General features: G+C 64.7%; 113 protein-coding genes and 3 pseudogenes (2 of these 116 cut by a window edge). 44 read left to right on the top strand and 72 right to left on the bottom strand.

What is annotated here, in order from left to right; genetic code table 11:
* The 8 genes from pqqD to A3M1_RS26745 form a co-directional block, all read right to left on the bottom strand.
* Positions 1 to 168: the 5' portion of a pyrroloquinoline quinone biosynthesis peptide chaperone PqqD gene (gene pqqD, locus A3M1_RS0117470; protein ID WP_018390288.1), read on the bottom strand. The gene continues 144 nt to the left of window position 1, outside the view; 168 of the gene's 312 nt are visible here — the first part of the coding sequence; it begins with the start codon at positions 166 to 168; its stop codon lies off the left edge, out of view.
* The gene (pqqC, locus tag A3M1_RS0117465; RefSeq protein WP_018390287.1) at positions 168 to 902 is read right to left on the bottom strand and encodes a pyrroloquinoline-quinone synthase PqqC; all 735 of its coding nucleotides are present in this window, start codon (positions 900 to 902) and stop codon (positions 168 to 170) included. Before pqqC ends, pqqD begins: the two co-directional genes overlap by 1 nt.
* Positions 899 to 1,837: a pyrroloquinoline quinone biosynthesis protein PqqB gene (gene pqqB, locus A3M1_RS0117460; protein WP_026221370.1), complete on the bottom strand. Its 939-nt coding sequence runs from the start codon at positions 1,835 to 1,837 to the stop codon at positions 899 to 901. Before pqqB ends, pqqC begins: the two co-directional genes overlap by 4 nt.
* A gap of 39 nt (positions 1,838 to 1,876) precedes the next feature.
* On the bottom strand, positions 1,877 to 1,954 hold the full coding sequence (gene pqqA, locus A3M1_RS25985; RefSeq protein WP_081620376.1) for a pyrroloquinoline quinone precursor peptide PqqA: 78 nt from the start codon (positions 1,952 to 1,954) through the stop codon (positions 1,877 to 1,879).
* Positions 1,955 to 2,145: 191 nt separating this feature from the next.
* Positions 2,146 to 2,835, bottom strand: coding sequence for a response regulator transcription factor (locus tag A3M1_RS0117455; RefSeq protein WP_018390285.1), 690 nt, complete (start codon positions 2,833 to 2,835; stop codon positions 2,146 to 2,148).
* Complete coding sequence (locus A3M1_RS0117450) at positions 2,832 to 4,415, bottom strand: HAMP domain-containing sensor histidine kinase (RefSeq protein WP_245261730.1); 1,584 nt, start codon at positions 4,413 to 4,415, stop codon at positions 2,832 to 2,834. The genes A3M1_RS0117455 and A3M1_RS0117450 overlap by 4 nt, the downstream gene beginning before the upstream one ends.
* A gap of 147 nt (positions 4,416 to 4,562) precedes the next feature.
* Positions 4,563 to 4,772 (bottom strand): hypothetical protein, encoded by a 210-nt coding sequence (locus tag A3M1_RS0117445; protein ID WP_018390283.1) that lies wholly within the window; start codon positions 4,770 to 4,772, stop codon positions 4,563 to 4,565.
* Between the two features lie 66 nt (positions 4,773 to 4,838).
* The gene (locus tag A3M1_RS26745) at positions 4,839 to 4,985 is read right to left on the bottom strand and encodes a hypothetical protein (protein WP_018390282.1); all 147 of its coding nucleotides are present in this window, start codon (positions 4,983 to 4,985) and stop codon (positions 4,839 to 4,841) included.
* 280 nt (positions 4,986 to 5,265) lie between these two features.
* Between A3M1_RS26745 and fae the strand changes: the two genes are divergently transcribed.
* Entirely contained in the window at positions 5,266 to 5,772 is a 507-nt protein-coding gene (gene fae, locus A3M1_RS0117435) for a formaldehyde-activating enzyme (protein WP_018390281.1), read from the top strand.
* Positions 5,773 to 6,046: 274 nt separating this feature from the next.
* Here fae and A3M1_RS0117430 read toward each other — a convergent pair whose 3' ends face one another.
* From A3M1_RS0117430 to A3M1_RS0117415, 4 genes are read right to left on the bottom strand one after another with little or no spacing between them, the layout of a single operon-like run.
* Positions 6,047 to 6,778, bottom strand: a complete 732-nt coding sequence (locus tag A3M1_RS0117430) for an ATP-binding cassette domain-containing protein (RefSeq protein ID WP_018390280.1) — start codon at positions 6,776 to 6,778, stop codon at positions 6,047 to 6,049.
* A complete protein-coding gene (locus A3M1_RS0117425) occupies positions 6,766 to 7,515 on the bottom strand; it encodes an ABC transporter permease (protein ID WP_018390279.1) in 750 nt (249 codons plus the stop codon). The genes A3M1_RS0117430 and A3M1_RS0117425 overlap by 13 nt, the downstream gene beginning before the upstream one ends.
* Positions 7,516 to 7,519: 4 nt before the next feature.
* Positions 7,520 to 8,530: an ABC transporter substrate-binding protein gene (locus A3M1_RS0117420; RefSeq protein WP_018390278.1), complete on the bottom strand. Its 1,011-nt coding sequence runs from the start codon at positions 8,528 to 8,530 to the stop codon at positions 7,520 to 7,522.
* Entirely contained in the window at positions 8,527 to 9,078 is a 552-nt protein-coding gene (locus A3M1_RS0117415) for a DUF2380 domain-containing protein (RefSeq protein WP_018390277.1), read from the bottom strand. The genes A3M1_RS0117420 and A3M1_RS0117415 overlap by 4 nt, the downstream gene beginning before the upstream one ends.
* 269 nt (positions 9,079 to 9,347) lie before the next feature.
* Between A3M1_RS0117415 and A3M1_RS0117410 the strand changes: the two genes are divergently transcribed.
* From A3M1_RS0117410 to A3M1_RS0117385, 6 genes are all read left to right on the top strand, one after another.
* A complete protein-coding gene (locus A3M1_RS0117410) occupies positions 9,348 to 10,589 on the top strand; it encodes an ABC transporter substrate-binding protein (RefSeq protein ID WP_018964035.1) in 1,242 nt (413 codons plus the stop codon).
* Between the two features lie 26 nt (positions 10,590 to 10,615).
* On the top strand, positions 10,616 to 11,602 hold the full coding sequence (locus A3M1_RS0117405; protein ID WP_018390275.1) for a PQQ-dependent catabolism-associated beta-propeller protein: 987 nt from the start codon (positions 10,616 to 10,618) through the stop codon (positions 11,600 to 11,602).
* A 41-nt stretch (positions 11,603 to 11,643) separates the two neighbouring features.
* Positions 11,644 to 12,072 (top strand): copper-binding protein, encoded by a 429-nt coding sequence (locus tag A3M1_RS0117400; RefSeq protein WP_018390274.1) that lies wholly within the window; start codon positions 11,644 to 11,646, stop codon positions 12,070 to 12,072.
* A gap of 88 nt (positions 12,073 to 12,160) precedes the next feature.
* Positions 12,161 to 12,952, top strand: coding sequence for an ABC transporter ATP-binding protein (locus A3M1_RS0117395; RefSeq protein WP_018390273.1), 792 nt, complete (start codon positions 12,161 to 12,163; stop codon positions 12,950 to 12,952).
* Positions 12,949 to 13,803: an ABC transporter permease gene (locus A3M1_RS0117390; protein WP_026221369.1), complete on the top strand. Its 855-nt coding sequence runs from the start codon at positions 12,949 to 12,951 to the stop codon at positions 13,801 to 13,803. The genes A3M1_RS0117395 and A3M1_RS0117390 overlap by 4 nt, the downstream gene beginning before the upstream one ends.
* A 66-nt stretch (positions 13,804 to 13,869) precedes the next feature.
* The gene (locus A3M1_RS0117385; protein WP_018390271.1) at positions 13,870 to 14,502 is read left to right on the top strand and encodes a hypothetical protein; all 633 of its coding nucleotides are present in this window, start codon (positions 13,870 to 13,872) and stop codon (positions 14,500 to 14,502) included.
* Positions 14,503 to 14,607: 105 nt separating this feature from the next.
* Here A3M1_RS0117385 and A3M1_RS0117380 read toward each other — a convergent pair whose 3' ends face one another.
* The 8 genes from A3M1_RS0117380 to A3M1_RS0117345 form a co-directional block, all read right to left on the bottom strand.
* The gene (locus tag A3M1_RS0117380; protein WP_018390270.1) at positions 14,608 to 15,198 is read right to left on the bottom strand and encodes a PQQ-dependent catabolism-associated CXXCW motif protein; all 591 of its coding nucleotides are present in this window, start codon (positions 15,196 to 15,198) and stop codon (positions 14,608 to 14,610) included.
* A gap of 17 nt (positions 15,199 to 15,215) precedes the next feature.
* Entirely contained in the window at positions 15,216 to 16,094 is an 879-nt protein-coding gene (locus A3M1_RS0117375) for a substrate-binding domain-containing protein (RefSeq protein ID WP_018390269.1), read from the bottom strand.
* A gap of 4 nt (positions 16,095 to 16,098) precedes the next feature.
* On the bottom strand, positions 16,099 to 16,686 hold the full coding sequence (locus tag A3M1_RS0117370) for a c-type cytochrome, methanol metabolism-related (protein ID WP_018390268.1): 588 nt from the start codon (positions 16,684 to 16,686) through the stop codon (positions 16,099 to 16,101).
* Positions 16,687 to 16,899: 213 nt separating this feature from the next.
* Positions 16,900 to 18,705 (bottom strand): lanthanide-dependent methanol dehydrogenase XoxF5, encoded by a 1,806-nt coding sequence (gene xoxF5 / locus A3M1_RS0117365; protein WP_018390267.1) that lies wholly within the window; start codon positions 18,703 to 18,705, stop codon positions 16,900 to 16,902.
* Positions 18,706 to 19,080: 375 nt separating this feature from the next.
* On the bottom strand, positions 19,081 to 20,043 hold the full coding sequence (locus A3M1_RS0117360; RefSeq protein WP_018390266.1) for a quinoprotein relay system zinc metallohydrolase 2: 963 nt from the start codon (positions 20,041 to 20,043) through the stop codon (positions 19,081 to 19,083).
* A 44-nt stretch (positions 20,044 to 20,087) separates the two neighbouring features.
* On the bottom strand, positions 20,088 to 20,516 hold the full coding sequence (locus A3M1_RS0117355; protein WP_018390265.1) for a cytochrome c family protein: 429 nt from the start codon (positions 20,514 to 20,516) through the stop codon (positions 20,088 to 20,090).
* A 154-nt stretch (positions 20,517 to 20,670) separates the two neighbouring features.
* Complete coding sequence (locus tag A3M1_RS0117350; RefSeq protein ID WP_018390264.1) at positions 20,671 to 22,305, bottom strand: carboxylesterase/lipase family protein; 1,635 nt, start codon at positions 22,303 to 22,305, stop codon at positions 20,671 to 20,673.
* Between the two features lie 83 nt (positions 22,306 to 22,388).
* Positions 22,389 to 23,318, bottom strand: coding sequence for a hypothetical protein (locus A3M1_RS0117345; RefSeq protein WP_245261724.1), 930 nt, complete (start codon positions 23,316 to 23,318; stop codon positions 22,389 to 22,391).
* Positions 23,319 to 23,472: 154 nt separating this feature from the next.
* Between A3M1_RS0117345 and A3M1_RS0117340 the strand changes: the two genes are divergently transcribed.
* Complete coding sequence (locus tag A3M1_RS0117340; RefSeq protein ID WP_018390262.1) at positions 23,473 to 24,192, top strand: carbonic anhydrase; 720 nt, start codon at positions 23,473 to 23,475, stop codon at positions 24,190 to 24,192.
* Between the two features lie 75 nt (positions 24,193 to 24,267).
* Here A3M1_RS0117340 and A3M1_RS0117335 read toward each other — a convergent pair whose 3' ends face one another.
* Complete coding sequence (locus tag A3M1_RS0117335) at positions 24,268 to 24,573, bottom strand: antibiotic biosynthesis monooxygenase (RefSeq protein ID WP_018390261.1); 306 nt, start codon at positions 24,571 to 24,573, stop codon at positions 24,268 to 24,270.
* 422 nt (positions 24,574 to 24,995) lie between these two features.
* Here A3M1_RS0117335 and A3M1_RS0117330 point away from each other — a divergent pair, with 422 nt between their 5' ends.
* A complete protein-coding gene (locus A3M1_RS0117330; RefSeq protein WP_018390260.1) occupies positions 24,996 to 25,208 on the top strand; it encodes a cold-shock protein in 213 nt (70 codons plus the stop codon).
* A 200-nt stretch (positions 25,209 to 25,408) separates the two neighbouring features.
* Positions 25,409 to 25,540, top strand: coding sequence for a hypothetical protein (locus A3M1_RS27095; RefSeq protein ID WP_018390259.1), 132 nt, complete (start codon positions 25,409 to 25,411; stop codon positions 25,538 to 25,540).
* Positions 25,541 to 25,560: 20 nt separating this feature from the next.
* On the opposite strand, the gene A3M1_RS0117320 is transcribed toward A3M1_RS27095, so the two are convergent.
* The 21 genes and pseudogenes from A3M1_RS0117320 to A3M1_RS0117220 form a co-directional block, all read right to left on the bottom strand.
* A complete protein-coding gene (locus A3M1_RS0117320; protein ID WP_018390258.1) occupies positions 25,561 to 26,379 on the bottom strand; it encodes a transglutaminase family protein in 819 nt (272 codons plus the stop codon).
* A gap of 143 nt (positions 26,380 to 26,522) precedes the next feature.
* Complete coding sequence (locus A3M1_RS0117315) at positions 26,523 to 26,798, bottom strand: DUF1488 family protein (protein WP_018390257.1); 276 nt, start codon at positions 26,796 to 26,798, stop codon at positions 26,523 to 26,525.
* Positions 26,799 to 26,898: 100 nt separating this feature from the next.
* On the bottom strand, positions 26,899 to 27,141 hold the full coding sequence (locus A3M1_RS0117310) for a hypothetical protein (RefSeq protein WP_018390256.1): 243 nt from the start codon (positions 27,139 to 27,141) through the stop codon (positions 26,899 to 26,901).
* 37 nt (positions 27,142 to 27,178) lie between these two features.
* Positions 27,179 to 27,481 (bottom strand): hypothetical protein, encoded by a 303-nt coding sequence (locus A3M1_RS0117305; protein WP_018390255.1) that lies wholly within the window; start codon positions 27,479 to 27,481, stop codon positions 27,179 to 27,181.
* A gap of 524 nt (positions 27,482 to 28,005) precedes the next feature.
* Positions 28,006 to 29,175 carry a PHB depolymerase family esterase gene (locus A3M1_RS0117300; protein WP_026221366.1) on the bottom strand — a complete coding sequence of 390 codons (1,170 nt, stop codon included), beginning with the start codon at positions 29,173 to 29,175 and terminating at the stop codon, positions 28,006 to 28,008.
* Positions 29,176 to 29,348: 173 nt separating this feature from the next.
* Positions 29,349 to 31,712 (bottom strand): acetamidase/formamidase family protein, encoded by a 2,364-nt coding sequence (locus A3M1_RS0117295; RefSeq protein ID WP_018390253.1) that lies wholly within the window; start codon positions 31,710 to 31,712, stop codon positions 29,349 to 29,351.
* 126 nt (positions 31,713 to 31,838) lie between these two features.
* Entirely contained in the window at positions 31,839 to 33,077 is a 1,239-nt protein-coding gene (locus A3M1_RS0117290; protein WP_018390252.1) for an acetamidase/formamidase family protein, read from the bottom strand.
* A 40-nt stretch (positions 33,078 to 33,117) separates the two neighbouring features.
* Positions 33,118 to 34,752 (bottom strand): amino acid ABC transporter permease/ATP-binding protein, encoded by a 1,635-nt coding sequence (locus A3M1_RS0117285; protein WP_018390251.1) that lies wholly within the window; start codon positions 34,750 to 34,752, stop codon positions 33,118 to 33,120.
* 76 nt (positions 34,753 to 34,828) lie between these two features.
* Positions 34,829 to 35,761: a transporter substrate-binding domain-containing protein gene (locus tag A3M1_RS0117280; protein WP_018390250.1), complete on the bottom strand. Its 933-nt coding sequence runs from the start codon at positions 35,759 to 35,761 to the stop codon at positions 34,829 to 34,831.
* A gap of 194 nt (positions 35,762 to 35,955) precedes the next feature.
* Positions 35,956 to 39,456: a PAS domain S-box protein gene (locus tag A3M1_RS0117275; RefSeq protein ID WP_371258758.1), complete on the bottom strand. Its 3,501-nt coding sequence runs from the start codon at positions 39,454 to 39,456 to the stop codon at positions 35,956 to 35,958.
* Positions 39,457 to 39,885: 429 nt separating this feature from the next.
* Positions 39,886 to 40,245: pseudogene (locus tag A3M1_RS0117270) on the bottom strand (IS3 family transposase); the annotation flags it as partial.
* Positions 40,246 to 40,679: 434 nt separating this feature from the next.
* A complete protein-coding gene (locus A3M1_RS0117265) occupies positions 40,680 to 41,483 on the bottom strand; it encodes an alpha/beta fold hydrolase (RefSeq protein WP_018390247.1) in 804 nt (267 codons plus the stop codon).
* 9 nt (positions 41,484 to 41,492) lie between these two features.
* Complete coding sequence (locus A3M1_RS0117260) at positions 41,493 to 42,542, bottom strand: proline racemase family protein (protein WP_018390246.1); 1,050 nt, start codon at positions 42,540 to 42,542, stop codon at positions 41,493 to 41,495.
* 10 nt (positions 42,543 to 42,552) lie between these two features.
* The gene (locus A3M1_RS0117255; protein ID WP_018390245.1) at positions 42,553 to 43,461 is read right to left on the bottom strand and encodes a dihydrodipicolinate synthase family protein; all 909 of its coding nucleotides are present in this window, start codon (positions 43,459 to 43,461) and stop codon (positions 42,553 to 42,555) included.
* Positions 43,458 to 45,260 carry a cobalamin-dependent protein gene (locus A3M1_RS0117250; protein ID WP_018390244.1) on the bottom strand — a complete coding sequence of 601 codons (1,803 nt, stop codon included), beginning with the start codon at positions 45,258 to 45,260 and terminating at the stop codon, positions 43,458 to 43,460. Before A3M1_RS0117250 ends, A3M1_RS0117255 begins: the two co-directional genes overlap by 4 nt.
* A 12-nt stretch (positions 45,261 to 45,272) precedes the next feature.
* Entirely contained in the window at positions 45,273 to 45,587 is a 315-nt protein-coding gene (locus A3M1_RS0117245; RefSeq protein WP_018390243.1) for an NIPSNAP family protein, read from the bottom strand.
* Between the two features lie 7 nt (positions 45,588 to 45,594).
* Positions 45,595 to 46,596, bottom strand: a complete 1,002-nt coding sequence (locus A3M1_RS0117240; RefSeq protein ID WP_018390242.1) for a 4-hydroxyproline epimerase — start codon at positions 46,594 to 46,596, stop codon at positions 45,595 to 45,597.
* Positions 46,597 to 46,611: 15 nt separating this feature from the next.
* Positions 46,612 to 47,838 carry an FAD-binding oxidoreductase gene (locus tag A3M1_RS0117235; protein ID WP_018390241.1) on the bottom strand — a complete coding sequence of 409 codons (1,227 nt, stop codon included), beginning with the start codon at positions 47,836 to 47,838 and terminating at the stop codon, positions 46,612 to 46,614.
* A 13-nt stretch (positions 47,839 to 47,851) separates the two neighbouring features.
* Positions 47,852 to 48,637: an aspartate dehydrogenase gene (locus A3M1_RS0117230; RefSeq protein WP_018390240.1), complete on the bottom strand. Its 786-nt coding sequence runs from the start codon at positions 48,635 to 48,637 to the stop codon at positions 47,852 to 47,854.
* Positions 48,638 to 48,641: 4 nt separating this feature from the next.
* Positions 48,642 to 49,394 (bottom strand): SDR family oxidoreductase, encoded by a 753-nt coding sequence (locus A3M1_RS0117225; protein ID WP_018964038.1) that lies wholly within the window; start codon positions 49,392 to 49,394, stop codon positions 48,642 to 48,644.
* 46 nt (positions 49,395 to 49,440) lie between these two features.
* Positions 49,441 to 49,983, bottom strand: coding sequence for a cupin domain-containing protein (locus tag A3M1_RS0117220; RefSeq protein ID WP_018390238.1), 543 nt, complete (start codon positions 49,981 to 49,983; stop codon positions 49,441 to 49,443).
* A 168-nt stretch (positions 49,984 to 50,151) separates the two neighbouring features.
* Between A3M1_RS0117220 and A3M1_RS0117215 the strand changes: the two genes are divergently transcribed.
* From A3M1_RS0117215 to A3M1_RS0117185, 7 genes are all read left to right on the top strand, one after another.
* On the top strand, positions 50,152 to 50,826 hold the full coding sequence (locus tag A3M1_RS0117215; protein ID WP_018964039.1) for a GntR family transcriptional regulator: 675 nt from the start codon (positions 50,152 to 50,154) through the stop codon (positions 50,824 to 50,826).
* A gap of 74 nt (positions 50,827 to 50,900) precedes the next feature.
* Positions 50,901 to 52,007, top strand: coding sequence for a branched-chain amino acid ABC transporter substrate-binding protein (locus A3M1_RS0117210; RefSeq protein ID WP_018390236.1), 1,107 nt, complete (start codon positions 50,901 to 50,903; stop codon positions 52,005 to 52,007).
* 143 nt (positions 52,008 to 52,150) lie between these two features.
* Entirely contained in the window at positions 52,151 to 53,092 is a 942-nt protein-coding gene (locus tag A3M1_RS0117205; protein WP_018390235.1) for a branched-chain amino acid ABC transporter permease, read from the top strand.
* The gene (locus tag A3M1_RS0117200; RefSeq protein ID WP_198291139.1) at positions 53,082 to 54,116 is read left to right on the top strand and encodes a branched-chain amino acid ABC transporter permease; all 1,035 of its coding nucleotides are present in this window, start codon (positions 53,082 to 53,084) and stop codon (positions 54,114 to 54,116) included. The genes A3M1_RS0117205 and A3M1_RS0117200 overlap by 11 nt, the downstream gene beginning before the upstream one ends.
* Positions 54,110 to 54,949: an ABC transporter ATP-binding protein gene (locus tag A3M1_RS0117195; RefSeq protein ID WP_018390233.1), complete on the top strand. Its 840-nt coding sequence runs from the start codon at positions 54,110 to 54,112 to the stop codon at positions 54,947 to 54,949. Before A3M1_RS0117200 ends, A3M1_RS0117195 begins: the two co-directional genes overlap by 7 nt.
* The gene (locus A3M1_RS0117190; RefSeq protein WP_018390232.1) at positions 54,921 to 55,601 is read left to right on the top strand and encodes an ABC transporter ATP-binding protein; all 681 of its coding nucleotides are present in this window, start codon (positions 54,921 to 54,923) and stop codon (positions 55,599 to 55,601) included. Before A3M1_RS0117195 ends, A3M1_RS0117190 begins: the two co-directional genes overlap by 29 nt.
* 13 nt (positions 55,602 to 55,614) lie before the next feature.
* A complete protein-coding gene (locus A3M1_RS0117185) occupies positions 55,615 to 56,385 on the top strand; it encodes an SDR family NAD(P)-dependent oxidoreductase (RefSeq protein WP_018390231.1) in 771 nt (256 codons plus the stop codon).
* Positions 56,386 to 56,391: 6 nt separating this feature from the next.
* On the opposite strand, the gene A3M1_RS0117180 is transcribed toward A3M1_RS0117185, so the two are convergent.
* Positions 56,392 to 57,051 carry an HAD family hydrolase gene (locus A3M1_RS0117180; RefSeq protein ID WP_018390230.1) on the bottom strand — a complete coding sequence of 220 codons (660 nt, stop codon included), beginning with the start codon at positions 57,049 to 57,051 and terminating at the stop codon, positions 56,392 to 56,394.
* A 209-nt stretch (positions 57,052 to 57,260) separates the two neighbouring features.
* Positions 57,261 to 58,154, bottom strand: coding sequence for a LysR family transcriptional regulator (locus A3M1_RS0117175; RefSeq protein WP_026221363.1), 894 nt, complete (start codon positions 58,152 to 58,154; stop codon positions 57,261 to 57,263).
* A 153-nt stretch (positions 58,155 to 58,307) separates the two neighbouring features.
* Between A3M1_RS0117175 and A3M1_RS0117170 the strand changes: the two genes are divergently transcribed.
* From A3M1_RS0117170 to A3M1_RS26925, 4 genes and pseudogenes are all read left to right on the top strand, one after another.
* Positions 58,308 to 58,958 (top strand): hydrolase, encoded by a 651-nt coding sequence (locus A3M1_RS0117170; protein ID WP_018390228.1) that lies wholly within the window; start codon positions 58,308 to 58,310, stop codon positions 58,956 to 58,958.
* 226 nt (positions 58,959 to 59,184) lie between these two features.
* Positions 59,185 to 59,817 carry a LysE family translocator gene (locus A3M1_RS0117165; RefSeq protein ID WP_018390227.1) on the top strand — a complete coding sequence of 211 codons (633 nt, stop codon included), beginning with the start codon at positions 59,185 to 59,187 and terminating at the stop codon, positions 59,815 to 59,817.
* A gap of 132 nt (positions 59,818 to 59,949) precedes the next feature.
* A complete protein-coding gene (locus tag A3M1_RS0117160; protein WP_026221362.1) occupies positions 59,950 to 61,731 on the top strand; it encodes a monovalent cation:proton antiporter-2 (CPA2) family protein in 1,782 nt (593 codons plus the stop codon).
* Positions 61,732 to 61,740: 9 nt separating this feature from the next.
* A pseudogene (locus A3M1_RS26925) lies at positions 61,741 to 61,866 on the top strand (alpha/beta hydrolase); the annotation flags it as partial.
* A 408-nt stretch (positions 61,867 to 62,274) separates the two neighbouring features.
* Here the strand turns inward: A3M1_RS26925 and A3M1_RS0117155 are convergent.
* Positions 62,275 to 62,838: a TetR/AcrR family transcriptional regulator gene (locus tag A3M1_RS0117155; RefSeq protein ID WP_018390225.1), complete on the bottom strand. Its 564-nt coding sequence runs from the start codon at positions 62,836 to 62,838 to the stop codon at positions 62,275 to 62,277.
* Between the two features lie 108 nt (positions 62,839 to 62,946).
* Between A3M1_RS0117155 and A3M1_RS0117150 the strand changes: the two genes are divergently transcribed.
* From A3M1_RS0117150 to A3M1_RS0117140, 3 genes are all read left to right on the top strand, one after another.
* Positions 62,947 to 63,735 carry an SDR family oxidoreductase gene (locus tag A3M1_RS0117150; protein WP_018390224.1) on the top strand — a complete coding sequence of 263 codons (789 nt, stop codon included), beginning with the start codon at positions 62,947 to 62,949 and terminating at the stop codon, positions 63,733 to 63,735.
* 76 nt (positions 63,736 to 63,811) lie between these two features.
* Complete coding sequence (locus tag A3M1_RS0117145; protein ID WP_018390223.1) at positions 63,812 to 64,813, top strand: NADP-dependent oxidoreductase; 1,002 nt, start codon at positions 63,812 to 63,814, stop codon at positions 64,811 to 64,813.
* Between the two features lie 112 nt (positions 64,814 to 64,925).
* Positions 64,926 to 65,741 (top strand): oxidoreductase, encoded by an 816-nt coding sequence (locus tag A3M1_RS0117140; protein WP_026221361.1) that lies wholly within the window; start codon positions 64,926 to 64,928, stop codon positions 65,739 to 65,741.
* A gap of 338 nt (positions 65,742 to 66,079) precedes the next feature.
* On the opposite strand, the gene traD is transcribed toward A3M1_RS0117140, so the two are convergent.
* Genes traD through A3M1_RS0117130 form a run of 3 tightly spaced genes read right to left on the bottom strand, consistent with a single transcriptional unit; the run spans position 66,080 to position 67,293 of the window.
* Positions 66,080 to 66,220 (bottom strand): conjugal transfer protein TraD, encoded by a 141-nt coding sequence (gene traD, locus A3M1_RS25975; RefSeq protein WP_371258757.1) that lies wholly within the window; start codon positions 66,218 to 66,220, stop codon positions 66,080 to 66,082.
* A gap of 33 nt (positions 66,221 to 66,253) precedes the next feature.
* Complete coding sequence (locus A3M1_RS0117135; protein ID WP_018390221.1) at positions 66,254 to 66,859, bottom strand: hypothetical protein; 606 nt, start codon at positions 66,857 to 66,859, stop codon at positions 66,254 to 66,256.
* 14 nt (positions 66,860 to 66,873) lie between these two features.
* Positions 66,874 to 67,293 (bottom strand): hypothetical protein, encoded by a 420-nt coding sequence (locus A3M1_RS0117130; protein WP_018390220.1) that lies wholly within the window; start codon positions 67,291 to 67,293, stop codon positions 66,874 to 66,876.
* Positions 67,294 to 67,523: 230 nt separating this feature from the next.
* Here A3M1_RS0117130 and A3M1_RS25530 point away from each other — a divergent pair, with 230 nt between their 5' ends.
* The gene (locus A3M1_RS25530) at positions 67,524 to 68,213 is read left to right on the top strand and encodes a hypothetical protein (RefSeq protein WP_026221360.1); all 690 of its coding nucleotides are present in this window, start codon (positions 67,524 to 67,526) and stop codon (positions 68,211 to 68,213) included.
* Entirely contained in the window at positions 68,210 to 68,464 is a 255-nt protein-coding gene (locus A3M1_RS0117120; RefSeq protein WP_018390219.1) for a hypothetical protein, read from the top strand. The genes A3M1_RS25530 and A3M1_RS0117120 overlap by 4 nt, the downstream gene beginning before the upstream one ends.
* Before the next feature lie 270 nt (positions 68,465 to 68,734).
* On the opposite strand, the gene A3M1_RS0117115 is transcribed toward A3M1_RS0117120, so the two are convergent.
* The 6 genes from A3M1_RS0117115 to A3M1_RS0117090 form a co-directional block, all read right to left on the bottom strand.
* Positions 68,735 to 69,232, bottom strand: a complete 498-nt coding sequence (locus A3M1_RS0117115) for an RES family NAD+ phosphorylase (RefSeq protein ID WP_018390218.1) — start codon at positions 69,230 to 69,232, stop codon at positions 68,735 to 68,737.
* Between the two features lie 6 nt (positions 69,233 to 69,238).
* On the bottom strand, positions 69,239 to 69,589 hold the full coding sequence (locus A3M1_RS0117110; RefSeq protein WP_018390217.1) for an antitoxin Xre/MbcA/ParS toxin-binding domain-containing protein: 351 nt from the start codon (positions 69,587 to 69,589) through the stop codon (positions 69,239 to 69,241).
* Positions 69,590 to 69,751: 162 nt separating this feature from the next.
* Positions 69,752 to 70,279 (bottom strand): Dps family protein, encoded by a 528-nt coding sequence (locus tag A3M1_RS0117105; protein ID WP_018390216.1) that lies wholly within the window; start codon positions 70,277 to 70,279, stop codon positions 69,752 to 69,754.
* A gap of 122 nt (positions 70,280 to 70,401) precedes the next feature.
* On the bottom strand, positions 70,402 to 70,770 hold the full coding sequence (locus tag A3M1_RS0117100; RefSeq protein ID WP_018390215.1) for a response regulator transcription factor: 369 nt from the start codon (positions 70,768 to 70,770) through the stop codon (positions 70,402 to 70,404).
* Positions 70,771 to 70,882: 112 nt separating this feature from the next.
* Positions 70,883 to 71,542 carry a response regulator transcription factor gene (locus A3M1_RS0117095; protein WP_018390214.1) on the bottom strand — a complete coding sequence of 220 codons (660 nt, stop codon included), beginning with the start codon at positions 71,540 to 71,542 and terminating at the stop codon, positions 70,883 to 70,885.
* Positions 71,539 to 72,993: a nitrogen regulation protein NR(II) gene (locus tag A3M1_RS0117090; protein WP_018390213.1), complete on the bottom strand. Its 1,455-nt coding sequence runs from the start codon at positions 72,991 to 72,993 to the stop codon at positions 71,539 to 71,541. Before A3M1_RS0117090 ends, A3M1_RS0117095 begins: the two co-directional genes overlap by 4 nt.
* A 364-nt stretch (positions 72,994 to 73,357) precedes the next feature.
* Between A3M1_RS0117090 and A3M1_RS0117080 the strand changes: the two genes are divergently transcribed.
* On the top strand, positions 73,358 to 73,933 hold the full coding sequence (locus A3M1_RS0117080; RefSeq protein WP_371258756.1) for a helix-turn-helix domain-containing protein: 576 nt from the start codon (positions 73,358 to 73,360) through the stop codon (positions 73,931 to 73,933).
* Positions 73,934 to 74,227: 294 nt separating this feature from the next.
* Positions 74,228 to 75,064: an alpha/beta fold hydrolase gene (locus A3M1_RS0117075; RefSeq protein ID WP_018390210.1), complete on the top strand. Its 837-nt coding sequence runs from the start codon at positions 74,228 to 74,230 to the stop codon at positions 75,062 to 75,064.
* Positions 75,065 to 75,328: 264 nt separating this feature from the next.
* Here the strand turns inward: A3M1_RS0117075 and A3M1_RS0117070 are convergent, their stop codons facing one another.
* The 3 genes from A3M1_RS0117070 to A3M1_RS0117060 all read right to left on the bottom strand — a co-directional run bounded on the left by A3M1_RS0117070 (position 75,329) and on the right by A3M1_RS0117060 (position 77,535).
* Positions 75,329 to 75,862: a DsbA family protein gene (locus A3M1_RS0117070; RefSeq protein ID WP_018390209.1), complete on the bottom strand. Its 534-nt coding sequence runs from the start codon at positions 75,860 to 75,862 to the stop codon at positions 75,329 to 75,331.
* On the bottom strand, positions 75,859 to 76,386 hold the full coding sequence (locus tag A3M1_RS0117065) for a redoxin domain-containing protein (protein WP_018390208.1): 528 nt from the start codon (positions 76,384 to 76,386) through the stop codon (positions 75,859 to 75,861). Before A3M1_RS0117065 ends, A3M1_RS0117070 begins: the two co-directional genes overlap by 4 nt.
* Before the next feature lie 255 nt (positions 76,387 to 76,641).
* Complete coding sequence (locus tag A3M1_RS0117060; RefSeq protein ID WP_018390207.1) at positions 76,642 to 77,535, bottom strand: LysR family transcriptional regulator; 894 nt, start codon at positions 77,533 to 77,535, stop codon at positions 76,642 to 76,644.
* 174 nt (positions 77,536 to 77,709) lie between these two features.
* On the opposite strand from A3M1_RS0117060, the gene A3M1_RS0117055 reads away from it, so the two are divergent.
* Positions 77,710 to 78,075, top strand: a complete 366-nt coding sequence (locus tag A3M1_RS0117055; RefSeq protein WP_245261722.1) for a helix-turn-helix transcriptional regulator — start codon at positions 77,710 to 77,712, stop codon at positions 78,073 to 78,075.
* A 32-nt stretch (positions 78,076 to 78,107) separates the two neighbouring features.
* Here the strand turns inward: A3M1_RS0117055 and A3M1_RS0117050 are convergent, their stop codons facing one another.
* The 4 genes from A3M1_RS0117050 to A3M1_RS0117035 are packed head-to-tail and all read right to left on the bottom strand — an operon-like array spanning position 78,108 to position 84,099.
* Positions 78,108 to 79,289, bottom strand: coding sequence for an alpha/beta fold hydrolase (locus tag A3M1_RS0117050; protein WP_018390205.1), 1,182 nt, complete (start codon positions 79,287 to 79,289; stop codon positions 78,108 to 78,110).
* A gap of 52 nt (positions 79,290 to 79,341) precedes the next feature.
* On the bottom strand, positions 79,342 to 80,379 hold the full coding sequence (cydB, locus tag A3M1_RS0117045; protein ID WP_018390204.1) for a cytochrome d ubiquinol oxidase subunit II: 1,038 nt from the start codon (positions 80,377 to 80,379) through the stop codon (positions 79,342 to 79,344).
* 2 nt (positions 80,380 to 80,381) lie between these two features.
* Positions 80,382 to 81,797: a cytochrome ubiquinol oxidase subunit I gene (locus A3M1_RS0117040; RefSeq protein WP_018390203.1), complete on the bottom strand. Its 1,416-nt coding sequence runs from the start codon at positions 81,795 to 81,797 to the stop codon at positions 80,382 to 80,384.
* Between the two features lies 1 nt (position 81,798).
* Positions 81,799 to 84,099: an FdhF/YdeP family oxidoreductase gene (locus A3M1_RS0117035; RefSeq protein ID WP_026221359.1), complete on the bottom strand. Its 2,301-nt coding sequence runs from the start codon at positions 84,097 to 84,099 to the stop codon at positions 81,799 to 81,801.
* 501 nt (positions 84,100 to 84,600) lie between these two features.
* Between A3M1_RS0117035 and A3M1_RS0117030 the strand changes: the two genes are divergently transcribed.
* From A3M1_RS0117030 to A3M1_RS0117005, 6 genes are all read left to right on the top strand, one after another.
* Positions 84,601 to 86,514 (top strand): FUSC family protein, encoded by a 1,914-nt coding sequence (locus tag A3M1_RS0117030; protein WP_018390201.1) that lies wholly within the window; start codon positions 84,601 to 84,603, stop codon positions 86,512 to 86,514.
* Between the two features lie 15 nt (positions 86,515 to 86,529).
* Positions 86,530 to 86,736, top strand: a complete 207-nt coding sequence (locus A3M1_RS0117025) for a DUF1656 domain-containing protein (protein ID WP_018390200.1) — start codon at positions 86,530 to 86,532, stop codon at positions 86,734 to 86,736.
* On the top strand, positions 86,733 to 87,707 hold the full coding sequence (locus tag A3M1_RS0117020; RefSeq protein WP_018390199.1) for an HlyD family secretion protein: 975 nt from the start codon (positions 86,733 to 86,735) through the stop codon (positions 87,705 to 87,707). The genes A3M1_RS0117025 and A3M1_RS0117020 overlap by 4 nt, the downstream gene beginning before the upstream one ends.
* A gap of 158 nt (positions 87,708 to 87,865) precedes the next feature.
* Positions 87,866 to 88,225, top strand: coding sequence for a response regulator transcription factor (locus A3M1_RS0117015; protein WP_018390198.1), 360 nt, complete (start codon positions 87,866 to 87,868; stop codon positions 88,223 to 88,225).
* Between the two features lie 151 nt (positions 88,226 to 88,376).
* The gene (locus tag A3M1_RS0117010; RefSeq protein WP_018390197.1) at positions 88,377 to 89,153 is read left to right on the top strand and encodes an SDR family NAD(P)-dependent oxidoreductase; all 777 of its coding nucleotides are present in this window, start codon (positions 88,377 to 88,379) and stop codon (positions 89,151 to 89,153) included.
* A 22-nt stretch (positions 89,154 to 89,175) separates the two neighbouring features.
* On the top strand, positions 89,176 to 90,291 hold the full coding sequence (locus A3M1_RS0117005; protein ID WP_018390196.1) for an FAD binding domain-containing protein: 1,116 nt from the start codon (positions 89,176 to 89,178) through the stop codon (positions 90,289 to 90,291).
* 125 nt (positions 90,292 to 90,416) lie between these two features.
* Here the strand turns inward: A3M1_RS0117005 and A3M1_RS0117000 are convergent, their stop codons facing one another.
* Positions 90,417 to 91,607 (bottom strand): MFS transporter, encoded by a 1,191-nt coding sequence (locus A3M1_RS0117000; RefSeq protein ID WP_018390195.1) that lies wholly within the window; start codon positions 91,605 to 91,607, stop codon positions 90,417 to 90,419.
* 127 nt (positions 91,608 to 91,734) lie between these two features.
* The gene (locus A3M1_RS0116995; protein WP_018390194.1) at positions 91,735 to 93,384 is read right to left on the bottom strand and encodes a Na+/H+ antiporter; all 1,650 of its coding nucleotides are present in this window, start codon (positions 93,382 to 93,384) and stop codon (positions 91,735 to 91,737) included.
* A 196-nt stretch (positions 93,385 to 93,580) separates the two neighbouring features.
* Here A3M1_RS0116995 and A3M1_RS0116990 point away from each other — a divergent pair, with 196 nt between their 5' ends.
* The gene (locus tag A3M1_RS0116990; RefSeq protein WP_018390193.1) at positions 93,581 to 94,627 is read left to right on the top strand and encodes a cupin domain-containing protein; all 1,047 of its coding nucleotides are present in this window, start codon (positions 93,581 to 93,583) and stop codon (positions 94,625 to 94,627) included.
* Between the two features lie 88 nt (positions 94,628 to 94,715).
* Here the strand turns inward: A3M1_RS0116990 and A3M1_RS0116985 are convergent, their stop codons facing one another.
* The gene (locus A3M1_RS0116985) at positions 94,716 to 96,656 is read right to left on the bottom strand and encodes a PAS domain S-box protein (protein WP_245261721.1); all 1,941 of its coding nucleotides are present in this window, start codon (positions 96,654 to 96,656) and stop codon (positions 94,716 to 94,718) included.
* On the opposite strand from A3M1_RS0116985, the gene A3M1_RS26740 reads away from it, so the two are divergent.
* The 4 genes and pseudogenes from A3M1_RS26740 to A3M1_RS25970 form a co-directional block, all read left to right on the top strand.
* A complete protein-coding gene (locus tag A3M1_RS26740; RefSeq protein ID WP_198291193.1) occupies positions 96,655 to 96,813 on the top strand; it encodes a hypothetical protein in 159 nt (52 codons plus the stop codon). The two genes, A3M1_RS0116985 and A3M1_RS26740, sit on opposite strands and share 2 nt — an antisense overlap.
* Before the next feature lie 165 nt (positions 96,814 to 96,978).
* A complete protein-coding gene (locus A3M1_RS0116980; RefSeq protein WP_018390191.1) occupies positions 96,979 to 97,857 on the top strand; it encodes an alpha/beta fold hydrolase in 879 nt (292 codons plus the stop codon).
* Between the two features lie 129 nt (positions 97,858 to 97,986).
* Positions 97,987 to 98,397 carry a fluoride efflux transporter CrcB gene (crcB, locus tag A3M1_RS0116975; protein WP_018390190.1) on the top strand — a complete coding sequence of 137 codons (411 nt, stop codon included), beginning with the start codon at positions 97,987 to 97,989 and terminating at the stop codon, positions 98,395 to 98,397.
* Positions 98,398 to 98,637: 240 nt separating this feature from the next.
* A pseudogene (locus A3M1_RS25970) lies at positions 98,638 to 98,802 on the top strand (transposase); the annotation flags it as partial.
* Between the two features lie 1,025 nt (positions 98,803 to 99,827).
* Here A3M1_RS25970 and A3M1_RS0116970 read toward each other — a convergent pair.
* Entirely contained in the window at positions 99,828 to 101,273 is a 1,446-nt protein-coding gene (locus A3M1_RS0116970; RefSeq protein WP_018390189.1) for an IS1182 family transposase, read from the bottom strand.
* Between the two features lie 84 nt (positions 101,274 to 101,357).
* On the opposite strand from A3M1_RS0116970, the gene A3M1_RS25965 reads away from it, so the two are divergent.
* Complete coding sequence (locus tag A3M1_RS25965) at positions 101,358 to 101,762, top strand: hypothetical protein (RefSeq protein WP_081620335.1); 405 nt, start codon at positions 101,358 to 101,360, stop codon at positions 101,760 to 101,762.
* A 181-nt stretch (positions 101,763 to 101,943) separates the two neighbouring features.
* Here the strand turns inward: A3M1_RS25965 and A3M1_RS0116965 are convergent, their stop codons facing one another.
* Together A3M1_RS0116965 and A3M1_RS0116960 are read right to left on the bottom strand one after the other, a co-directional pair.
* On the bottom strand, positions 101,944 to 102,366 hold the full coding sequence (locus tag A3M1_RS0116965) for a Rid family hydrolase (RefSeq protein ID WP_018390188.1): 423 nt from the start codon (positions 102,364 to 102,366) through the stop codon (positions 101,944 to 101,946).
* Between the two features lie 8 nt (positions 102,367 to 102,374).
* On the bottom strand, positions 102,375 to 103,094 hold the full coding sequence (locus A3M1_RS0116960) for an aspartate/glutamate racemase family protein (RefSeq protein ID WP_026221358.1): 720 nt from the start codon (positions 103,092 to 103,094) through the stop codon (positions 102,375 to 102,377).
* Between the two features lie 75 nt (positions 103,095 to 103,169).
* Here A3M1_RS0116960 and A3M1_RS25960 point away from each other — a divergent pair, with 75 nt between their 5' ends.
* The 3 genes from A3M1_RS25960 (at position 103,170) to A3M1_RS0116945 (ending at position 105,940) form a co-directional block, all read left to right on the top strand.
* A complete protein-coding gene (locus A3M1_RS25960) occupies positions 103,170 to 103,742 on the top strand; it encodes a helix-turn-helix domain-containing protein (protein ID WP_026221357.1) in 573 nt (190 codons plus the stop codon).
* A 687-nt stretch (positions 103,743 to 104,429) separates the two neighbouring features.
* Positions 104,430 to 105,167, top strand: coding sequence for an alpha/beta fold hydrolase (locus A3M1_RS25955; RefSeq protein WP_156029617.1), 738 nt, complete (start codon positions 104,430 to 104,432; stop codon positions 105,165 to 105,167).
* Positions 105,168 to 105,514: 347 nt separating this feature from the next.
* Entirely contained in the window at positions 105,515 to 105,940 is a 426-nt protein-coding gene (locus A3M1_RS0116945) for a hypothetical protein (RefSeq protein WP_018390185.1), read from the top strand.
* 54 nt (positions 105,941 to 105,994) lie between these two features.
* Here the strand turns inward: A3M1_RS0116945 and A3M1_RS0116940 are convergent, their stop codons facing one another.
* The 5 genes from A3M1_RS0116940 to istA all read right to left on the bottom strand — a co-directional run.
* Positions 105,995 to 107,176: a Fic family protein gene (locus tag A3M1_RS0116940; protein ID WP_026221356.1), complete on the bottom strand. Its 1,182-nt coding sequence runs from the start codon at positions 107,174 to 107,176 to the stop codon at positions 105,995 to 105,997.
* Between the two features lie 169 nt (positions 107,177 to 107,345).
* Positions 107,346 to 109,070: an NERD domain-containing protein gene (locus A3M1_RS0116935; protein WP_245261719.1), complete on the bottom strand. Its 1,725-nt coding sequence runs from the start codon at positions 109,068 to 109,070 to the stop codon at positions 107,346 to 107,348.
* A gap of 3 nt (positions 109,071 to 109,073) precedes the next feature.
* A complete protein-coding gene (locus tag A3M1_RS0116930; RefSeq protein WP_018390182.1) occupies positions 109,074 to 111,023 on the bottom strand; it encodes a DUF3883 domain-containing protein in 1,950 nt (649 codons plus the stop codon).
* A gap of 94 nt (positions 111,024 to 111,117) precedes the next feature.
* Positions 111,118 to 111,912: an IS21-like element helper ATPase IstB gene (gene istB, locus A3M1_RS0116925; protein ID WP_018388938.1), complete on the bottom strand. Its 795-nt coding sequence runs from the start codon at positions 111,910 to 111,912 to the stop codon at positions 111,118 to 111,120.
* Positions 111,902 to 112,085: the 3' portion of an IS21 family transposase gene (gene istA / locus A3M1_RS0116920; RefSeq protein ID WP_026221262.1), read on the bottom strand. 1,346 nt of this gene lie beyond the right edge of the window; 184 of the gene's 1,530 nt are visible here — the last part of the coding sequence; its start codon lies beyond the right edge, outside the window; it ends in the stop codon at positions 111,902 to 111,904. The genes istB and istA overlap by 11 nt, the downstream gene beginning before the upstream one ends.

The raw sequence follows: 112,085 nt of genomic DNA, 5'->3' as shown, positions 1-112,085 counted from the left end.
GATGGAACGGGCGCCATCCACTTTCTTCAGAATCTCCACCGCCACCGGGTCAGGGTTCAGCACGCGCTCGGGCGCCAGCAGCACCCACTGTCCGCGTGCCTCATCGTGACGCAGCCGCACGCCGCGCGCGAGCTTGGGAACACCAGTTGCGGCAAGAGTCGCTGTCATCACCCCTCCTTCGGGACGAAGGCCCCTGGATAGCCCATTTTCGGATCGATATAGGCGAAGTACAGCGCATCAAGCTGCACCCAGAGCACGTTGCACTTGAACTCCAGCGCGCGGATCGCCTGCTCCTGCTGCTCGGGCGTGCGGGCGTGCTGCTTGACGTAATCCAGCGCGAAATCCGCGTCGCGCGGCGCCTGGGTCAGGCGCTTGTCGAAATAGGCCAGCGTGTCCTTTGAGACGAAATCATAGTTCTTCAGCATGCCGGCGACACGCTCGCCGATGATGCCGGGCGAAAACATCTCCGTGAGCGAGGAGGCGATGGCCTCCAGAAGGCTCTTCTCGCGCACGAAATGCACATAGGCATCGACCGCGAACTTCGTCGCCGGCAGCAGGCCGGACAGCGACGTGACCGTGTGGCGGTCGAGGCCGAGGCTATCGGTCAGCACCAGCCAACGGGCGATGCCGCCCTCGCCTTCATGGTCGCCATCATGGTCGACGATGCGCTGGCGCCAGACGCGGCGCAGTTCCGGCTCTTCCATGCGGGCGAGGATGGCGGAATCCTTCACCGGGATCATGGCCTGATAATAATAGCGGTTGAGCGCCCAGGCCTGCACCTGTCCAAAGGTAAGCTGGCCATTGTGCAGCAGCTTATGAAACGGGTGCAGGCTGTGATAGCGGCGCGTGCCGACGTCGCGCAGACGATTTTCCAGTTCTTCCGGTGAGAGAAGCGTGGTCATAGGGCTATCTCCATCCCATCTTGAGCGATTTCCCATCCGGCTTTATTCGCCGTTATCCGCTCTTCTGAGCCATCAACGAGCACCGGATTGGTGTTGTTGATGTGAACATAGATTTTCCGGCCGACGTTGACGTTTCTCAAGGCCTCAATCGAACCGCGCTCGCCCGACATCGACATATGCCCCATGCGCGCGCCGGTCTTGGTGCCGACCCCGGCGCGGATCATCTCATCGTCGCGCCAGAGCGTGCCGTCGAACAGCACGGCATCGGCTCCCTCAAGGCGCGCCCGCAATGAATCGGTCATGGTCGCACAGCCGGGAATATAGAGGATCCGGCGCCCGCCGGCCGTAAGTTCGACGCCGATGGTCTGCTCGCCCTCCATGTCGGTGGTAAGCGAGCCTTTTTCCGCCTGCTCGCGCGCTTCGAGATAGAGGGCGATCTTGCCGGGGACCGGGAAAATGGTGGCCCGTACGCCCGCCACGAGTTCGAAGGATGAGCCGAGTTCCACCGGGCGGCGTTCCACCACCTCTGGCGCCAGCACGTCGAAGGCGCTGCTGCCGGCGAGCACGTCGTGCACGCCGGGTGTTGCCATCAGCGTGAAGGGCTGTGCCTCCCGCAAGCTCAGAAGGCCGGCCACATGGTCGATATCGGCATTGGTGAGCAGCACGGATGTGAGCGGCGAGTGCCGCAGTCCGTGGCGTGGGTGAAGGGCCGGCGTGGCCTGAAGCTGCGACAGAATTTCCGGCGCACAATTGACAAGCGCCCAGTCGGCGCCATTGGCGCTGACGGCAATTGACGCCTGGGAGCGCCGCTTTACACGGGGATCATTTGCCCAAGCAAGCGAACAAACCGCGCAGCGGCAGTTCCACTGAGGGAAACCACCGCCCGCGGCTGACCCAAGGATCACGAGTTTGAAGTGGGACGGGGACGTTTCCATCGGTGGTCCGATTTTACGCCATCCCGTCCCTTATTAAGCTCAGAAGTCAGCCGGATAGTAGGCGTTGACTTCCATGCCGACGCAGACTTCAACAATGCGGGGAGCAGTCCAGGCCATATCTTCCTCCTCGATTATTCAATCTCATATTACTTCATAAGAAGTTCATAAGAGATCGAGTTGCTTTGCGGATATTTCACCGCACCAGTAATGTGAGGATCGTTTCGCCATCCGTCAAGAAGACCCTGTCATCTTTCGCTCTGGCGCACATAATACCACTCCATTTCCGGTGCTTTCTCTCTCGAAACCGCTCAGCTTTCCTCGGCTTCGAGCATGAAGCCACGGCCGCGTACCGTCATGATCAGGTGTGCGCCCTCCGGCAACGCCTCGGCGAGCTTATGCCGGAGATAGCCGACATAAACATCGACGACGTTGAGCGAAGCGCCGCCATGCCCAGCCCAGAGCGCGGCGAAAATGTCGGCCCGCGACAGCGGCTCCCCGGGATGACGCATCAGCAGCGCCAGAAGTTCCACCTCGCGCTCGGTCAGCCGCACCCGCGTGCCCCCGAGCTGCGCCTGTCGGGTGTCGAGATCAAGCGACAGCGCGCCGACCTCCAGCCGCCGTGGCTCGGTGCCGGCATTGCTGCGACGCAGCGCCTGCACCTTCACCCGGGCCAGCAACTCCTCGAAGGCGAACGGCTTGACGATATAGTCGTCCGCCCCGGCCAGAAGCCCCTCGGTGCGCTCGTTCACGCTGGAGCGGGCGGAGAGCATGAGGATAGGCGCGGTCTGCCCGCCAGCGCGGAGCGCCTTGCACACTTCGATTCCGGAACGGCCGGGCAGCATCACATCGAGAATGATCGCCCCCCATGCCCTGCCAGTGACCACCCGCAGCGCCGCCTCGCCGTCCCCTACCAGTTCGACATCATAGCTTTCAGAGGAGAAACCACGCCTCAGCAGGGAGCCGATATCGGGATCGTCCTCAACGACCAGAATGTTCATTGGGCGGCCTCCAGTGTGATGTCCGGCACGGGGAGCGGCAGGCGCACGGTGACGCAGGTCCCGCGCCGCCGCCCGTCATCTCCCGTGCTGCTTTCAAGAGCGATGCGCCCACCATGGCGGTCGACGATCCATTTCGCCAGAGCGAGACCTATGCCGAATCCCGTGCCTTCGCGCGTGCCGGCAGAACCGCGCCAGAACCGCTCGAACACGTGCGGAAGTTCGTCCGGAGGTATTCCAGTCCCATGGTCGCGCACCTCGATCACCAACTCGTCTGCCTCGCGCCTCGCCGTCAAACGCACGCTCTCGCCGGGCGGGGAATGGCGCACGGCATTGGCGACGAGGCCGTCGAAGGTCTGGCGCAGCCATTCGCGATCAGCGTCGACGGCGAGGCTCTCACCGCCCCCGTCCGCCTCCAGCAGCAGCCCGCCGGCCCGCGCCACTGGCGCCATGCCCTCACAAACCTCGGTGAGGAGATCCGACACCAGGAACAGCGAACGGTCGAGTTCGATCTGTCCGCTCTCCGAGCGCGCGATGCGCAGCAGGTCCTCCACCCGGCGGTGCAGGCGTCGGGCACGCGACTGGATCACCAGCAACGCGGCGCGCAGATCCTCCTCGCGCGGGCGCTGCGGGCGCAGCGTGATCTCGACTTCGCCAAGGATCACGGTGAGCGGTGTGCGCAGTTCGTGACTAACATCGGTGAAGAAGCGCCGACGCGCCATGTCGACATTTTCGAGCCGCGTATTGGCGGCGCGCAACTCTGCCGTACGGTCGTCGACAATTTGCTGCAGCTGTTTCTGCGCGGCCACCAGCCGCGCCTCGCGCCGGGCAAGATGCACGGCCATTCGGTTGAAGCGAGCCATGGCGAGGCTCAGCTCGTCGTGCCCGGTGACGTTGACCCGGGTATCGGAGCGCCCGCGCGCGATCGCGGCCGCGGCTGCCGACACGTCGGCGACCCGGTTCACCAGAGAGCGGCCGAGAAGGTTATAGAGAGCCACCGCCAGCAGGCCGGTGAGCGCCAGGCCGATCAGCCCCCAGTGCAGCGTACGATCGCGCAGAAGCTGCACCTCGCCCTGGGTGGCATGGGCGGTTGTGCGCTCCTCCTCCATCGCCTGGGTGAGCGGGCTGCCGAAGCCGGCGGCGAAGACGTCGAGCACCACTCGCACACCGGTCGATGCGTCTGGACTGGCCAGCGCGTTCTCGACCTGGCGGTCTAACACCTCGAACTGCGCCTTCAGCCGGGCGACGGTGCGGCTGCGCGCGGCCATCAGCGTGCGCTGCTTTTCATCCTGGAACCGCCGCACATCCTCGGCGAGCGCTGCCTCGAACCGGGCGAAGGAATCGCGTGTGCCGCGCCGGGCCATCGCTAGCGCTTCATGGGTGCGGGTGCTCGGCTGCTGCGCGGTCTGCAGCGCCATCAGCGCGTAGTCGCCGATTCGCCCGGAAATCGCCGAGAGCAGTTCCAGTCGATTCTGCGCCGAGACCAAGCGATCAAGCTGGTTGCTGGCCGCGCCGAGCGCCACCACGAGCACAAGTGTCGACGCGGCTGTGACCAGCACGGCGACGGATAAGAGCAGCGCCATGCGCGCCCTGAGCGACGAGAACAAGCCACGCCCCATGGTGTCTCACCGAATGGCGCCATCCCAAACATGATGGCATGCCGATGATTTCACGGACGCGGCGCGCGCGCACGCTGCGGTGCAACAGAACAGGGCGCGAGTGGTATGCGATCAGATCTCGCGTCCGCTGGACCCGGGAGGTGCGCAGCGCCATTTGAGAACCTTCCACTTGGGATGGGTCTCGCGCCATTCGGCGATGACCGGCATGGCCCCGATAAGGCACTGCACCGGTGCCGGTGGCCTCTCCAGCCCGACGGAGACAGCCTCCTCGCGGCAGGTGCCGGGGCTGGCAATGAGGCAGATCGACAGAATGAGCTCCACTACAAACTCCTCGTGGCGTGAGTTCGCTGCCTTCCCAGCGCTTCCTCTGTGGCTGGCCCCGATATCCTACGCGGCACGCGGCAGTTGGATCACCTTGTCGTACCGCATGACCTTGTCATGCCGCATCGCAGCAACTTTTTTGCCGACCAAGCTTCCGGTGGCACCGTCGCAGACGCCCTCGGCCGGAGCGAGCGTCTCATCTTCGCGCGGCATGGAGTATGCCGCATTTTTGACCGTGCCACCATAATCCGCAACCTTAGGACCATTATCCATCCGCGACAAGAAACCATGGGGCAAGCGCCGGGGCGAGCGTCATACGGCTGAAGAATCCCTTGCAGATAAAGGCGAAGCGGGCCTAGTCTCTCGCCGTAACGTGTCTGGTCGCGCTATCGGGCCAACCGGTTTGGTGTTCCAAACGCTGCAACAAAGATAGCCGGGACATCGGGGGACAATTCCCGTCCCTTGTCATGCAACCCCGTTCTGGGAGGAATAGATGGCCAAGATCAACAAGGTGCTCATCGGCGAGTCGCTGGTGGGTGACGGCAACGAAGTTGCTCATATCGACCTCATCATCGGACCGCGCGGCTCTGCGGCCGAAAGCGCCTTCCTGAATGCGCTGACCAACAACAAGGACGGCTTCACCTCGCTGCTCGCGGTCGTGACCCCGAACCTGCTCGCCAAGCCGAACACCATCCTGTTCAACAAGGTGACGATCAAGGACGCCCGTCAGGCCGTCCAGATGTTCGGCCCGGCCCAGTATGCGGTGGCCAAGGCCGTCGTCGACAGCGTCGCCGAAGGCGTGATCCCGAAGAGCGAAGCCGACGACCTGTTCATCTCGGTCGGCGTGTTCATCCACTGGGAAGCGGCGGACGACGCCAAGATCCAGCAGTTCAACTATGAGGCCACCAAGGAAGCGCTCAAGCGCGCCGTGGATGGTTCGCCGACGACGAAGGAAGTTCTCGCTCAGGTCGCTTCGGCCAAGCACCCCTTCGCCGCTTAGATCGGAAGCAACCCTGGGCAGACAACAGCTCCGCCCGCGGCCCAGTATCCGAAGGGCCTGCTCCAGCGGTTGGCGGCGATATTCCTGAACAAGTGACAGCGGCAACCGCGGTCACTTGCGCAACGGAGGTGGCGGGTCCCGCCCTCTCACGCCGACACAGCACATCTGGCCCGGGGCATCACTGCTCCGGGCCTTTTTCTTTGACGCACTGATTTTCAATGGCGATGTCGCGTTGCCGAGCGCTCGCTTAGGGGCCCCGGCCTTGCGCGCAACGTCAGCCCGGCGCTGCGGCACCAAGCGCGCGCCGCACCTCGTCGATGCGCGCCGCGCTCGCCCGCTCGGTCGATGTCAGCGCCAGCGGCATGTCGCGGACGATGCGCACCGGCGCCCCTTCCAGCACGACGATGCGACTCGCCAGTTCCACCGCTTCGCGACGATCATGGGTGACGAACAGTACTGTCGCCGGGCGCCCGGCCAGCAGGCGCCGCAGCAGGTCGCGCAGCCGCGCTGCCCCTGCCTCGTCCAGCGACACGAAGGGCTCGTCCATCAGCAGCACGTCCGGCTCGATGGCGAAAGCGCGCGCCAGCGCCACCCGCCGCTGCTGGCCGAGCGACAGGCGCTCGGGATAGGCATCGGCGAGTTCCCCAAGGCCAACCTCTTCCAGCATCGCCCGCGCACGATGCCGCCCCTCCTGCCCCGGCGGCAGAGGCAGCGCCACATTCTCAAGGACAGAGCGCCACGGCAGGAGGCGGGGATTCTGGAACGCATAGCCAAGGCGTGGCGCCCCGCTGCCGAAGCTAACCGTGCCGCGGTAGTCGCGATCGAGACCGGCCACGATGTTGAGCAGCGTGGTCTTGCCGATGCCGGATTCGCCGAGCAGGGCCACGAACTCGCCTTCGCCGATATCGAGACAGAAGCCGCGAAAAATCTCCCGCCCCGGCGCACCCGCTGGCGCCCGGTAGCATTTTTCCGCGATGTCGATGCCGATCGCGCTCATCGCCGCCACCGATTGGCGCGCCGCTCCCAGGGCTGGAGCAGTCCGATCTCGATCACCTGCACCACCGCCGTGAACGCCAACGCATAAGCAAGGATGCCGGCGACATCGAACAGCTGGAACGCCGTCTGCAGTTCGAAACCCACACCATTGGACCGGCCGAGCAACTCAACCACCAGCACGATCTTCCAGGTCAACGCCAGGCCTGAGCGGGCGCTTGCGGCGAAGAAGGGCACGAGTTGCGGCAGGGTGACGTGGCGCAGCGCGCGCAGGCGCGGCAGCCGGTAGACCTGCGCCATCTCATCAAGATCGCGCGAGAGCGCCGCCGCGCCCTCGCGCATCGTCACCGCGACATTGGGGATCTTGTTGATCGCCACCGCAGTGATCGCCGCCACCTCGGTGAGGCCGAACCAGACATAGCAGAGGATAATGACCACCAGTGCCGGAAGGTTCAACAGCACCACGACCCATGGCCCGACCAGTTCGTTGAGCGCGACCGAGCGCCCCAGCGCGATGCCGATCGCCGAACCTAGCGCCATCGCGATCAGGAAGCTCGCCGCCACCCGCGCCAGGGTGATGGCGATGCTCTCGGGCATCACGCCAGTTCGCGTGGCGCGGATCATTGCCTCGAACACCTCCGAAGGACCGGGGAGCAGACGCGAATCGGCCCATAGGGCAGCGATCTGCCAGAACAGCAGCAGCGCCAGCAGCGAAGTGGCCGTCAGCAGCAGGCGTTTTTGCGTCGACACGGTCTCACTCGCCGACAGGGCCGAACAGCGTCCGGTCGAAGCCGGGGGTGGACCCGACCAGTTCCGGCCCGCCGATTTGCGCCAGCACCTCGTAAAGCTTCGCGCAGGAGGCACGTTCCGCCTCGCCGAAGCTGCCGGGAATGCCGGCGCGGTAATAGTCGCGCAACCGGACAAACTCCGCGTCGTCTGACGCCTGCATCAGCGGACGGATCCGCTCCCACGCCGCATCATTTGTCGCCAACAAACGGTTTGCGGCTGCGGCCGCCCGCAGGAAGGCGGCAATCGCCGCGCCCTTCTCGGCCATGACAGCGTTGCGCCAGACGAAGCCGACCAGTGGCGGCACCGGCGCAATGCCGAGCCCGGTGATCATCTCCCGGACATCGATCAGCCGGGCGAAGCCGCGCGCGTCGAGACGGGCGGCGTAGGGCCAGAAGGTGAGCACCGCATCAACACGCCCGAGGGCCAGTTGCTCGCTCACCAACGGCGGGGCGCCATAGACCGGCTCAGCTGCGCGGGCGAGGTCGATGCCGCTCTTCGCCATCCCGTAGGCACGCAGTAGCAGCCAGCTCTTGTCGAGCGCGCCGCCAGCGACGCCGATCCGGCGGTCGCGCAGATCGTCGAGCACCTTCACCGGACCGTTCGCCGCCACCATGACCGCGCCCAGCGCGCTGGAGAAGGGAGCGAAGCGCATCGGTTCGCCGTCGCTGGAGCGGCGCAAGGCCCAGAGCCAGTCGCTGACGATGAGATCGACATCCCCGGCCTGCAGCGCCACGGTGGTGGCCTGGCCGCTGGCGAAGTCAACGCCTTCAAGTGCCAGCCCCTCGCGGCGGTCGAGCCCCTCGGCCCGGATCGTCTCGACCAGCCAGTTGAGCGTGCCGAATTTGAGCGCGCCGACGCGCAGGCCGAGCGGCTGCGCGTTCTGCGCGCGGGCGAGGTGCGGCGCGGCAATCAGACCTGCGGCGGCCGCGAGCACGGCACGGCGGGACAGCGCGGCGGGGCCGCAGGCGAGGATCATGGTGCGGCTTTCCCGGTGAGCGGCGGATCGAGCAGGCGGTTGCGTATCAGATAGGAAACGCCGCGCAGCCAGGATTCATCCGTGTTGTTGCGGATATCGGCGCTGCCGGCCCGCAGCACCTGCCCGGTGGCGACATCGCGCAGCTGGAAATTGATGTTGAGAATGAGGTTCGAGACCTTCTGCACGAGCCCGATCACCTCAATCTCCGCACCAAGCGCGCGAGCGATCTTGAGCTCGCAGCTGTTGCAGTTGCGGAACGGCGTCGCTTCCTCAATTTGCGCGGCCTGCGGGGCGAGATCGACCAGTTCGAAGCCCGCCTCCTTCAAGCGTTTGCGCATTTCGCCGGTGATCAGGTCAAGCCGGTGAATCTCGTCCGGCTTGGGCCCACGAGGGTCGAACTCGCCGCTGGTATCGAGCAGCTCAAACTCGAACACCACCACCCGTGTCGCCGCGTGAGCGCCAGGACCAAACCCGGCGACCGCCGCCATCGCCACCAGAACGGTGATCACGACGATAAGGCTGCGGCTGATGGCGGCTCGAACTGACATGGTGTTTTCACCCTCCCGACGCGATTTGTTCCCGGGCTGATCGATCATATCGCCCGAAAGCTCAGCTGTAACCTACTGGGAAAAGTTCCCGATTGAAACAACTTCGCTCTTCTTGAACCAATGTAAGCGTTACATTCTCTTATTAGTTTCTTATACTCGCAATTTTATTGAATGCTTGATTTTGATTGCGTAGAGTTTTCCCCAAGGCTCACGAGAAAAGTTCCGAGGACAATGTCCCGGATGAAGCAAGCCGCGGGATGGAAAGGCCGATGACCAGGATGGCAAGCGCCGTCGGCGCGACGCTTTTTGCAATGATCTGCGCGTCTGTGCCCGCCGGGGCACAGGATGGCGCGCCCCCCACCTCGGCGCAGGCGCCGCTGGCGACCAAGCCGGCAAAGACGATCGGACCTGAACAGACCTTTCTTATCGGCGTGGTGCGCCAGATTCCCGAGCCGCCGCCCTGGATCGCGCCGCTGCAGATGCCGCCAGAAGATCTCGGCATCGCCGGCGCCGAGCTTGGCATTCGCGACAACCTCACCAGCGGTCGCTTCCTCAAGCTCGACTACAAGCTGTCGAACGAAATCGTCCCTACCGATGGCGACCCGCTTCCGGCGGTGGAGAGACTCATCGAAGCTGGCAACCGTTTCATCCTGCTGGACGTGCCGCCGGATGCGCTGGTGAAGATTGCCGACGCCTACAAGGACCGCGACATCATCTTCATCAATGTCGGCGCCACCGATGACCGCCTGCGCCAGCAGGACTGCCGCGCCAATGTGTTCCACATCGCCCCGAGCCGCTCCATGCTGACGGACGCGCTCGCCCAGTTCCTCGTCACCAAGCGCTGGCAGAACTGGTTCCTCATGGTCGGACGCACCGACAATGACAAGCTCTATGCCGAGGCTGTCCGGCGCTCGGCCAAGAAGTTCGGGGGCAAGATCGTCGCCGAAAAGACCTGGGATTACGGGCCGGATGCGCGCGCCACTGCACAATCCGAAGTCCCGCGCGGCACACAGGTCGGCGAGTACGACATGTTGATCGTCGCCGACGAGCTCGGCGAGTTCGGCGATATCCTGCCCTACAACACCTGGCTTCCCCGCCCGATCGCCGGCACGCAGGGGCTGATGGCGCTTTCCTGGCATCCGACGATGGAGAACTGGGGCGCCTCGCAATTGCAAAGCCGGTTCTTCAAACAATCCAAGCGACTGATGCAGCCGCTGGATTTCCAGATGTGGCAGGGCGTGTTCGCCGTCGGCTCGGCCAGCCTCAAGACGCGCAACAGCGACCCGGCGAAGGTGAAGGCGCAGATGCTCTCGCCTGAGTACGATCTGCCGGTGTTCAAGGGCGTGGCCGCCACTTTCCGCGACTGGGACCAGCAGCTGCGCCAGCCGATCCTGCTGACCCATGCCACTAACACGGTCACGCTCTCACCGCAGGCCGGCTTTCTGCACCAGAGCTCGCCGCTCGACACGCTTGGCTTCGATCGTCCCGAGTCTCGCTGCAAGCTCAAATAAAATCGTACAATTGCCTGGAGGAAAAGATGAAACGACCGATTCTGCTGTCCACCAGCTTGGCGACCCTCGCGGTGCTGCTGCTGGCCGATGCGCTACCGGCCGAAGCGAGCCCGCGCGCTTTCGTGACCAACGAGCGCGACCACACGATGAGCGTCGTCGACATGGAGACGCTGAAGGTCATCGACACCATCAAAACCGGCCGGCGTCCGCGCGGCATCATCGCCAGCCCAGACGGCAAGCTGATCTATGTCTGCGCCTCGGACGACAACCGCGTCGAGGTCTATGACGCCGCCACGCTGAAGCTGGTGAAGACGCTGCGCTCCGGCCCGGACCCGGAGCTGTTTGTGCTCCACCCCTCGGGGAACCCGCTCTACATCGCCAACGAAGACGACAACATGGTCACGGTGGTCAATGTCGAGAACAACGACCTGATCGCCGAGATTCCGGTCGGCGTCGAGCCGGAAGGCATGGGCATCAGCCCCGACGGCAAATACATGGTCAACACGTCCGAGACGACCAACATGGCGCATGTGGTTGACACCTCGAACAATGAGATCATCGAGAACATCCTCGTCGATTCCCGCCCGCGCATCGCCGAATTCACCAAGGACGGCAAGCAGCTCTGGGTGTCGGCGGAGGTCGGCGGCACGGTGGCGGTGATCGACCCCTCCAACTGGCAGATCATCAAGAAGATCGGCTTCAAGATCCCCGGCGTGGCCGACGATGCCATCCAACCCGTCGGCGTTCGGATCACCAAGGACGGGTCCAAGGCCTTCGTCGCCCTCGGCCCCGCCAACCGCGTCGCCGTGGTCAACGCCAAGACGCTCGAAGTCGAGGACTACCTGCTCGTCGGCCAGCGCGTCTGGCAGCTCGGCTTCACGCCCGACGAGAAGTTCCTGCTTTCGACCAACGGCAACTCCAATGACATTTCGGTCATCGATGTCGAGAGCCAGAAAGTCACCAAATCCCTCACCGTCGGTCGCGCGCCCTGGGGCGTGGTCGTGGTGCCGTGACCGCAAAAAATCAATCAATCAGCCCATTCGGAGGAACACCCATGAAGACCCGCCTGATCCTTGCTGCCACCGCCGCGACCCTCGCGCTCACGGGCCTCGCCTATGCCAAGGGCGACCTCACGCTGAAGCCTGTGGAGCTGGAGGAGCTGACCGTCGGCACCGGCAATTCCGGCTTCGGCGTCTCACAGACCAAGTATGAGTTGGAGACCGGCAAGTCCTACAGCCTGATGATCAAATCTACCGGCAAGAAGGAATGCGCCTGGCAGTCGCCCGGCCTGTTCCAGAGCATCTTCCTGCGCAAGGTCGAGGCGGGCGGGATGGAGATCAAGGCCATTCACCTCACTGAGCTTGAATTCGAGGAAGAGGGCGAGGCCGAAATGTTCTTCGTTCCGATCCGCCCGGGCACCTTTGCGTGGTACTGCAAGGGTATGGAAGAGCGCGGCATGAAGGGCGAGTTCATCGTCAAATGAGTGCCCGTCCTCGGTGATTTCTTCTCCTCGTGAAACACTGTCCCCGGCTTGCGCCGGGGACTTTTCTTCTCTCGGCCCGGGAGACGCCATGACGGCCCAGTCTCGCGACATCACTCCGCTGCTGGCGCCCGACGCCGGGGTGTCGGCGCTTGATGTGCGCGGCGTGACCCACGCCTTCGGCGCTCGCAAGGCGTTGCATGATGTCAGCCTCGACGTTCCGGCCGGCAGCTTCACCGCCCTTCTCGGCCCGAACGGCGCGGGCAAGACGACGCTGTTTTCGCTAATCACCCGCCTGTACGACAATCGCAGCGGCGCCATCCATGTGCTGGGCTTCGACGTCCGCCGCCAGCCCGCCGCGGCGCTGAGCCGCCTGGGCGTGGTGTTCCAGGCCCGGACGCTGGACCTAGAACTCTCCGTGCTCGACAATCTGCTCTACCATGCGACGCTGCACGGCGTCGGCTTTCGCGCCGGGCGCGGGCGGGCGATGGAACTGCTGGCGCAGGACGGGCTCGCCGACCGCGCCCGCGACAAGGTACGCAACCTCTCCGGCGGCCAGATGCGGCGGGTGGAGATCGTGCGGGCGCTCATGCACCGTCCTCGCCTCCTGCTGCTCGACGAGCCCACGGTGGGGCTCGACATCGCCTCCCGCGCGGCGCTGGTGGCGCAGGTCCGCGCGCTGGTGGTGAACGAGGGCATTGGCGTGCTGTGGGCGACCCATATCATCGAGGAAATTGCTCCCGGAGACCGGGTGGTGGTGCTGCATCGTGGACGGGTCCGCGCCAATGGCACCTATGAAGGTATGCTGGCGCAGACCGGCGGCGAGGACCTTTCGGCGGCCTTTCTTCGCCTTGTCGACGACACCGGGGAAGCGGCGGCATGAGCGCACCCTCCCCCCCGTCCCCCGCCCGCTTCCGCTTGCCGCTCGCGGGCTATCTCATCGTCCTCGCCGGCATCTGCTGGCGCGAGGGGCTGCGCTTTCTCAACCAGCGCGGCCGCTTCCTGTCGGCGTTGGTGCGCCCGCTTGTGTGGCTGTTCATCTTCGCTGCCGGCTTCCGTTCAGTGCTGGGTGTCTCGATCATCCCGCCTTACGAGACCTATGTGCTCTACGAGGTCTATGTGACGCCCGGGCTGGTGGCGATGATCCAGCTCTTCAACGGGCTGCAGTCCTCGCTCTCCATGGTCCATGACCGCGAGGTCGGGGCTATGCGTATCCTGCTGGTGAGCCCCTATCCGCGCTGGTACCTGCTGGTGTGCAAGCTGATCGCCGGCATCTGCGTCTCGCTGCTGCAGGTCTACGCCTTTCTCGCCGTCGCCTGGTTCTGGGAGGTGGAGCTGCCGCCGATCGGCTATTTCACCGTCATACCGGCGCTTGTGCTGACGGGGCTGATGCTCGGCGCCATGGGGCTGCTGATGTCCTCGCTGTTTCGGCAGATGGAAAATTTCGCCAGCGTGATGAACTTCGTGATCTTCCCGATGTTCTTTGCCTCCTCCGCGCTTTATCCGCTCTGGCGCGTGCAGGAGAGCAGCCTGGCGCTGTGGTGGATCTGCACCCTCAATCCCTTCACCTATGCCGTGGAACTGATCCGCTTCGCTCTCTACGGCCAATTCGCACCCTTTCCGGCGCTGGTCGTGGCCGGCTGCGCAGTGGTGTTCCTTGCCGCCTCGATATTGGCCTATGATCCTTCCGCTGGCGTGATGGCCCGCCGAGGCGGACCAGAGAGTGCGAAATGAGCCGCTGCGTCTGCCAAGTCGAAACGGAGGCCGCAGAGCTTCCGGACAAAATCTCGAGGAAAACCTATGCCCACATCCCGCTCTTCCCTGCGCTACCTTTACCTCGCCCTTCCCGTGCTCCTGCTCACCGGCTCCGCGTCCAGCTTTGCAGCGGCACCTGCGGGCGGGCTCTGGCCATGCATTCAGCGCAAAGTGCCTGAACTGGCGGCCGGACAGATGTGGTCTGGCCCGCCGATCGACAATCTGAAATGGCAGGACGACCGGCAGGTCGCCGAACTGGTGCCTGTGCTCGCCGCCCAACGCACACCAATCGATGAGGCGACAAAGCAGATCGACGCCTTCGCCAGCACGCTCGGGGCAAACAGCAAGGAGCGGCTCACCCTGTTGTTCGCCGGCCTGTTCGAGCAGATCAATGCGCGCCGCAGCCGGATCATGAACGGCATTGAACGCTATGCGCAGCACCAGATCGAGCTCTCCAAGCGGATCAAGGAAGAGAGCCTGTCTGTCGCCAAGGCCAAGAAGGCCGCCGGGCCCGAATTGGACAATGCAAAGGCGCTGGAATTGGAGAAGCAGCTGCTCTGGGATACCCGTATCTACGACGCCCGCCAGCAATCCATGACAGCCGTGTGCGAGAGCCCGGTGCTGCTGGAACAGCGCATCTTCGCTCTCGCGCGCGCCATCCAGGACAAGATGCAGTAACCCGCCTGGCCCGCGACACCCTCGCCGCACGGCCGGGGTGTCGCGCGTGGCTGGAAGAGGCCGACGGCCAAATCGCGAGGCGGCCGCCGCAGGGACGGCGACGGCTCAGGGAGCGGGCTGGCCCTGCTCCAGCGGCAGGCCGCTCCTGGCCCAACCATCACTCCCAGCCGGGTACCAGGCGATATTGGAATAGCCATATTCCTCGATCGCCCGCTTGGCGGCGTTCCAGCTCATCCAGCAATCGGTCTGACAGTAAATGACCAGAGCGGCGGCGCGATCTCCCCCGGCCAGCGCCTCCAGATGAGAGCGAAAATAGGCGTCGGTCGCGGCCGTCAGGGCCCCATAGCCGACATTGGGCAGCCAGACGCTGCCCGGCAGATGGTCACGCCGCTTGTCACGCCAGAGCGTGCCGGGAGGCAGATTGGGTGGCTTCACGTCGCGCGGCATTACGTCGACGAAGACCGCAGCCTTGGCCCGCCAGAGTTGCTCGGCCTCGTCGGTGTCGATCACCCGGGCGCCCTTCAGCGTTGCGGGAGTTGGCGCCCGGTATTCCTCCATGCGGTAGCCCGCCGGTTCTGGGACAGGCTGCTCGCCCCGGCCAGCGGTCGGTGCAAAGGCGTAGAGAACGGCGGCCAGCCCGGCGATGCCCAGCCAGGCCAGACGAGCGAGCGATGAATCGGGCCGTTCGTCTTTCACCGCCGCCTCCTTCAGGCTCAGGGTGCGGCTTCGATCGAGCGGTTCTGACCGTCGAGCAGCGGCACGCCATAGTCGAGCAGGATACGGTTGATCGCCCCCTGCTCTTCCTTGATGAAAGCGTTGAGCTGGTGTTTCCAATTCAGTTCGCCTGGGCGAATACCGAACGTGATCCGGTACACCAACGCCGGGTCACCCTTTTCCTTCACCAGCGGCACGACCGAAAGCGGGATCTCCGACTTCTTGGCGTAGTAGCCGCCAATGGGCCCCCACAATATGCCGGCGTCGATCTCGCCTGAATCGATGTCCGCGATCATCGCCTCGGCGGGGCTCTCGAATCGGCGGTCCACCATTAGCGCATAGGGACGTGCCATCGGCATGAGCCCATTGCGGCTGAGCAGGTCGCCGGGCGGCGTGCCGGCAATGACGCCGATCCGCCGCCCCTTCAGGCGCGGGTCTTCCAGCGTGTCGATGCCAGCGAGGTCACTGTCCTTCTTGGCGATGAGCACCCAGGCCGAGCGATAATAGGCATTGGTGTTCAGCACCGGATCGCCACCCGCCACATAGCCCATCACAACGTCGCAGCGCTTGGCCCCCAGCGTCATGCGGTAGAAGCCGGTGGCCTGCGGAAACCACGTATAGTCCAGCGCCAGCCCGAGTTTCGCCGCCATGAGTTCGGCGATTTTGTTCTCGAACCCCTGCCCGTCCTCGTTGGTGAAGGGCATGTTGGCGGGATCGGCACAGACGCGCAGCGTCGAACGGTCGACCAGATCCGCCACCTGTGCCGGCGCCGGGACGGGAAAGGCGGCAAGGGTGGCGAGCGTCACGAATGCCGCGACGCCCCGCCCCTTCTTGCGCGCCGAGCGAAGGATGTTTCCCGGCTGCGCCATGTTCGCCATGGCGTCAGCTCGGCCGTCCGAAGCACTGGTTTTCATTTGCGGTGTAGGCCTTGGTCTTGTCCTCGCGCTTGCTGGGACGCTCGCGGCCGAGGGCACCGTCGGCGCGGGCCTTCAGATAGATGTAGATATCGTCGAGGTAGCACATGACATTCTTGTTCTCGCCGAAGGCCGGCATCACCTGGTCGGCCGTGCCAACGCCGATATTCTGCTTGCCGTTGACGACAATCTCCATGAACTGGGCATAGGTCATCGTCTTCAGCGAGTTGGCGAGCGCCGGGGCATAGCTCGAGCCCATGCCGTCGGGACCATGGCAGACATGGCACTCAGCGTGGTAACGGCGGTAGCCGGAATAGGTGTACCAGTCGAGCGTGCCGTCGGCCTCAATGTTGTAGATCGGATCGCCATCCGCCGTCGTGTACTTGCCGAGCTCATCCTTCTCCTTCTCGACAGGTGCCGGGGTCGCTGCCGGGGCCGGCTGCTGGGCATGGACCGGGGCAGAGAAGGACAGGGCAGCGGCGAGGATCAGGGCCGACGCGCCGGCGGACGCCGGCAGCATGCCGGAAATAAACCATCCGCGAACGGAATTCTTCATGAAGCAGTCTCCTCAAGGCGCCGCGAGGGCCGTTTCCGGCGTGTCGGCAGGCGCCCCAAGGCGCCGCTCGGCGGCTTTGGAATTTTTCTAAGATTCTCATAAGGCCATAGACCCCGAGACGTCGGGGCCCGGCTCACCGGATGAACCGGCGGCCAGGCCCCTTATTCGTCTCGGAAAAGGCGGGCGTTCCGTGGAAGCCCGCCTTCCCCTGGCTCAGTTCGGCAGTGCGAACACTGTGAGCTGGCCGCCGAGATTGGTGTAGTTGGACAGGGCGGCATAACCACCCACCGCACCAAGACCGGCGTTCGGGTCGGTCAGGCCGGCCGCAAGGCCGATGCCCGCCCAGCCACCGACACCCGACAGGATGGCGATGTACTGCTTGCCCTTGTGCTCATAGGTGGTGACGTTGCCGATGATGCCCGACGGGGTCTTGAACTTGTAGAGCTGCTTGCCCGTCTTGGCGTCAACCGCCTTCAGATAGCCTTCGAGCGTGCCGTAGAACACGATGTCGCCGGCGGTGGCGAGAGCACCCGACCACACCGAGAAGGGCTCGGGGAGCGACCAGACGATCTTACCCTTGGTGTTGTCCCACGCGATGAAGTTACCCATGCCGCCATGGCTGCCCGGCGCGGGATACATCGACAGGGTGGCGCCGACATAGGGCTGACCGGCCGTGTAGCTGACGCGGAAGGGCTCGTAGTCCATGCAGACATGGTTGGTGGGCACGTAGAACAGGTTGGTCTTGGGCGAGAATGCCGCCGGCTGCTGGTCCTTGGTACCGAGCGCCGCCGGGCAGATGCCCTTGGTGTTAACGTCTTCGCCCTGCTGGGCGGTCGAGTACTTGGAAACGACCAGCGGACGACCATAGGTCGGGCTGCTCTTGTCCATGTCGACCTTGGTGGCCCAGTTCACCACCGGATCGAACTTCTCGGCGACGAGCAGTTCGCCCGTCACGCGGTCCAGCGTGTAGCCGAAGCCGTTACGGTCGAAATGGGTCAGCAGCTTGCGCGGCTTGCCGTCGAACTGCTGATCCGTGAGGATCATCTCGTTGACGCCGTCGAAGTCCCATTCGTCATGGGGGGTCATCTGGTAGACCCACTTGGCCATGCCGGTGTCGGCATCACGCGCCCAGACCGTCATCGACCACTTGTTGTCGCCGGGACGCTGCGCGGGGTTCCAGGTCGAGGGGTTGCCCGAGCCGTAATAGACGAGGTTGGTCTCGGGGTCGTAGGAATACCAGCCCCAGGTGCAACCGCCGCCAATCTTCCACTGATCGCCTTCCCAGCTCTTAAGCGAGGAATCCTTGCCGATCGGCTTGCCGAGCGCGGTGGTCTTCTCGGGATCGACGATCATCTCGTCGTCGGGACCCATCGAATAGCCGCGCCAGATCTGCTTGCCGGTCTTGGTGTCATAGGCGGTGACATGGCAGCGCACGCCGAACTCACCACCCGAAATACCGACGATGACCTTGTCCTTCACCGGCAGAACGGTGGCGGTGTTGGTTTCGCCCTTCTTCGGGTCGCCATTGACGACCGACCACTTTTTCTCGCCGGTCTTGGCGTCAAGCGCGACAAGGGTGGTATCGGCCTGGTGCAGGTAGACCATGCCGTTGGAATAGGCGAGACCGCGATTGACCGTATCGCAGCACATCACCGGAATGACGTTCGGGTCCTGCTTTGGCTCGTATTTCCAGATGATCCGACCGTCATCGTTGAGGTCGAGGGCGTAGACGATATTGGGGAAGGGCGTGTGGACGTACATGACGTCGCCGATGATGAGCGGTCCGCCCTCATGGCCACGAAGGACGCCCGTCGAGAAGGTCCAGGCCACCTGGATCTTGCCGACATTGCTGGCATTGATCTGGTCGAGCTTGGAGTAGCGGGTATTGGCGTAGTCGCCCGTCTGGATGCCCCATTGCTTGGGGTCCTTGATGATGCTTACCAGTCCATCATTGGCCGACACTGGCCAAGCATAGACCGCCGCAGCACCCAGCAGTGCTGTCGCAAGAAACTTGCGCATGCTTATTCTCCTCGTGAACGATCCTCCGGGACCGACCGAATGCACGGACGACCCGCCGCGGCTTGTTTGCCGTCTGACCTTTTTGTCTTCGACAGCGTGTCACGACCGGCTGGAGGGAGAAACAGCCGGATCTCACGGGGGCGTCCCGCCCCAAGCTGGCCTACGAACCGGACCCGGGAACTTCTTCCCGATTGCCGTTGAAGCCGAAGACGAGATTACGCTAATCCGAATCCCTCGGACTGGCAATAAGAACTCTTATGAGAAAGAGCTCTTATTATGATTTTGCTGCAAGAGCGAACAAATATACATTATACCAGAAGAAATCACGGAATTCCGGGCAGTTTTACCGCTCAGGCCATGCTGCATCGCAGCACGTTACTCCCATTCCAGCTCGTGATAGGCGGCAATGGCATTCCGGGAGTTGAACTCGTCGAAAAGCGCCCACTCGCCACGCTCGGACACAACTGCGTGTGCCGGTGCTTCGCTCATCGGACGCCCTTCCTCCAGCAGCCGGCTCATGTCGCTTCGCAGAGCCGCGAGATAACGCCGCTCGGCGTCGCTCGCCTCTGGCCAGGCGACGCTGGCCGGACCGTGCCCCGGCACGGCGCGCTGGACAGCACGACCCGCTAGCTGATCGAGCAGGTCCAGCCACCCGATCAGACTGCCGTCGAGGGTGGGAATATGGCCGACAAACAGCAGGTCGCCCATCACCCAGGTGCCGCTCGCCACATCGAAGACTGTAAGGTCGTTGTCGGTGTGCGCGGTGGGGTGAGCCCGCAGTTCGAGCGGCCGCCCGCCGAGATCGAGCGTCAGACGATCCTCGACCAGCAGGTCCGGCAGCACGATTCGCGTCCCCCCCGCCTCCGGGCCAAGCAGGCGCTCAACCTGGGCGAGATAGGTCTCGGCCCGGAGTGAAAGAGCGCGCGGCATCTTGTGGTGAGCGACAAAGCGCACGCCTTCGCCATCAAAGGCGGCGTTACCCAGCGTGTGGTCGGGATGCATATGGGTATTGATGACATAGCGCAGTGGCTTGTCGGTCACCCCACGCACCGCCGCCCGCATGAGGGCGCCGGCGCGATAGCTATTGCCGGTATCGATGACAGCTGCGGCTTCGTCGCCGACAATCAACGTCATATTGGCGATCGCCCCGTCATTGGACGGAGCGACCAGCTCATAAGGAGCGCGGAAGACGTGCACCCCTTCGGCTACAGCCTCCAGCGGCAAGGCGGCGGCACCGCGCTCCTCAGCGCGAACAACATCCGCTCGCCCGACCCCGGCCGCCAGCGCGACGCCGAGAGCGAGCAAGCCACGTCGATCCAGTCGCGGCAGGACCGGCATCGCAGCACCTTGTGTCAACACCCTCCCAAAGGAAGGCAGGATGGCTATTTCTTGGTGCCGTCGAGGTTGAACTGGCCGAGATACGCCTCAAGGTTCGCGCGGTCGCTTTCCTTCGGCAGGCCAGCGAATACCATCTTGACGCCGGGCATGTAGCCCTTCGGATTCTCAAGATAGGCGCTGAGGACTTCTGCCGTCCACACGTCGCCCTTGGCGTTGTGCTCCTTCAACGTGTCGGAATAGTTGAAGCCTTCCACGGCGCCCATCTTGCGGCCGATAATGCCGTTCAGCTCGGGCCCGACCTTGTTCTTGGCGCCCTCGCCGATGGCATGGCACGCCATGCACTTCTTGAAGACGTTGGCGCCCTTGACGGGATCGGCGTCCGCGCTCTGGGCAAGAGCGGCACTGGTACCGAGCACGAGCAGGGCGGCTGTTGTGACGAAGCGGTTCATGGCGTCCTTCCAGGCGATGGTCATTGAACGGCGCCCTTATGCGAGGCGCTTGCGGTGAGGCGCGGATGTTAGCGCTACCTTTAGAATGATCCTAGGGGGCGAAAGGTCCAGCCCTGCTGGCCATGAAACGCCCGGCGCATTTCGTCGCGGGAGCGGCAAGCCCCCTCCTCGCCGCGCCTCAACGGGTGAGGTCGGCCGGGTAGAGCGACTTCCAGAACGCGCAATGATGCGCGGCGGTGGCATCGAAGAGGCCGGACTTGCCCGGCTCCAGATTCATCACCCGGTCATCGGCGAGGAACGGCTCCCAGGCCGCTCCACCGGGTGCAGACGGCGCGCCGGAGCGCGCGAAACTGGCCCAATAGGCGATCATCAGATCGGCCAGCTTTTGAGAGCCCGGCTTAAGCTCGGGCCCGGCTCGCTTCATCGTGTTGTCGAAATGGGGGAAGAGATAGGGCAGCTCGGATGAATGCACCGCGCCCATCTCAAACCCAGGATCGATCGGCGTGACCGGGGGCGCGTCCGAATCGGCGAAGACAAACTCGTAGACCGGCACGAACGCGCCCATCAGCTTGCCGGCTTCAAGATAGGCGCAATTGTTGATGCCCACGTCCCTGCGGAAGTCCGACCACACGGTGCCAAGCGTCGCTGGCGGCGAGGAGGAGTAGGTGGCGGGATATTTGCCGAGCACCGCGCCCGCCTTCTCGTGATAGACCTCGCCAATCTTCTCCGGGTAGTTCGCTGCCGTGACCGCCTCGCCGGCCAGCGCGGCATAGCCGACATAGAGCCGCTGCTCATCGCGAGTGCCGCCATTCATCACCGGCACCCTGACGAATTTGCCGGCCGGAAACGCCTCGGCGCCCGGCAGCGGCACGGTCTTGGCGCCAATGAGTGGCGTGAAGGTCAGGATATTGGCGCCGGCGATGTCGGCGGCCGCCTTCAGCAGGTCGTCGACCGGCTTCGCCCGCAAGCACGCCAGAGCGCTCACCGGATCGGCGCAGCCGACCTTGGCGGCTATCGCCATCCCGATCTTCTCCCCCTCCCCGACGCTCGGCAGCGCGCTGGCACAGCCGGCGCTCAGCACGATGGCCCGCTCGAAAAGGCCCGTCATCTGGTCCGGTGCCAACAGGTGCATGCACACGGAGCCGGCCCCCGCCGATTCACCCGCCACCGTCACATTGCCGGGATCCCCACCAAAGGACGCAATGTTGCGCTTCACCCAGGCCAGCGCGGCGCGCTGGTCCATCAGGCCGTAGCCACCATTATAGTCGGCATCGAAGGCGGGATGGGCCGTGAAGCCGAAGGCGCCGAGCCGATAGTTGAGCGACACCACCACCAGATCACCCTCCTTGGCCAGCGTGTCGAGCGGATAAAGGCCGCTGGAACCACCCACGAAGGCGCCGCCATGGATCCACACCAGAACCGGCCGCGGGGCGGCGGACGTTTCTCCGGCACGAAGAGGTGCTGTCACATTGACGAACAGGCAGTCCTCGTCGCTGCTGGATTCGGGAATGCCATAGCGTTCCAGCTGTGGGCAGGCACTGCCATAGCGGGTCGCGTCGCGCACGCTGGTCCACGGCTCGGCTGGCTCGGGAACGGCGAAGCGACGCGCGCCGGTCGGTGGCTTGGCATAGGGAATGCCCTTGAAGGCACGCACGCCATCGGCAACGACGCCGCGCACCGCGCCTTCCTGCGTCATCACCACGGCCGGGTCAGAAACCAGTGGCACTTGAGATTCGGCCTGCGCCGGAACGCTCATCACCCATGCGGCGAGCAGTACGAGCACGCCCAGCCTGGCCGGCGAGAAACTGGTCATAACATCCCCCGTCAGTTCGCACGCGCCAGCGGCACCGCTCCGCCTCGCCAGCAACACGCTACCTTAAGATGGCATTATGAAATCTATAGTTGCAACTCTTTTGCCATCTGCGCCTCCCCCAGCGATGCGACATGCACCATCTGCCAGACGGCCCACCGTTCAAACTCGGCGAGAAAATCCGCGTCGAGAGCGACAAGGTGACCGCCCGGCGCAACCCTGAACCAGCCTCGCGCCTCCGCTTCCGCGAACAGACTGCCGATATGGGCAGCCGACACCTGAAAGCGGTCGGCCAGCTCCCGGCGACGCAGCGGTCCCGGAGTCGCGGCTCCCTCGATCGTTTTCCCGTAATGGTTGCCGATCACCGCCGTCAGCAGCGGATAGCCGCAATCGCGCTGGGCGAAGAACAGCACGCTGGGGAATGGATGCAGGAGCGTTCCGTTGGCGAGGACATAGGCTGCCGAGCGTGCGATCAGCTCACCCAGCGCGTCGGCATCCTCCAGCCGGGCGGCGCGGGCCGGGCGCGACGGGTCGGACGGTGGGTCGATCTGGTCCAGAGCTTCGACGAACAGCCGTAGCGACCGGCCGATCTCGGCGATGACCACCGGCGAGGGCCGCAGGAGCGTGGCGCGCCGATCGGCGGGATCGGTCTCCACCTCGACAAGCCGCCCGGCCCGGAGCGCCGCTACGAAGCCGGCGGTCTGCCGGGGACTGGCCCCCGCGACCTTCTGCAGAGCGGAAAGCGTTGGCGACGCCCCGCCCCGCTCGCGCCACTGGTAGTAGTTGTGGATCAGCATGAAGCAGACGAGATAACGTCCCAGCTGGTCGAACAGCTTGTTATAGGGCCAGCGTACCGCAGGGTTGGCGGCCATCCCGCCGCAGTAGCCGGCAATGGCGCGGCGCAGGCCGGGATGACGCAGCAGGCGATCAACGCGCTCGTCGAAACCGTCGGGCAGGCCTGCCGCGGCCCTGGCGGTCGGTCCGTGTGCCCCCTGCTCCAGCGCGCGTCTTGACACCTGGCATACCTGCAAAGTTTGGGCTGGCCTGCCCGCTTTACGTAGAAATACTTGGAACTAGATCGAACGCGGAGGTACCACAGCAGGGGGGCACCTCTGTTGGCGGCTGCGCGCCGGATTCTTCACCCACGACACGCCCCAGGGAGAGACACCCATGTGCAACGATCACACCTTCGCCCCGTCCCGTCGCATGGCGCTCGCCGCCGGCCTCGGTCTCGCCTCGGCCGCGTTTCTCGGCGGCGTGGCGCTGCCGGTCGGCGCTTGGGCGCAAGAGGCGCCGCCGAACGCCATCAGCCCTGATGAGGCGCTGAAGCGGCTGATGGACGGCAACGAACGCTACGCATCCAATGCCTCGACCAACAAGGATTTTTCCGCCGGACGAGCCGCGCGCACCAAAGCCCAGTACCCCTTTGCCGGCCTGGTGAGCTGCGCCGATTCGCGGGTCGCGCCCGAGCTAGCTTTCGACCGTGGGCCGGGCGAGCTTTTTGTCGTCCGCGTGGCCGGAAATTTCGTCAATGTTGACGGGCTCGCCAGCCTTGAATACGGCGTGAAGTTCCTCGGCGTGCCGCTCATCATGGTGCTTGGCCACACCAATTGCGGCGCGGTCGATGCCACGATCAAAGTCGTGAAGGAGAATATCAGCCTGCCAGGCCATCTCGACGAACTGATCGACAGCATCAAGCCTGCCGTCGAGATCGCGCTGAAGGAAAACCCGCAGGATCCGCTGAACGCAGCGATTATTGAGAATGTGCGCTACAACGTGCGGGAACTGTCGGAGGCGACACCGATCATTACCGAGTTCGTGGCCAATGGTAAACTGAAGGTCGTCGGCGGCCTTTACGACCTCGCCACCGGCAAGGTCAGCCTCGTCTGATGGCTTGCGCGGCCCGGCGCGACCGGGCCGCCCTCTCCCCGCCTGTCGGCGCCGCCTGAAGGAATGGCGCGCCCATCAGATCGACGGGCCGAGATCGACCATGCGTTCATGCGTCACCACTGGCGGCGCCGCGAAGGTGGCGCCCACCAGTCCGCGCCACAGCTGGAAATCCTCGGAATTGCGAAAATCCACCATGTGGTTGTCGAGCGTCTCCCACCGCACGACGAGCCGATAGACGCCGGGCGTTTCGATCACCTGGTGCAGGGCGACGCCATGGCAGCCCTTGGCGCGCTGAAACAGCGGCACCGCCTTGGCGACGCCCCCCTCGAAAGCCGCCTCCTCGCCGGCCTTGATCCGCAGTTCGGCAATTTCGATGATCATGCGCGCTCCTCAAGCCTGATGACACGGCGCGCCGGAGCGCTCCCCTGCGGTGATCACAAGCACGAACATGTCGGCGCAACAAGCCGGGCGGATCGCGCTCGTCCCTACGACGGCCGGCGGCGCCCCGCATGCGCAGGCCGGGCTTTGCGATGGCTCCCGGCAGCGCCGAAGGTCGCGATGTATTCACTCACCGCCGCATCCGAAAGAACACTGGGCTCGATTGGATTTCCAAATTTAAAAGTAAAGGCCCTTGAATAATGACCGTTTGCGGCGCATATTGATTTGGTCGATAGACGGTGAATGCGCCCAGTTTTCATACATGAATTCATGTGTGTCGCGCGGCTTTTTATCCCTGAAAATGCAATTTCGACGACCCGCATCTTTGCGGGAACGCTAGGTCTATAATTACGAAAGGGTTTTCCATGACCGTGGGAACCGTTAAGTGGTTCAACGCCCAGAAGGGCTTTGGATTTATTGCCCCTGATGACGGCGGCAGCGATGCGTTCGTTCACATCAGCGCCGTGGAACGTGCCGGCATGAGCGATCTGCGTGAAGGTCAGAAGGTGGGCTTCGAGCTCGTCACCGACCAGCGCAGCGGCAAGATGACCGCCGACAAGCTCGAAGCGCTCTCCTGAGGGCTTGACGTTGGCGGCCCCGTCCGGGGCCTTGCCGACATCGCCCTCTTCCTACCGCGTCGACCACGGATGTACTGGCGGCCGGGACGGGAAGGCAGAAGCGACAAGGCGCACCGCGCCTGTCAGCCCCGCTCCTCCTTGAGGTTGCGGGGCTTTTCGTTCGTCCACAGCACCCTTCAACCGAACCGACAGGAAACGTCATGGCCAAGGAACAACGCAGCAATCGCGAAGCTAAGAAGCCGAAGAAGGTGAAGGCTCCCGAGACGGCGGCGCCCAGCCTTTCCAAGGGGCTGTCCACGCCGATCACTTTGCCGAAGAAGAAGAAGGGCTGAAGCGTCGCGCCTGCGGATCGCTATATCTGCGGCGCGCCGTCGACCTCGTAGGTCCACACGCGGAACGACTTCAGCACGTGCGGCCCGAAGGAGTTGATCAGCGGAATGTCCGCCGCATCGCGCCCGCGTGCGACGACGATCCGACCGATCCGCCGCACATTGTTGCGCGGGTCGAACGTGTGCCATGCGCCATCCAGGAACACCTCGATCCAGGCGCTGAAATCCATCGGATCGACAACCGGCACGCCGATATCGCCGAGATGGCCATTCACATAGCGGGCGGGAATGTTGAGGCAGCGGCAGAACGCCACCGCGAGATGGGCGAAGTCGCGGCATACCCCGACGCGCTCCCTGTAGGCGTCGAACGCCGATCGGGTCGAACGCGCCTGCTGGTAGTCGAAGCGTATATGCCCATTGACGAAGTCGCAGATCGCCTGCACCCGGCCCCAGCCCGGCGGCAGCGCGCCGAACAGATCCCAGGCCGTCTGGCTGAGCAGGTCCGTTTCGCAGTAGCGACTACCCAGGAGATAGACAAGGCAATCGTCCGGCAGCTCCGGCACCGGCACTTCACGCGCCTCGAAATGAACCGGGTCAAGTTCGCCGTCATCCTTGATCGTGGCATCACCCCAGATCATCAGATCGCCGACCGGTGCCACCAGGCGCCGGCAGCGATTGCCGAACAGGTCGCGATAGGTTGATGACGGCACGTCCGGCGTGGTGAAGAAGGTTTCAGGTGCCCGAATGTCCGGACCCCGTTCCTCGTGCACCGAGAGGAGACAAACTAGCGCGGTCGGCTGCGGGCAGGTAAGCGTCATCTCGTAGCCGTAGCGGATCAGCATGAAGTGTTCCCGGAATCAGAGTTCGGAGCAGAGTACACGCCAATCGCGAAACGCCCCCATCGTATCGGACGTCCTCGTCCCTGACTGGGTTTAGGCGGCACACAGCCCGATGCGACGGCTTCCGCAGATCGGTTTGGGCGAGTTCAGCGGATATCGGCGGAGGTCAGGGTCAGCGGCCCGCGGCGCCCTGCCGAATAGGCCTTGCTGGCAGCGGCATAGATGGAACTGCGGAGAGTATCGAAAGCAGACAGGCAGGTTGTTTCCAGCCCGTCCGACGGGCGCAGCTCCGCCGCCGATTTGCCCAGGGCGGCGATTTCGACGAGAAACTGCACCTCGAACATGCCGTCATAGCCGGTGAAGCGGACGGCGCTGCGCGCGCGGTCGAAACTGCGACTCGGATTGGGGAAGATCAGCGTCACGATACGGCTCCCTCAGAATGCCCGAAGCCCATGCGGACGACATGCCCGCCGCAGTCCGCACCGGCCTTTCCGTCCCGTTCCATGCTCATGCCCGTTTCAGTCACGTCGGCGGCTCCTCGTCCGGGCATTGGAAACTGTCGAAAGCACCGGAGAGGATCACCAGACCGGTCATGTCGACGATGGACAAGGCGTCGGGCCTCTGCGGCATGTCGAGCGCACCGGCCAGAGCCCGCGCCATCTCGATAGCACCGTCCAGGTCGTGCACCTCGACGGTTTCGCGGCCGACGACCGCATGCGCGCTGTCCTGAGCCCGCGTCCGGTAGTATTCGATCACGACCTTCATCGCGGCGCGTCTCCGCCAGCCAACGGACGTGAGGACCTCAGCGGCTGAAGGTCCGGTCGACCAGCGCCGCGCCTTCGCCTGGCTCGGCCGCACGCATCGGCTCCAGGCTGTCCTCCGGCGCCACCCGCTCATACTGCTCGCGCTCGTTGCGGATACGGTATTGCAGCGCATTCCCGCTCGGCGGCAGCGTCGCGGTGATGCGGTAGATGTCGCCCACGCGCGAGGTGAAAACGCCATACCCGCCCCTCAGCCGCACAACCTGCCCGACCGCGAAGAGATGGATCGTCGGATCGCGGTGGACGGAGGGCTCGCGGCGGGACGCGGAATTTGCGGGGGTCATGATGACGTGTCGTCCTTTTGTAAAGGCGGAAGGGCGACCGTAAAGTCGCCACGGGCCGGTCTGATGACGCGGCGATAGGGCATGCGGAAAGAGGCGCACGTCGCGCCGGTTTTGCCCAAAGTCGGCCTGTCCAATGACCGTCAGTAAATTGGCGATCGCGGGAGGACAAATGCCACTATGAGGCCGGAAAACACGGGCACCGCATCGGTACCACCTGCCTATCCGTCGAAAATTCGAAATCCTGAACCACCGATATGCAGCACTGCCGCGTCAGTTCAATCAGGGACAATTTTCATTGTACGTTTGAATTGCGATTCAAACAAGGAAAAACAAAGTACTACAATCACCAGGCGGTCCAGCAACTGGATTTCATCGTCCCGCGCACGGTGGGGCATCCGATGAGCACGCGAAAGATGGCCTGCGCATCTTCCGCCAACGTGGATGGCCCATGGCGGCGAGAAATGCACCGTGATCGCGGATCACCGCCATCGACCGAATGTTAATTCACGTGATCGACCAGCGCGTTAGCGCATCAGCCCGGCCGCCCGCAGGGCCTGTTCGATGATGCCTTTGACGCCGTCAGCTCCCTTGGCGGCCCGCCGCGACGAGCCGCCCGGCACCTCGTCCCCGGTCCGTTCGCCCTGGCGCGAAGAGCGGATGGCGGGCACCGCAGGTACCGCCGGGCGGCTCTTCCTCGACGTCGGCGCCGATTTGGCCGCAGCCTGCTCGGCAGCGTCAATGCCCCAGAAGCGGGCGATCTCGCGCGTCGACGAAATGCCGACATCCAGCATGTAGGGACCCGGGACACCAAGATCTTCGCCCAGCGGCGTGCCATGGCCCATGGCGGCGACCGTGTTCAGTTCGATCACCGCTTCGCCGGCGCCATTGCACCAGATGCGCCTGGCGCGACCACCGGACACCTCCTCATGCGTCGGCGCCTCACCGAGATGATGCACGCTACGCCATTGCGCGGCGATGTCGTCGGCATTGGAGGGCGCGACGGTGTGATCGGCCGCACCTTGCCAGATGGCCACGCGCGGCCACGGCCCGGCATGGGCCGATGCCTCCCGCAGCAGCGCCCAGAGTTCCTCATCCGACGCCGTACCCTGCCCGCGCATGCAGTCGAATGCCTCCGGCACGGTGGTGGCGGTGCCATAGGCCAGCCCCGCGATGATGGCTCCACCGGCAAAGAGTTCGGGGTAGGTCGCCAGCATCACATTGGCCATGGCTCCGCCAGCGGACAGCCCGGTGACGAAGACACGGTCACGATCGACCCCGTGGGTCTCGACCATGGCCGCGATCATCTGGCGGATCGACAGTGCCTCGCCGGAATCGCGCCGCGCATCGCGCGGTCGGAACCAGTTGAAGCACAGATTGGGATTATTGCCGTGGTGTTGCTCGGGATAAAGTAGCGCGAAACCGGCTTGGTCGGCCAGTTGCGACCAGCCGGCCCGGTGGTCATATTCGCCAGCATTCTGCTTGCAGCCATGCAGCACGACGACAAGCGGCGCGCCTTCCGGCAGATCCGCCGGCCGGTAGTAATGCGCCCGCAAGCCTCCGGGATTCGAACCAAAATCGGCAAGCGCGGCGAGGCGGCCGGGCGCATTGGTTGACCCGTGGCCAAATGGGAAGGGGCTGCCCTGGCGCGCGCCGAGGGCAGCGAGATGGGCGATGGTGTCCGACATTGTCCGCAAGGGATGTCTCCTGGCTGCGGCGCCCAGTGGCTGGACGGCATGACGCTAACGCCCCCACACCCAGATCGTTGCTGCACTGCACAAAAACAAGAACCCTCGCGGGGGCGTGACACTCCAGAAACGCCCCCGATCCGCAACCATTCCAGAAAAAGCGACCGACGGAGGGGCCGCGGTCAGCATTCCGGGCCGCTTTCGCCGCGCTCGTGCTGCGCAAAAAGTCTTTTGCTGAGAATGGCATGGACGCCCCAATTGCCGTCCACCACCTGGGTGATGCCGAAATCCACCGCCGCCGACATCAACGCCACCGCTTCATCCTCGCTCAAGGCCTTCGTGGTCATCAGGAAGCGCCGCATCTTTCGGAAGGCGTCGCGCATGGCGAGATCAAGCGAGGATTTGGCATAAACCTCGCTCTGGCTGCTGGCGCCGAATTCGGCGAGGTAGTTGGGGTGGCTGAAGCCGGTCAGCACCCAGTCTTCTGGCGTCTCGATCAGCGGATAGGTCAGGTCGGCAAGCACGCTGCCACCAATATCGGCCTTCTTATGCAGGGTGACGCGGAAAGTACCGGTCATCGAACACTCGATCGCCGTGCCAGAAAGCTCACCATCCCCCTGCGCGGCGTGGGGATCGCCGACGGAGAGCAGGGCGCCGGGAACCGATACGGGCAGATAGACCGTTGCCCCCTTGCCGAGCCGCCAATTGTCGAGATTGCCGCCGAAATAGGCCGGCGGCACGGAATCGACGAGTTCGGCCTCGCGCGGCGCTACCGCGATCACGCCGAAATGCGGCCGCAGTGGAATCCGCACCCCTTCAAGCACTTTCGCCTGCAAGGTCACGGTGCCGGGCCGAACGAGCACGCCGGGATAGTCATAGAGCACATGCTGGACCCCGGACGGGTCGGTCTGCGGTTCCCAGCGGTAGGAGTGCAGGGCCCTGGCATAAGGTTCGGCGGTATCGGTGACGATCTCATAGATCGTCACGCATTCACGCGGGTGCGGCTCGCTGAGAAGTTCGGAGTAGTGGTAGCCCCACCATGCCGCGACGCTGCTGCCGAACACCCGGCCGGCATGGGCGGGATGGCGCGAGCGGCGGGGTTCGATGTCGAGAATGTGCACCTCCAGGACGTCGCCCGGCTGCGCCCCGTGCACGGCAATCGGCCCGGTACAGATATGCACCCCGAACCCCTCCCCGGCACCACGGCCGAACACGGAGGCGTCGAGAGGGCCGGCGCCGCGCCGGTTCACCGTCTTGTCGGTCGACGTCCAGTGGAACACGCTTTCCGCGCCGGGATCGCCTTCGATCATGCGCTCGGGATCGTCCGAGGCGTGCTGGGTCAGCGTCTCGACCGTGACGATGTCGCCGGAGGCGATCTCGATCAGCGGTTCGAGCGAGCGACTGAAATAGCCCCAGTGGACATGCTGGGCGTGGACCGGAAGATAGTGCCGCGCGGGCGCTTCCGGCACAGGTGTCCCTGCGTCGTCCCCATCCCCGCGCGGCGCCGGCCGACGCACGGGGCCGCTCGCGGCCTGCCGCGCCCGCAATTGGACCAGCGCCTCCTGCGGCCAGCCGCGCTGGCCGCTCGCCACCGCGCTGTGCGTCTGCCGGTCGGCTTCGCGGCGGCGCAACTCGCGGGGCGGCAGGCCGAAGCGCTCGCGGAACAGACGGCTGAAATGGGCGGCATCGGCGAAGCCACAGCGATAGGCGATCTCGGCGATCGGAACGGCGGCCTCGGCCGGGTTGGCAAGGTCGTGCCAGGCGCGTTGCAGCCGGCGCTCGCGCAGATAGTGGCTGAAGCTCTCGCCCGTTCCCTCGAACAGCTTCTGCACATAGCGTTCCGAAATACCCTCGGCCTTGGCGATATCCGCGATCGAGATGTCCTCGCTGCCAATGCTGCGCTCGATGGTGGCGTAAAGCCGCTGGAGCAGCGCCGCACGGCTGGAGGACGGGTCGCTGGTCGCCGCCACCAACTCGCCGGACAAGGCGAGCAGAAGGTCTGCGGCGCTTTGCGCCACCGCCTCCCATTCCGCTTCAGAGAGCCGATCGAGCGCCTCGGCGGTGGCGAGCGCGGTGCGGCCCACAATGTCCGGCAGCCCCTCCGCGCCGAAGACCCGCGGCTGCGCGCCGGCCAGCGGCGGCACCTTGCGGCCGCGAAACGCCTCCGCCGGCACGGAGAGCACCACAGCCCGCAGCCCGCGCTGGAACTGCAACTGCCAGTCCGCTCCGCGCGGCGCAAGGATGAGCTGACCGGCGGCGACGATCTGCCGGTCGTCACCCGCCACCAGCACCGTGCTGTTCTCCACCGGCATCAGCAGCAGCGGCAGGCCGGCGCGGGAGGGCAGAGGGCGCAGGCTTTGCGCGTCGGCTGAGAATTTGCCGAGCCGAACACCTGTCGAGGACAGGCGCGAGAGCGCGCTGGCATGAGCGGGGGACCCGTGCCGTGCACCCTGCGACTGCAGGCCGAAGCCGCGCAGCACGTCCTGCCACGCAGCCTCGCCTGCGTCGCCCGAATAGGACTCGCTGGTAAAGGGTTGAACGTTCATCGGCGGCGCCTCGGCATGGCTTCCTGCCAGCAAGGCTTGCTGCCAGCAGCGCCATTTGCCAGCAAGAAGCGTGCCTCGGCCATGCCATCGACCGAACCGTCGATCAAGCCCGGATGGCCGGCGCCGTCAGCGCGCCGGGAAGAGGCTCTTGCGGATCGAGCCGGTGACGCCCCAATTGGCGTCGACCACCTGGGTGACGGCGAAATCGGCCGCCACCGACATCAGCGATATCGCTTCGTCCTCGGAGAGCTTCTGCGTGGTCATGAGGAAACGCCGCAGCTTGCGGAAGGCGTCGCGCATGGCGCTGTCGAGGCTGCCACGCTTGAGGATCTCGCTCTGGTGGTCGGGGCCGAGCTCACTGAGATAATTGGCGACGCTGAAGCCATAGACCGACCAGACGTCGTCGTTTTCGAGAATCGGGTGGGTCAGCCCCTCCAGGATCGTGCCGTCAAGTTCCTCCTTCTTGTGCAGGATGAACTCGAATTCGCCGGTTAGAGAAATTTCGATCGCGGTGCCCGACAGCTCGCTGTCGCCCTGCGAGGCGTGGGCGTCGCCGCAGGAAAACAGCCCGCCTGGCACGGCAACCGGGTAGTACATCCGCGCGCCCTTGGCGATGCGCCAGTCGTCCATGTTGCCGCCGGTGTAGTTCGGCGGAATCGTAGAAACGAAGTCGGCCTCGGCCGGGGCGAGCCCCATCGTGCCGAAATGCAGCCGCGCCGGCACGCTTATGCCGGCAAGGATGCCCTCCTTCTTCACGATCGTGGTGTGGTCGACCCGCACGCCGGGATAGTCGATGGTTGGGTGGGTGATGCCGTCCGGGTCGGTCTGCGGCGTCCAGAGATAGGAATAGAGCGCCTTCACCGAGGCCTCGCCCATATCGAGCTCATAGATGGTGACGACCTCGCGGGGAGCCGGCCCCTCGATCAGGTCCTTGTACTGGAACCCCCAATTGGCCGCTGGATTGGAGCCGAAGAAGCGTCCGGCATAGGCAGGGTTGGCGCTCGGGCGCGGCCAGGTGTCGATGACGCGCACCTCGATGATGTCGCCAGGCTCCGCGCCTTCGATTGCCACCGGGCCGGTAAGCAGGTGCACGCCCAGCCCCTCGCCCGAACCATAGGTGAAGGGGCCGTCGGTCGCCCCGGCGCCGCGCCGGCGTAGGGTCTTCTGGTCCTTGGTCCAGAGAAAGATCTCCTCCGCCGCCCGGTCGCCTTCGATCATGCGCGCATAGTCGTCATTGGCGTGGTGGGTGATGGATTCGATCACCGCCCGGTCGCCGGACTTCAGCGTGAGCACGGGCGCCAGGGTCTTGCTGAAATAGCCCCAATGGACCGTGTCGGGTGTGGCGGGCAGATGATGCTTGGTCATGTCGAACCTCGGGACTGAAGAGTGGCGCGCGGGTCGTCGCCTATTCGGCGGTCATGGAGCTGAGAAAACGCACGGTGAGCGGATGGGAGGGCGCCGTGAGCACGCGGGCGGCCGGGCCCTCCTCGACAACCACGCCGCCGGACAGGAACACGATGCGGTCGGCGACATCACCGGCGAAGCGCAACTGGTGGGTGGAGATGATCATGGCCAGCCCCTCCTCCACCGCGAGCCGGCGGATCACCTCCAGCACCTCGCCCACCAGTTCGGGATCGAGGGCGGAGGTCGGCTCGTCGAGCAGCAGCACAGTTGGCGCCGGCGCCACGGCGCGGGCGATGGCGACGCGCTGCTGCTGGCCGCCGGAGAGATGGCGCGGCAGCGCATCGGCCCGATGGGCGAGGCCGATACGCTCCAGAAGATCGCGGGCGCGCCGGTCGGCGTCGAAGCGCGAAAGCCCCTGCACCCAGCGCAGCGGGCCGGCGATATTCTCGCGGGCGGTAAGGTGGCCGAACAGGTTGAACTGCTGGAACACCATGCCGACGCCGACGCTGGCGCGCATCTGCGCCGTCAGGCGAGGCGAGAGCGGGCGCCCGTTCTCGTCGGCGCCGAGGGACTGGCCGCCGACGCGGATGGTGCCGTCTTCCCAGCCTTCCAGCCGGTTGATGCAGCGCAGCAGGGTGGACTTGCCGGAACCGGAAGGGCCGAGCAACGCCACAACCTCGCCGGCCCGCACGGTCAGGTCGATGCCGTCGAGCACGGTCTGCGCGCCATAGCTCTTGCGCAGACCGCGCACCTCCACCGCGATGTTGTTGCCGGCGAGGCGTGCGGCACGCGCGGCGGGATCTCGCGCAGGGACTGCATGCTTCGGCACGGCCGGCGGTAGTGGATCGGCGGCGATCTCGGCGACGATTTCGCGGGCGACATCCGGTGGGGTCACTCCGGTGGCGGCACCCGCCAGTTCGGGAACGGCATCCGGCCGGCCCGGCACCAGCGCCCGCAGAAAGCGGCGCAGCTGTTCGCGCGGCGGCGGTCTGTCGAGATCGAGCAGCATCTCGACCACGATCTGGATCACCGCAATGGCGCCGGTGAGCACAAGGTACATCAGCCCGGAGGCGAAGAAGATGGAGAAGAAATCAAAGGTCGCCGAGGCCAGCTGGGTCGAGCGCAGGGTCAGCTCCTGCACCGCCACTACGGAGGCGAGCGAGGAGTTCTTGAGCGCGCTCACGGCCTCGTTGCCGAGCGCCGGCACCATGGACCGGATCGCCTGCGGGGCGATGACGCGACGCATGATAGCGGACGGCGTCATGCCCAGCGCCTGACCGGCGCTGACCTGACCACGCTCCACCCCGAGCACGTTGGCGCGGAGGATTTCAGCGATGAACGGCGCTTCATTGAGCGCAAGCGCAAGGCTGGCGGCGGAGATGGCAGAGAGTTTGATGCCGATCAGCGGCAGGGCATTGTAGCAGAACACCATCTGCAGGATCAGCGGTGTCCCTCGGAACACGATGGCATAGGCCCGCGCGACAATCGCCAGCGTGCGGAAGCGCGAGAGCTGCATGGCGGCGAGGACGACGCCCATGACAAGCCCGCCGAGCAGGCCGAGCACGGTGATGAGGAGCGTGTAGCCCACCCCGTCGAGGAGGTAGGGCATGCCCAAATAATGCAGGAAAAGATCCATCGGCCTACTTCGCAACGGAGGAGAGCGGCGGCCGCGAGGGGAGCGCGCGGCCGCCGGTGTCAGCGCGTCGGGACGATCAGTCGGCGAGCACCAGCTTGGGGGTTTCGAGCTGGTCGGCGGGCAGGTTCCATTTCTTCATCAGCTCGGCCTGTACGCCGGACTTTTGAAGCTCTCCGAGCGCCGACATCACCGCATCACGGAACGGGACATTGTTGCGCGGCACGGCGATGCCGACCGAATAGGGCAGCGTGACCGCCGTCGCCTTCTCCAGCTTGTCCGGATAAGCCTTCACCGCGCCGTCGACGGTGTTGACGTCGTTGATGTAGGTGTCGGCCCGCCCGGCGAGGATGGCTTGGATGCAGTTGGCGTTGTTGTCGAACAGCAGAATTTCGGGTGCCGGCTTGCCGGCGGCCTTGCAGGCAGGTTCCAGCGCCTGGATCAGCGGCACTTCGACATAGCCGGTATTCTCGGCCGCCACCGCGCCGCACAGCGAAGTGTCGATGCCGGTGATCTTCTTCGGGTTGCCCTTGGCCACCAGCACCCCGTCATACACCTTCAGATAGGTGATGAAGTCCGCCGCCTTGGCGCGGTCCTTGGTGGCGTAGATGTCGGAGATGACGATATCGGCCTGACCGGCCTGCAGCGTGGTGAGCAGCGAGGCGAACGTCACTGCCTTATAGGTCAGCTTGAAGCCGAGGCAATCGCCGATCGCCTCGCCGAGATCGATGTCGAAACCGATATAGTTGGTCGGGTCTTTGGGGTCGATCGTCTCATAGCCCGGCGTGTGCGGGTTGATGGCGTTGACCAGCGTCTTGCCCTTGAGGTCGGGATATTTCGCCTGCAACGCGGCGCAGGCTTCCGGCGTGGCGGCCTGCGCCATATGCGGCAGGCCGGCGGTCAGCCCCCCGGTGGCGAGGGCAAGGCCAAGCGCGCCGAAGAGGGCCGAGCGAAGGTGCGAGACGACGGACAGGCGCGGCCTGCCGGAACGGATGTCGAGAGCGTGTGCCACGTAACTTCTCCTCTGCTAGCGTGCCCCGAGGGACGGCCAGACGGATAGCGAGGCCCGAAGTGTGACGCAGGAGAGGTCGAGGGGACTTGTCTGAGGGCGCACCGATTGTTGGATGGGCAGATGCCAAGGCGCAGGCATGTCAGCCTAATTAATGAGCATTTTGCGCCGGGCGAAGCGTTACGCCTCGCCGGGCGCTACTTCTCGATGATCTCACGAATGCGGGTCGCCAGAATGTCCATGGCGAACGGCTTGGTGATCATCGCCATGCCAGGCTCCAGAAAACCCGATGCCAGCGCCGCATTTTCGGCATAGCCGGTCATGAACAGCACCTTGAGCCCGGGTCGGGAGACGCGCCCGCCATCGGCGACCTGTCGCCCGTTGAGGCCCGGCAGGCCAACATCGGTGATCAGCAGGTCGATGCGCTGGCGGGACTGGAGGATTTCCAGCCCCTTCGGGCCGTCGCTCGCCTCGATGGCGCGGTAGCCGAGTTCGTTCAGCACCTCGACAATTAGACCGCGCACCACAGGTTCGTCTTCGACTACCAGCACGACTTCCCCGGCCTCCGTCCCCGGCGCCTCGCCGAGGGCACTCACGCCGTCGTCAGCATCATCATCGCCGCGATAGCGCGGCAGGTACAGCTTGATGGTCGTTCCCTGCCCGAGCTCGGAATAGATGCGGGCATAGCCTTCGGACTGGCGCGTAAAACCATAGACCATGGAAAGGCCGAGCCCCGTGCCCTGCCCGATCGGCTTGGTGGTGAAAAACGGCTCGAAGGCGCGGGCGATCGTCTCCCGGCTCATGCCTGTGCCGGTATCGGTGACGCAGATGCAAACATACTGGCCCGGCTTGACCTCACGCTCGCGCGCCGCAAACAGGCTGTCGAGATGGGCGTTGCAGGTCTCGATCGTCAGCTTGCCGCCTTCCGGCATGGCATCACGCGCGTTAATCGCAAGGTTGAGAATGGCGCTCTCCAGCTGGTTCGGATCGCAGCGCGTCAGCCAGAGACCGCCACCGAGCACCAGTTCGAGCTCGATCCGCTCGCCCAGCGTCCGTCGCAGCATGTCCTCCAGCGAAGCGATGAGCGGGTTGGCGCGCACGGGGCGCGGATCGAGCGGCTGGCGGCGCGAAAACGCGAGCAGGCGATGGGTGAGTGCGGCGGCACGGTCGGCGCAGGTCCGCGCTCCCCCCACCCAGCGCGCAAGGTCGTCCGTGCGCCCTTGGGCGATGCGGTTGCCGAGAATGTCGAGGCTGCCAGTGATGCCCTGCAGCAGATTGTTGAAGTCGTGCGCGATGCCACCGGTGAGCTGGCCGACCGCCTCCATCTTCTGACTCTGGCGCAGCGCCTCCTCGACCGCCCTCTGCTCGGTAACGTCGCGCCCCACCGCATGGATACGGCCATTGCCGGGCACGGCGCTCCAGGCCAGCAGCCGGTACTCGCCCGCCTTGGTGCGATAGCGGTTCTCGAAAGCGAAGGTGGCGGCACCGCCCGAGGAGCCGGCCAACTCGCGGGCATTGGCTTCGAGATCTTCCGGGTGCAGGAAGTCGGCGACCCTCCGGCCGACCATCTCGCCCTCATCCCAACCGAGCAGCCGCTCTGCCGATGGGTTCACCGCCGTGATGGTGCCCTCGAAATCGCAGACCAGCATCAGGTCCTGGCTGATCCGCCAGAGTCGATCGCGATCCTGGGCAAAGGCCTCCTCGGCACGCTTCTGCGCCTCGATGTCGGTATTGGTTCCGACCCAGGCGCTGATCATGCCTCGGGCGTCGATCAGCGGCACCGCCCGCGCCAGATGCCAGCGATAGGAGCCGCCGGCGTCCCGCAGGCGCATCTCCGCCTCATAGGTTTCGCCCGAGGCCACCGCTCGCGTCCAGCGCTCGCGCGCGATCGTCAGGTCGTCGGCATGCACGAGGCCGGTCCAGCCCTCGCCGTCGAGACTGCCGGGCGCGGCACCGGAATAGACGTAGATCTGATCGTTGAACCAGTCGAGCGCGCCATCGGCACGGGCCGTCCACACCTGGTTGGGCATGTTCTGCGCCAGTGCGCTGAACTGCGCCTCGCTCTTCTCCAGCGCCATCTGGGTGCGGCGCCGGTCGGTGACATCCTGCACCGCGCCAACCATGCGGACAGGGCGGCCGGCCTCGTCGCGCTCATAACCCGCCTTGCGCGCGATGATGCGTTCCTCGCCCGTGTCGTGCCGGCGGATACGGTACTCGACATCAAGCAGCGCCAATCCCGCCTCGCGGCTCGCGACGTTGGAAATGCGCAGCGCATCCTCGGGTATCACCAGCCGCTCGACCATCGACGCCGGAATTTCCGCGGCCGGGGGCAGGCCGAAGAGCCGGCAGAATTCGGCGGTGGCGTGGATCACATTGCTGGTGATGTCGATGGAAAAGAGGCCCACCCCACCCGCCGCCTGAGCGCGACGCAGCTGTTCTTCGCTCTGGCGAAGCGCTTCCTGCGCCGCGTATTCGGTCGTTCTGTCTCGGATGAGCTTGACGAAGCCGATCGGGGTCCCGGCCGCGTCGCGCAGGGGCATCATCTCGCTCAGGCCCCAGAAGCGCTCGCCCGAGCGCTTCTGATGCCAGCGCGCGTCATGGGCGCGGCCGGAGGAGAGCGCCTCGTCCCGCTTGGCCTGCGGCCGGCCGGCCTGACGGTCCTCCGGCGTAAAAAAGGCGTCCACCGGCTGGCCCAGCATTTCCATTTCGGTCCAGCCAAGCATTTCGGCAGCACCCCGATTCCACAGGGTGCAGCGCCCGTCGAGATCGGTAGCGACGATGCCGTAGTCGACGGCGCTGTCGAGAATCTGCCGGTGATGGGCCTCGCGCTCGCGCAGGACTCCCTCGGCTCTGGCACGCTGGATATGCGCCCAGGACCGCTCCGTGACCTCCCGGATCACGCTCAGCTCATAGTCTGACCAGTCATGCGGCGCTTTGTCGTGAACCGCCATCAGCGCGATGAGGCGCCCCTGCTTGAACAGCGGCATGCAAATCGTCGCCGCGACGCCCAGGGCGGCGAAAGCAGCGGCCTCCTGCGAGGGAAGCTCGGCGCCGGTGTCACGGAGGATCAGCGGGCGGCCGGCACTCAGTTCGCTGGAGACACGGCTACCGAAATCGGCGAGGCGATAATGGCCGAGGATCGAGAGCGAGCCGGGCGCGTGCCAGTTGCCACGAATGGTGAAACCATCCTCGTCCTCGTCCATATCGGCATAGGCGCAGATGGAAACGCCGAGATGCTCCGCTGTCATACGGGTCGTGATGGCGAGAATTTCGCCCGCGTCGCGGCATTCGGCCACCGCACGCCCGAGAGCGTCGAGAAAGCGCAGCCGCGTCTCACTCTCCTCCAGAGCAACCCGGGTCCGATGCGCTTCCGTCACCTCCACCACGACAGCGATGACGCCGGCGGGAGTTCCGTCATCGCCGGCCACCGGCGAGTAGTCCAGATTGAGCCACACCTGCTCGGGATGGCTGTCGCGGTGCAGGGTCAGCGGCAGGTCCCGGTAGCTGAGCGTCGCGCCCGACAGGCCCACCCGCATGACATTGTCGTTGAAGTCGGCGACCTCGGGCCAGCCTTCCCGGACATTCGATCCCAGAAGTCGGCTGTCGCGCCCGCCGGCGAAGGCGGAATAGGCGTCATTATAGATCATCACGCCATGCTCGCCCCACAGCAGCACGAGCGGCACGGGACTGGCGAGCATCAGGCTGACCGTGTTGCGTAGGCTGGAGGGCCATGCCGCAAGAGGGCCGATCGGCGTGGAGGCCCAGTCAAATTCCGCAATGCGGCGCGCAAGTGCCCCACCGCCGGCAGATGGTGCGCGATCGGTGGCAACGACGCTCTCGTCCAGCCGCACGTCAAACCCCATGACACGAGTCGGCCCTGAACCCAGCCGGACAGGGCTCCGACCTGCCAGAACGCACGAATGTCGGGCCGGTTCCACTCCGGAATGCAATTTAGATCGCAAGCCTATCGGCGCCGGCCATCACCCAACCTTCAGAAAAATCTTGCCCTGGCACGGCCCGGCGCGGCCCGCTCATGCGCCAAGCGCGCGGCGGCGAGCCGATAGGTGCTGTTGAGCACGACTCGGATCGTTTGAGCTGCTGCCGGTTCTATGGACACCCAGCCAGGCTCATCCGACTTTCATTTCGAACTCGGCGGGGCTGACGTAGCCGATGGGCGAGTGCCTGCGAACCGTATTGTAAAAGCGCTCGATGCAATCGAACACATCGGCCCGGGCGCCGTCACGAGTTCAGTAGACCTTGCCCCATATCCGTTCGTTCTTGAGCGAGGAGAAGAAGCTCTCCATTGCCGCGTTATCCCTCACCTTGCCGGATCGGCTCATGGAATATGTAACGCCATTTTCGGCCAGCGGTTTCTGGAAGGGCTGGCTCGGGTATTGGCTGCCTTGATCCGAGTGGTGGAGCAAGGCAACCGGCTTGCCGCGGCGCCAGATCGCCATGATGAGCGCGTCGGTGACGAGCGCTGCGGTCACTCGACCTTGAACTCCCGGCCAAACGTCGGTCGTTGCAGCTGCGGCCCCCAGCTTCATGAAACACCCAATTTCAGTGGCCACAGAACCGGCAGCAGGCCAAACATCGCTACCAACAAACTGGCTAGGGTGACACTCAGCGCTACAGGGTGGGAAGAATTATCCTTATATATCAGAGGTATCGTGCGATATGTGGCACGGCGCAGGATGGTCTGAAACCACCCGAGTTCGCTCCCACTCACTGATCGAAATGCCGCATAGGATTTTGAAACCGATAAGATTTTTATGCTTCAGAAGGATCAGCCCCGCCTTCGAGGCCGTCAGAATACTACGGTATTGATTTAAAAAGGCAAATTGGCTCAGAATAGTATTCTGAGCCTTCGCGGACTATCGAGGTCAATCGACCCTTTTCGCTGCGGCGCGCCTCATCTGGCTCAGGTGTCGCCACGTGGCACAAGAAAATCCGTAACGTGCTGAGCGAACAGGTCTGCCCGCGTGCGCGGGTAGAAATGCCCGCCATCGAACGCGACAAGTGTAGCGCCCGGAATGCCGCGTGCGAGGCGCTCGGACTGTGCGAAGAGGATCATCTCATCGTCGCGCGCGCCCAGGACCAGGGTCGGCGCCCGGATTCGGCCGAGCTCCGCCGCCCGATCGAACGCCAGCAGCATGCGGATGCGGGCCATCGCGACCGAGAGCGGCGCGAGACTCTGCGCTGCCCTGCCGACCGCCGCATTGAGCTCTGGCTCATGGGCGGCGATCCAATCCGCATCATAACCCAGCACATGGGTGAAGGCCTGGTAGATGTCCGGACGGCCGGCTTCGAGAAGCGCGAGCCGGGCCTCGAAAAGGGCATGGAAACGCGCATCCGGGCCCGGCCAGCTGCCCGAGATGACGAGGCGGTCGGCTCTCTCGGGGCTGTCGAGGGCAAGAGTCTGGACGACGGCGCCGCCGGTGGAATGGCCGACAAGATGCGCCCGCGCCCATCCGGCCTCGTCCATGATCTCCACGACGTCGCGGGCGATGCGCTCGATTGTGTAGGGCCCCTCCGGCCGGTCACTGCGCCCAGCGCCACGATGATCGACAATCAGGAGCCGGAAGCGGGCTTCCAGCGGCTCCGCGACCGGCTCCCAGAAGCGCCCGTCACCACCGAGCCCCGGTATCAGCACCACATCGGGGCCGTCGGCGCCTCGCACCTCGAAGTGCACGCGGCAGCCATCGGATGTCGTCATCAGGGGCATGGCTGGACCTCAGATCGGCTGCTCGCCCGTGTATCCCGGCCAAGTGTCGCCCAGCCGGAAGCCGTCCGGGAATGGGTCGGTCGGGTCAAGCACATATTGATGGAAGGCGGTGATCCACCCCGGTCCGGTGATGGTCGGCAGCACGGCCGGCAGGCCGGCAAGTTCGGTGGTGCCGCGCAGCCCGCCGATGAACTCGGTGCCGATCAGCGAGCGGTGCAGGAAGCGCTCGCCCACCTGCAGCAATCCCTTCGCGTGCAGCACCGCCATCCGCGCGCAGGTGCCGGTGCCGCAAGGTGAGCGATCGTGCCGGCCCGGCGAGACGATGACTGTGTTCTTCGAGACGAGGCCCTGGTCATCGCGTTCCAGCGGCCCAGCGAACAGGGTCTGGTTGATGGTGTGGATCTCCGGGTTTTCCGGGTGCACGCAGGGGATCTGCTCGGCCGCCGCCGCCTTGATGCGCTCGCCCACCTCCACCAGCTGTGCGGCCTCCTTCAGCTCCAGCCGGAAGCCGAGCGAGGCCGCGTCCACGATGGCGTAGATCATGCCGCCATAGCCGACATCCACAGTGATGCGGCCGAGCCCCGGCACCTCGACCTCGCGGTCCAGCGCGAAGGCAAAGCCGGGAACGTTGTCGAAGGTCACGTTCACGCACTTGCCGTCACGGCATTCGGCCGAGACTTTCACCAGCCCGGCGGGCGCTTCCAGCACCAGATTGGTGACAGGCTCCTGCATGGGGATGATGCCGGTCTCCAGCAGCACGGTGACGGTGCAGATGGTGTTGGTGCCGGACATCGGCACATAATAGTCGGATTCGATGATGACGAAGCCGGCATCGGCTTCCGGCGTCGTCGGCGGCAGCACCAGGTTGACGCATTGTGAGACACGCCCGCGCGGCTCGTTCAGCAGGAACCGGCGCAACTCGTCGCGATGCGTCTGAACATATTGCATCTTCTCGAACATGGTCTTGCCGGGCACGTCGCGCACGCCCCCGGTGATGACCTCGTTGAGCTCACCGGCGGCGTGCGCTCCGACGACGTTTATCATGCGGCTGAAGCGCATCGTTCTCTCCTCAGGACGCCGAACGCGCGGCGCCGGCGAGCGCCGTGACCGTCGCCTCAAGAACGCCGAGAACCCGCTCGCGCTCGGCTCCGATCAGCGGCAGGCGCGGGGCGCGCACCCATTCGGGCGCGCCGTAGACGACCTTCTCCGCCAGCTTGATGTATTGGACAAGCTTGACGTCAGTATCGAGGTGGAAGGCCGGGGTTAGGATGCGGTAGAGCGCGCGGGCCTCATTGTAACGCCCGGCGATGCACAGGTTGAACAGTTCGACGCACTCCGCCGGCCAGGCATTTGTCATGCCCGACACCCAGCCGGTAACGCCGAGCGCGGCGCTTTCCAGCAAGAGGTCGTCGACGCCGCAGAACACCGAGAAACGGTCGCCGCACTCATTGTAGAGGTCGGTGACGCGGCGGATGTTGCCGGTCTCCTCCTTAATGCAGACGATGGTCTCCACATCCGCAATTTCGTTTAGAATAGAGGGGGTTACATCGACGCCATAGGCGATCGGGTTGTTGTAGATCATGATCGGCAAGCCGCAGCTGGTGCCAAGGGTGCGGTACCAGGCTGCCGTCTCGCGCGGGTCGCTCTTATAGGCGATGGAGGGGAAGGCCATCAGGCCCTGCGCGCCTAGCTTCTCGTAATGGCGGGCGGAGGCCAGCGCCTCGGCCATGCCGACATGGGCGAGGCCCGAGAGCAGCGGCACCCGGCCGGCGACCACTTCCTTGGCGGCGAGGATGACGCTCTCGCGCTCGGCGGCGGTCAGCGAGGCGTTTTCTCCCAGCATTGGCAACACGATAACGCCGGACACGCCGTTGTTTATCAGCCGGTCGATGCTGGCCTGGGTGGCGGCGAGATCGAGGCTTTCATCCTCCTTGAGCTTGGTGGTGACGGCGGGAAAGACTCCGGTCCAGCGGGTCATCGCGTGTCCTTTCGGAAGACAAAACGGGTGGCGGTGGGTTGGTCGATCAGTGCAGTGAGGTGATCGATCAGTGCAGTGGGGGTAAGGCAGGGCACGACACCGAGGGCGGCGATGTCGGCGGAGACGTCGACCGGCAGACCCGAATTCGAGTCCTCGGGAACCTGGTTGAGCCGCCCGCCGATGCAGACCGGGATGCTGGCCCCGGCGCGGGTGAGCGCCTGGGTGACCTCGCGGGCGTAGCGCAGCGCGATACCATTATAGGTGCTGATGGCGATGATGTCCGCGCCGGCGGCCAGCGCGGCGGCGACGAGGTCGTCGGCATCGACCGAGGTGCCTCCGTCAACCGTCGCGACGCCGAGATGGCCAAGCGTGCGCTCGATGAGGTTCTTGCCGTGCTCATGCACATCGCTGGAGGCGACGCAGGCGGTGAAGCCGCGCGCGGCGAGGCGGGCGGCGTCCTCCGGGGGCACCCGCCTCGCCCAGTCGCGCGCGGCGTGCTCCAGCTCGTCCACCCATTCGGCCTGCGCCACCGGAAGGCGCCCGCTCCACGCCTTCGCCTCCGGCGCGCCGGCGCCGAACGCGGCTTCCAGGCGCTTGGGACCGATGCGGCGCAGGGCAAGCATCGTCTGGGCGGGATCGGCGGGGTCGATGCCCGCTTCCTCCAGCCCGGCCAGCGTTCGCGCGGCAAACAGACGGCCGCCCTGAACCAGCCGCTCGGCCAGCGCGTCGACGGGCGCGGTCTCGATCAGCCCGGACGAGCCGGCGGCATGTTCGGCGAGGCGGTGGGCGAAAAGCTGGGCGTCGATGATCTCGTCAATATCGGGGATGCGCTCATTCTCGGTGACAGGCACCGGATTGACCGCATGGCCCGTGTGCCGGCGCCCGAGCGCCCAGATGTCGGCCTGCAGGTAGCTCGCCAGGCTGGCATAGTTGCCGGCGGGCGTGGATTTGTAGCTCACCGTGTTGCCGAAGATCATCGTGCCCGGCGTGTCGGTCACCTGAGCCAGCGCGGCGTGGAAGGCCATGCGCACCAGCGGCGCGGTGAAGTGGTGGCCGAAGCAATGCGACAGCCGGGCGCCGATCAGCGTCTCGACGATATGCTTTTCCACCAGCACCATGCCCAGCGCCGAGCTCATATCGGCGAACAGGCCGGCAAAGCCGTCGTCGAGATTGGAATGCACCAGCACCTCGACCGGTTGCGCGGCGATGAGGCCGAGCGCGGTGACGGTGGCGTGGGTGGTGGCGACATCGTCGTCCCAATCCGGCAGGCGGAAGGTGAAGTACTGGCCGAGATTGCCGATGGCGGTGGCCCCAGCCGCCAGCGCGCCCTTGGTGTTCTCCAGCGCCCCCGGCAGGCCCAGCATGAAGTCGCCGAAATGCGCGGCGGCGGGCGCGGCATTGGTGATGCGGGCGAAGCTCTCCGCCCCTTCCAGCACGATGCCGGTTCCGCGTCGGCTGCCCTTCCGCATTTCCGGGGGGTAGCCCATCGACATGTCGAGGGTGATGCCGAAACGGTCCACCCGAGCGCCGTGCCGGGCGCAGGCGGCGTGAACGTCGGCGATCGCGGCGACCGTTCGTTCGACGCTGCGGAAGCCGATATGGGCGTGCTGCATGACGCGCCCGGCGAGCGCCTCGCGGCGCTTGTACGCGGCCTCGCTTGCCACATTCTCCGCGTCGAGGAAGGCGTTGCGACCGACCGTCCAGTCCCGCGCCAGCGCCCGGCCCGCAGCGACGAGTTCCCCGCCAGGCTGCAGAGTCGGCGGAATCAGCTGGTCGCGGGAGGGAAGCGGCGCGGTCATCGGCGGACTCTGTCAGCGCATCGGGGAGAGCGCGGTGGGGGCGAGCAGGCGGGTCTGCTGGCTCTGGATCATGCCCTTGATCGCGGCGAGATAATCCTGCCACGGCGGATGGGCGAGCATCAGCGCCCGGCGCGCCTCGCGATCGGCCATGCTGTCATAGCGCCACAGCGCGACGACATGGTTCAGCTCGCCGATCTCGGTGACGAAATGGCCGATGAACGTGCCGAGATAACGCTTCTGGATGTCGAGGCCGAGCGTTTCATAGGCGTTGAGGAAATCGCCCATCCGACCGGGCACGATGTGGTAGTCGCGCTCTTCGAGGATCATCGCCGCCTCACGCCAGCTGGAAGCCGAAGGCGAGCGGGTCGCGCTCGTCGACGGTGATGGTGTTGTGGCCGTAGACGCGGGCCCAGCCTCCGATGCTCGGGCGGATGGCCGGACGGCCGGCGACCTCGGCGGCGCTCTCCACCCGACCGTGGAACAGCGTGCCGATGATGCTCTCATGCACGAAGTCGTCCCCCACCTTCAGCAGCCCCTTCGCCACCCGCTGAGCCATGCGCGAGGAGGTGCCGGTGCCGCAGGGCGAGCGGTCGATGCCCTTGTCGCCATAGAACACCGCATTGCGGCCATGGGCCTCCTTGTGCTTAGGCCCATCCGCCCACATCACATGGCTGACGCCATTGATGCGGGGGTCCTCGGGATGAACCGGGGCCACCGCCGCCTGCACGGCCGCGCGCACCGCCGGGCTCCACTTCAGGATATCCTCGGCCTTCATGCCGTCGAGGCCGGCCCAGTTCTTCTGCGGCTCGACGATGGCGTAGTAATTGCCGCCATAGGACACATCGACGATGAGTTCGCCGATGCCAGGCACGTCGACGGTGATGCCTTCGGCGTGGAGATAGCTCGGGATGTTGAACAGCCTGACCTGATCGACGAAGCGGCCATTGCGCGTGTACTCGACCTCCACCCGCCCGGCCGGTACTTCCAGCGCCAGCCTTCCCTCCACCCGCGGCACCACGAAGCCCTGTTCGAGCGCCACGGTGACGGTGCCGATGGTGCCATGACCGCACATCGGCAGGCAGCCGGAGACTTCGATGAACAGCACGCCCAGCTCGCAATCCTCCCGCGACGGCGGATAGAGGATCGAGCCGGACATCACGTCGTGGCCGCGCGGCTCGAACATCAGCGCCTTGCGCACCCAGTCATGGTCGCGCAGGAAGATCTGCCGTTTCTCCGCCATCGACACGTTGGGCAGCAGCGGCGCGCCGCCCGCGACCACGCGCACCGGATTGCCGCAGGTGTGAGCATCGACGCAGAGAAAGGTATGCGGGTTCATCACGGGCTCCGCGTTTCAGTTGAAGCGTTGGATGGCGAAGGGGGCGACGTCGACGCAGGTCTGACGGCCAGCGACCAGTTCGGCGATGAGGCGGCCAGTGGTCGGGCCGAAGGTCAGCCCGGTATGGCCATGGCCGAAAGCGTAGAACACATCGTCACGGCGGGGCGAGCGGCCGATGACCGGGAGCGAATCCGCCGTTGTCGGGCGATGCCCCATCCAGCGCGTGCCGCCCTCAATGTTCAGCCCCGGCAGGAAGCGGCGGCCCAATTGGGCAAGCGCGTCGGAGCGGGCGTAGTTCGGCGCCGCCTCAAGCCCGGCGAACTCGGCCGCGCCGCCGATGCGCAGCCCGGCCTCGATCGGGGTGGCGACGAAGGCGCGTTCGGCGAAAATCACCTCGCGGGAGAGCGAAACGCCGGGCGCGGGCAGCGTGGTGTTGTAGCCGCGCTCGCTCTCGATCAGCGCGCGGTCGCCGACCTGCCGGGCGAGCCGGCCGGACCAGGCGCCGGCGGCAATCACCAGACGCTCGAAGGCAACGCGCCGTCCGTCCTGCGTCACCGCCTCCTTGCCGGCAATGCCCGCGACCGCACCTTTCACCATCGTCACGCCGCGCGCCTCAAGATGGGCGCGCAGGCGGTCGACGATGCGTTTGGGATCGGAAACATGCGACCATTGCGGGGTCATGATGGCGTGGCGGATCGTAGTCGCGAGCGCCGGCTCCAGGGCCCGCGCGGCCGCGCCGTCCATCTCCTCGCAGACGAGGCCGTGGCGGCGGCGAAGGTTATGGAAGCGCTGGTCCGCCTCGAAGCCCGCGCGCGTCTCGTAGACCCACAGCGCCCCGACACGGTGCAGGTCGCCCATCAGGTCGAGCTCGGCGAGCAGCGGCAGAAGGTCGTCATAGGTGCGGGCCGACAGCGTGGCGAGCGAGGCGGCGATCGCCTCCACCCGGTCCCAGCGCCCCTCTTTCAGAAAGCGCAGCAGCCAGGGCAGCAGCTTGGGGAAATGACCGAGGCGCAGCGACAGCGGGCCGAGCGGATCGGCCAGCCAGCCCGGCACCTTGAAGGCGAGGCCCGGCACCGAGGCGGGGATGATCTCGGTGACGCCGATGCCGGCGGCATTGCCGAAGGAGCATTTGTCTCCCGCCGGATCGCGGTCGAGCACGCTTACCTCGTGCCCCTCCGCCCGCAGCGCGTGGGCACAGGAGAGGCCGACAATGCCGGCGCCGATGACGAGAATGCGCGACATGTCGGCGGCTCTCTTAGATGACCAGGGAGGCGAAGTGGCGCCGTACCGCCTGGGCGAGGCTCAGCGCGGTGACGGCGGAGGTCTTGGGGTTGTCGGGTGAGGGCAGATTGGTAAAGCGCAGGCTCGCGGTGCCCGCCGGGCTCTCGACCTCGATCTCGTGCGTGTTGCCGCTGACGGCCGGGTCGGCGATCACCTGCACGTTTACCCGCGCCGGGCGGGCGGCCAGCGCTACTGTCAGCCCGGCATTGAGATTGCGCGGGTAGCGGCGGGCCGCCTCGGCCGCGCTGCCCTCGAACAGGACGACCGCCGAGGCAAGGCGTTCCGGCGCGTGGCCGAGCGCCGCGAGCTCGGCGCTCCATGCGGCCGGCGGCTTGCGGGAGACGTAGCGCACCTGCGCGCCCTCGATACCCGCCACGGCGGCCAGATAGTCGAGCCCGCCAATGGCGCCGGCGGGCACGATGAGCCGGGCGCCGCTCGCCTTCGCGGCCCCGGCTAGCCGCTGCCGAAGGTCATCATCGGCCAGCGCCCCGGTGGAGGCGATGACGAGGCTGATACCGGCCCTGAGAAGCAGGGTGCCATATTGCGCCACCGCGCCCTGCCCCGCCGCCTCGACGACCAGCGCGGGCCGGGCGACGATGAGCGCCGCCACGTCAGGCAGAGCGCGGACATTGGCAGGCAGTTCGGCCGCATCGTGAGTCAGCACGGCGAGGCGATAGGCGGGGTCGCGGCCGAGATCGGCGGCCAGCGCCCGGCCAATGGCGCCGAAACCGATGAGAGCGACGTCCCGCGTGGCGCCCATCACCTCACCAGGCCGACATGCCGCCATCGACGGTGAACATGGCACCGGTGGCGAAGGAGGCTTCATCCGAGGCGAGCCAGAGGATGGCGTTGGCAATCTCCACCGGCTGCGCCCAGCGATTGATCGGCGAGCGCGCCTTGAGCTTGGCCTTGAAGGTCTCGGGGTCAGGATGGTTCTCGACCATCCTGTCGAAATAGCTCGACCAGGTGACGCCCGGCGCCACGCAGTTCACCCGGATGTTCTGCTCGGCATGGTCGAGCGCCATCGCCTTGGTGAGCGCCGCGACGCCGCCCTTGGAGGCGACATAGGCGGCGCGGTCGAAAATGCCGACGGTGGCAACATTGGAGGCCGTGTTGACGATGGTGCCCCCGCCCTGCGCCGCCATGACCGGGATCGCGTGCTTGCAGCACAGGAAGACGCCCTTGAGATTGACCGCCATCAGCGCATCCCACGCCTCCTCCTCGGTATTTACAACCGTACCGGGGATGCCGTAGCCAGCATTGTTGGCGAGGATGTCGAGCCGGCCGAAACGCTCCACCGCGCTGTCCACCATGCGCTTCACGTCGTCGCTGCGGCTGACGTCGACGGCGATGGCGGCGGCATTCGGGCCGAGGCGTTCGGCGACCTGCGCGGCTCCCTCGCCGTTGCGGTCCGCCAGCAGAACGCGGGCACCTTCCCGCACGAAAAGTTCGGCCGCCGCTTCACCGATGCCGGCGGCGGAGCCAGTGATGATGGCGACCTTGTCTTTGAGACGCATGGATTCCTCGATCGTCGGGAAGGGCACGAACGCGCGGGGCGCCGACTCAGGGCTGGCGCTGGTCGATGGGCTGCGCCGCAAACACGGTGTCGCGCTCGATCTGCAGCACGTTTTCGGGCCGCGGGAACGGCTCCGGCGTCGGCTCGTCCGGCTGGCGGGGACGGCCGATCAGGCGGAAGAAATCCTCCAGCCCGTTCGGCACGATCAGCCACGTCCAGAGGATGTCCTCGGTGCCCTCATTGATGAACATGTGCCGGCGGTTGCGGCCGATGAAGAAGGCGGAGCCCGGCTGCATCTCGTGGCTCACGCCCTCGACCACGGCACGGCCCTTGCCACGGATGACGAAGATAACTTCCTCATTGCGGTCATGAGCATGCTCGCGCACATAGCCGCCCGGCGGCACGGTCTGAGTTCCGAAGCCGATGGGAAATTCCATCGGCACCAGATGCGGCGCGAAGATCACGTCGATATGGCCATTGGCCGGCACCGGCTGCCAGTAACTGACCTCCTCGCCCGGCTGCTTCACGAGCACATCGCCGAGATGGGAAGTGGCGTCCGTCTGGGCCGCCCGGCCCGCCTGTTCCGACATGAGTCTGCTCCGCGCGTTGGGGAGAGGATTGAATACAATATTCAGCCTAGACACTCAGAATGGAGAATAAAAGATGAAAAAATAGGCAACTATGTCGCCATATTGCCTAATAATTGTTCTTGTTGATCCGTATCAATTGAATATCGTATTCAATATGGAGCTTGTGGAATGGTCGTGAAAATCGGTCGTCAGTCGTTGACGGACCAAATCGTCACCGAATTGCGGCGCCAGATCATCATCGGTCAGCTGCCCGAAGGCGCCCCGCTGCGCCAAGAGAAGCTGGCCACAGAGCTGGGGGTTTCCCGTGTCCCTCTGCGTGAGGCGATCCGCCAGCTGGAGGCCGAGGGCCTCGTCGTATCGGAACTGCACAAGGGGACGGTGGTGTCGTCCCTGTCGCTGGAGGAGATCGAGGAGCTGTTCGAAATCCGTGCGCGCATGGAAACCTGGCTGTTCGAGACGGCCATTCCGCGCCTGACGGAAGAGGATTTCGCCCTTGCCGAGGCGGTAACGGACGAAGCCATGGCGAGCGGCAGTGTCGAGAACTGGGGCGAACTGAACTGGCGCTTCCATGAGGCGCTGTATCGCCCGAGCGGTCATCTGATCGCGCTCAAACTGCTGCGCACCGTGCACGACAACGCCAATCGCTACGTGAACCTGCAGATCGCGGTGGCGGAAGACGTGGAACGCGAGCTCGCCGACCATCGCGCGCTCATCGCCTTTGCCCGGCTCGGCGATATCCGCCGGGGCGTGGACACGCTGCGGGCGCACATTCAGCGCGTCTCGCGCAACCTCATCGCGTCGCTGGCCGAGGGTAGGCTCGGAAAGGCGCGCGACATCGCTTGAAGTACGGGCTGCCGGCGCGTGTTGGCACCCTGAAGCAACGGTCCGGAACGGACCCCAGAGAGAAGGGAACTGACATGCGTATCAAGAGCATACTCTACGCTGCCGTTGCCGTGGCCGCGCTGACGGGAGCGGCGCGTGCCGATATCCTCATCGGCACGGCGGGTCCGACGACCAACGCCGAGGCGCTGTTCGGCACCACCTGGCAGAACGGCATGGAACTCGCCGTGCGCCAGGCCAATGCGGCGGGTGGCGTCCACGGCCAGAAGCTCGTGCTGGTGCGCGACGACGATGGCGGCGACCCCAAGCAGGGCACGCTGATCGCGCAGAAGCACTGCGACGAAACCGGCATGCTCGCCGTCATCGCCAATTTCAACAGCGGCGTGACCATCCCGTCTTCTGATGTCTACAACCGTTGCGGCATGCCGCAGGTGACCAACGCCTCGAACCCGAAGGTCACCAAGGCCGGCTACAAGAACCTGTTCCGGCCCATCGCCAACGACCTCTCGCAGGGCGCGGCCCCGGCGGACTATGCGCTGGCCAAGCTCGGCGCCAAGAAGGCCGCGGTGGTTCATGACAAGCAGGCCTTCGGCCAGGGCGTCGCCGAAGTGTTCCGCGAGAACTTCACCAAGGGCGGTGGCACCATCACCTCCTTCTCCGGCATCGCCCAGACCGACGTCGACTTCAGCGCCCTGCTCTCCTCGATCCGCGCCGAAAACCCCGACGTGGTGTATTTCGGCGGCGTCATGCCGGCGGTCGGCCTGTTCGTGAAGCAGGCCCGCGAGCTCGGCATCAAGGCGACCTTCTTCGCCGCCGACAGCGCGTTCACGCCGGACTTCATCGCCGGCGCCGGGCCCGCTTCGGAAGGCACCGTCGTCTCCTTCCAGGCCCCGCCCTACGATTCCTCGCCCGCCCTGCAGAAGTTCGCGACCGACTACAAGGCCGCCTTCGGCGAGGATCCCGGCCCGTACTCGGCCTATGGCTATGTCGAGGCCACCATCATCATCGAGGCGATGAAGAAGGCGCCGACGCCGCTCACCCGCGCCGGTATCGTCACCGAGATCGCCAAGAGCGACTTTGACGGCCTCGTCGGCCACGTCGCCTTCACGCCGGCCGGCGAACTGCAGAAGCCCTTCCTGTTCCTCTACGCGGTCAAGGACGGCAAGTTCGCGCTGGTCCAGTAGCTGTCGCCTTCCTCGACGGAGTTCGCTTCACCGACAGACCCCCTCTCGTCGTGAAGCCTCCTGGTCCGGCGCCTGCGCGCCCTCGCGCGCTGCGCCGGACCTCTTTCCGCCCGCTACCGCAAGCAACGGACCGAAAGGCTGACATGGGCGCCCTCATTCTCCAGCAGACGATCAACGCCCTCACCGTCGGGTCGATCTACGCGCTCATCGCGCTCGGCTACACGATGGTCTACGGCGTGCTGCGCCTCATCAACTTCGCCCACAGCGAACTTTTCACCGCCGGCGCCTTCATCGGCCTCGCCCTTGCCGGCGCGCTCGGCATTGCCGGCCACCCGACGGGCGGGCTGCTCGTGGGCCTGATCACCTTCGTGCTGGTCGGCCTTGCCGGCGTCAGCGTCGAGATCGTCGCCTACCGCCCGCTGCGCGGCACCTCGCGCCTCGCGCCGATGCTCTCGGCCCTCGGCATGGCGGTGGTGATCCAGAACGCGGTGATGCTGATCGGCGGCCGGCGGCCGATGATCTACCCCTCCTTCCTGCCGTCGGGGGTGATCGACGTCTTCGGCGCCGTCGTCAGCTACAAGCAGATCACCATCTTCCTGGTCGCCGTGGTGCTGATGATCGGGCTGGAGCTGTTCGTGAACCGCACCAATCTCGGCGTGCGCATCCGTGCCGTGGCTGAGAATGCCGAGACCGCCTCGCTGGTCGGCATCAACCCGAACATGGCGATCTCGCTGATCTTCTTCATCGGCCCCGGCCTCGGCGCCGTCGCCGGCATCCTCTATTCCTCCTTCTACGGCGTGGCGACCTTCACAATGGGCTTCGTCATCGGCATGAAGGCGTTCACCGCCGCCATTCTCGGCGGCATCGGGTCGATCCCCGGCGCGGTGCTGGGCGGGTTCCTGCTCGGCGCGATCGAGACCTTCGGCACCGCCTGGATGCCGGTGCTGACCGGCGGCGTCATCGGCACGGAATATCGCGACATCTTCGCCTTCTCCGTCCTTGTCCTGATCCTGCTGTTCCGCCCCGCCGGCCTGCTCGGCGAGCATGTCAGCGAAGAAACCAGGGTGTACAAGAGTGACTTCTGACGCACCGAACACAGGCGGAGCGGCGGCCGGCGCGCTGGGCCCGGCCCCTGTCCGCACGATGCGGATCTGGCCGGGGGCGCTCGCCATGGCGCTTGTGCCGGTGCTGGCACTGATCGCCGGCCAGTTCCTGCCAGCCTATCCGCTGCGTATCCTCGACATGATCCTGCTCTACGCCATCCTCGGCCTGGGGCTGAACATCATCGTCGGTTATGCGGGGCTGCTCGATCTTGGCTATGTCGCCTTCTACGCCATCGGCGCCTATTCCTGGGCGCTGCTGGCCTCCGGCCAGTTCGACATCCACCTGCCCTTCGCGCTGGTGCTGCTGATCGGCGCCAGCCTCGCCGGCCTCGCCGGCATCCTGCTGGGCATTCCGGTGCTGCGGCTGCGCGGCGACTATCTCGCCATCGTCACGCTTGGCTTCGGCGAGATCATCCGCGTGCTGATGAACAATCTCGACGGGGTGACCAACGGTCCGCAAGGGATCGCCCGCATCGACGAGGCGCACCTGTTCGGCTGGACCCTGAGCACGCCGCACGACTTCCTCTATCTCCTCGTGGCGCTGCTGGTCGTGGTCTTCCTCTTCGTCTGGCGCATCCAGGAGAGCGCCCTCGGCACCGCCCTTTCCGCCGTGCGCGAGGACCAGGACGCGGCGCGCGGCTGCGGCATCGACACGACGCGGGTCAAGCTCGTCGCCTTCGCCTTCAGCGCCTTCGTGGGCGGCGGCTGCGGGGTGGTGTTCGCGTCCATGCAGCGCTTCGTGAGCCCGGAGAGCTTCACCTTCTGGGAGTCGCTCATCATCGTGCTGGTGATCGTGATCGGGGGCCTGGGCAACCCGTTCGGGGCGCTGCTTGGCGCGACGCTGCTGATCCTCATCCCCGAATTGCTGCGCGCCTATGCTGACTACCGGCTGCTGCTCTACGGGATGGCGCTCGTGATCATCATCCTCGCCCGTCCGCGCGGCATCATCAGCCGGGCTTTCGGACCAAGCTGGCTGATGCGCCGGCTGGGAGGCGGCAAATGCTGACCTTCGACCATGTCACCAAGCAGTTCGGCGCACTAAAGGCGATCGACGACGTTTCCTTTGCAGTGAAGCCCGGCATCATCACCGCGGTGATCGGGCCGAACGGGGCCGGCAAGTCTACCCTCGTCAACATGGCGGCCGGCTCCTACGGCGTCAGTTCCGGCCGCATCCTGGTGGACGGCGTCGAGCTGCAGCGGCTGCCCAAGCACCGCATAGCCCATGCCGGGCTGGCACGAACCTACCAGAACATCCGCCTGTTCGACGGCATGAGCGTGGTGAAGAACCTCGAAGTGGCGCTGGTGCCGCCGCAGGTCGGACGGCTCGTCGCCGACACGTTCGGCTTCACCCCCCGAACGGTGGCCGAGGAGCGGCGGGCGCGCTGCCACGCGGTGCTCGAACGGCTCGGGCTCGCGGCCCATGCCGAGCGGCAGGCGGGCAGCCTCGCCTATGGCCAGCAGAAGCTGGTCGAACTGGCCCGCGCCATTGTCGCCGCGCCGCGCGTGCTGCTGCTCGACGAGCCGGCTGCCGGGCTCAACCATGGCGAGACCGAACTGCTCAAGCAGCACATTCTCGACCTGCGCGCACCCGACCTCGCCATGGTGCTTATCGAACACGACATGAAGCTCATCATGTCCATCTCCGACACCATCGTCGTGATGAATCGCGGGCAGGTGCTGGCGCAGGGCACCGCTGCCGACATCCGGGCCAACATCGAAGTGCAGGAGGCGTATCTTGGCCAGCCAGGAGCCATCAAGGACATCGAGGCCGCTGCTCGCGGTCGACGCAATCGAGTCCGGATACGGGAGGGTGAAGGTCTTACATGGCATCAGCCTTGAGGTCCTGCCCGGCGAGATCGTCTGCCTGATCGGCCCCAACGGCGCCGGCAAAACCACGCTGCTGCGCACCATCAGCGGGCTGAACCGCGCCACCAGCGGTTCCATCCGCTTCAAGGGCGAGGATGTCGTGGGACTGAAGCCGCACCAGATGGTCCGGCGCGGCATCGGCCATTGCCCGGAAGGGCGCCGGGTGTTCCAGCTCTCGGTCGAGGAGAACCTCATCACCGGCTATATCGCAGGCCGGGGCAAGAGCTTCGCCGAGCTGCGCGACCAAGTGTACGGGCTGTTCCCGATCCTTGGCGAGCGCCGCCACCAGTCGGCCGGGCGGCTCTCCGGCGGCCAGCAGCAGATGGTGGCGATCGGCCGCGCGCTGATGGGCAGCCCCGAGCTTCTTCTGCTTGACGAGCCCTCTCTCGGCCTCGCCCCGATCATCATCCACCAGATCTTCGAGATCGTGCTGAAGCTCGCCGAAAGCGGGGTGTCGATCATTCTGGTCGAGCAGAACATCGACCTCTCTTTCGAGGTGGCCGATTTCGTCTACGCGCTGGAGCACGGTTCGCTGCAATGCTCGGGGCCCGCCGCCAAGATGGCGGCCGACCCCCGCATCAAGGACATCTATCTGCCGGGCCTCGACAGCCACGGCGCGCACTGAGGCGGGAAGCACCATGTACAATCTCGACGGACGCGTCGCCCTCGTCACCGGCGGGGCGGTCGGCATCGGCCGCGGCATCGCCACCCGCCTGGCGCAGGAGGGGTGCGATGTCGCCATTCTCGATCTCGACCTCGCCGGGGCGCAGGAGACCTCCGCCCTGGTGCAGGCAGCCGGCCGCCGCGCGCTCGCACTCGCCGTCGACGTCGCCGACCCCGCCTCGGTGATGGCCGCGGTGGCGCAGGTGAAGGCGACGCTCGGACCTATCGACATTGCCGTGAACAACGCCGCCATCACCGCCGTCGGCAAGGTGGTGGACATCGACGTGGAGGCGTGGCGGCGTGTGTTCGCCATCAACACCGACAGCGTGTTCCATGTCGCCAAGGCGGTGCTGCCGGACATGATCGCGCGCCGCGCGGGGCGCATCGTCAACATCGCCTCGTGGTTCGGCAAGATCGGCAAGCCGAACTATGCCGCCTATTCCGCATCGAAGGCGGCGGTGATCGTGTTCACCCAGGCGCTGGCCGCCGAGGTCGCGCCGCTCGGCGTCAATGTCAACGCCGTCTGCCCCGGCTCGATCGTCGGCACGCGGATGCGCGACGACGCCGACCGGATGTCCCGCGAGCAGGGGCTGCCCACCGCGAAGGAACGCGAACACCTCATTCCGATCGGCCGCGTCGGTGGCCCCGACGACATTGCCCGCGTGGTCGCCTTCCTCGCCTCGGACGAATCCTCGTACATGACCGGGCAGGCGATCAACGTCACTGGCGGCCTGTGGATGAACTGACCCCGCTCATCGCGCGACGAGAGCAGGAAAGTCCGAAAGATCGGCGAGGCGTGGCACGTCGGGCGGAAAGAAGTCCGGGGCGCCCTCCGCCACGATGGCGACGAAGGGAATGCCGAGGTCGCGCGCGGCCTCAAACTCGGTGGTGGAATCGCCCACCGCCAGCGCTTCTTCCGGTGCGAGGCCCTCCACATAGAGGATTCGGCGGAACTCCTCCTGCTTGTGCTTGGGCGCGCCGGCCACCGACGCGAAGAACGGCGTGAGCCCGCGCTGCGCCAGCACCGCGATCAGTTCGTTCTCCGGCATGCCGGAGACGAGATGAAGTGGAACCCGGCCGTGCAGCGCCCGCAAGGTCTCCCGCGCTCCCGGAATAAACGGCACCTCCAGCATGGCGGTTTCGATGAAAGCGGCGAACCGTCTGCACAACGCATCGAGCGAGTTCGGGTCGGCCGGCCGGCCGAAGAGGCTGCGCTCGAAATGGACGAACTTTTCGCGTCGCCCAATGCCTCCGTGCCGCTGCTGATAGTCGACGACTGCGGCGATCTGGCCCGCGTCCTCCCCCGCATAGCAATGGGCGAAGGCCTGTGTCTTGACGCCAGCGGAATCGAGGATGACCCCATCAAAATCGAAAATGATCGCTTTGACCTGCGGTGCGGGATTTGAGTCCATCAAACGGTCTTCCTGTCTCATATCATCGCCGGCCGGCATCCGTCGTGATGCTGGCAGGCCCTGCCCTGTTCGGCTGAAATTGATCCCCCCTTGTGAACACCCAGGCTCGCGCCCGCCCGCCGGGCTAGCCCTGTGATCGGCGCAGCTGTGTCGCAGCAAGGGGAACGAGCGCGGAGCGCCCTCCGAGAAGGCGCCCCCCGCTCGCCTTCCTATCCGTCAATCCCCCACAGCTGAGGATGGCGCGCGAAGTACGCGATCAGCATTTCGGTGAGAACCCGGACTTTCCGTGCCGTGTGCTGGCCCGGCGGCCGAACGACATAGGCGCCCGCCGAAGGTGGAGGATAGCGTGTCATCACCGGAACGAGCGCGCCGGACGCCACATAGTCGTGGGTGACGCAGTCGGGAAGCCAGGCGATGCCGAGCCCTGCCGCCGCGGCCGCGGCAAGCGCCATGGCATTGTCGGCCTTGAATCGCCCCTGCGGCTGAACCGTGATGATCCGGTCGCCATCCAGGAACTGCCAGGATTCTGTTCCCTGCATGAGGGCCTGATGGTCGATGAGCTGGTCCACCGTCTCGGGAGAGCCGTGGGTTCTGATGTAAGCCGGGCTTGCGACCAGCTTGCCATAGATCGGCCCGACACGCTTGGCGACCAGATTGGAGTCCTGGAGGTAGCCGACCCGGATCGCGCAATCGAAACCTTCCGCGATCAGATCGACGAAGCGATCGCTGTACGAGGTATGGACGTGGAGCTGCGGGTGGTGTTGCGCCATTTCCGCTATCACGGGGGAAAAATGGGTCGGGCCGAAGGACAGCGGCATGGCCACCCTCAGGCGACCGCGCAACTCGCCGGTGGGGAGGATCGCTTCCCTCGCAGTATCGATCTCGGCGCTCGCCCGGGCCGCGTGATCCCGGAAAGTGATCCCGGCTTCGGTGAGCGCAGCGCCGCGCGTCGTTCGCGCCAGCAACTGGACGCCAAGTTCGGCCTCGATCCGGAAGAGCCGACGGCTGACGATCGATTTGGAGATGCCGAGCCGGCGCGCGGCGGCCGACACGCCCCCGGCATCGGCCACCGCCACGAATGTCCGAAGGTCCTCAATGTCCAATTCGCGTTCCTCCTTCAGCGACACAGCTTACCGGACTCCGGCACTATCCCATCACGCAAAGGAACAGCAAGTTGCGGCCCGGCAACGGCGCCTGTTGGCGCTTGTCTCCGGTGAACTCATTGCCGTCCGTGGCGGCAGAGAAAGGAAGACGTGATGACCTTTCGCAGTGGCCTCGCCTCGCTTCTTCGTCCCGAGGAGTCGGTTCTCGTTCTCATCGACCACCAGCCCTACCAGCTCGCCAATGTGAACAGTCACGAACCGCAGATGGTGATCAACAACACGGCGGGGCTGGCCAAGGCCGCCAAGGCCTTCGGCGTCCCCACCATCCTGACTTCCGTGATCGCCGCGCGGGGCGGCCTGCTCTTCCCCCAGATCACCGAGGTGTTTCCCGGGCAGGAGGTGATCGACCGCACCTTCATCAACACTTGGGAGGACCCCAAGGTGGTTGACGCGGTCAAGGCGACGGGCCGCAAGCAACTCATCATCGCCGGACTATGGACCGAGGTCTGCGTGGCGATGCCGACAATCCAGGCTCTCGGAGAGGGCTGGGATGTGACCGTGATTACCGACGCCTCCGGCGCTGTTTCGGTCGAGGCCCACCAGGTCGCCATCCAGCGCATGATCGCCGCCGGCGCGAACATGATGACCTGGCTGGCGCTCGCGGCCGAATGGCAGCGCGACTGGGCCCGGATGGATACCGCCCTCAAGCTGACCGAGGTCATTACCCAGCATGCGGGCGGCAGCGGCATTGCCTATCTGTGGGAGCAGCAGCTGCTCAACACGCCGGTGCCGACCGAGGGTTGATCAGTTCGGGGATGGCGAGGATTTCGTGGCGCGTCGATGTGACCCGCCAAAGTGGCCGCGCCATCCTCGTCCGACCGGGCCCTGTCGTAGCGTGCTCTGTCGCCGTCGATCTGCCGATTGTTCCGACGCAAGCGGCCGCATCATCACGTCCCGGGACCGACGCGCCAACTGAAGGGGGGCATTCGTTCCAGCTGCTTCATCGTCGACAATGTCAGGCAGGTGCGCGATGGAATTTTCTTCATATCTTGCCTATGTGCTGGTCAGCGCGGCGCAGAGCGCGACACCCGGCCCATCGACATTGTTTCTGGTGAACAATGCCCTCGCTCTTGGGTGGCGCCGCGCCTTGGGGGCCTTGAGTGGCGATCTTGTCGCCATCGGGCTGCTGGCGACCCTGTCGGTGGTGGGAGTGGGCGCTCTTCTCTTCGCCTGTCCCATCGCCTTCATGGCCCTGCGCCTGCTGGGCGCGTCCTACGTCATCTGGCTCGGGTGGAGCTATATTCGCTCCCCCTCGCCGCAGGAAGGGGCGCCCGCGACGGAGACGGCCCCCACACGAGGCACTCTGGCGCTCTGGCTCCAGTCTTTCGGCGTGGGGATCAGCAATCCGAAGGCCGTCCTGTTCTTCGCCGCCCTGTTCCCTCAATTCATCCCGGCGGAGAGCGGGCCGTTCGTGCTCGTGCTTCTGGTTGTAACCTTCGTCATCGTGAAGCTCGTCGTTCTCGGTGGCTACGCGCTCGGGGCACGGCACCTCGTCCGACGGCTCCGCAGGCCTGAGCATGCGCGGCGCGGACGGATGCTGACCGGCATCATCTTCATGGTCTTCGGGGCGCTGATGATCGGTTCCGCCCTGACCGCCAGCTAGCGTGCGGCCATCGGGAAGCAGGCCCTTGTGATGAAAGCCGGGCGAACGCGACGCTCAAGAGCATAAGCCACAAACAATGCTGGCCCATGAAAGACCTTCGTGCGGCCGACACCCTACTGGAAAGGCAAGTCGATGGCTGAAGCGAGCCTTGGGGAGATGATCGGACCTGCGGTCGTCCTGATGGGGGCGGCTGTCGTCGCCGTGCCGCTGTTTCGGCGGATCGGGCTGGGATCGGTGCTCGGCTATTTCGCTGCCGGCCTGCTGGTCGGGCCGTCGGTGCTGAGCCTGATCACCGATGCCGCGTCCATTCTTCATTTCTCCGAACTCGGAGTGGTGATGTTCCTGTTCGTGATCGGACTGGAACTGCGCCCGCAAAAACTCTGGGCGATGCGGGGTCAGATCTTCGGGCTGGGGTGTGTCCAGGTCGCGGCCGCGACCGCCGCCCTGACCCTGACCGGTGTGGCGGTCTTCGGACTTTCCGGCCCGGTCGCCTTCATCGCCGGCGCGGGCTTCGTTCTTTCTTCGACCGCCGTCATCATGTCGGTGCTGCAGGACCGGGGCGAGCTCGCCAGCACGGAAGGCCAGAAATCGGTCGCGATCCTGCTGTTCGAGGACTTGATGATCGTGCCGCTGCTGGCGGTGGTCGCCTTTCTGTCGCCGCTGTCGCAGGGGCAGGCCGGATGGACCGAGATCCTGGTCGCGGCGGCGGCGCTGGTGGCGCTGCTGATCGTGGGGCGCTGGGGGCTCAACCCTTTCTTCGCCCTGCTGGCGCGCGCGCGAACACGGGAGGTGCTGACGGCCGGGGCGCTGCTGGTTGTGCTTGGCGCGGCTCTCCTGATGGATGCCGCTGGCCTTTCGATGGCGATGGGTGCCTTCCTTGCCGGGGTGATGCTGTCGAGTTCGAGTTACCGCCACCAGATCGAGAGCGATGTCGAACCGTTTCGCGGCCTGCTCATGGGCCTGTTCTTCCTCGCTGTGGGCATGTCGCTCGATCTTTCCGTCGTCGCGGCCGAATGGCAGCTCCTGCTGGCGATGCTGGCGGCGTTCACTGTGGCGAAGGGCGTCATGGTCTACGCGGTCGCACGCCTGTTCGGCAATTCCAACCATCAAGCCGTGCACCGCACATCCATGTTCCTGCAGGGCGGCGAATTTGCCTTCGTGCTCTACGCCGCAGCAACATCGGGCGGCGTGATTGAGGCGCGGGACAATGCGTTGTTCGTCACGGTGGTGATCCTATCGATGGCGATAACGCCGCTGTTCATGATAGCCGCAGACCGGCTCTTGCGTACCGGGGTGTCGATGGACGGCGTCGATGTCGCGCACGATTTGAAGGGGCGGATGCTCCTGATCGGCTTCGGCCGCTTTGGCCAGATCGCCTCGCAGCTTCTGCTGTCCAGGGGTATCGACCTTGCCGTCATCGACCGGGACCCGGACCGCATCCGCGACGCTGCCCGATATGGGTTCAAGGTTTTCTTCGGCGACGGCACCCGGCTGGACACGCTGCGCCAATCCGGTGCGCGTGAGGCGGATGCGATCATGGTCTGCATCGACGACCCGAAGGCGGCCCTGCAGATCGTGGAACTGGCGCAGCATGAATTCCCGCAGGCGAAGCTTCTGGTGCGCAGCTTTGATCGCGAACACGCCGTCGAGCTAATCCGCGCGGGCGTCGACTATCAAATCCGCGAAACGGTGGAATCCGCCTATCGGATGGGAGCGGAGGGCCTTCGTGCGCTGGGGTTTGCCGAGGTCGACATTGAGGAGGCGGCTGAGGACATCCGTCAGCGCGACGCAGAGCGCCTGTCGGAGCAGGTCCAGGGCGATGCCATGTCCGGCCTGGATCGGCTGCTCACCAAACCGATCCCGGAGCCACTCGGCAGAGCCTCGGTTAGCAGTCCGGCCGCAAAGCAGAACTGACGGTGCTGGCCGCTGATGCTCAAGACGGACGAAAACCCCGAGCAAACGCCGATAGAGGTGTTCGACGGCTTTCGGACGGCGCTGGCCGGCAATTGCGCGCCGTCGGTCCGCGCTCACCCGTCGGGCCCGTTTTTTCGGCGTCGACTGTGAAGGCTTCAGGGGATGCTGACCGTCAACGCCAATTCGCTGAACGCAGACCTACGGGCTTTCGTCATCCACTGAGGCGGGCGTGCTGATCGCGGTCCCACCGCGCGGATGTTAGCGGGCGTTATTGCCAGAGTGGCCAGACCGTCAGATGACGGTTCCAGTTCGGCTATGCTCAAGCCAATTTCCCGAGGGATGCAGACGGCTACGGGGCCGGTGGCAGACCTGCCGCTATCGGGACTTCAAACGAGGAGCGGACATCTCCCCCCGATGAATCGCCGAGGGCGAACTGACCCAAAGGCTGTCTTCGGAACGTCCGTTTCTAGGTCCATTTCAAATTGATGGGTAGTCCGCCGCTAGCTGGGAGGGCGATTCAAGTTCCGTTCGTGAGCCTCGGAATTAGCGGGCAGACCTGTCCTCGATCCCGGCCTCGATCCAGGCGTGGGTCTGCTCCAGGATCTCGTCCGAAAGAGCGGGGTCATCAATGGCACGGGCGAGGATGACGGCGCCCACCATCGCCGCCCAGCTGCCGATCGCGGTGCGGCGCCTCTCTGCCGGATCCGCCTCCGGGAGGGCCGTCTCGATACGGGCGATCTGTGAGCGCAGCCCTTCCGTCATCGCTTCGCGTGCCGCGGGGGACTGGTGGCGGAGGGCCGCGGCAAGTCCCGCCGTGGGGCAACCCGCTGCCGGGTTGTCGCGATGGCGCGGCGAGAGATAGGCCTCGAGATAGGCGCGGATTTCGGTGTCTCCACCGGCGTCCGCCGCGAGGACATGGGCCAGTGTCTGCGCGACCAGATCATCCTTTGAACTGAAATGCCCATAGAAGCCGCCATGGGTGAGCCCGGCGGCCGTCATAACCCCGGCCACGCTGACGGCGTCAAACCCCCTGTCGCGAAACAGCGAGCTGGCGACGTCGAGGATGCGGCGGCGGTTCTCTGCCATCTGCTCGCGGCTGACCTTCATTGCAAATTCCTCCGGCGCGTCGTTGACAGTTACATGACGATGATCATATTTAGGATCAATCATGATAATCATCATGTATATGAGCACGCATTGAAGAGAGAGCAACCCATGGCCGCCCATCCCTCCGTTCTCGTCACCGGCGCCTCGACCGGCATCGGCGCGGCTTATGCCGAGCGTTTCGCCCGCCGTGGGCATGATGTGGTGCTGGTTGCCCGCAACACGGCGCGCATGCAGGCGCTGGCGGCTCGCCTGCGCGAAGAGACCGGCGTGGCGATCGACATCATCACGGCCGACCTGACACAGCCCGCCGACCTCGCGATCGTTGAGGCCCGCCTGCGCGACGACGCCCGCATCGGCATCCTGATCAACAATGCCGGCACCGCCATTGGCGGCAGCTTCATCGAGCAGAGCACTGACGCCGTCGCGCAGTTGCTCGCCCTCAACACCACCGCCGTCCTGCGGCTGGCCAGTGCCATCGCGCCGCGTCTGGCACAGGCCGGCGCGGGCGCGATCGTCAACATCGGCTCGGTGGTCGGGCTGGCGCCGGAATTCGCTATGACGGTCTATGGCGCCACCAAGGCTTTCGCGCTGTTCCTGTCGCAGGGGCTCAGCCTCGAGCTCGGCCCCAAGGGCGTCTATGTCCAGGCGGTGCTCCCCGCCGCCACGCGCACCGAGATCTGGGGGCATGTCGGCGCGGACGTCGACGCCATGGCCGGGGTGATGGACGTCGAAGAACTCGTTGACGCGGCGATGGTCGGCTTCGATCGCCGCGAGGCCGTCACCATCCCGCCGCTGCCCGATGTGGAGCAGTGGAACGCCTTCCAGGCCGCGCGTCAGGCCATGCTGCCGAACACCCGCCAGGAACACGCCGCCGCGCGCTACCGGACGGCCGACTGAGCCTTCGCCCAGCCGAGCCCAGCCACGGCCCGCCCACCGGAGGCGGGCTCGGCACTAATCCAGAGAGCACACCATCATGAAGGCCTTCATCCTCGACAAGTACAAGAAGCGTGGCGCCCTGCGCTTCGGCGAGATGCCGGAGCCGGCGGTGGGCGATGAGGATGTCCTGGTCGAGATCCACGCCGCCGGGCTCAATCCGCTGGACACCAAAATCCGCGATGGCGCCTTCAAGCCCCTCCTTCCCTATCGCCCGCCCTTTATCCTTGGACACGACATGGCCGGCATCGTCGCGCGGGTCGGGTCCGACGTCCGTCGTTTCAAGGTGGGCGACGAGGTCTATGCCCGCCCGCGGGATGGCCGCATCGGGACGTTAGCGGAGCGGATTGCCGTCCATGAGGATGATCTCGCGCTGAAGCCGAAAAACCTGACCATGGAGGAGGCGGCGTCCATACCTCTGGTCGGGCTCACCGCCTGGCAGGCCCTGGTCGACCGCGCCGGTCTGCGCAAGGGGCAGAAGATCCTCATCCATGCGGGCTCGGGCGGCGTCGGGACATTCGCCATCCAGCTGGCCAAGCATCTGGGCGCGACGGTCGCGACGACCACCAGCACCGCCAATGTCGATCTGGTCACAAGCCTCGGCGCCGATGTCGTGATCGACTACAAGACGCAGGACTTCGAGAAAGTCCTGTCGGGCTACGATGTCGTCCTGAACAGCCTCGGCGGCGACACGCTCCAGAAGTCCTTGAGCGTGCTGAAGCCCAGCGGGAAGCTGATTTCCATTTCCGGCCCCCCGGACGCCGATTTCGCCCGGCAGAAGGGGCTGAACTGGGGGCTGCGGCAGCTCATGCGCCTTCTGAGCTTCGGCATTCGCCGGAAGGCGAAAGGCCGGGGGCTCGCCTATTCCTTCCTGTTCATGCGGGCGGATGGTGGGCAGTTGAACCAGATCACCGCGCTGATCGAGGCCGGGGCCATTCGCCCGGTCATGGACCGGGTCTTCCCGTTCGGCGCGACCAATGACGCCTTGGCCTATCTCGATACCGGACGGTCCAAAGGCAAGGTCGTCGTCAAGCTGAAGTGACGGCGGTTTCGCCTTCCCCTGACGCATGGCCGGCCCTTCGACGCCGACCATCGGTGACTAGTTGGGCCGCGATGGCGGCCCGTTCCCTCGTCCGCAAACCGGATCAGCAGCGATGTCCTCAATATCTCCAAAAACGGCTCTCGTGACGGGGGCGTCGTCCGGCATCGGCCGGGCGAGCGCCGAAGCCCTGGCGCGGGCGGGCTTCACCGTCTTCGGCACCAGCCGCAAGCCGGGCGCAACCAGCTCGGGCCCGATCACGATGCTGGCCTGCGATGTGACGGATGAAGGCTCGGTAGCCGCCCTTGTTGCCGAGGTGCTCGCGCGCACCGGGCGCATCGATGTTCTCGTCAACAATGCAGGCGTCGGCATGTTCGGCGGCGCCGAGGAATCCACGGTCGCGCAGGTTCAGCGCCTCTACGACGTCAATCTGTTCGGCGTTGTCCGGGTCATCAACGCGGTGTTGCCGTCAATGCGGGAACGCGGGCAGGGCCGCATCATCAATCTCAGCAGCGCGCTCGGGTTCATCCCCGCGCCGTATTCGGCCCATTATGCCGGAAGCAAGTTCGCCGTTGAGGGCTATTCCGAGTCGCTGGATCACGAGGTCCGCGCCTTCAATGTCCGCGTCGCCCTGATCGAGCCCGGCACAGTGACCGGCAATTTCGACCAGAGCGCGCTGGAGCCGGACGCCACGAAGTCGGAGTATGATGGCGGCCGTGCCTGGGTGCATGACTTCATCCGGAAGTCGCTGCCGAAGGCGGTTACGCCCGAAGAGGTGGCGGAGGCGGTGCTTCGGGCGGCAACGGCGCCCCGCCCCAGGCTGCGCTACCCCGTCGGCAAGGTGGCGAAGCAGGTCAGCCTGCTGCGCCGCTTCATGCCCGCGTGGCTGTTCGACAAGGCGCTGCGCCAGCAGTTCGGCCTGCCAAGTTGAGGGAGCTGCGGACTGGTACTTACTTACCGCGGCTCAGTCTGCGGAAGACCAGCACCGCGCGCGAAGCCAGAATGTGGCGATGAATGCGGGTAGGCCAGTTGGCACCGGGGGTGACGTTCAACCTTGGCAGGACGGGTGCTGTTCTTCGGCCCAATGTCCGTTTGTGGACGACCCGACTATTTCCGCTTTTGGCACGAGGTTAACTGCCTGCCGTTTGTCGCGAATGTCCGCTTCTGGACCGCGATCGCTCCCAGATCAGTGACCGCAACGGCGGCGCAAAGCGGACGTTGCTGAAAGCGCAGTGGAGTGGCAGCTATGAGTCGGAACCGCCACCATTTTCACTCGTGGCGGGCTTCTTCGAACGCCTGCATTCCCTTATCCTTCCAAAGGCTGCGCGCTTGTTCTCCCTGTTCACGGCTGAGTTTGTCGGCCATCCAGAGGAGCGCGCCGTAGATGACCGCGCACCTACATGCCGTCACGATCGGAAACCTCGTACATTTTGGCTTTTGGTTTCAAACACTTGAGTGCTGCATCGGCGACCATTTCGGGCCTCCTCGCGGAAAAGTGTCGTCACGCGGTTTTTGGAGGCCGATGGCGTAGCCGGAAGGTGGCCCGCATCGGGCCGTGTGGCCAGACATGGTCGGCGAGGTAGTCCGGCTTTCCAGCACCGACCGGTCGGGCACCAGCACTGTGGCCCGGCGCACCTGCGGCAGCAGGCGCTCATGATCGAACCAGAGGAAGTCGTGCGCGGCCACGCAGGCGATGGCGTCCAGCCCCGGCAGCTGTTCTGCCGCCCGCGCCAGGATGCGCAGGGAATCGAGCGTATTGGTGAGGATGGCCGAAGGCCGCAGCGTCAGGACGCGCCGCACAAGCGACCGAGCGGCACGCGCGATGAAGTTTCCCCGCGTGGCATCCACTGCATGGATGTCCAGCCGAGGGTGCGCCATCTGCCGAAGCCGCTGGAGATGCAGCGTGTTGCAGGCGAAAACCGTGACCCGTCGCTCGGCGAGCAGCAGGGGCAGCAGGATTTCGACGTTGCGCTCGGCGCCGCCATATCCTGTGGCGACCGAGAGGATCAGCAGCGGCGGGCGGGCCGCAGGGGTGGCGGAATCGTGCAAGGGGTTTTCCTGCTTCATCCAGGAGCAAGGTTCGGTGAGGGCGTGTCGTCAGCCGGGGCGCGGCAGTATCGCGCCCGCAGCAGGCGTTCACCCTCGTCGGCGATGCGGGCGGCCAGCGCCGCATCCGTCAGCAGCGCCGCGCAATGGAGCGCGAAGAGTCCGGCGCGATCGGCCACGAGCACGTGCCGCCCGGGCTCGACCTGCAGCCCCCGGACAGCATGCGAGGTGGCCACGGCGTCCTCATTGGGTGGATAGAACAGCGCGCCGACGAAGAGCAGGGTGCGCCCGCCTGCCGGGGGCGGTGACGGAACGTGCGGCGCGTCGGCAACGATGCGGTTGGGGCTGATGCGCACCTCGCCCATGCCCGGCAGGCGGGCGAGGCGGGTGGCGTCCTCGACGGCGGCGAGGTGAACGGTGCGGTAGGTAGGCAACAACAGCCGCTCGAGCCGGGCGTACCGCCGCGATTGCAAAGGCGCGCGGCGGCAATGCGCAAGCGTCCGCGCCGCAGCGCCAGGCCGGCCAGACCGCGCCGCGTGGCCGATTCCCAATCATCGCAGTCCATCTCGGCCACGGCTCGCCACGCGGGCGGCAGATGCGATGCGAGGTCGTGCAGATAGAAGCGGAAGATCTCCGGTCCTTGCGTGACGATGCGCGGAAATGCGACGTGTCCATCATCCACTTCGTGGCCGAATACTACCCGCACTTCATCGGGCGCGAGTGCCGCCGGGGCACGCGCTGCGTGCTCGGCCATACCGTTTGGGAGACCGACCGGCTGCCGGGCCACTCGCCGGCGCTGATCAATCGGCTCGATGCCGTGATCGTGCCCAGCGAATGGAACCGACAGGTCTTCCGTGACAGTGGCGTGGTGATCCCGATCTGGGTCGTGCCGCATTTGCCCCGGCCCGAGCGTGCGGCCACTGTCGAAGACCGGGTGCGGCTGCAGCGACGCCTGCCGCCGTTGCCGGGCCGGCGGATCTTCTACACCGTCTCGACATGGCTGGAGCGCAAGTCCATCGGCCCGCTGGTGGCGGCCTTCGCCGAGGCCTTCAGCCACGACGATCCCGTGGCGCTTGTGATCAAGACCAGTGTTCACGATCTGGAGCGCGTGCGACGCGATCCCGGGCATGAGGGCGAAAGCGTGCCGGTGCTGCCGCAGTTCGAGGCGATGATCGGCCGCGCCGTGCTGCGCCAGGGCCGCCTGCCGCCCCCCCCATCTGCCTGCTCACCGACGATCTGCCGGATTGCGAGCTGCACGCCCTGCATGCGCTGGGCGACTGCTTCGTGTCGCTGTGCCGCGCCGAAGGCTGGGGTCTCGGCGCCTTCGAGGCCGCCTGTGCCGCTCGCCCGGTCGTGATCACCGGCTGGGGCGGGCCCACGGCCTTCCTCCGGTCCGATGCGGCCTATTTCGTGGACTGGTCCATGGCGCCGGTGCGCCCCGGCGAGGCCAATGCCAGCTACACGCCGGACCAGCGCTGGGCCGAGCCCGACATGAGCTCGGCCGTGGCGGCGCTGCGCGCTGTCGCGGCCGATCCTGCCGAGGCGGCGCGGTGCGCTGGCCGCGCGGCGCATCCGGCATTCCATCGTGCCGGCGGCGGTTGCCGATGATCTGCTGCAGCGCCTCGCCACCCTGGTGGCGGGCCCGCCGGCTGCGAAACCTCGTGCCAGCCTGCCAGGCCGGGCGCTGCGCCGGGCCCGTGCCGCACTAAGGAGCGTATTCGCCGCCAGGTGAAGGCGCGGGACACCGGCCGCATGAGGCGCCTCCGGAGAAAGCCTCTCGGCGCGGCTCTCGAACGCTGTTGCGAGGCCATCCGCTCAGTTGAGCTTTTTGCCCCGGCTCGGCGGATCAGGCTGCCGAGGCGGCCAGTTGATGAGCGTTCAGCGCGACAGGCGGTTCTCGTCATCGATCAGGACAAGGCGAGCGGGGGCCGCGGCCGCCCAGCGCCAGAGGACCAGATTCAGATCCTCCGCCGTCGCGCCGGGCGCAAAACTGCGCACCAGCAAGCCATTATGGCCGGCGTCGATCAGGCGGCGGGCAAAGGCCTGTGTCCGGGCCTCCCCGGTGGCCCGCATTTCATCGCGCCAGCCGGCAGCGGCGAGCGCGGCCGTATCCATGCCCTCGCTCATGAGCGCGGCCGTATCGCGGCCGTCGAAAATCCGATGGATCTCGGCCTCGTAGGAAACCAGCGTCGTCGGCTGCAGGTTGCCCACCTGGTTGGCCTCGCGCAGCGCGGTTATGACCGACAGCGATGTGTAGAGCGCCGGCACGCCCTTCGCATTGAAGCGCCCGCCATAGAGTTCCGCGCCACGGCCCGACAGCGGCTCGCGTGCATGGATCGGGTTCAGCGCCCGATAGAGCTTGCCGACATACTGCATGCGTGGTCAGGCGTGGATGCCGGCATCGACCGCGTCGATATAGTCGAGCACGTCGTCGGCTCGGCCCATCCGCACCAGCTGCATCGCCGTCTGGCCGGAAAATCCCGACAGAGGCTCGGAGCGATACCAGGCATACGCCATCAGTGCCGAGCCGACGCGCGGCTCGACCTTGTTGATGATCTCGACCATCTCGCGCAGGCGACGCTGGGTCTTGTCCGAACGGATCCGGTCCTTGCGCTGGATCGCATCCCGGCCAAGCCCCGTCGTGCGGGCGATTTCGTCATTCGTGGTTCGCAGCGTCTCGGCGATCCGTCGCGGCGCGAAAATGCCGTCATCCGCATATTGGGCCAGACTCATCGCTCAGGCCTCCCTGCCATTACGCCATCAATATTGACGCAATATAACGTCAGATGGAGTGGCATTCAAGGAGGGATCGCCCGCAAGGTGCGGCGGGCGGGAGGCGGCCGCCGCTGTGGGCGGCGGCAGAGGTGGCACGGCCCTCAAACCCGGGCCGAGCGATCAGCACCGGGCTTCGTCCGTGCGGCCGGACTCGAACAGGAACCAGCTGCGGCGCTCGGTCTCGTCGATCCAGTTCTCGATCAGGCTGGCGCTGGCGACATCGCCGTGCTCGTCGCACAGCGCGTGGGTGGCGCGCAGAAAGCCGGTGAGCGCGACATTGTCGCTGCGCAGTTCGGCGAGCATGTCCTGGGCTGTGACGAAATCGGCGTCATTGTCCTCAAGCCGCGACAGGCGGGCAATATGGCCGACCGAGCGCAGCGTCGTGCCGCCCAGCTTGCGAACGCGTTCCGCGAGTGCGTCGGTCATGGCGAAGATCTGGTCGCCCTGCTCGTCGAGCATCAGGTGGTAGTCGCGGAAATGCGGGCCTGAGAGGTGCCAGTGGAAATTCTTGGTCTTCATGTAGAGCGTGAACACATCGGCCAGCAGGGTGGTCATGGCGGCGGCGAGGTCTACCACCGCGTTGGAGGGCAGCGAGGTAGGCGTCGCCAGCGGTGCAAGCCGGCGCTTCTTGGTGGCTTCGATGTCCATGACAGGCTCCATTGGGGTGGGTTCGGGTTGCGGTATTCGAGACATGGCAAGGCTGAACATGCGCCGCAGAGGGGCGTTCGTCTTGCCAGCTCGAACGGTCAGGGCGTGCTGGCGGAGCACGTCTAATGTGGTCGAGGCTGGCCTTTGAGCGCTTCAAACACGAAGCCCATGATGGTGTCGGCGTCGAAAGGCTTGGCGAGGAAGCCGACGGCCCCGGCCTCCTCTACCCGCCGCCGTACCCGCTCCTCGGGAAAGCTGGTGATGAAGATGACCGGCAAGCCCGTGCCACGCGCACGCAGAACATCGAACAGTTCGATGCCGCTCATATCAGGCATCTGAACATCGGTGATCACGCAATGGATCTCCGCCATTCTCGACGAGGCGAGAAAGGCTTCTGGCGAAGCAAAAGCGCTTGTCTTGAAGCCGAACGAGCGGACAAGGCTCTCGGTTGCCACACGCACCGAGTCATCATCATCGATGATGGCGATCATCGGAACGTCAGACACGAGATATTCCTTTCGCGGTCAAAGCGGCACGCCTTGGCGCGTCCCCGCAAGAATGGCGCGAAAGATCCGAAATTCACATTATACTCAGGTTTGCAATCTACGCCTTTGAGATGCCAAGGCCGAGTGTTTCCGCCATTCGCACCAGATCCGCCAGGGATTTGGCGTTCATTTTACGCATCACATGGCCGCGATGAATCTTCACGGTGATTTCCGAGAGATGGATCTGCGCGGCCACCTGTTTGTTCATCAGCCCCGAGGTCACCAGCGCCATGACTTCCTTCTCGCGCGCGGTCAGCGACTGGTACAGCGCGCGGATATCGGTCGAGGCCTTGTCCGCCTCGCTCTGCCGGCGGTCGTTCTCCAGCGCCGTCGCCACGGCATCCAGCATGTCCTGGTCGCGGAACGGCTTGGTCAGGAAGTCGACCGCGCCCGCCTTCATCGCCCGCACCGTCATCGGGATATCGCCATGCCCCGTCATGAAGATAATCGGCATGTTCATGGGCGATGTCGCGATCTGCGACTGGAAGTCGAGCCCGCTGACGCCCGGCAGGCGGATGTCCAGAACCAGGCAGCGCGGCACGGCGGGGGGCTTGGCGGCAAGGAGTTCGGCGGCCGAGCCGTATAGCTCGACGCGCAGCCCAACCGAGCGGAACAGGCTGCTCAGCGCCTCGCGCAGCGCCTCGTCATCATCGACCACGATCACCGTGGGCGCGGCAGGAGCGGCGGGCGTGCGGCTGGAGGAAGAGTTGGAAATCACGGCACCAGTTCCTTCAGTGCGGGCAGTTTGACGGTGAAGCTCATCCCATGATCGGCATTGGCCACAAACGAAATACGTCCGCCATGGGCTTCGATGATGGAGCGGCAGATCGACAGCCCCATGCCGAGCCCTTCCTTCTTCGTGCTGTAAAAGGCGGTGAAAAGCTGGCTCGCGCTCTGCGGGTCAATGCCGATGCCGGTGTCCCGCACCTCGAGCGTGGCGGTGCCCTGCCCGCCGCCCTCGCGGGCCCCGCGCGTGGTGATCGACAGCGTGCGGGCCCGCCCCGTGACGCCGGCCATCGCCTGTATGGCGTTCATCAGCAGGTTGATGACGACCTGCTGCAACTGCACGCGGTCGCCTGATATGTCGGGCAGCGCGGCGTCGAGCGCGAGCCCGACGCTGACACTGTGCGAGGCAGCCTCCCGTTCCACCAGCGCCAGCGCGTCCTCGACGATCTCGTTCAGACTGAGCGGCATGTGGTCGGGGTCGGCACGGCGCGCCAGCGCCCGCAGGCGGGCGATCACATTGCTGGCGCGCTTGCCATTGCTGATCATGCGCTCCACCGAGGCGCGGGCTTCGCCAAGGTCCGGCACCTCGCGCCCGAGCCAGCGCAGGCATGCCTCGCCATTGGTGACGACGGCGGCAAGCGGCTGGTTGACCTCGTGAGCGATGGAGGCGGTGAGTTCGCCCATGGTCGCGACCCGCGTCGCGTGGGCAAGCTCGGTCTGGGCCTTTTGCAGCATCGCTTCCGAGCGTTTGCGTTCGGTGATGTCGTTATTGGTTTCCATCACCGCGACCGGGCGGCCCGCCTTGTCCATCTGCAACGACCATCGACTGACAACGGTCACCTGCGTGCCGTCGCGCTTGAAATGCGTCAGCTCGCCGGCCCATTGGCTGTCCGCCAGCAGCGCCGCCTGGATACTGGCCGGCGTGTCCGGAAACCGGGTGCGCAGCAGGCTGGCGGCCGTCTGCCCAAGGGCTTCCGCCCGGCTCCAGCCATAGAGCTGTTCGGCGCCCTGGTTCCAATAGGTGATCCGGTCGGCCATATCGCGCACGAAGATGGCGTCATGGGTGAGGTTCAGCAGGTTGGCCTGCTCGCGCAGAGCGGACGTCACCTGCTGATTTCGCAGGGTCAGGAGAGAGGTGATTGTGATGGCGGAAAGGCTCACGCCCAACCGAACCAGCGCCGAACTGTCCCAATCATGCTGGTGCACGATCAGGAAGCTGATGGTGGTGAGGGCGATGCAGCCGCCCGAAACCGCCAGCACGCCGCGACGCCCGAGGAAGTGCGCCGACGGCATGATGACCGCGACGTAGAGGACGGCAATGGCGGTGTCGAGCGGCGTGAGCGTATCGACGGCAAAGATCGGTGCGGCCATGATGAAGGCGATGACCGGGAAGAAATAGGGAGAACCTGCACCGTTCTCTCCGCGCGTACCCTTTATAGCCACGTGCCCCCCTTGCCGCCGCCGCTGTACTCAGCTCGTCATGACGTATCGTCAGATCGCGCATGACGGTTCAACCCGCCACGTAAAGCTTTCTCGTTCGCACGGTCTAGAATGGAAGCGAGAAAGAGGACAACGGGCGCCCTCCCCTGGCCGGCGGGAGCAGGCCATGGCCCCGGCCGAGCCCGCGTGGGCCCATGGCCGGCTGCCGGATCGCCATTGGCATGAGCGGCAGATCAACGGAATATACCAAGGTATGAAGGCGGGCATCCAAGAGCATATTGAATGAAACGCTCGTACAATTTTGCGTGGCGACAATACGTCTACTCTCATCTCATCGAATTGCCTGATGATCTTGAGAGGATTTCAGATGCACTCCCCAGTCGCCACCACAACTGTAAACGGCGTGTATTGCGAAACCACTGAGCGTCTCCAGGAAGCAGACGGCCATATCGATGCTCTGGACCGCAATGCGCGGGCCCGGGCGGCCCTGCCGAAATGGCGCCTCAAGCGGGTTGTCGAATATGTGAACATGAATCTCGGCGAGCGCATCACCCTCGCCGACATGGCCGCCGCGGCCGGGCTCAGCCGCATGCATTTCGCCGCGCAGTTCAGGCTGGCGACCGGGCAGCGTCCGCACGACTTCCTCCTGCACCGCCGCATCGAGATGGCGCAGGAGCTGCTCGCCGGAACCAACCAGCGCATCATCGACATTGCGCTGGCGGTCGGCTTCCAGACGCAGGCGCATTTCACCACCGTGTTCAAGCGCCTTGTCGATAACACGCCGCGTCAGTGGCGTTTCACCGAGGCCCGCCGCTTCAAGACCCAGAAGGCCCAACAGGCGCCGCGTCGCGACCTCGCCGCCCTCAGCCCTATGAGCATCGTGGCCGCCGGCTGGCAGGGCACCGCACGGGCCACCGAGGCGCGCCCCGCGACCGGGTTCTGACACGGCGCCGTGGAACGCACGGCCCTCCCCCCTCCTACACGCCGGCGCGTCCGGCACCGGCGTGGGCCTGCGACACCGCCAGTGCTTCCATGCCGTGCACGCCCGCAGAAAAGCACGGGCGCCGGCGCCATCGCATCGTCATTTCGCGATTGCAGATAGAACGCTAGAACTTTTCTCGAGCGATACAGCTGCCATTCGCGGAAAACGTGCGGATCATCACGACTTTCCTGCACCTTATCGAAAAGGTGCAAGAATATCTTGAGCTTCAACACCTTCCATCAAAGGAATATCGCCATGGGTTACGTTACCACCAAGGACGGCGTCGACATCTTCTTCAAGGACTGGGGCCCGAAGGACGCCCAGCCCATCGTCTTCCATCATGGCTGGCCGCTGTCCTCCGACGATTGGGACGCTCAAATGCTGTATTTCCTCGGCGAAGGCTTCCGCGTCGTCGCCAGTGACCGTCGCGGCCATGGCCGCTCGGCGCAGGTGAGCGAGGGCCATGACATGGACCATTACGCCGCCGACGTCTCGGCCGTGGTCGAGCATCTCGACCTGAAGAACGCCGTCCATATCGGCCATTCCACCGGCGGTGGCCAGGTCGCGCGCTATGTCGCCAAATTCGGCCTGCCGCAGGGCCGCGTCGCCAAGGCCGTGCTGGTCGCCGCCGTGCCGCCGATCATGCTGAAGACCGAGGCTTATCCCGGCGGCCTGCCGATGAGCGTGTTCGACGGCTTCCGTTCGGCGCTGGCGGCCAACCGCGCCCAGTTTTACGTCGATGTCGCCTCCGGCCCGTTCTACGGCTTCAACCGCGACGGCGCCAAGGTCTCGCAGGGCGTGATCGACAATTGGTGGCGCCAGGGCATGATCGGCAGCGCCAAGGCGCATTATGAGGGCATCAAGGCCTTCTCCGAGACCGACCAGACCGCAGACCTCAAGGCGATGACGGTTCCGACCCTTGTCCTGCAGGGCGATGACGACCAGATCGTCCCCCACAAGAACGCCAGCGCGCTGCAGGCGGAACTGCTGCCGGACGCCACGCTGAAGGTCTATCCCGGCTTCCCGCACGGCATGCTGACCACCCATGCCGACGTCATCAACCCGGACATCCTCGCCTTCATCAAGGGCTGAGTGATCGACCGACCGTCCTCCCAAGCTGCGGCGATGCCTTGACGGGCATCGCCGTTTTTTTTCGTCGCGACGAGACAGCCGAGATCCCGCCGTGACCGCCGGAGCTGTGCCGCCAGCCATCGCCGCACCCCGCCGCCAGGGTGGCCGCTCGCCGCGTCGGCGATAACGAAAAGGCCCGGCCTGCGCGTTGGGCGCGGGCCGGGCCGAGTGATGTGGACGGGCGGGGCAACGGGTCAGAGCGGCATCATGCGCTGGACGGAACCATCATATGTTCCGGGCGCCGGCCGCCTGATGGATCGCGGCGACAAGGCTGGCGACATCGCGCTCGCCATCGTACCGTACCCCGTTGATGAACAGGCTCGGCGTGCCGTTGACGCCGCTGCGCACGCCGCCCATGAAATCGGCGCGGATATGCGCGTCATAGCGGCCGTCGAAAGCGGCCTGGAGGGCCTCGGCGTCGAGATCGAGGGCTTTGCCGTAGTGCCGCAGATTGGCGTCGGCAAGTGCATCCTGGTGCTCATACAGCATGTCATGCGCTTCCCAGAACCGCCCCGCGCTGCCGGCGGCTTCGGCAAACTCGGCCGCGCGGCCGGCATGTGGATGGGACTCTACGATCGGGAAATGCCGGAACACAAAGCGCAGCCTGTCGCCCACGGCGCGCTGCACCGCCTTGAGGATGGGATAGGCCTCGCCGCAATAGGGGCATTCGAAGTCACCATATTCGACCAGCGTTACCGGCGCGTCGGCCGGCCCTTCGCTATGGTCGTGCGCGCCGACCGGCGTGGTGAGACGGCTCATGACCGGGCTCCCTGTGTTGCCTGAGGTTGCAGCGCTTCGAGGGCGGCGAGGATGCCGTCGGCGCCGGGATTGATGCCCACGGGGGAGACATAGCTCCAGCGGATGATGCCCTCGCCGTCGATGACGAAGAGCGCGCGCTCCGTCGTGCCATCCTGGTCGCGATAGACGCCATAGCGCTGCGCGACCGCGCCCTTGGGCTCGAAATCGGCCAGCAGCGGGAAATGCAGGTGGCGCTGCTCGGCGAAGGCCGCGTGACACCAGGCGCCATCGACCGAGATGCCGAGGAGCTGCGCGTCGAAACGGTGAAATTCCGGCAGGATCGCGTTGTAGAGACCCATCTGGTCGCCGCAGACCGGGCTCCAGTCGGCGGGATAGAACGCCAGAATGACGGGGCGACCGCGCAGATCGCTGAGCGATAGGGTCTGGTTCGGCGTCGCATTCAGCGAAAACAGCGGCGCCGTTGCCCCGGCCGCAAGGGCCGTGGTTCGCGTCGCGTTCGCAGGTGTGGCGAGGGTGTCGCTCATGGGGATATCCCGGCAAGAGGTGTGGAGATCAAAGGGCTGCAAGCGATCACCGGCTTGCTCATGCAAAGCCTTCGTCGTTGCGTGGTGTCCCGCATGTGGCGCGCCACTGCGATCAACGAATAGTTTCATCAATAGCCAAAACGTAATAGTATACGTCTGTATACAATTGGTGCGCGAGACTGAAATTCATCGCAAGTGGCGGCGATATGGGATTTTTATTTAGTGTATTCGCACGAATGAGCGCGTGCGCCGGGCTCAGCGAAGCATGGCTGGCAGGTTCTGCGCCATGAAGTCCACGAAGGCGGCCAGCTTGACGGGAAATCCGGGGCCGCCGGGCCAAACGGCGGAAACCGCGCGCTGATTGGCCGTCTGGTCGGCAAGAAGCGGCCGCAGCGTGCCGCTTGCGATGTGCTCGTCGGCCCAGAAGCTCGGCAGGCAGGCGATGCCCATCCCGTCCAGCGTGGCCATCAGCAGCATCGCATAATGGTCGGCCACCAGCTTGTTGGACAAACCGGCATTCACATGCGCGTTGTCCGGTCCGAGCGGCCAGGGGTCGATACGCCGGCTGGAGACGTTCCGATTGCGCAGGCAGGCATGGCCGAGAAGATCGTCGATCGTTTGCGGAACGCCGCGCCGTTCCAGATAGGCGGGCGAGGCCACCAGCCGCAGGCTGAACACGCCGAGCTGCCGGGTGAGCAGGCGCGAATCCTGCAGCGGGCCAATGCGCAGAACGACATCATAGCCCTCCTCGACAAGATCGACGATCCGGTTGGTGTAGCTGACATCCAGATCGATGTCGGGATAGCGCGCCATGAACCGGAGAAAAACGCGGTTCCAGCGGTCGCTCACCACGGGGGCGCTGACGCGCAGCTTGCCGCTCGGCGTCGCGTGGACCGCCGAAAAGCGGGCCTCCGCCGAGGCGAGCTCGGCCATGATGCGGCGGCAATGGTCGAGAAAGACGACGCCTTCCGGCGTCAGCCCGATGCTCCGGTTGTTGCGATGGAACAGCCGGATTCCCATGCGCTCTTCCAGCCGGACGATGGCCTTGCCAATGGCCGAGGCGGTCACGCCGAGAACGCGGCCGGCCGCCGCGTAGCTGCCGGAATCGTTCACCTGAACGAATACTTCAATACCATCCAGCTTACTCATGCGGAATTCCTGTCCGCATCATCCGGCATCCGATCCCAGTTTCGCAGGCTCATTTAATTACATAGCCTCCTGCGTCCGCCGGCTGACGAAAGATCCAAGACGATGCCACCAAGTGAAGGCGACGTTACGATAGGGCAGAGGCGTTTCGGCGAGCGCTTTATCACGCATCCAAACATGGCCGGGCCCCGGATTGCGGGGATCGTCGCGGTCGGGCTGGCACCGTGGCAGCAGCGTCGTGCCACGGAAATGATGCAGGCGCGGCTCGGCAGCCCGCTCACGATCAAGGAGATTGCGCGCGCATGCGAGGTGACGCCCAGTCATTTCGCGCGCGCCTTTCGCGGCACCTTCGGCCGCGCACCGTATCGCTATCTGACGGATCTCAGGATTGCCGAGGCCAAGCGGCAGATGATGGACACCGATCTGTCGCTGACGGACATCGCCTTGATGTGCGGCTTCACTGATCAGAGCCATTTCACGCGGGTGTTCCGGCGCCTTGTCGGCAAGAGCCCCGGCCTTTGGCGGCAGGCTGCCCGGGAATAGGCCGTGAGGCGGGGCGCGCCGTCCCATGGCCGCTACTCCCGGACCGTGTCGCAATCGGCGGGTGCGGGCTGCCCGGCGAACCGGTCCGCCAGCCAGCGCACAGCCGTGTCGGCGCCCCGGCGCGCGGCGGTGCCGTGGTCGACGCCTGCCATCTCGACATAGCGGACACGCCGGCCGGTCGAACACAGGTGCTTCACGTAGCCTCGCGTGATCGGTGCCTCGACAATCGGGTCGGCGCCGCCTTGCAGCATCAGGATCGGCACGTCGCGCTGCGTTTCCGGCGTGCTGTTCTGCGCGATTAGGCGACCCCAGACAGAGGAATCGCCGGGCTCGGCGGCAAGGAAGCCGCTGCGCTGAAAAGCCGTGCTGTCGAGCCCGAGCTGAAGATCTTCAAGCGGGCCGAGGCTGCAGACGCCGGCAATGGCGTCAATCGCCGCGATCGCTTGCCGATCGGCGATCTTGGCGATGGGCGCGCCGTAGAAGCGCTGCCATGACCAGATGGCATAGGAGGCGATGACGCGCCCCGCCACTGTGCGCGCGTCGGCGCGCAGGAGCCGGCGCAGTTGCGTGGGGGCCGATGCGGCGGCGCTGCCCACCAGCGTCAGTTCGGGGGCATAGCTCCCGGCGATCGAGGCGACGAACAGGGCACCGTGCCCTCCCTGAGAAAAGCCCCAGGCGGCATAGCGCGAGCCCGCATCGGCTTGGCGCAACTCCCGCACGGCACGGACCGCGTCGATCATCGCGCGGGCCGTGCTGACGCCGTCGAGATAGGGGTGAACACCGGCCGAGCCGAGGCCGGGATAGTCGGCGGCGACCACGACAATGCCCTTCTGGAGCAGCTGCGTGACGCCGAGCGTCGCCCCGATCGCCTGTTCCACATTAAGCGATGGCGCGCAGTCATGGGCGACGCCTGTTGTGCCGTGGCCCCAGGAAACCACGGGACGTCCCGCAGCCGGAGCGGGACCATTGGGAACGATGGCAAGGCCCGAAACGATGACCGGGACGTTTCGGGAGGTGCGCGAGCGATAGAGAATGCGGAACACCGAGCCATAGCGGAAGAAGCCGGGAACGGCGGTCGCCGCCACCAGCACGCCGCGATTGCCGCCGCCCTTGCCGGCACCCGTCCCGGCGGCGAGGGTCTGCGTGCCGGGCATCGACAGGATGACCGCCAGCGCCGCCGCCATGCACAGGCGGAAAAAAGGCTTCTTTGCCATTGTGTCCTCTCACTCGCCGTCTGTTGACACGTATCGACAGGAGATCGGCCGTTCAGGAGCCGGCGTGGCCGCCATAGGCGCCATGCTCGTGCACCGTCTTGCCGCGAAACACCCAATAGGCATGCGCCTGGTAGGCAAGGACGATCGGGATGATGATCGCGATCCCCACGGCGAGGAAGGCAAGCGATTGCGGGTCGGACATGCCGTCCCACACCGTGACGTGGCGGGGGACGAGATAGGGCCAGAGGCTGACGATGAGCCCGACCAGCCCGAGGGCGAACAGCGCCAGCGCGAGCAGGAAGGTGCGGGCCTGCCCGCCTTCCCAGATGCCGCGCCAGAGCGCGACGATGACGGCGAGCGTCACCAGCGGCACGGGCGCGAGCAGGGCGAGATTGGGAAAGGCGAACCAGCGGGCCGCCACCTCCGGCACGCTCCACGCGCTCCAGGCGCTCACCAGCGCCATCATCGCGCCGGTGAGGATGAGCGCGGCATGGGCGATCTCGCGGGCAAAGACCTGCGTCGCACCGTCGGTCTTCCAGATCAGCCAGCCCGCGCCGATCAGCGCGTAGCCGCCGACCAGGCCGGCCCCGCACAGGACGCCAAGCAGGCTGAGGAAGCTGAACGGCCCGCCGGCGAACATGCCGTTATCCACCGGCACGCCGGTGATCAGCCCACCCAGGATCAGCCCCTGGCAGAAGGTCGCCAGCACGGAGCCGGCGAAGAAGGCGATGTCCCAGACAAGACGGAAGCGCGTCGCCTGCAGCCGGAAGCCGAACGCCACGCCGCGGAAGATCAGCGCGAACAGCATGAACATGATCGGCAGATAGAAGGCCGGCAGCAGGATGTAGTAGCCGGCGGGAAAGGCGGCGAAGAGCAGCGTGCCGCCCATGACAAGCCAGGTCTCGTTGCCGTCCCATACCGGTTCGATCGAGGCCATCATCAGGTCGCGGTCGGCGTCGCGCGGGGCGGCAAGGAAGAGGATGCCGACGCCAAGATCGAGCCCGTCGGCGAGCACATAGACCGTGACGCAGAACACGGCGACGGCGGCGAAGACCAGCGGCACAGTGTCCGCCTGCAGAAGTTCGGTCATGGTCAGGCCCTCGCTGGGTCGGTGCCGCGCACGGGCGACGGAACGGGAGAGGTGGTGAAGGCGCCGAGCGTGCTGCGCTCCATGCCGGGATGCTCGCGCGTGACGGGCGAGCTATCGATTGGCCCCTTCAGGGCGACCCGCCCGGCGAACCAGACGAAGGCCAGCAGCAGCACATTGTAGACGGCGAAGAAGATGAGGAGGCTGGTCGTCACCGCCCCGGCCGCAACCGGCGCCGCCGCATCGGCCGTGCGCAGCGCGCCATAGATGATCCAGGGCTGCCGTCCCGCCTCCGTCACCGTCCAGCCGGCCAGCACCGCAAGGAAGCCGAGCGGGGTCGTCGCTATGGTGAGAAACTGGAACCAGCGCGCGGTGAACAGCCTTCCGCGCAGCCGCAGCACGAAGCCGGTGATCGCGGTGGCCAGCAGCACCACGCCGATGCCGGCCATGACGCGGAAGGCGAAGAATACGATCGGCACGTTCGGCTGATCCTGCGGCGGCACAGCTTTGAGGCCCTGCACCTGCCCGTCCCAGCTATGGGTGAGGTAGAGGCTGGCGAGATGGGGAATGTCGATGGCGTAGAAGTTCTTCTGCGCCGCCATGTCCGGCCAGGCGATCACCGTCATCGCCGGCCCCTTGGTGGTCTCCCACAGCCCCTCCATCGCGGCGAGCTTGGTCGGCTGCTCGACCATGGTGTTGCGGCCATGCATGTCGCCGATGAAAATCTGCAGCGGCGCCAGCACCAGCGCCAGCCACAGCGCCATGGAAAAGGCCGTGCGCGAGGCCGCCACATGCTGGCCGCGCCAGAGATGGAACGCCGAGACACCGGCGATCACGAAGGAGCAGGTCAGGAAGCTCGCGCACACCATATGGGCGAGGCGATAGGGGAAGGAGGCGGTGAAGATCACCTCCCACCAGCTCACCACGTGATAGATGCCCTGCGCATCGGCGACCGCGCCTGCCGGGGTCTGCATCCAGCTATTGGCGGCGATGATCCAGGTGGAGGAGATCAGCGCCCCCATCGCCACCATCAGGCAGGCGAAGAAGTGCGCGCCCTTCGACACCCTGCCCTCGCCGAACAGCATGATGCCGATGAAGCCGGCCTCCAGAAAGAAGGCGGTCATCGTCTCATAGGCGAAGAGCGGCCCGAGCACATTGGCGACCGAACGCGAGAAGCCGGCCCAGTTGGTGCCGATCTCGTAGCTCAGCACGATGCCGGTGACGACGCCCATGCCGAAGCCCAGAGCGAACAGCCGCATCCAGAAGCGCATCAGGTCGCGATAGACCGTGTTGCCGGTACGCCACCACAGGGCGCTGAGCACGGTGACGAACCAGGCGGTGCCGATGGTCAGCGTCGGCCACAGGATGTGGAAGCCGATGGTGAAGGCGAATTGCAGGCGGGACAGGGCGACGGCGTCCATCTCACTGCGCTCCCGGCTGAGTGGTGGTCTTCACGAGGCGCACCGGCACCCCCTTTGACGAGGGGGTGAAGCTCTGCGGGTCATGCGCGTAGAGCGGCACCAGCGGGTTGGTCTCGGGGTAATAGGCGGCGCAGCTGCCATCGGGGAAGCTGTAGGGCACCACCTTGAAGCCGCGCACCGCCCGCGCGATGCCGTCCTGCGACAGGGTGAGGATGTCGACCCGGTCATCGGCCTTCAGGCCGCGCCGGTTCATCTCCGCCTCATTTAGGAACAGCACGTCGCGCTGGCCGTAGACGCCGCGATAGCGGTCGGAGAGCGAATAGAGCGTGGTGTTGTACTGGTCGTGGCTGCGCACAGTGGTCAGCCACAGCGCGTCGCGGTCATCGACCTTGGGGTCCTCGCACAGCCCCTCGCAGACCAGCAGGTTGGCCTTACCGGACGGCGTCGCCCATATCCGTTCGCGGGCGAGCGAGGTGAGATGGAAGCCGCCGGGCTCCTTGACCCGCTCATTGTAGCCCTGGAAGATCGGGAACACCGCCTCGATGTCGTCCCGGATCCGCGCATAGTCCGCGGTCAACTCCTCCCAAGCGATCCTGGAGCGCGCGCCCAGCGTCGCCCGCGCCATGCCGGCGATGATGGCGGGCTCGCTCTTCAGGTGCTCCGAGGCCGGGCGGTTATGGCCGCGCGAGGCATGCACCATCGACATGGAATCCTCGACCGTGACCGCCTGCGGGCCGCCGGCCTGCTCGTCCAGCTCGGTGCGGCCGAGACAGGGCAGGATCAGCGCCTCGCGGCCATGCACGATATGGCTGCGGTTGAGCTTGGTGGCGATGTGGACGGTGAGGTCGAGCCGGCGCATGGCCGCCTGGGTCTGCTCCCAGTCGGGAATGGCGGCGGCGAAATTGCCGCCCAGCCCGATGAACACCTTGGCCTCGCCGCGCACCATGGCCTCCAGCGCGGTGACGACGTTGTGGCCGGGCGCGCGGGGCGGCGCGAAGCCGAAGCGGGCCTCAAGCGCGTCGAGCAGGGCATCGCTCGGCACTTCGGTGATGCCGACGGTGCGGTCGCCCTGCACGTTGGAATGGCCGCGCACCGGGCAGATGCCGGCACCCTCGCGGCCGATATTGCCGCGCAGCAGCGCGAGATTCGCCAGTTGCTGGACGTTCTGCGTGCCGTGGCGGTGCTGGGTGATGCCCATGCCGAAGACGAGGATGGCCCGCTCGGCCTTCATATAGGCGTCGGCGGCGACCGCTATATCCGCCCGCGCAATGCCGGATTTGCGCTCGATATCTTCCCATCGCGTCGCCTTCAGATCGGCGATCAGCGCGTCGATGCCAATGGTGTGGCCGTGGATGAAATCCCAGTCCAGCACCGGGCCACGCCCCTCCGTGCGGGCGCTCTCGTCGGCCTCGACCATCAGCTTCATCATGCCCTTGATGAGCGCGACATCGCCGCCGACCCGGACCTGGAACAGGCGCTGGGAAATGGGCGTCGAGGTGAGGGTCGCCATCTCCACCGGGTTCTGCGGCGCCTGGAAACGCTCCAGCGCCCGTTCGCGGAACGGGTTGAACGACATGATGGTGGCGCCGCGCCGCGAGGCGTTGCGCAGGTCCGTCATCATGCGCGGGGAATTGGTGCCGGGGTTCTGGCCGAAGATGAAGATGCAATCGGCCTTCTCGAAATCCTCCAGCAGCACGGTTCCCTTGCCGACGCCGAGCGACTGCGGCAGGCCGACGCTGGTGGCCTCGTGGCACATGTTGGAGCAGTCGGGAAAATTGTTGGTGCCATATTCGCGGGCGAACAGCTGGTAGAGAAACGCGGCTTCATTTGAGGCGCGGCCCGATGTGTAGAAATCCGCCATGTTCGGGTCCGGCAGCGCATTGAGATGCGCCGCGACGATGGCGAAGGCCTCATCCCAGTTCACCGGCACATAGGTGTCGGTGTAGGCGTCGTAGCGCATGGGATGGGTCAGGCGCCCCTGCATCTCCAGCTCGAAATCGGTGAAGGCCTCCAGCTCGGAGACGGTGTGGGCGGCGAAGAAGTCGGGTGTGCAGCGCTTCGTGGTCGCCTCCCACGCCACCGCCTTGCCGCCATTCTCGCAATACTCGAACGGGGATGGGTTCTTCGGGTCGGCCCAGCCGCAGCCTGGGCAGTCGAAGCCGCCATGCTGGTTCATGCGCGACAAGGTGGCCATGCCGGAGAGGGCGATGTCCTGCTCGGCGAGGGCGGTGCCCATCGCCTTGAGCGCTCCCCAGCCACCGGCTGGCTCGTGATAGGGACGAATAGTCTTCACAACGCCCATGGACGTCTCCTACCGCATGGTTTGAGAGATCTGCCGGCGTGTTGACGCCGCGGGGCTTGCCGCGAACTAGAAAATCGATCAGCCAACCCAGCTTCATCTAAAGACGAGTGGAGGCCCGGATAAATGATCTCATCATATGCGGGCAATAAACCTAGGTATTACGGCTTCTGCTCATGGTGGGGATGACTGCCCATTTCGCCCCCACCGCCCGGGTCGGCTGACGGGAAAGGGCTGCGAGGTCCCCGCCCGGTCGCGCGATCGGACGACGCCAAAGCCCGTGGAAGGGTCAACGGCGCGACATACCAAAGTGCGATGCGCCCGTACGGCTGTATGATTTTCCCTCGCCGCGCAGTGCCTATGCTGGCTCAAAGACCAATGGAATCGAGCCCGGCAAGGCTAGAGATGAGCGACGTACACGAAAGGTCCTTTGGCGCGCTTGGCAGCCCGCTCGCACTTGTGAGGGCGGCACTGGCACCTGTTTCCTTCCTGGCGCCCCGCCTTGTGTTCGGGCTGCGCCTCGCCGCGTCCGTGTCTCTCGCGCTCTACATCACCTACTACCTCGAATTGCAGAACTCGTTCTGGGCGGCGACGACCGCCGCCATCGTCTGCCAGCCCAATCTTGGCGCCTCGCTGCAGAAGGGCCGCTACCGCGCGATCGGCACCATCATTGGTGGGTTGGTGATGGTGGCTTTGCTGGCGGTGTTCCCGCAGCAGCGCAATTGCCTGCTGTTCTCCCTGGCGCTTTGGTGCGGCCTGTGCGGTTTCGCGGTGGTGATGCTGCGCAACTTCGCCTCGTACGCCGCCGCCCTTTCCGGAATTACGGCGGTGATCATCTTCGCCGACACGCTGACGGACCCGAGCACGGCCTTCTTTCTTGCCGTCATCCGGGTGGGTGAGATCTGCATCGGCATCGCGTCGGCCGGGTTTGTGATGGTGCTGACCGATTTCGGGGCCGCGCGGCAGCTTCTCGCCCGTACGCTGCGGCAGACGGCCGGGGAGGTCGCGTCCGGCTTCATCGCGACGCTGGCACAGGGCGGCGAGACGCCCGACCTTGTGTCTGCGCGTCGCGGCGTGACCCGGGGCCTTGGCACGCTTCACACCCAGATCGACGCCGCCATCGGCGAATCCTCCTATCTTCGCTCCCGCGCAGCCAATCTCCAGATCATGATGGAGGCGCTGGTCGGCGCCCTGGTGGGCTGGCGCAATGCCGGCACGCATCTGGCCCTGCGGGGTGGTTGTCCGGTATTGATCCGCGAGCAGCTGGTTCCGCTGCTGGAGCGCATCGACCTGGCGCAGCTCGACCACGCGCCCCGGCAGCTGCGCCAGACCGTCGAAGAAGTGCAGGCCGAGCTGCGGGCGCTCCCCATGCCCGATTCCGCCAGCTGCATCGCCATCGAGGCCTCGCGCGACGTCGCGACCGGGCTGGCCGGGCTGATCGACGGCATCCTTCTGCTGCGCGATCGCAAGAGCCCGCGCATGGCGGCACCCCGGAATCCCCTCGTCATTGCCGATACGCTGCCGGCCGTGCTGAACGGGCTGCGTGTTTTTGTGGCAGTGCTGGCCATGTCGGCCTTCTGGGTGGTGTCCGCCTGGCCGAACGGGGCCTTCGCCATCGTGTTCGCCGCCGTCGCCACGCTGGTCTTCGGCGCGTTCGGCGACCAGGCCCGCGCGGGGGCGAAGGACTATGCGCTGGGCGCGGCCTTGATGGCCGCGCTCGGCGGCGTGCTCTATTTCGGCGTGCTGCCGTCGCTGTCGACCTTTCCCGCTCTCATCGCACTGATCGTCCTCCTCTTCGTCCCACTCGGGATGCTGCAGGCGGGGGGCTGGCACAGTGTCGTCTTCCTCGCCATGTCGATCGCCTCGCTTCCGCTGCTGGGGGTGGGAAACCCGATAACCTACGACGCGGTCAGCTATTTCAACCTCGCCCTGTCGATCGTTGCCGGAACCGTGATCGGCACGCTGTTCTTCGTCGTCATGCCGACGATCCCGCCGCAGCAGCGCGCCCGCCGCCTTCTCGCCCTGTCGCTCCGCGATTTCCGCCGCCTGGCAAGCAGTGGGTCGGCCGATTTCGCTCGCTGGAACAAGCTGTTGGCACGGCGCGCCGAGGCGCTGCCGCCGCAGGCGACGTCCGAGGAGGCCGGCAGTCTGATGGCGTTGCTCTCGCTCGGCCAGGCAGTCATCCATCTCAGGATCGTAGCGTCCCGCGACCCCATCATCGGTGAGCTGCAACGCGCCATTGATGCCCTCGCCGCAGGACAGCTCGCGATGGCTCGGGAGGCATTGCAGAGGTTAGCCCCCCAGCCCATGCAGGCGCGTGCGGCGGTTGAAGTCATCATCGATGCCATCGACCTCCACGCCGAATTACTTACGGCTCGCATCGACACCCGCGCTCTCTTCCTGTCGACGTTCAGCTGAGAAAGCGAGGAACACGTGTACACGGAGATCAACATTCTCGGGGTCTATGTCGCCCCTTTCGCCGTGATGATGCTGGCGGCCTGGGTGGCGACATTTCCGTTGAGCCTGGTTGCCAATCACTTGGAAATTACACGCCGGATTTGGCACCGCGGCCTGTTCAATCTCTGCATCTACATCATCATTCTTTCGCTCATCGTCCTTTATGTGGGGCCGCGGCAATGACCATCATCCATCCGGCCGACGACCGGCCATCGACATTTCGCGCCGTGCTGTCGGTCTTGCTGACCCTGAGCGCCCTCGGGGCGGCCGGCCTGCTCGGCTGGTGGATGTGGCAGGCCTATATGGCGAGCCCCTGGACGCGCGACGGCACGGTGCGTGCCTATGTGGTCACGGTCACGCCGCAGGTCTCGGGCCGCATCGTCGAACTCCCCGTCAAGGGCGACCAGTTCGTGCGCAAGGGCGATCTGCTGATGGTCGTCGAGCCTGACGACTACCAGATCGCTCTCGCCAATGCCGAAGCCGCCGTCGCGCGCGCCAAGGCCGATCTCGACAACAAGCAGGCGGAATCACAACGGCGCGCCCAGCTCACCGCCATTGCCGTGTCCAAGGAGGAGCAGCAGAGCTTCGCCGCCGTGGCGGACATGGCGGCCGCGGCGTATCAGCAGGCACTCGCCAATCGCGACCAGGCCAGGCTGAACCTCGGCCGCACGCGGATCGTCTCGCCGGTGAATGGTTACGTCACCAACCTTCTCGCCCAGCCCGGGGATTACGCCACGAACGGGCAACGTGTCCTCTCCGTGGTGGACAGTGACAGTTTCTGGGTCGACGCCTATTTCGAGGAATCGGTGCTCAACGGGATCCGCCTCGGCGACACGGCTCGGGTCGCGCTCATGGCCTATCCCCAGAAGCTGACCGGCACGGTCACGGGCATAGGGCGCGGAATTGCCGTTCCCAATGCGCAGCCCGATGGTTCCGGCCTTGCCACGGTCAACCCGGTCTTCACCTGGGTCCGGCTCGCCCAGCGCGTGCCCGTCCGGATCGTCCTGGACCATGTTCCGCCCGACATCACCCTCGCGGCCGGCCTGACGGCGACTGTATCAATCGTAGGACCTGGTACAAGCGCGGACGCGAAAGCGCCGCACCAGGGTGAAGGTTTGCCCATGACAGCGCCTGCGGCACATAAACTCCCTTGACCCTGCAACGTGCCGTGCGCGAAGCCATTGTTGACAGGCAGGGCACCCGATCGGTTTGACAACGTTCCCTGCAATTTCGGAACGTCCGGTGCCGCGAACGTTAAAAGGGGCGCGACTTTGGTCAATGAGAAGGATTTCTGGACGTGCGCCACGACACGATGATTTCGATCATCGACGATGATGACGCTGTGCGAGCGGCAACCGCCAGCCTTGTCCGATCGCTGGGTTTCAAGACGAGCACGTTCGCCTCGGCCGACGACTTCCTCCGCTCGCCGCAGGTGCATGACAGCAATTGCGTGATCACCGATGTGCAGATGCCGGGCATGACTGGCCTGGAACTGCAGAACCGCCTTCTGGCCGATGGGCGTCACCTGCCGCTCATCTTCATTACGGCCTTTCCGGAGGAACGGGTGCGGCGTCAGGCGATGTCCGCCGGGGCGGTCGGTTTTTTCAGCAAGCCCTTCGACGGCAACGACATGATCGCCTGCATCGAAAGGGCGCTCACCCGCGCGGGCTGAGGCGGCAGGCGTCGTACAGCCCGTCGTATGAGCGGGCGAACCGAACAGCCGGTTCCAGCGCTCCTTCTATTGTCGCGCTTCAACGCCACAGATTGCGGGCTTCTTGATCGCCGGTTGGCGACCGGGCCGGCAGTCGCGACAGGAGCAGATGATGAAGATCGATCTTTCCGGCAAGTCCGCCCTCGTCACCGGATCAACCGAAGGCATCGGTTTTGCGATTGCCAAGGGCCTCCAGGAGGCGGGAGCGCGCATCATCATCAATGGCCGCACACCGGCCAAGGTCGACGCCGCCCTGAACCGCCTCGCTGCCTCGGCGCGGGGGCGCGCCATCGATCTCGGTACGCCGGACGGCGTGCGGGAGATGGTCGCAGCGGAGCCTTCCTTCGACATCGTCGTGAACAATCTCGGCATCTTCCAGCCCTCCGACTTCTTCGACACGACCGACGAGGTGTGGGAGGCGCACTGGCAGGTCAATGTCATGGCCGGGGTTCGGCTCGCCCGCGCCTATCTGCCCGGCATGGCCGCGCGGGGCTGGGGCCGCATGCTGTTTCTGGGTTCGGAATCCGCCTTCAATATTCCGGTGGAGATGATCCATTACGGGGTGAGCAAAACCGCCGACGTTTCGCTTGCCAGAGGTCTGGCCAAGCGCATGGCCGGCACCGGCGTCACCGTCAATTCGATCCTGCCGGGGCCGACGCTGTCCGAGGGCGTGGCCGAAATGCTCAAGGCCGACGTTGCCAGCGGGAAGACCCTGGAACAGGCCGGGGCCGACTTCGTGCAAGCTCACCGTCCGACCTCGATCATCCGCCGGCCAGCCACCGTCGAGGAAGTGGCGAACATGGCGGTCTACATCGCCTCCCCGCTCGCCTCGGCCACCACCGGTGCCGCGCTGCGGGTCGATGGCGGCGTGATCGACTCCATCATCTGACGTCCGGCGAGGAACGCCCATCATGAACGCTCGCATCCTCATTGTCGGCGGTTCGATCGGCGGCCTGTTCGCCGCCGTGCTGCTGAACCGCGCCGGCTTCGATGTCGCCGTCACCGAACGCTCGATCCACGGCCTGGAAGGACGTGGCGCCGGGCTCGTGGCGCAGCGCGAGGTCTTCGATATCCTTCGCGAGGTCGGCGTCGAGCACATTGCGCAGATCGGGGTGGAGGCGCGCGAGCGGATTTATCTCGACCGCGCGGGCGACATCATCCACCGGCAGCGCACACCGCAGACGCAACTGTCCTGGGACGTGCTGTTCGGTACCTTCCGCGAACTGCTGCCCGATATCCGCTACCAGAAAGGCCGGCGCGCGGTCGACATCCGGCAGGGCCCGGAGGGCGTGCAGGTCCGCTACGCCGATGGCGGCGAGGAGCGGGCGGATATTGTGATCGGCGCCGATGGCATCGGCTCGGCGGTGCGCTCCGCGGTCTGCGGACCGCATTACCTGCCGAACTATGTTGGCTACGCCACCTGGCGCGGCCTGGTGCCCGAAGCTGACATTCCGGCGGCGGCCGCCGAACAACTATTCGAGCGCTTCGCCTTCTATGAAATGCCCGGCTCGCACATTCTTGGCTATCTCGTGCCGGGATCAGACGGCTCGACCGCTATCGGCCGTCGCCGGTATAATTGGGTTTGGTACCGCCGCTATGCACCTGATGAGCTCCACGCGGTGCTGACCGACGCCGACGGTGTGCGCCGCCCCTTCTCGCTCGCACCCGGTCATATGCGGCCCGAGATTGTTGCCGCGATGCGCGCAGATGCCGAACGGCTGCTGCCGCCCTCCTTCGCGGCCGCGGTGACGGCCGAGCCCCGCCCCTTCATTCATGCCATTTTCGACTATGCGCCGGCCCATATGGTCGCGGGCCGCGTGGCGCTGATGGGAGATGCCGCCTTTGTGGCGCGTCCGCACACCGCGATGGGCGTTGCCAAGGCCGCCGGCGATGCCTTCGCCCTGCGCAACGCCCTGCGCGGGACATCCGATATCGATGCCGGGCTCGCCGCCTATGAGTCCGAACGCGCGCCCATCGGGCGCTCGATCGTCGCCTATGGGCAGCGGCTGGGGCAGTCTCTGGGGTAGCCCCCTCCCCACCTTCCCTTATTGCCGCGCGGCGCACGTCCCGTTGCAGGACATGGTGCGCCAGGGATAGCAGGCTGGAGCCGGCTGGGCGGGCCCGATGGCCACCCAGCCTCACAGCGCCGCACTCAGCGGCGGAACCATGCCAGCGCTTGAAGCGCGGCCGCAACGGCGGCGAAGGCGGTGCCGAGGATGCTCACCAGCAACCAGCCTCCGGCCCCCCAGGCGAGGGTCGCCAGCGCGGAACCGAGCGCGCCACCCAGGAACATTGCTCCCATGAGCACCGTGTTGAGCCGGGCGCGCGCTTCCGGACGCAGGGAGAAAACGATGTGCTGGTTGGAGACGAGCGCCGTCTGCATGCCAAAATCCAGCAGGATCACGCCGACAACCAGACCGGCCAGCGATCCCCAGACGCCGAACACCACCCAGGACACCAAAGTGACGGCGGTGCCCAGGACCACGGCTCGGCTCGGCCCATGCCGATCGGCGAAGCGGCCGGCGAGCGGGGCGGCCAGAATGCCGACGGCACCGACCAGACCGAAGAGGCCGGCGACATCAGCCCCAAGGCCAAACCGTGGCTGTTCCAGGCGGAAGGCGAGGATCGTCCAGAACACGGTGAAGGCGGCGAACAGGGCGGCCTGCGTCAACGCTGCCAGGCGGAGTGCCGAAAACTCGAACCAGAGATGCCAGACCGAGTGCAGCAGCCGGCCATAGCTCATTCGAGAGTCCGGCGCGCTGTGCGGCAGGATCGCCGCCATCAGGCCCGCCGCCGCCAGGGCCATGGGGACGGCCAGCCAGAACATTTCCCGCCAGCCGCCATGGGTGGCGACAAATCCCGCCAGCGTGCGGCTCAGCAGGATGCCGGTAAGCAGGCCGGCCATCACCGTGCCGACGATCGCGCCTCGCCGCGCCGGCGCCGCCATATGGGCGGCGAGCGGCACGATCTGCTGGGCGACGGTCGAAGCGAGCCCGACGAGAAGCGAGGCCAGCACGATAAGCAGCGCGCTCGGTGCCAGTGCCGCGAGCACCAGCGCGGCGGCAAGCACGATGAACTGGCCGACGATGAGACGCCGACGCTCCATCAGATCGCCCAGCGGCACCAGCAGGAAGAGACCGAGCGCGTAGCCGAGCTGGGTCGCGGTCGGTATGGCGCCCGCCAGGCTGCCCGGCAGGTCCTGCTCGATCAGCGCGAGCATGGGCTGGTTGTAATAGATGTTGGCGACGGCGATGCCGGAGGCGGTGGCCATGGCGAAGGTAGACCCTGCGCCGATCATCGCCTTCGCAGGTGCGCCATGGTGGATCTTTTCATGTTTCGACATCGCTCATTTTCCTGCATGTGGGGGGGGGCAGCTCAGCTGTCTGTGCAGGAAAGTTAGAGCCGGGCGGAGGCTACCGAAATCGGCCGTTCGGTTGCTTTGCCTATACGTGAGTGTGCTTGGCCGGCGTTCACGGCGTCTCTGGCGGTGACAGGTAATAGGTTTCGGCGAGATCGGTTTCCCGCATCAGAGTTCGCGCGAGATCATTTGAGATGTGTCGCTTGCGCGCCATGCCGATGACGGCGGCGCGCTCCGCCCTCAGCGCCAGCAGGCGTAGCGTGCGCTCGTCCTGCCGCGCGTGTCCCATCCCGCCCCGATCGTCCTTCGGGGCCGTTTCGGCGTAGCCGGACAAGTGTTCGAGCCGGCGCTGATAGTCCCCGGTCACCAGCGCTGCGGCCGCGATGAAGTCGGTCTGCGGGTTGGCGCGCTGAGCGCCGGCGGTCGCGACCGCCGCCAGCGCCGCCTGAGTGGCCTGGATGCGCGCTTCCAGCGCAGCTTTGGTGCCGTCGGGTTCCATCGGAGAGGTCACACCGCGGAGCAGACGCGGCAGCGCCAGATTGGCAAGCACGAGCGAGGTGACGATCACGCCGGCCGCCATGACGATGACGACGTCACGGGCCGGAAATGCCGCGCCGTCATATCCCCTGAGTGGAAGGCTCATCGCCCCCGCCAGCGTCACCGCCCCCCGCACGCCGGCCACCGACATGGCGGCGACAAGACGCCAGTTCGTCCGAGGGCGAAGGGCCCCGCCGCCGGGACGACGCAGACGGATGATGGCGGCGACCCAGACGAAGCGGAGCAGCGCCAGCGCCACCGTGATCACCGCGATGCAGCCCCCTAGCCATGCCAGGCTACGGTGCCCGTCCTCGGCCACGCTGGCATTAATGTGGGAGAGCACGTTCGGCAATTGCTCGCCCAGCAGAAGGAATATAATGCCATTGAGCGTGAACTGGAGCGTCTCCCAGACGGTCGTTCGCCGAAGGCGCGTCATCGGCAGCGTGATGCCGCGCACTTCAAGCCGGCTCATCATCATGCCGGCGGAGACCGCTGCCAGCACCGCCGAGCAGCCGGCGCCGTCGGCAATAAGATAGGCTCCGTAGGGCACGAGCAGGCTGATGATGATCTGCGTGGATGTAACCTCGCCCAGTTGTGAGCTTACCCACGTCTTGGCACCGGAGACGGCCCATGTCAGCGCCGCGCCGATCAGCACGCCCCCAACGGCGGTCCACGCCAATTCTGCCAACGCATCCCAGAAGTGAAAGGCACCCGTCATCGTCGCCGCGACAGCAAGGCGCAGACAGACGAGCCCGGAAGCATCATTGAACAGTGCCTCGCCCTGGAGGATCCGCAGCAAGCGGCGCGGCACCGTCACGTTCGCCACCATGGCGCCGGCTGCCACGACATCGGTCGGCGACACCACAGCCGCGAGTGCGAAGCAGACCGGGAGCGGCATCTCCGGCACCAGGATATGCAAGGGGTAGCCGATGCCGAGAACCGTGAAGAAGACGAGGCCAAAGGCCAGTGAGAGCACGGTCCCGGCATTGTCCGAAAGGTCTTCCGTCGGCACACGCCACCCATCGAGAAAAAGCAGCGGCGGCAGGAAAAGGACAAAGAAGAGTTCGGGATCAAGTGTCACGCTGAACGGGCCGATCAGGCCGATCGCGGCGCCCAGCGCGATCTGGACGAGGGGCAAAGCCACCCGGTCGCGCAGCGTGCCAGCGATCCAGTGGCCCACAACGACGCCGAGCAGCAGAACAAGCACAATGTAGAAGTGATGCATGCCGGGAGCCCGCTCTCTGAACGGAGAACACTAGCAGAGCCAGACCGCGCGTCTTTCGCGAAGCCACGCTGAAAGGGCCATAGACCGAGCTGCTCAGGCCCAGGCGATCACATCCGGCATTCGCGAAAAACCTCCTGCCGTTCCCCTCCTAGCGTCGCCGGGCACGTCACTGCCCGAACCGAATGGAGCCGACATCATGAGCAACGCAGACAAGCTCTCCTTCCGCTACCGCCTCGAACAGCAGCCTCCGCGCCTTGGTGCGGGGGGCGTCACGCGCGGTGCTTCGGTGCACGAATTTCCCGCAAGCATCGGCATCGCCGGCGTCTCGATGCGTCTGGCGCCCGGCTCGATGCGCGAAATGCACTGGCACGCCAATGCCGCCGAATGGGGGTACGTCGTCTCCGGCGGCTGTCGCACTACCCTGCTGAATCCCGACGGCAGCTGGGAGACCGACACCTTCGGCCCTGGCGATATCTGGTATTTTCCCCGTGGCTGGGGTCATTCGATCCAGGGTATCGGCCCCGGAGAGTGTCATTTCATCCTTATCTTCGACAATGGCGATTTCTCCGAGGATCACACCTTCAGCGTCACGGATTGGCTCGCTCACACGCCGCAGGCTGTGGTCGCGCAGAATCTCGGCCTCGGTGCCGACGACATCGCCCTGCTGCCGAAAGGCGAGGCCTATTTTGCTGCGGGCCCGGTGCCCGATGACCGTTCCTTCGATGCCGCGGCGCGCAGCACGCCGGCGCTGGTCAGTACCCATCGCTACCCGCTCGGCGCCCAGCAGCCGCGCCGCGTGCCGGGTGGCGGCACCCAAGTCTACGTGACCGCGAAGGAGTTCCCTATCTCGACCTCCATGGCCGGCTCCGTGCTGGAAATTCAGCCGGGTGCCATGCGTGAACTGCATTGGCATCCGAGCGCCGACGAGTGGCAGTATTACCTTGAAGGATCGGCGGAGATGGGCGTGTTCCTTGCCGAAGGCCAGGTCGTCGTCGAGCCGTTCGAGCAAGGCGATATCGGCTACGCGCCGATGGGATCGGGCCATTACATCCGCAACACCGGCGAGGGCATGCTGAGGGTTCTGGTCGGGTTCAATAACGGCCTTTATGAATCGAACGACCTCAGCGCGTGGCTCGCGTCCACCCCGCCGGATGTCTTGGCCACCAATCTGAACCTGCCGCGCGCCACGGCCGAACGTCTGCCGCACCGCACGCTCTTCATGGCGCCGCCGATCCGCGCGTGAGCCCCCAAGCGTTGCAACATCGAAGGAGAGGACACAAGCGAAGGCTTCGGTCCTCTCTTCATTTTCGGCCGCAGCAGCTGGAGTAGAATCAGTGCTTGGTCGGGGCCAGTGTGCGACCCTCGGCATCCACCCGCGTGGCAGCCGAACGGATGGCGACGCTGGCGGCAGTCAGCGGGTCCTCGACCCGGGCTTCGTTCGCCAGAGGAAGGCGCTGCGATGCGTCCGCCACGCTCACCTGCGTCGGCACGGTGAACGAGAGCGTGGCGCCCATGGCGACGTTGTTTTCAGCCCGGATCGCCCCGCCATGCGCCTCGACAATGGATCGGCAGATGGCAAGGCCCATGCCCATCCCGTTGGCCTTTGTAGTGATGAAGGGCTGAAATACCTCGTTGGGGTTTTCCAGCGCGATGCCGGTGCCGTTGTCGCGTACGTCGATGTTCATCATCTGCTGGGGGGCGGTACTGAGGGAGATGACGACTTCGCGCGGCCGGCCGTCGATTTTGTCCATGGCCTGGATGGCGTTCAGGATCAAGTTGACGATGACCTGCTGGATCTGCACGCGATTGGCAAAGGCCGCCGGCAGTCCCGGCTCGATAAGCTCTCGGATATGGGTCGCGTGCGCGTTTGCTTCACGCTGCAGCATCCGGACCGATTCCGCGATGAGACCGGCAAGATCGAACGCTTCCGGTTGAGGTGTGTCCTTCCGCGCCAGGGATCGAACGCGCGCCAGGGTTTCAGACGCCCGGGTACTGTTGGCGATCACGCCATCCAGGCACATGGCCACCTCGGCAATGTCCGGGGTGGGCGCCGCTAGCCAGCGCTTGGCCGATTCTCCGTAGGTCTTGATGGCGGCCAGCGGTTGGCTGACTTCATGCGCGATCGAGGCGGAAAGCTGCCCAAGGGTGGAGACACGCGCGGCATGGGCCAGGTCGGCCGACGCCTGCTCCAGCCTGGCCCGCGCATTGTTGCGATCGGTCACATCGATGGCCGTGATCAGCACGCGGGACCATTCGCTTCTTCCCCGAAGCAGCGTCGCGCGCCATAGCACGTCGATCACCCTGCCCTGCGCGGTGCGAAACTGGGTCTCGACCTCACGCATCTGCCCGCCTTCGAGGAAGGTGGCAAAGATTTCTGCAAGCGCGGCCTCGGTCGAGGGCATGTAGTGCGCCACAAAGGTCTTTCCGACCATCACATCGGGCGAGTCCGTGCCGAAAAGGCGGGCCGTTGCCCTGTTGGCGATATGCGTCGAACCCAGATTGCGGAGAACGGGGATCTGGTCGTTGCTTGTCCGGAGCGACTGCGGCGTGACGCCGGATGCCTTGAGATGGGCAAGGACGCGCGTCCAGTCGGATTCCCACATGGAAACCGGAGATTCATGGAAGATCGCCTCATAGCGCTCTTCCGAGATCCGGCGCGCCTCATGCGCCTGCCGTTCCGCCGTAAGGTCCGTGCCGGTTTCAATCACGCCGATACGACGCCCCAACCGGTCTTGCCGGACAAGCGACCGCCCGGCCAGCACGATTTCGCTGCCATCGCGACGTCGACGGTGCATTTCGCCCGCCCAGCTGCCCTCGGCCGAAAGGGCGCGCTCCACCTCGGCACGCGGATAGTCCGATTGAAGCAATTCGTGGCAATGCGCGCCGATGGCATCTTCCCGCGACCAGCCATAGAGCCGCTCCGCCCCCTCGTTCCAGTAGAGGATGCGCCCGGCCGTGTCGCAGATGATGACGGTGTCGTGGGTGAACTCCAGGATCCGCGCCTGCTCGCGCAGGGGGGCGGCCTCCGCGCTCAGCCGGAAGGCAAGCCCCGTGACGCAGGCGATCAACAGGGCACTGAGGATGAAATCGGGAACGGTATGCGGATTGGCGGCCGTCGCCGACGCGATGAAATAGCCGATCGCGCTGAGGACCAGACAGGCCGCACCAGCGGGAAGTACAAATCGATGCAGGCCGCCCGCGGCGACGATCACCACGACGACAATGTAAAGCGCAGCGATCGCGCTATGAACGGGAAGCCAGAGGTCGGCCATGAACACCGCCCCGGCGACGGCGGTCGCCGCAGCCGCGCAGACGACTTTGTCGGCGCTCTTCATCCTCTGCCATACGCTCGGCGCATCCGTCACAGGCACGGCCCTCTATCTCCGCGAATATGGCGCCGACAGGAGCGGCAGCCCTTTTGCGATGTAGCGGAGAAATGGCTCATCTGTATTGAACATCTGTGCTGGTTCCTCCGAAAGTCGTCGTTGCATGGGAGCCGCGCCGGGGAGACTAACGTCGCCGCGGATGACGCGGCACCGACCGGCGCATGTCATCCGCATCGTCCATGGACGTGTTTGTGTGGGAGAGTGAGGCATGCATCGGGCAGACGACCAGGCGGCAAGACCATGGATCGACGGCTCCTTCCGCACCAGTGATGGCGTGACGCTGCACTATCTGGAGGCGGGATCCGGCAAGCCTGTCATCCTCATCCCCGGCTGGTCGCAAACGGCCGAACAATGGAAATTCCAGATCGAAAGCCTGAGCGCGGCATGCCATGTCATCGCCGTGGACATGCGTGGGCACGGGCTGAGTGAGAAGCCGGCCCATGGCTATCGCATTTCGCGTCTCGCGGCCGACCTGCATGACTTGATTCGCTCGCATGACCTGCGGAACGTCGTGCTAATCGGCCATTCAATGGGCTCCTCGGTGATATGGAGCTACCTTGAACAATATGGCGATGCCGATATCGAGCGGATGGTGTTCGTGGATCAGGCCTCGGCCATTGTCGGCGAACCGGGCTGGTCGGAGGAAGAGCGTCTCAACGCGGGCGCCATACTCTCGGCCCAGGAGGCCGCAGAGCTGGTGGCGCGCCTGGCGCAGGATGACGGATCGTTAAGTGCCTCATTCGTCAGGAGCATGTTCAGTGACCATTACCCCGCTGACCATGTTGACTGGGTGCTCGCGCAAAATGCCCTCTTGCCGCGCGCCTACGCCGCACGCCTGCTCTATGATCATGCCTTCAAGAACTGGCAGGACGTCATCGGGCGCATCCGTCGCCCGTGCCTCTGCGTGGGTGCGGAGCGCAGTATAGTGCCCTGGCAAGCAATGCTGGCTTCCGGGCGTGCGATAGCGGGAGCTCAGACCGTCATATTCAAGGAAGAAGAGGGCGGATCCCATTTCATGTTTCTTGAAAATCCGATCAAATTCAATCTGGTTCTGGCTGATTTCCTTTCGGATTATGCGAAAAGCTGATGTTGCGATGTTCGCATACCTTTGTTTATGCGATCCATATCAACGTGGAATTATGTCAGCGAGCCTGGTCTGAAAGACTATCCCTGCCGCGCTCATCTCCGACTGCGGGCAAGCTTAAGGGAAGTCACCATGCTCACATATGGATGTGTCGCGCTCGGCGGAGCACTTGGCAGCGTGCTGCGCTTCGGGTTGGGCCGCTGGCTCAGTGTGTTCCTCGGCGACATGCTTCCCTGGGGAACGATCGTCATCAATGTGGGCGGCTCCTTCGCAATCGGTCTATTCGCCGCGTTATTCGAGAGCCGAACGCATTCCGCCATTCCTTTTGAGTTTCGCCAGTTCGTGCTGGTGGGTCTGTGCGGAGGGTTCACGACCTTTTCGTCCTTCAGCCTTCAGACCCTCATGCTGCTCAATGCCGGGCATCCGGGCCGCGCTGCACTCAATATCGTCCTCTCCGTTCTGCTTTGCCTCATCGCGTGTAGTATTGGCCATATGGTTCCTAGTGCCTTTGCCGGGGCGCCACAGACGTTGAGCGTAAGGTGATTTCGTGCCTGCCGGACGCTCGCCCGGCGCAATTCGCCCATGAACATGTGAATCGGCGTGGAATAAGGCCCCCGCTTTAGGGGCTATCGGCGTCCAAACGGGACCCCTCTGACGCAGGGGTTCACAGTGCCTCCGGGACGATCGGAGACCAGGTTTGGGATGCTTGTGGTGGAGACGATTGGCCTGCTGCCGGTTTCGTGGACACCGAGATAAGGTGTTCAACGGGACTGGAGAGCGGGAATGCAACGACGGAGGTTCAGCCGCGAGTTCAAGCTTGAGGCTGTAAGATTGGTGAAGGATCGGGGCGTTGCCGTTGCGCAGGCTTCCCGCGACCTGGATGTCCACGAGAACGTGCTGCGTAAATGGGTCCGCGAGGCGAAGACGGATCCTCAGCATGCCTTTCCCGTTTCTCGACCATCCTGCGCCATACCAACATCGGTACCAACAAAGTGGTCCGGCTGGGGTGACACGCAGTGATACGGGGTAGGAAGAAAAATCTTTGTTAGCCAGAGGGTTGGTGCGATTTCCGGCACGGCGCGGGATGGTCTGAAACCACCCTAGTTCATTCCCACTCGATCATTGGCGGTTAAGTTAAGATACTGAAGAATATGTATAAAAAATATTTTTGTTCTCAACGTGCCGACTGTCAGACCGTCAAAAAACGGAGCTCTTGAAATCATTGCACTTTCTATTCTGAAATCGAAAATCATGCTTTCGGGGTCTATCGTCAACCGCGGAATTCAGGAAACGATCCGACCCGCTCCATGCATCGTAATGTATGCCTATCATTGTCGCAGCCGAGCATTCGTTGAATGAGGCTTGCGTCCGCCTACAATGTCTTCCCGGCCGAAATTCGGCACTGCGATCTTAATCTCTCGTGATCGGAAGGGCCGCATCGGGTTTCGGCGAGGAGGACGCTCCCAGCCATCCCGTTAGGTGAAGTTCGAATCCCTTCCGCCCCGCCACCGTCTCAAAACACGGCGGGCCACGCCCGACGAAGATGAGCAATACGTCTACGCTATAACACTCTAAAGCCCTACGGCGTGACAACAGGCGTTAATCGTCATAGTCGATACGCGCTATTGGCATTCTCGGAATGGCGGGGTCTGGTGGAAAGCGGAAAGGCAGATCTCCGGCTGGGTTGACGAGAAAGCAGCCAAAACTGTCGCAAAAATTCCCTGCGTAAAGCCGACTTTCGCACCCGACTTTTACGACAGCAATTCCCCTGGAATTTCAAAGGATGCTGATCTCTTGCGAATCTTAGACAGACTGTGCGAAAACTCTTTTGATGAATGATGGCCTGCACTGTTCAGTGCCGGAACTCTGCGGATCAGAAGACTTGTCTGATTTCGATGTCCAAAGAGCCCGAGAAGGCGTTGTTGGGCTCCTGTTCGCCCCCGTTTGGCTCAGAAAGTGCGTAGAACGGCCTGTCATGCCCTGACCGCAGCGATGAGGCCCGGAACGCCGACAAGGGTTATGGCTCGCCTGATGTTGTAGGCCAGCGCCGTCAGGCTGAACTCCCCTTTGACGTTTTCCAACCGCCGCATCAGGAACGCGCCCTGATACATCCATTGTTTTATGGTACCGAACGGGTGCTCGACGCTTTCGCGCCGCCGATCCAGTATGTCGGGCCGGGCGGTAAGACGCGATGCCATGCGGTCGAGCACCGCCTCGTTCTCAAGGCGCGACACACGACGGAAGCTTTTGGTGCAGCGTTCACGTAGGTGGCATGCCTTGCAGGCGTCGCGGTTGACGTAGTCGATCTTCACATTGTCGCGCGATTTGCCAAAATGGCGGGGTGAGAGCATCTGGTCTGCGGGGCAAAGGTAAATGTCCTTGTCCGGATCGTAGCGGAATTCCTCCTTGGAGAAGAATCCCTCGGCGACGGCCGGACCGCGGATCGGTTTGGGAACATAGGCGGTAATGCCCGCTTTCTCGCAAGCCTCGATATCCTCGATCTTGAAGTAGCCCCGGTCGGCAACCGCCTCGATCCTGTCGACACCGAGCGTGTCCATTGCTGCCTCGACCGTCGGCGTAAGAAGCCCCATATCGAGCACCTGGTTGCAGACCTCCTGCGCGGCGATCAGCTTGTGCTTCACATCAACCGCAAGCTGGATGTTGTAGCCGACGCCGACCTTCGTCATGCGCGCCATGGCGCGGGCATCCGGATCAGTTAGCGAGATCTGATCCTCGCCAGTCTTGTCCAATTCATCCAGCAATGCCTTGTGACGATCACGCTTGCCTTTGATCGCCGCAATCTTTTCCGCGAGTTTGCCATCGCCGCGGCCGGAACCATTGCCATTGCCGCGGGCTTTCTCCTCCTGTGCATCGTCCTCATCAAGCCGCTTCATGTAGTCGGCCAGTTTCTCGTCGGCTTCGTTGATGAACTTCGTCAACGCTCCCCGCGTGAAGTTACGATCCTTGTTGTTCACCGCCTTGATGCGCGTGCCGTCCACGGCCAGCAGTTCCCGTCCGAACAGGTCGAATTGCCGGCACAGGATGACGAACTCGCGAAACACCTGTCGGAAGGCAGACCGGTTCAATCGGCGGAAATCGGCAATTGTCTTGAAGTCGGGTTTTAGGTGCCGCAGCAGCCAGATGACTTCGATGTTGCGGTGGGTCTCAGCCTCCAGTCGCCGACTCGACCGTACGCGGTTGACGTAGCCGTACACGTAGAGCTTCAAAAGGTCGGACGGATCATAACCCGGACGGCCCGTCGTCTTCGCCGTCACGCGGTTGAACCCGGCGGTCGCTAGGTCCAGTTGATCCACGAAGGCTTCGATGAACCGAACCGGATTGTCCGGCCCGACGTAATCGTCGACCGCCTCCGGCAGAAGCAGCAGTTGCGAGCGGTCTATTCCTGAAAGATGTGCCATGGCAAAGTGTAGATCGAGCGTCGCCGCAAGGGAATCCTCAGGTGATTTTCGGGCAACGGGAATAAGCGAAACTGGAGGGAATTAATGACTGACTGGGATCTAATCCGAGACATGATGGCCGCAGCGATCGATGCTTGTGAGCGCGTGGAGGCTGCTGGATACCATGAGAGCGATAGAGACGCGGCTGTTAGCGTGCGCGGCCAAGATGTTAGCATCCACGACTTTCTTACAAGCGCATGGACCTATCCGGAAAACATTCGATACGAGATCATCCGAAAAAGACATGATAAGGGAGACGACCGTGCCTATGTGCCGGAGGCCTCCCGCATCCTTATTGCCATGGCACACGCCGCAGCAGAAATAATTGGATCCCACCAACCCGAGGCTCCAGCAGTAGATGACATACGCAAAATGATCACTTGGTTCGGTGGCCACGCCGTCCCCGGTATCGAGCAAGCTATCGGGAACCGGCGTAGCAGCTCATCTTAAACCAAAAACGTTAGTTTCCACACGGTCTGTAGAAGTTTTGCGACAACAGAAGGATGAGAACAGACGCTTAATTAGGCTATGTCTGCGAAAACCCTTACGGCTACTCCCGCGCTATCAGGTTGCAATCAGGTGTTCGTTTTGGGAAACACGGCTCTCCTCCGTCCCATCTCGACCGCGATTACTAGCCACGCGGTTCCCCTCCTGTCCGGACGGCGACGCACTCAATTTCGAGGTCGAAGGCGCCGGGCCAAGAGCCGACGGCGATGAAGGTTCGGGCCGGAAGGTGCCTTTGGAAGTGTTCGCGGTAGACGGCGTTCACAGCGGCATAATGGCCGGCATTGGCGGCATAGATCTTTGTCGAGACCACGCTTTCAAACGTCTCTCCCGCAGCTTCGAGGCAAGCCTTGAGAGCCTTGAGCGCTGCGTTGCACTGGGTTGCGATATCGCCGGAGACGATCTGACCCGTTGCGACGTCGATCGGTGGAATTCCCGAGATGAATAGGAAACCCCTCGCCTCGACGACCAAGGACAGGGGCACACCGAGATCGCGGATCGCCTGGGACAGGACAGGGACTTCGATCGCCCGGAAGTCCGGCGCGGCCATGACGCCGTTCATTGATCGGCCGTGGCCGCCATCGGCACAATGGCGTGCTGAACAGCGGCTTCGGCAAGTAGCCGCGTGGAATCCAGCGTCGGTAGCGCGGAATTGGCGTCGCTGATTATCAACGGGATTTCTGTGCAGCCAAGGATTACGGCATCGCACCCACGCTCGCGCATGCGCTCGATAAGCGCCCGGAAATAGGCTTTGGAAACTTCTCGGAATTGGCCATAGACTAGTTCCTCCATGATGATCCGAGAGATTTCTGCCCGCTCGTTCGGCTCGGGACGAAGCCATTCGATCCCTGCATTTTCGAGGGCGCTCGGATATACGTCGCTTTCGACCAGCCATTTCGTGCCGAGAATTCCGGCGCGGCGAACGTCGCGCCTTCGCGCCTCCGCGACGACCACTTTCGCGATGTGCAGCAACGGCAAAGGTGACTTGGCTTCGAAATGGTCCATTGCCGAATGGATGGTATTGTCCGGACAAATAAGAAAATCGGCGCCGGCGTCAGCAAGCCGATGGGCTGAGCGAAGCATAATTGCGGCAACACCTTCGAGGTCGTTGGCGTTCAGCGCTTCCACATATTCCGCAAGCGAGGCGCCATGAAGCGCGACCTCGGGATGGGCGTGAGGGCCTAGCAATGCGGCCGACCTTTCGCAAATTGTTCGATAGCAGAGCGCCGCACCTTCGGACGAACAGGCAACGATCCCAATGGTAAGACAATTGGACATAATGAGCAGAACATCCTTTAAATCGCTCCTTTGTCCCTTATATAGAACAGTAAATTATCGTCAATGGGGTCGGAGATGAGTAATTCTGCTAAAGCGGGTGATGCGGAGAGGAGGCGAGCTTTCGCCGCTCTTCTCAAGGGTAAACGGCGCGACAAAGATCTCTCGATCACCGAGTTGGCCAAGATCGCAGGGATCGCCAAGTCGAATCTCGCACGGCTTGAGGCGGGTGAGGGAAATCCAAGTCTGGAAACACTTTGGACGCTGAGCAAGGCTCTTGATATCAATGTGAGGGATCTGATCGATCCTGCATCTCAGAGTACCCGCTTCTCACGCGTCGAGCCCGATTATGAAGCACGTGCAGAGGATGCCGATTTTAGGGTGAAACTTCTCTCAACCTGCCCAATTGGCTCTGTGCGGGATATCTACCGTGCGGTTTTCCAGCCGGGAAAACTCAAAATTTCGGAGGCGCACTCGCGGGGAATTATTGAGCACGTCATTGTCGTAAGTGGGAGCGCCCGGATCGGACCGCTCGAAAAGGTGGAAACTCTCGGGCCAGGCGACTATTTTTCGTATTCCGGCAACCAGGCCCATGTTTACGAAGCCCTTGAACCGTACACGACCGCTATCATCATTATGGAAGGTACATAAGCGAGGCGACACGTCGTTTTCCCGTCGCAGGAAAAGGCCGGTCGGAATCGCCGCTGTTGCGGACGTCATTAATCCATAAACCAACGTCCTGCGCTGCGCTTATGGGAGATATATCGCTCGTATGCTGCGTCGTCGCGAATATCCCGATTAAAACGACAGTTCTGCACCTGACTTCTGCGACAGTACCGCCGATGACCGCCTGCAAGGTCCGGATTCAGGAGTGATGACCGCCGGCACGAACCTCCGGGATTAGCGATTCCTGCCTATACAGGCTGACCTGCATCGTATTCGAGATGTGGTTGGTCGCCCATGCGGCAATCGGCGGTGAATGAGTAGCCATCGCCCGGAATATCGCACCATAGCGTAGAATTGGCGGGCCCGGCGGGCCATGCCCGACAATGATGAGCACTACGCCTACGCTATACCCCTCTAACGCCGCATTTGCGTGGAACCAAGGGTGAAGGAAGGCCGAGGACACCAATTGCGCCGCGTGGCAGTGTTCCCATACCCGGCGAGCGGTTTCTCAATGCTGCCCGGCCCTGACGTCGATCGAAAGTTCGAAATTCGAAACTAGCGTTGATAGGTCAGATATTTCATTTGAAATGTGGAGGCCTATTTTTCGCACGGCGCACCTTGCCGGGCGGATGAGCGTCATGGGCCGACGGGACCAATAGTCGAGGTAATGACTTGCTGCATCATGTTCAATCTGGCCCGCCAAATGGGGCGCCCATCTTCTTTCTGCACGGCGCGAGCTTTGATGGACGGATGTGGGGTGAGATCATCCCCTACCTGCCGGATTGCCGCAGCACGATGATCGATTTGCCGGGGCATGGTCAAAGCGCAAGCGTGCCCTTTACAACCTTTGATGATGCCGCTGACGAAGTGGCCGCTGTTATTCGGCGTTTGGCTCATTACAAGGTTACGATAGTCGGCATTTCGATGGGTTCTTATGTCGGCTTTCGACTTCTGGTTCGTCATCCGGAATTGTTCAGCCATGCAGTATTCAGCGGTTTCCAAAGCGGTCCCATTCCCATGAGTCGGTCCATGCGGACAGTCATGGCCATCTCATCCTGGATGATGAACTTCAAAGGCGTTCGGGAAAAAATGGTCCGGTCGATGGGGGGCTCAGACGTCAGTTTGATCAGCAACATAGATGGGAAGCCCAATGCATCAGCGGCAACAACGCGGCACGTGGGACGACTCGCGATCGATTTTGATGCTGCGCCTGACCTGCCAAATGTCTCCGCGCGCACCCTGATCATTGCTGGAGAGAAAGAGCATGCAACGATTAAACAATCTTTGCCTGTTTTTGAGCGGTCCATCCCCTGTTGTGTTTCAATGATTGCACCCGGAATGGGGCATGGATGGATCGCAGAAGCCCCAGAGTTGTTTGCCCAGACCGTCCCGTGCGTGGATGACCGATAGCGGTCTGCCGGCAGCATTGGTGCGGCGACACAGCTAGCGGTGGAACGACGAGATCCCACAGTCAACCACACCCAGTCATAGGGGGGCTGTCATAAGGGGCGGCTCCGACCAGCATTCGGCCCTAGCTGATTGTACGGCAATCGGCGGCAGCAGCGTCGCTGTCTCGCAGAATATCGCGCCATAGCGCAGAATTGGCGGGCCCGGCGGGCCGCGCCCGACGAAGATGAGCACTACGTCTACGCTATAGCCCTCTAATGCCGCAATGATTCGAAGTCGGGGCTGAAACCGTCGCGTCATGGGCCGTGATCGTGCAAGGATTACTGAAATTCCAAACGAGTATTCCAGTTATGGCCAACGCGTCTCAGACCGAGCAAAAATTCGAACCTTCTCTAATCGTTCTCGCGGATATCTTAGCCGCCGACCCAGAGATACCGATCTCCAGCGAGCGTTCGGTCGATTGCTCGGTGCTGTGGCGACATTACTCGACGGCGCGCGATGCGGCAGAGTTGGGCGGCGACGGAGAGAAGGCAGCCGTCTACAATCTTCTGGGCGGCGTTTGCTCGATGGGCCTACAGGCGGGCGAGCCACTGAAACCGTTCACGCCGCTGATGGCGTGGGCTGCGGGATCAACTCCATCCTCCGAGGTCACAGCGTTACGCGCCACCTCCGCCGACCGTTCCAGATCCACTCGCCAGGGATCGACAGCCGCCGTGATGAGCGCTTCGCGCAGTTCGGGCCGCTCCGCGATGGGGCCATGGATGGCCATGTCTTGATAGACTTCGAGTTTTTCTGTCACGTTTGCTCTTTCAAAATATCTCGCGTTGCCGTCAGACCGCAGCAGGAAGCGGGTCGGTGCCCTCGCTCAGAATAGCGAGATACCCCCGGTAACTGAAAACGCGGCCGCGCTTGCGGCCCGTGACTTCCTCGACGATGCCAAACCGCTCCAGATCGGCGAGCGCCGCATTGACCGTGGGGGCCGAGAGGCCTGTCTGCTGAACGAGCTGGTTGGCCGTCAGATAGGGATTCTGCTGAAACAGATCATGGATACGCAGCGCCGAGCCGGCCCGGTCACTCTCCACCGTGATCCGTTCGCGATCTTCCTTGAACAATTCGACGATCCGGGTGGCCGCATCGAACGCCTGATTGGCGGTATCCGCGACGCCCGTGAGAAAGAAGTCGAGCCAGGCTTCCCACGCGCCATGTTCGCGCACCTCCTGAAGCAGGCGGTAATAGTCGGCGCGATGGGTTTTGAGATAGAGGCTCAGATAGAGCAGCGGCTTGCGCAGCACCCCGTTGACGCAGAGATACAGCGTGACCAGTAGGCGGCCGATCCTGCCGTTGCCGTCGAGGAACGGATGGATGGTCTCGAACTGAACATGCAGCAGACCGGCCTTGATGAGGGCGGGCAGACGCGAGCCTTCCTCGTGCATGAAGCGCTCAAGCGCATCGAGGCAGGCATCCATCTCGGTCGGCGGCGGCGGCACGAAGAGCGCATTGCCGGGACGGGTGCCGCCGATCCAGTTCTGCGAGCGCCGGAATTCGCCGGGGCTTTTCGTGCCACCGCGACCGCTTTGCAGCAGGCGCGCGTGCATCTCGCGGATCAGGCGCAGCGACAGCGGCAGGTCTTCCAACCGTTCCAGCCCATACATCATGGCATCGACGTAGTTCGAGACTTCGCGGATATCGTCGATCGGCTGACCGGCCTGCGCCTCGGTCTCAAAGCGGAGAAGGTCCGAAAGGGTCGATTGCGTACCCTCGATCTGGGACGAGAGGACCGCTTCCTTCCTCACATACATGTAGAGGAACAGTTCCTGGCGCGGCAGTAGCATGGTGATGCCGTCCAGACGCCCCAGAGCGCGTTCGGCCAGACTCAACCGTTCCAGCAGAGCAAGCACGTCTATCGATGGCTCTGGCGGCAACGATGGCGGCACGAAGGCGCGCACCATCTCGCCCGCGACGGGCGTTTCGACGAAGCGGCCTAGCCGGAGATTGGGCGCGGGTTCAGACATAGGCCCAATATGGCGCAGAATCGCTATTTAAGCAATCGCGGTTTGGCTTAAATAGTGAGATAGGCAAGGTAAGCGCTCTTAAATAAGAGGCCGTGCCCCCCACGGTCTCCCCGATCCCGTGGGGGGCCGCGTGGATTTGCCGACTAGGTCGAAGCGTCCGAGACCAGTCTCAAACCTGCTGAGTTCCGACCGCTCTTTCGCAAGCCACCTTGTCGCCGCACAGGAAAAGGAGGGACTTCGCGCGAGACATCCCTACATAAAGCGTTTCGCGATCTTTTTCAGGCGTGCAGCTATCGAGGCCCCACAAGATGACGATCGACCGCTCCAGTCCCTTGAAGCGGGCCACAGTATCGACGGTCACCGAGCCTGGGCGATAGGCCTCCAGTCGCCCCCATTTTGCGGTGCCGGGGATGGACGTTGCGGCCAGCGCCCGCTCGGAAGCTTCGCGGACCGCCGCATCACATAACAATATGCCTATGTCATGAGGTTTCATCTTCTCTTCAGCGACAAGTCGCGTCACTAGAGAGGCGATCGCGCGGGCCTGTTTGTCGATTCCCGTGGCGGGAATCATCTCGACGCCGACACCCGCGATGGCGGGGGCTTCGATGGCAGCACCCTTGTAATATCGATAGGCCGCAGCGTGAATGTGGCTCGTGTTGCGGCAGTTCTTGTCGAGGAGCATGGGCTCACCGGAGATCGGGATTGCCGCCGAACGTCCATAGATGTCCTGGTTTTCATCGAGAAAAACATAGAGAAGGCCCTTCTCATGCTCGGACAGCAGGAGTTCGATCGGCATCCAGAATTCGTCACCGAAATCCTGCGCCTCATCCACGACGATCGCATCATAGTGCGGCCCGAACAGATCTATCGCGAGCGCCAGGGCGATCGGCTGATGATGGTCGTATTCATTGCCGCCAGGATAATCACGCCTCGCCTCGGCAATGAGATCGCGACCCAAATCGACCTTGGCCTTGTCGATCCACCGCCGACAAAGCTGATGAAAACTGGCCACCTCCAGATTTGCGATGCCAGCGCACTGTTCGCGGAGATGGTCCGCCAAGCCCCGATTGAAGCAGACCAGAAGCGTGCTCAGGCCTTCTTCAGCCGCCCTGACCGCCTTCTCGCGCGCGATGAGCGTTTTTCCTGTTCCAGCGCCACCCGCGACCATCACCCGGCGCTGACGCGAGAGATAATCCAGGATGACGGCTTGGCGTTCGGTTAGCGTGACCCGTTCCCGTTCCTCGTCCTCCAGGCGGACTGAAAGAAGGGGACGCGTCGAGGCCACGCGCGCAAAAATCTTGCGCGCAGTTTCGACTCCGCGCGTGCCAATCGGATTAACCCGCTGATTGTCGCCAGGCTGTGACGCCCAATATTGGAAAGCGCCTTCGACCCATGATGCCAGCGCCGTAAGATCGGTTCGATCGCCGATGATCTCAGTAGGTGCATCCGGTCCCTTCAGGCGTTCGCCATCGCCCACATCAGGCACGAAGATCGCATGCCCGATCGCAAACCGGCCAATGACCAGCTTTTGCCACTGGGGATTTTCCTTCAGTTTTTCGAGGATGCCATACTTTCCTCGGCGCGCCTGATCGAATGGATTGTGGATCTCATGTACGACATCGCGCCGGTCCGTGGAGGTCCAGCGCCTGGTGCTGTAGTCTAAATCGATGCGGCCTCCCTTCACCTCGATGACAAGCAATCCGTGGCGTGGATGGCAGATGAGGAAATCGACTTCCCCGTCCCGGGGGCCTTCACCCTTAGGTTTGGCGATCCACGCTACCGAGTGCAGCACCAGATAGTCGTCGTCGAGTTGGGCCTTGAGCGCCGAATAAAGGCGCATTTCCCCAGAAGAAGTCGATTCCACAGCGTCTGGGGGTGGGATGCAAATGGCCATGGCTCAGTCCAGGAATTCGAGGTTCGTGTTGAACGGAATGAGTTTCCGACCCGGATCCTTAAAGTCGACAAGCAAGGAAATGGCGATGCCACGCCGGTTGACTTGCTCGATCGTGCCGACACCCCACACGGCGTGCTTCACTTTAGCCCCAACCTCCAGGTTCATGTCTGTGGCGGTAGCAACCTCCTCGGTTGCGTCCTTCCAGCCGTGGTCAAACCAGTATTCGATGACTTTTGAGAACGGGTTCGCGACGGCGCTGACACGGTGGTTTTGCGGATCACGGGCGTGTTCGACCACGTAGATCCAATAGTCGCCGGGATGCTGCTGCGCAGTGGCAAACTGGACGTGGGACAGCTTAACGCCACGTTCGGTCCAGGCTCCCTCTAGGCCTTTGACCTCGATCAAGCGCCGCCCCGCACCGTCACCCCCTGCCGAGACAATATCAAAACCCGGATTGTTGTGCGGCTGTTCCACCGGCACCCGGCCGGAATTTTTCTCATATTTCATGACGGCGTTAATGGCCGCCAGATCAATCAGGCCCGCGATGTCGTCCCCTGTGCTGCCCACCGGTGATGTGTCCGTGTCGCGTGGGGTGGCGTTGACATAGGACAGCATTCGGCTCCTGCGCTCCTGCCGCTCGGCCCGACTTGGGCCAGGACGCCGATCACTATGGGGCTGCCAGCCGCCCGAGCTGTTGGGCTGACCGCCGCCAGAACTCGCCGAATCCGTCCCGCCCACGCCGCTTTGCGTTTGGGCTTCATTCTGCTGACCGAAGCTTCCGTCGTCCGGTCTCGATTTGAACGGATTGTCACTGGCGACCCCGCCCGCTGATGATGTGCTGGCTGTACCAGCCCCAACCACGGGGTCCCGGGCGCTCTCGCTAGTGGATGGGGGCTCGCTGTCTTCGGGTTTATCGAATTCTTCGTCTTCGGTGCTGTCCTGATCCTCAGCAGATTCCGGCATATCGTCCTGTTCAAGGATTTCCGGGTCGTCGCCGGCCGGTCCGTCTGGTGACGTTCCGTCCACTTCCGGCTCGACTTCGGCAACCTCTTCCGGCGCATCGGAAATGCTGTCGGTCAGCGGCAGCTCGTCATACGCACTTTCGGGTGGGCGATAATTGGCGCTGCGTAGCGCCCGCTCCGCTTCGGCCTCTGTCCCCAACGAAGCGACAAATGCCGCCGTCATGATAAGAGGTGGCATGTCGATGCCGTGGCTAAGTTGCTCAAGCGAAGCAAAAAGGGCGCTGAAGGCGGCGGTCCAGTCGATTGTTTCCCCGGCGTCGCCCTTTACGTAGAGCGTCTTCGAGCTTGGCTCGTAGAAGGCCGCAGCCGAGGTGGGCGCTGATCGAACAGGCGGATCGTACTCGGTGATCTCGGCTTGTACCTGTAGCGCTTCGGTCAAATGCACCTCCACCGCGCAAAGGATATCATGGAGCCGATTCCGGAACGCATCACTAGGGGCCAACCAGAGCAGGAGGTCCGCGCGTTCGCGCAACCGCGTAGTCGAGTTTGAATCTGCTACACTGACTGGCTCAAATGCGAGCCGCAGCCGGGCAATCTCCGAGAAGCGCACGACCTGAAATTCTCGGAAAAGACGTGCCGCGGCGTGTCGCGACACGACCGGCGGGGTGATCAGCCGCTCATCAAGGGCTCCGGCGAACGGTTCAGCCAGAACAGCAGAATCGAGCCACGCGGCTTCATCCGGCCAGACAACGCTGCCATGCATATTCAGTAGCGCCGGTGCGTCTCCGATCTTGGCGATCGCTGTATGCGCTTCGGGATATTCTCGCTCCAAGGCGTCGGCAAGCCAGCCGAGGCACCGCTCATGAATCGAGGCGTCTGCATCCGAAATGACAGGCTGCGCCGCGATTTCTTGCAGGAGCGCGGCATAGTTCCGCGCCGATGGGGCGTCTTGTACACCCAGCCGCCTGTAAAGCGGTTCGCGTTGGCGCATACGCGCGCTCGCCGAATGCCAGTGTGTTGATTTCCGCGGAGATTTGACCCTGGATTTCCACTGAGAAGTGACCCGGCCGGATGGTGGTCTGTGGTCAGGTGGCGGTCAAGTTCCTGGATTTCTCCTTGGTTGTTTTGGCGGGTTTTGCCGAGCTATTCCGGAAACGGAAACTGTCGTTCCCGGTCTCCAGGATGTGGCAGTGATGGGTAAGGCGGTCGAGCAGGGCCGTGGTCATCTTGGCGTCGCCGAAGACGGTGGCCCATTCCGAGAAGCTGAGATTGGTGGTGATGACGACGCTGGTGCGCTCATAAAGCTTGCTCAGCAGGTGGAAGAGCAAGGCGCCGCCTGATGCGCTGAAGGGCAGATAGCCGAGCTCATCGAGGATGACGAGATCGGAGTGCGCGAGCCTGGTGGCGATCTGTCCGGCTTTTCCCTGGGCCTTTTCCTGTTCGAGGGCATTGACGAGTTCGACGGTGGAGAAGAAGCGGATCCGCTTGTGATGGTGCTCGACGGCCTGAACGCCCAGCGCCGTTGCGATGTGCGTCTTGCCGGTGCCGGGACCGCCGACGAGGACGACGTTATGGGCCTCGTCGAGGAACTCACAGCGGTGGAGCTGGCGAACGAGTGCTTCATTGACCTCGCTGCTGGCGAAGTCGAAGCCATTGAGGTCGCGGTAGGCCGGGAAGCGTGCGGTCTTGAGCTGATAGGCCGTTGATCGGACCTCCCGCTCGGCGGTCTCGGCCTTCAGCAACTGCGATAGGATCGGCATGGCGGTCTCGAAGGCCGGAGAGCCTTGTTCCGTCAGTTCGCTAACGGCTTGGGCCATGCCGTGCATCTTGAGGCTGCGCAACATGATGACGATAGCCCCGCTGGCCGGATTATGACGCATGGCGCACCTCCCTGGCCCGCCGCAGGGCGTCATAGCGTTCGACGTTGGCCTGCGGTTCGGTGGTCAGCGTGAGGGCCTGAGGGGCGTCGATCGTTGGTGTGGTCAGCGGCGTACCATCGATCAGTCGGTGCAGAAGGTTGAGGATGTGGGTCTTGGTCGGCACGCCGGCCTTG

Source organism: Ancylobacter sp. FA202 (genome assembly GCF_000380205.1).
In the GTDB taxonomy this organism is placed as follows: Bacteria; Pseudomonadota; Alphaproteobacteria; order Rhizobiales; family Xanthobacteraceae; genus Ancylobacter.
The sequence above is the reverse complement of the archived record's forward strand: the minus strand, read 5'-3'. Positions and strand labels throughout refer to the sequence as shown.

Coding starts and splice junctions, on each gene's coding strand:
- A3M1_RS0117265 (WP_018390247.1), bottom strand. CDS start 41,483: ATGCCCCTGATGACGACATCCGATGGCTGCCGCGTGCACTTCGAGGTG.
- A3M1_RS0117290 (WP_018390252.1), bottom strand. CDS start 33,077: ATGACCAAGCATCATCTGCCCGCCACACCCGACACGGTCCATTGGGGC.
- pqqC (WP_018390287.1), bottom strand. CDS start 902: ATGACCACGCTTCTCTCACCGGAAGAACTGGAAAATCGTCTGCGCGAC.
- pqqA (WP_081620376.1), bottom strand. CDS start 1,954: ATGGCCTGGACTGCTCCCCGCATTGTTGAAGTCTGCGTCGGCATGGAA.
- A3M1_RS0117230 (WP_018390240.1), bottom strand. CDS start 48,637: ATGGGCGCCACGCGGGACGTCGCTCTCATCGGTTTCGGCGCCATTGGC.
- A3M1_RS0117370 (WP_018390268.1), bottom strand. CDS start 16,686: ATGAAGAATTCCGTTCGCGGATGGTTTATTTCCGGCATGCTGCCGGCG.
- A3M1_RS0116945 (WP_018390185.1), top strand. CDS start 105,515: ATGGCCAACGCGTCTCAGACCGAGCAAAAATTCGAACCTTCTCTAATC.
- A3M1_RS0117165 (WP_018390227.1), top strand. CDS start 59,185: ATGGAATTTTCTTCATATCTTGCCTATGTGCTGGTCAGCGCGGCGCAG.
- A3M1_RS0117240 (WP_018390242.1), bottom strand. CDS start 46,596: ATGAACCCGCATACCTTTCTCTGCGTCGATGCTCACACCTGCGGCAAT.
- A3M1_RS0117040 (WP_018390203.1), bottom strand. CDS start 81,797: ATGGACGCCGTCGCCCTGTCCCGCCTGCAATTCGCCTTCACCATCGGC.
- A3M1_RS0117115 (WP_018390218.1), bottom strand. CDS start 69,232: ATGCAGTATGTCGGCAAGCTCTATCGGGCGCTGAACCCGATCCATGCA.
- A3M1_RS0117360 (WP_018390266.1), bottom strand. CDS start 20,043: ATGCCGGTCCTGCCGCGACTGGATCGACGTGGCTTGCTCGCTCTCGGC.
- A3M1_RS0117160 (WP_026221362.1), top strand. CDS start 59,950: ATGGCTGAAGCGAGCCTTGGGGAGATGATCGGACCTGCGGTCGTCCTG.
- A3M1_RS0117080 (WP_371258756.1), top strand. CDS start 73,358: ATGCACTCCCCAGTCGCCACCACAACTGTAAACGGCGTGTATTGCGAA.
- A3M1_RS0117225 (WP_018964038.1), bottom strand. CDS start 49,394: ATGCGTCTCAAAGACAAGGTCGCCATCATCACTGGCTCCGCCGCCGGC.
- A3M1_RS0117070 (WP_018390209.1), bottom strand. CDS start 75,862: ATGAGCCGTCTCACCACGCCGGTCGGCGCGCACGACCATAGCGAAGGG.
- A3M1_RS0116985 (WP_245261721.1), bottom strand. CDS start 96,656: ATGGCCGACCTCTGGCTTCCCGTTCATAGCGCGATCGCTGCGCTTTAC.
- A3M1_RS0116960 (WP_026221358.1), bottom strand. CDS start 103,094: ATGTCCAATTGTCTTACCATTGGGATCGTTGCCTGTTCGTCCGAAGGT.
- A3M1_RS0116940 (WP_026221356.1), bottom strand. CDS start 107,176: ATGTCTGAACCCGCGCCCAATCTCCGGCTAGGCCGCTTCGTCGAAACG.
- A3M1_RS0117405 (WP_018390275.1), top strand. CDS start 10,616: ATGAAACGACCGATTCTGCTGTCCACCAGCTTGGCGACCCTCGCGGTG.
- A3M1_RS0117335 (WP_018390261.1), bottom strand. CDS start 24,573: ATGATCATCGAAATTGCCGAACTGCGGATCAAGGCCGGCGAGGAGGCG.
- A3M1_RS0117055 (WP_245261722.1), top strand. CDS start 77,710: ATGGCCGGGCCCCGGATTGCGGGGATCGTCGCGGTCGGGCTGGCACCG.
- A3M1_RS0117185 (WP_018390231.1), top strand. CDS start 55,615: ATGTACAATCTCGACGGACGCGTCGCCCTCGTCACCGGCGGGGCGGTC.
- A3M1_RS0117210 (WP_018390236.1), top strand. CDS start 50,901: ATGCGTATCAAGAGCATACTCTACGCTGCCGTTGCCGTGGCCGCGCTG.
- A3M1_RS0117035 (WP_026221359.1), bottom strand. CDS start 84,099: ATGGGCGTTGTGAAGACTATTCGTCCCTATCACGAGCCAGCCGGTGGC.
- A3M1_RS0117330 (WP_018390260.1), top strand. CDS start 24,996: ATGACCGTGGGAACCGTTAAGTGGTTCAACGCCCAGAAGGGCTTTGGA.
- A3M1_RS0117170 (WP_018390228.1), top strand. CDS start 58,308: ATGACCTTTCGCAGTGGCCTCGCCTCGCTTCTTCGTCCCGAGGAGTCG.
- A3M1_RS0116965 (WP_018390188.1), bottom strand. CDS start 102,366: ATGGCCGCGCCGGACTTCCGGGCGATCGAAGTCCCTGTCCTGTCCCAG.
- A3M1_RS0116935 (WP_245261719.1), bottom strand. CDS start 109,070: ATGGCCATTTGCATCCCACCCCCAGACGCTGTGGAATCGACTTCTTCT.
- A3M1_RS0117395 (WP_018390273.1), top strand. CDS start 12,161: ATGACGGCCCAGTCTCGCGACATCACTCCGCTGCTGGCGCCCGACGCC.
- A3M1_RS0117140 (WP_026221361.1), top strand. CDS start 64,926: ATGTCCTCAATATCTCCAAAAACGGCTCTCGTGACGGGGGCGTCGTCC.
- A3M1_RS0117050 (WP_018390205.1), bottom strand. CDS start 79,289: ATGGCAAAGAAGCCTTTTTTCCGCCTGTGCATGGCGGCGGCGCTGGCG.
- A3M1_RS0117390 (WP_026221369.1), top strand. CDS start 12,949: ATGAGCGCACCCTCCCCCCCGTCCCCCGCCCGCTTCCGCTTGCCGCTC.
- A3M1_RS0116970 (WP_018390189.1), bottom strand. CDS start 101,273: ATGGCACATCTTTCAGGAATAGACCGCTCGCAACTGCTGCTTCTGCCG.
- A3M1_RS0117235 (WP_018390241.1), bottom strand. CDS start 47,838: ATGTCGCGCATTCTCGTCATCGGCGCCGGCATTGTCGGCCTCTCCTGT.
- A3M1_RS0117295 (WP_018390253.1), bottom strand. CDS start 31,712: ATGAACGTTCAACCCTTTACCAGCGAGTCCTATTCGGGCGACGCAGGC.
- A3M1_RS0116990 (WP_018390193.1), top strand. CDS start 93,581: ATGAGCAACGCAGACAAGCTCTCCTTCCGCTACCGCCTCGAACAGCAG.
- istB (WP_018388938.1), bottom strand. CDS start 111,912: ATGCGTCATAATCCGGCCAGCGGGGCTATCGTCATCATGTTGCGCAGC.
- A3M1_RS0117255 (WP_018390245.1), bottom strand. CDS start 43,461: ATGACCCGCTGGACCGGAGTCTTTCCCGCCGTCACCACCAAGCTCAAG.
- A3M1_RS0117400 (WP_018390274.1), top strand. CDS start 11,644: ATGAAGACCCGCCTGATCCTTGCTGCCACCGCCGCGACCCTCGCGCTC.
- A3M1_RS0117010 (WP_018390197.1), top strand. CDS start 88,377: ATGAAGATCGATCTTTCCGGCAAGTCCGCCCTCGTCACCGGATCAACC.
- A3M1_RS0117320 (WP_018390258.1), bottom strand. CDS start 26,379: ATGCTGATCCGCTACGGCTACGAGATGACGCTTACCTGCCCGCAGCCG.
- A3M1_RS0116995 (WP_018390194.1), bottom strand. CDS start 93,384: ATGCATCACTTCTACATTGTGCTTGTTCTGCTGCTCGGCGTCGTTGTG.
- A3M1_RS0117205 (WP_018390235.1), top strand. CDS start 52,151: ATGGGCGCCCTCATTCTCCAGCAGACGATCAACGCCCTCACCGTCGGG.
- A3M1_RS0117145 (WP_018390223.1), top strand. CDS start 63,812: ATGAAGGCCTTCATCCTCGACAAGTACAAGAAGCGTGGCGCCCTGCGC.
- A3M1_RS0117215 (WP_018964039.1), top strand. CDS start 50,152: ATGGTCGTGAAAATCGGTCGTCAGTCGTTGACGGACCAAATCGTCACC.
- xoxF5 (WP_018390267.1), bottom strand. CDS start 18,705: ATGCGCAAGTTTCTTGCGACAGCACTGCTGGGTGCTGCGGCGGTCTAT.
- A3M1_RS0117155 (WP_018390225.1), bottom strand. CDS start 62,838: ATGAAGGTCAGCCGCGAGCAGATGGCAGAGAACCGCCGCCGCATCCTC.
- A3M1_RS0117100 (WP_018390215.1), bottom strand. CDS start 70,770: ATGATCGCCATCATCGATGATGATGACTCGGTGCGTGTGGCAACCGAG.
- A3M1_RS0117220 (WP_018390238.1), bottom strand. CDS start 49,983: ATGTCGGAACAGGCGGGCCGGGCGGCCCAGACGGACGCCACTTCCCAT.
- A3M1_RS0117250 (WP_018390244.1), bottom strand. CDS start 45,260: ATGACCGCGCCGCTTCCCTCCCGCGACCAGCTGATTCCGCCGACTCTG.
- A3M1_RS0117180 (WP_018390230.1), bottom strand. CDS start 57,051: ATGGACTCAAATCCCGCACCGCAGGTCAAAGCGATCATTTTCGATTTT.
- A3M1_RS0117075 (WP_018390210.1), top strand. CDS start 74,228: ATGGGTTACGTTACCACCAAGGACGGCGTCGACATCTTCTTCAAGGAC.
- A3M1_RS0117195 (WP_018390233.1), top strand. CDS start 54,110: ATGCTGACCTTCGACCATGTCACCAAGCAGTTCGGCGCACTAAAGGCG.
- A3M1_RS0117350 (WP_018390264.1), bottom strand. CDS start 22,305: ATGACCAGTTTCTCGCCGGCCAGGCTGGGCGTGCTCGTACTGCTCGCC.
- cydB (WP_018390204.1), bottom strand. CDS start 80,379: ATGACCGAACTTCTGCAGGCGGACACTGTGCCGCTGGTCTTCGCCGCC.
- A3M1_RS0117410 (WP_018964035.1), top strand. CDS start 9,348: ATGACCAGGATGGCAAGCGCCGTCGGCGCGACGCTTTTTGCAATGATC.
- A3M1_RS0117355 (WP_018390265.1), bottom strand. CDS start 20,516: ATGACCATCGCCTGGAAGGACGCCATGAACCGCTTCGTCACAACAGCC.
- A3M1_RS26740 (WP_198291193.1), top strand. CDS start 96,655: ATGAACACCGCCCCGGCGACGGCGGTCGCCGCAGCCGCGCAGACGACT.
- A3M1_RS0117385 (WP_018390271.1), top strand. CDS start 13,870: ATGCCCACATCCCGCTCTTCCCTGCGCTACCTTTACCTCGCCCTTCCC.
- A3M1_RS25960 (WP_026221357.1), top strand. CDS start 103,170: ATGAGTAATTCTGCTAAAGCGGGTGATGCGGAGAGGAGGCGAGCTTTC.
- A3M1_RS0117105 (WP_018390216.1), bottom strand. CDS start 70,279: ATGGACATCGAAGCCACCAAGAAGCGCCGGCTTGCACCGCTGGCGACG.
- A3M1_RS0117285 (WP_018390251.1), bottom strand. CDS start 34,752: ATGGATCTTTTCCTGCATTATTTGGGCATGCCCTACCTCCTCGACGGG.
- A3M1_RS0117340 (WP_018390262.1), top strand. CDS start 23,473: ATGTGCAACGATCACACCTTCGCCCCGTCCCGTCGCATGGCGCTCGCC.
- A3M1_RS0117375 (WP_018390269.1), bottom strand. CDS start 16,094: ATGGCGAACATGGCGCAGCCGGGAAACATCCTTCGCTCGGCGCGCAAG.
- A3M1_RS0117000 (WP_018390195.1), bottom strand. CDS start 91,607: ATGTCGAAACATGAAAAGATCCACCATGGCGCACCTGCGAAGGCGATG.
- A3M1_RS0117245 (WP_018390243.1), bottom strand. CDS start 45,587: ATGATCCTCGAAGAGCGCGACTACCACATCGTGCCCGGTCGGATGGGC.
- A3M1_RS0117005 (WP_018390196.1), top strand. CDS start 89,176: ATGAACGCTCGCATCCTCATTGTCGGCGGTTCGATCGGCGGCCTGTTC.
- A3M1_RS0117110 (WP_018390217.1), bottom strand. CDS start 69,589: ATGAGTCTGGCCCAATATGCGGATGACGGCATTTTCGCGCCGCGACGG.
- fae (WP_018390281.1), top strand. CDS start 5,266: ATGGCCAAGATCAACAAGGTGCTCATCGGCGAGTCGCTGGTGGGTGAC.
- A3M1_RS0117455 (WP_018390285.1), bottom strand. CDS start 2,835: ATGAACATTCTGGTCGTTGAGGACGATCCCGATATCGGCTCCCTGCTG.
- A3M1_RS0117310 (WP_018390256.1), bottom strand. CDS start 27,141: ATGAAGGTCGTGATCGAATACTACCGGACGCGGGCTCAGGACAGCGCG.
- A3M1_RS0117065 (WP_018390208.1), bottom strand. CDS start 76,386: ATGAGCGACACCCTCGCCACACCTGCGAACGCGACGCGAACCACGGCC.
- A3M1_RS0117305 (WP_018390255.1), bottom strand. CDS start 27,481: ATGACCCCCGCAAATTCCGCGTCCCGCCGCGAGCCCTCCGTCCACCGC.
- A3M1_RS0117060 (WP_018390207.1), bottom strand. CDS start 77,535: ATGAGTAAGCTGGATGGTATTGAAGTATTCGTTCAGGTGAACGATTCC.
- pqqB (WP_026221370.1), bottom strand. CDS start 1,837: ATGGAAACGTCCCCGTCCCACTTCAAACTCGTGATCCTTGGGTCAGCC.
- A3M1_RS0117420 (WP_018390278.1), bottom strand. CDS start 8,530: ATGATCCTCGCCTGCGGCCCCGCCGCGCTGTCCCGCCGTGCCGTGCTC.
- A3M1_RS0117415 (WP_018390277.1), bottom strand. CDS start 9,078: ATGTCAGTTCGAGCCGCCATCAGCCGCAGCCTTATCGTCGTGATCACC.
- A3M1_RS26745 (WP_018390282.1), bottom strand. CDS start 4,985: ATGCCGCGCGAAGATGAGACGCTCGCTCCGGCCGAGGGCGTCTGCGAC.
- A3M1_RS27095 (WP_018390259.1), top strand. CDS start 25,409: ATGGCCAAGGAACAACGCAGCAATCGCGAAGCTAAGAAGCCGAAGAAG.
- A3M1_RS0117260 (WP_018390246.1), bottom strand. CDS start 42,542: ATGCGCTTCAGCCGCATGATAAACGTCGTCGGAGCGCACGCCGCCGGT.
- A3M1_RS0117015 (WP_018390198.1), top strand. CDS start 87,866: ATGATTTCGATCATCGACGATGATGACGCTGTGCGAGCGGCAACCGCC.
- A3M1_RS0117450 (WP_245261730.1), bottom strand. CDS start 4,415: ATGGCGCTGCTCTTATCCGTCGCCGTGCTGGTCACAGCCGCGTCGACA.
- A3M1_RS0116930 (WP_018390182.1), bottom strand. CDS start 111,023: ATGCGCCAACGCGAACCGCTTTACAGGCGGCTGGGTGTACAAGACGCC.
- A3M1_RS25965 (WP_081620335.1), top strand. CDS start 101,358: ATGACTGACTGGGATCTAATCCGAGACATGATGGCCGCAGCGATCGAT.
- A3M1_RS0116980 (WP_018390191.1), top strand. CDS start 96,979: ATGCATCGGGCAGACGACCAGGCGGCAAGACCATGGATCGACGGCTCC.
- A3M1_RS0117020 (WP_018390199.1), top strand. CDS start 86,733: ATGACCATCATCCATCCGGCCGACGACCGGCCATCGACATTTCGCGCC.
- crcB (WP_018390190.1), top strand. CDS start 97,987: ATGCTCACATATGGATGTGTCGCGCTCGGCGGAGCACTTGGCAGCGTG.
- A3M1_RS0117275 (WP_371258758.1), bottom strand. CDS start 39,456: ATGCTCGCCAGTCCCGTGCCGCTCGTGCTGCTGTGGGGCGAGCATGGC.
- A3M1_RS0117150 (WP_018390224.1), top strand. CDS start 62,947: ATGGCCGCCCATCCCTCCGTTCTCGTCACCGGCGCCTCGACCGGCATC.